This is a genomic window from Tsukamurella ocularis (assembly GCF_024807615.1).
Classification (GTDB): domain Bacteria; phylum Actinomycetota; class Actinomycetes; order Mycobacteriales; family Mycobacteriaceae; genus Tsukamurella; species Tsukamurella ocularis.
On sequence record NZ_JANUCJ010000003.1, the window covers coordinates 722,135 to 835,342 of the forward strand.

The window sequence follows — 113,208 nt, forward strand, 5'->3', positions numbered from 1 at the left end:
GTGCACGGCCCGCGCGCCGAAGGCGTTCGCGGTGCGCACGACGGTGCCGATGTTGGCGTCGTGACCCAGGTTCTCGATGGCCACTTCGAAGGGATACCTGCGGGCGTCGAGGTCGGCGACGATCGCCTCACGCGTCCAGTACCGGTAGGCGTCCACAACGTTGCGGCGGTCGCCCTCCGCGAGCAGGTGACGGTCGTACCGCGGGTCGGCGGGGACCGGCTCGCCGGGATGCTCGTCGGCCCACGGCCCCAGTCCGACGGTGTGCGGTCCGGGCAGGCCCGTCACCCACTCGGTCGGCCCGAGCTGCTCGTCCGGGCCGATCGCGTCGTCCGGCCCGGGCTTGTCGCCGGTCACCGGCCGGTCAGAGACCGAGGTCGGCGAGGCCGAGCACCGAGCGGTACTCGAGGCCCTCGGCGGCGATGACGTCGGCGGCGCCGGTCGCGCGGTCCACGACGGTCGCGACGCCGATGACCTCGGCGCCGATGTCGCGCAGCGCGCGGACGGCGGTGAGCGGCGAGTTGCCGGTGGTCGTGGTGTCCTCGACGACGAGCACGCGCTTGCCGACCACGTCGGGGCCCTCGACCTGGCGCTGCATGCCGTGCGCCTTCGCGGCCTTGCGGACGACGAAGGCGTCGATCGGCCGGCCGGGGGCATGCATGACGGCCGTGGCGACCGGGTCGGCGCCGAGGGTGAGGCCGCCGACGGCGGTGTAGTCCCAGTCGGCGGTGAGCTCGCGCAGCAGCGCGCCGATCAGCGGGGAGGCCTCGTGGTGCAGCGTCGCGCGGCGCAGGTCGACGTAGTAGTCCGCCTCGCGGCCACTGGAGAGCGTGACCTTGCCGTGCACGACGGCGAGCGCACGGACGAGCTCGGCGAGCCGGGCCTTGGCGGCCGGGTCGAGAGGAGCGGTCACCGGCCGGACTCCTTACCCGAGCGGACGGGCACGGGCTGGCCGGGATCGCGGGGCCCGCCCGCGGTGACGACGCGGGCGTGGCCCTCCGGCGGGAGGACGCGCAGCAGGTCGCCGAAGCGGCGGACGGCCTCGAGCGCCTCGTCGAGGTCCTCCGGGTCGTCGGTCGCGGCCATGGAGGCCACGGTCCACTCGCCCTCGTTCCACAGGGACTCGATGTAGTCGGGCACCTGCTCGGCGAACGTGATCATGCGGCGATCGGCGACGCGGCGCGCGACCTCGGCGTTGTTCGTGTACAGCACGCGCGGGCCCAGGGCGCCGAGCGGCTCCATGCCGGGCTCCCCGGGGGCGGGTCGGCCCTCGGCCCGCAGGTCCAGCAGCGCGCCCGACGCGGCGCCGCGGCTGACGGCCACGATCGTCGCGGCCTCCTGCAGGTCGAAGACGTAGGCGGCGGCCCCGAAGTAGGCGCCGTGGGCCACGTCGACGATCGCGGAGTCGCCGGGGACGGCCATGCCGCCGCGGTGGAACTCGTCGTGCAGCGACGGGTCGGCCGCGCTGTAGACGAACTCGCGCTGTGCGGCCCAGTCGGCGCGCTCGGAGTTCACGGCGGGTGAGTGGTTGCGCTCATACCAGATGAGCGCGGCGGCCAGCGCCGCGCAGACCACCGCGAGGATCAGGAACACTACGTACGACATCGCCACCTACAGTAGCGCGTCGACCGGGGAGTTCACCCGACAGACGGGCTTCCGGCGACCGAGATCTGACCGGCGTAGATCGCCAGCGCCGACTTACCGTCCGCGCTCACCTGGATCATGACCACGTCACCCACCTCGAGATCGGACAGCGTGCTGCCGTGTGTCGTGGTCACCTGGGTGGTGGGGCCGGTGCGCAAGACGACGGTGCCGCCGTCCGGCGCCGAGCGCACGGTGATCGCGGCGTCGCCGACGGAGGTGATCGCACCGATGACCTCCCGGCCGGGCGTGATGGCGACGGACCGTTGGTCGCTCACGGAGACGCCAGCGGACTGCGCGGCGGGTAGGACGCGACGGGCGCTACCCAGGTCGGCGGACATGTGCAGCGCGTAGGCGATGCCCGCGCCGACGACGCCGATGCCCAGCAGGCACAGCACCACGGCGGGCCAGGGGCCGCGGGAGCGTGCGTCACCACCCATCGGCGACCACCTCCTCGCATTCGTTCGTCATCTCATCGTGCGCCTCACCGAGCGCGCCCTGCGCGAAACTATTCGTCGTGTCTGAGATGGGCCTGTGAATGTGGCGGGCCAATGTCTATGCACCCCGCTAACGTTGTCGGCGTGGGACGACTGTGGCCGCCGCGCGCCCTCACCGAGGGTCAGGCGCCGGACGCGCGGTTCACCCTCGCGAACGAGCGCACCTTCCTCGCGTGGATCCGCACGTCGCTGGGGCTCGTCGCCGCCGCCGTCGGCCTGGAGGCCTTCGCGCCGCACGTCGTGCCGGAGCCGGTCCGGACGCCGCTGGTCGTGGTGCTGCTCCTCGTCGCGGCCACGCTGGCCGGCTACGCGTTCCGACGGTGGCTGTCCGTCGAGGGCGCGATGCGCACCCGCCGCGAGCTGCGCGGCACACCCGCGACGCTGGTCCTCGCCGCGCTGATCGTCCTGGCCGGCGTCGTCCTCGCCGCCTCACTCCTCGTGACGTGAGGGCCCTGACGTGAGCGCACCGCCGACCCAGGCGGCCGAGCGAACCCTGCTGGCGCGCGTGCGCACCGCCGTCGCGCTTGTGCTGACCTGCGCGATCGTCGCGCGGGCGGTGTCCAGCGCGCCTGCGGCCATCACGTGCCTCGTCGTGGCCGTCGCCGCCGTGGTCACCCTGCGGACGCGGACGCCCGTTTCGCATCTGGTGCTCGCGGGATGTGTCATCGCGCTCGCGGTGGTCGGGCTCCTGGGCACCTGACATCTCTTGCAGGTTCCGGCGACGACACGCCGGACCCGCGCCGCCGCAACCTGCAAATCCTTCGACATGGCGCGGCGAATCGGACATCATTGCCCGCGTGAACGTCATGACCGACACCGAACGAGCTGCCCGCACGGCCGCCGCCGTCGACGCCGCGATCGGCGCCGCCTGCGAACTGGGCCTCGACGTCAGCGGCACGACGGTGCTGCACGACCTGTTCTCCGTGGTGGTGCGGCTGGAGCCGGCGCCCGTGGTGGTCCGCATCCCGACGGTGCTGCCGGCGACCGAGACGCCGGCGACCCTCGCCCGCCGTCAGGCCGACGAACTGGCGGTCACCGCGTGGCTCGCCGCGCACGGCGTCCCGGTGCTGGTTCCGTCGCCGCTGGTCCCCGCGCGGCCGGTGCAGCGCGACGGCTTCTCGATGACCTTCTGGGAGTACGTCGAGGAGGACGTGGCCGCCGAGCCCGACTACGTGGCCAACGCCGAGAGCACCGCGCGCCTGCACGCCGCGCTGCTCGACTACCCCGGCGAGCTGGGCTTCCTCGCCACTGCCGACCCGGGCGGCGTCGCCGCCGGCCTGGATCTCCTCGCGGGCCGCCCCGACCTGCTGCCCGCCGAGGACGTGGCGCGCGCCCGCGCCGAGTGGGCCGCGCTCGAGCCGGCGGTCCGCTCCCGCGCCGCCTTCGAGGCGCGGTTCCCCGGCGTGGAGCTGCAGCCGGTGCACGGCGACTGCCCACCGGCCAACATGTTCGCCGGCGTCGACGGCCTGAGGTACGCGGACTTCGAGCTGGTCACGCTAGGCCCCGTGGAGTGGGATCTCGCGACGCTGGGCCCCGAACTGGGGGCCGCGTACGACCGCGGCGCGGCGGCCGCCGGCATCCGCGGCCTGCGCGCCGACGTGCTGGAGTTCGTCACGGCCGTCGGTGTGCTGCGCGCGATCACCGCGCTGGCGCTGGTCCCGCAGCTGCCGGAGCTCGCGCAGTACCTGCAGCCCGTCGTCGAGCAGTGGCGCGCCCCGTCACGCTGACAGAAACCGCGCTCGAACTCGGCCACGATGGAAATACTTCGCCCTGACCGCGCTCGAGCCCGGTTTCAGAATCACCCGGCGTCGTGGACGCGGATCCCGACGGTGCCGCCCGCACCCCGGCGGAGCTTGGACCCGGCGACGGTGAGCCAGCCCAGCACGCCGTACTTCTTCGCGATCTTCGACCCGGCCTCGCCGCCGTCGATGACCTCGCCGGTCCCGGCGACCTCGGGGCCGGTGGTCTTCTTGCCGCGGGCGTCGCAGGCCTGGACCAGCACCGACGGGTTGCGCCGGAGCCGCTTGACCTTCCAGGAGTCGGCGACGGTCCACACCACGAGGTCGGCGCCGTCGCGCACCGCCCAGATGGGGGTCGCGACGGGGGTGCCGTCCTTGCGGAAGGTGGTCAGCAGGACGTACTTGGCATCGGCGACGTCAGCGACGGTGGTCATGCGCCCAGCGTAACCGGGCAGGACGCGGGCACGCTGCGGGCGATCCAGCCCGCGATCGCGGCGCTGACCTCGGCGGGCTTCTCCTCCCCCATCCAGTGCCCGGAGTCGACGACGACCTCGGTGAGGTCGGTGCACGCCGCGCGCATCGGATCGGCGAGCCGCGTCCCGACGGTGTCGAGGATCGCGTCGTACCGGCCGTGCAGGAACAACGCGGGCTTGTCGATCCGGCCGCCGTCCAGTTCGGTCGCGGCGTACGCCATGTCCGCCGGGGTGTTGACGTACCAGGAGTTGGGGCCGGCCATGCCGTTCCGCTCGAAGGCCGCGACGTAGACGGCGTGGTCCTCGGGGGTGAGCACCGCGGGGTCGAGCGGCAGCTGCGGCACGGATCCACCGCCGAACCAGCCGCCGTTGCGGGTGATCACGGCGGTGGGGGCGGGACCGTCGAGGTGGCGCGGGTCGCCGCTGCGGAACAGCGCCGCGACGAGACCCGGCAGGTCGCTCTCGAACTGGGCCGTCGCCTCGTCGAAGGACTTGAGGTAGTGCACCTGGTAGTCCCACTGGCCGTACGGGTACTCGTCGGCGGGGTACTTCGCGCGGTCGATGAGGTCGAAGGGCGAGGGCCCGCTCGACGGGAAGTGCGGCACGTTGAGCGAGGCCACCGCGTCGACGACCTCGGGATGGTGGGTGGCGATGTTCCACACCACGGGCCCGCCCCAGTCGTGCCCGATCCAGATCGCGGAGTCGCGGCCGAGCGCCGCGAGCAGCTCCAGCATGTCGGTGACCGCCTCCTCGCGGCGGTACGCCGTCTTCTCGGCGTACACCGTCGACGAGCCGTAGCCGCGCATGTCGGGCGCAACGCACCGGAAGCCGAGCGCGCCAAGGGCGCGCAGCTGGTGCCGCCAGGTGTAGCCGAGCTCGGGCCAGCCGTGCACGAAGACGAGCAGCGGACCGTCGACGGGGCCCGAGGCGAGGTAGGCGGTGGTGTGGCGCTCGGTCGCGGCGATGTGCGGCGTCAGGGTCATGCCTCCACCCTGACACGCGGCGCGATCCCTTGCCCGCGCGCCGCCCACGGCCCACTATCGAAGACATGCCCCACGTGATCGTCCAGAACTGCTGCAACGACGCGTCGTGCGTCCCCGAGTGCCCCGTCGACTGCATCCACCCCACGCCCGACGAGCCCGAGTACGCCACGGCGGAGATGCTCTACATCGACCCGGACGTGTGCATCGACTGCGGCGCCTGCATCGATGCCTGCCCCGTCTCGGCGATCACCACCGATTACGAGCTGACCACGGAGATGGCCCCGTTCGAGGCGATGAACGCGGACTACTACGAGGCCGTGGGCTCGTCCGCGGACCGCGACCATCCGTTCACCGACCCGCGGATCGGCCGCAAGCGCCCCGCCTCGGACGCCGAGACGCTGAGCGTCGCCGTCGTGGGTGCGGGCGCGGCGGGGCACTACGTGGTGAGCGAGCTGCAGCACCGCATCGACGTCCGCGCGACGATCGACGTCTACGAGCGGCTCCCCGAGACCGGCGGGCTGGTGCGCTTCGGGGTCGCCCCCGACCATGGCGACACCAAGAAGGTGCAGGAGCAGTTCGCGAAATCGCGCAAGGCCGCAGGCGTCACGACGCACCTGGGCGTGCGGATCGGCGAGGACGTCACGCACGAGGACCTGGCGCGTGCGCATCACGCGGTGGTGTACGCGGTGGGCTCGCTGCACGGCCGTGACCTGGGCCTGCCGGGCGCGGACCTGCCCGGCGTCACGGCCGCCGCCGACTTCGTGGCCTGGTACAACGGCCACCCCGACTTCGCCGGGCTCGCCCCCGATCTCACGCACGAACGGGTCGTCGTGCTGGGCAACGGCAACGTCGCGCTGGACGTCGCGCGGATCCTCACCGCCGACCCCGAGACCTTCGTCGGCACCGACCTGACCGACGGGGCTCTCGCCGCACTCCGGGATTCGCAGGTCAGAGAGGTAGTGATCCTCGCCCGACGGGGCCCGGGGCACGCCGCCTTCACCGCGCCGGAGCTCGTCGGGCTGGCCCGCACGGTGACGGTCGTCGTCGAACCACGCGACCTGGACGACGACGGTGACGAGCCCGCCGACGAGCAGGCCCGCTTCTACCGCGCACAGAAACTCGCCCTGCTGCAGGCGCTTCCGGCGGCGGACTCCGCCCCGGAGGGTCGACGGGTGGTCCTGCGCTTCGGCACGCCGCCCACCGCCATCACCGCCGCCGACGGCGGGCTCACCGTCGCCTTCGACGACCACGGCACACCGTCGGAGCTGGCGTGCGGCCTGGTCCTGCCGTCGATCGGACTGCGGGGCACGTCCGTACCGGGCGTGCCCTACGACGAGGCCACCGGCACCATCCCGAACGCCGACGGGCGCGTCCTCGGGTCGGACGGTGCCGCCCTCCCCGGCGTGTACGTGGCCGGGTGGTGCAAACGTGGCCCCACGGGTGTGATCGGCACGAACCGGTTCGACGCCCGTGGCACCGTCGACGCCCTGGTCGCCGACTTCCACGCCGGAGCGCTCCGCGTCGAGTAGGGAGCTACAGGCCGGGGCGGCGGTCCGCGAGGCCGGCGATGATGAAGTCGACCTTCGCGTCGAGCACGGTCCGGTCGATCCAGGCGGGCTCGGGCCGGAAGACGGCGTCGTCCGCCGCAGACCGACGTGCCCGGTCGTATCCGGACGCGCCGGAATCGTCCACCTCGCGCATGGCCTGGATACCGAGGTGCGAGGCGAAGACGGTGTCGCCGAGGAAGTCCAGGGCGAAGGCGGCCTGGTCGACGGTCCACCCGTCCGCGCCGAGCGCGCGGGCGTAAGCGGCGGCGACGTGCTCGATGTGGTTGAACGCGATCGGGTTCGCGAACACCGCGCGGTTCAAACCGAGGTGGTCCTCACAGACCTTCCAGCACTCGTCGGCCCACATCCGCAGTACCGCGCGCCAATCGGATCCGGGAGCGGGGAGCGCGATGCTCGCGGCGGCCCGGTGCAGTGCAGCGGCCTCGATCTCGTCTCGCGATTTGAAGACGCGGTAGATCGCCGGGGTGACCACGCCGAGCCGGTCCGCGACCGCGGCCATCGTGAACCGGTCGACGCCCTCGGCGAACGCCGCGTCGATCACGTCGTCGGCGTCGAAGGCCGGCTTCCGCCCGACCTTCCGTGTGATCCCATCGCCCCGTGCCACACCGGCACTCTAATTCGTCAGTTGCCATCCCTGTGCGGTCCGCAGGTGCTCCCAGTAGATGGCGTAGGTGCCGCCGGCAGCGAGGAGCTCGTCGTGCGTGCCGATCGCCTCGACCGATCCGTCTGCGTCGAGCGCCACGATGAGGTCGGCGTGGGCGATCGTGTCCAGCCGGTGCGCGATGATCAGAACGGTGGCCTCGCGCCGCAACTGCTCCACCGCCGCGACGATGTTCGCCTCGTTCTCCACGTCGAGCGCGGAGGTGGCTTCATCGAGCAGCACGATCGGGGCGCGCTTGAGCAGCGCGCGGGCGATGGCCACCCGCTGCCGCTCCCCGCCCGACAGTGCGCGGCCGCCCTCCCCGACCGGCGCGTCCCACCCCAGCGGCAGCCGACGGGCGATATCCGCAACGCCCGCGATCTCCCCCGCGCGCCGGATCTCCTCGTCGGTCGCATCCTCGCGCCCCACCGCGATGTTCGCGCTAAGCGTGTCGTCGAAGAGGTAGACGTCCTGGAAGACCATCGACAGCTGCCCCATGAGCTGCTCGGTCGTCTGCACGCCGACGGGTGCCCCGCCCACGAGCACGCGGCCCTCGGTCGTGTCGTAGAACCGGCTGACGAGTTTCGCCACCGTCGTCTTGCCGCTGCCGGAGGGCCCGACCAGAGCGACCATACTCCCCGGCGGCACGCGCAGGGACACGTCGCGCAGCGCCGGTGGACCGTCGGGCGTGTACCCGAAGGTGACTCCCTCCAGAGCGATCGCGCCCGGCTCAGGCAGGTCCGACGGTGCGCCGGGCTCCGGGAGCGGCACGGCCGTCAGCACCTCGTCGAGCTGATCGAGGAGGGGCCGCCGCGACTCGAGAGCCATGGCACTGCTGGTGATCTCGGACAGGGTGGAGGTGAACCGGAGCGAGAGCCCGATGAAGGCGAGCGCGGGGATCGGTGCGAGTTCCCCTGAGACCGCGAGGGTCCCGGTGACCGTGATGAGTACGACGATCACGCCCTGCGAGACCATGCCGCTGGTGAGCAGACCGGCGGTCTCGAACCACAGCGCCCGCTTCTTCGCCGCCGTCGCGCCGTCCATCGCGTCGGTCAGCGGTCCGAAATCGTCACTGCGGCCGCAGGATCGCAGCGCGCCCTGGCACTGCGAGTACTCGACGATCCGGTGCGCGAGCACGGCTTCCTCGGGCTCGTGGATGGATCGCCCCTTGCGCAGGAGGGCCGTCGACACCAGGGTGATCGCGACGAACGCCGGCACCGCGATCGTGAGGACGAGCCCGAGCGCGGGGTTCCACAGCCACGCCGCCACGACCACGGCCGCCGCCGCGACCGAGCGCGCCACGATCGGGGAGAGCATGTGCGCCAGGATCTCTCCGGCCATCATCAACTCGGTCGAGACCACCCGGGAGAGCGCGCCCGCCCGCGGGCGGGCGAACCACCCCAGGGGCTGCTTGGCCACCTGGTCGCCGACGAGGCGGTGGATGCTGGCGAGGAAGTCGAGGGCCGCGGCGTAGGAGCGGCGGCTGGAGAGGTAGTTGACGCCGAAGCTCGCCGCTGCGAGCGCGGCGAGCACCCACAGCCACCCGGCCAGCTCCATCCCCCACACGGGTCCTCCGCTCGCGAGCGCGGAGATGGCGGGGAGCAGCGCGGCCAGCGCCAGGCCTTCGATGAGGCCCGCGAGCACCGCGAGCGCGACGACGAGGCCCAGCGCCTCGGGGCGCGAGAGCATGCGCCGCACCCGCGGAACGATATCGAGCAGAGGGAGATTCATCATCGCCGGGTTCCTTCGTTCGAGGTGGACGGGGTCGCGCCGCGGTGCCAGAGCCCGGCGTAGCGGGGCTCGGCGAGCAGGTCGTCGTGGGTGCCGGTGGCGACGACCCGGCCCTCGTCCACGAGGACGATCTGGTCGACGCCACTGATGGTCTCGCGGCGGTGCCCGATCACGAGCACGGTACGGCCTCGCGCGAGCGCCGAGAGCGCCTGCTGGATCTCGGCCTGCGCCTCGGGGTCCGCCAGCGCCGTCGCTTCGTCGAGGACGAGTACCGGCGCGTCGACGAGCAGCGCGCGGGCGATGGCGATGCGCTGCGCCTGTCCGCCGGAGAGTCCCGTGCCGGCGCCGTAGACCGTGGCGAAACCGTCGGGAAGCCGCTCGATCTCGTCAAGGACGCGGGCTGCGCGGGCCGCCGCACGCACTTGCTCGTCGTCGGCGTCGGGCCGACCGAGGGCGATGTTGTCGCGGATGCTGATCGACAGCAACTGCGGGTCCTGCAGCACGAAACCCACGTGCGCGTACAGGTCCGCGATCCGGTCGACCGGGACGCCGCCGATGCGGATCGCGCCAGAACGGGGATCGTCGAACCGGGCGAGCAGTGTCGCGATGGTCGACTTACCGGAGCCTGACGGGCCCACCAGCGCCGTGACGGTGCCCTGCCGCAGGGTGAAGCTCACGTCGTCGACGGCGAGCGCACCGTCGTCGCCCCCATACGAGTAGGCGACGTTCTCGAAGACGACGTCGTGCCCCTGCGGCTGCGCGGTGTCGGCGACGCCCGGGAGGACCGGCGTCTCGAGCACGTCCTGCAGTCGCAGCGCGGCGGCCCCGGCGAGCTGCCGCGACCACGTCGAGTGCATGAGCACCTCCAGCGCGTAGGGGATCAGGAGCGCGATGAGAGACGTGGCGAGCACGTCGGCGGCGGTCACCGCTCCCCCGTGCACCAGGACAGCGCCGCCGCCGACGTTCACGAGGAGGATCAGCGGTACCGCGAGGAACGACGAGCCCACGGCGGAGATCCGGACCAGCGGTCGCACCCAGTCCGCGTAGAAGGTGTGGAACTCGTCGGCCGCCTCCTGGTAGTTGCGGTGCGCCCGACCGACCCGGCCGAAGGCCTTGACCACGGCGATCCCGGTCACGAACTCGACGGTGCGCGCCGACACCGTCGACAGGCGACGGTCCATCTGTACGGTCATCTCGCCCATGCCGCGGGCCGAGAACGCCATCGCGAGGGCGTACAGCGGCAGGGTTCCGATCGACAGCAGGCCCAGGCGCCAGTCGATGACGAAGGCGTAGACCATCAGCGCGAGCGGCATGACGACGGCGTTGGTGACGTCCACCGGCTGATGCGCGATCAGCTGGTGCACCGTCCCGATGTCGTCCTGCAGCGACTTGCGGACGCGGCCCGAATTGGTGGCCGTGAACCAGGCGAGGGGCACGCGGGCGATCCGGTCCACCATCCGCTGCCGGACGTGGTGCCCGAACCGCAGGTCGGCGACGTGGGTGACGGCGAGCGCCGCCAGGTAGATCCCGAGGCGGGCCGCGAAGGTCGCGATGAGGATCTGCAGCCAGCGGTCGACCTCGGCCCGATCGACCGCGGCGCCGGTCGCCGCGGCGTCGAGGAGCAGCGCGCCGATGCGGACGAGCGCGATGTAGGGCACGACGGCAAGCACGGCGGAGACCACCGCCATCGCGCGCCCCAGCGCCAGCCCGCCGGCCACCGGTCGCGTCAGGCCCTTCAGCGCGGCGGCGCCCGCGCGTTGTTGCGCTTTCGCCGAGGACACCTCCCCGTGTGGCGGCGTCGTGGGTGACGCCGACGGCGGGGCGTCGAGAGCGGTCGTGGGCAGGTCGGTCGCCATAAGCACTCCTACTTAGGTGAGCCATAACTATTTATGAATGCCATTCACATTAGGTGCCGCCCCCTCCCTTGGCAAGACCGAATCCGCCCCGAGACAGCGAAAGGTCCCGCCCTCCGGAAGGAGGACGGGACCTGTCGGACCGATCGCGATCGCGCGGATCGCGCAGCGTCAGCCGACGATGAGCCGGTCGCCGTCGTCGCTGACGGTGACCTTCACCGTGTCGCCGTCGCGGACATCGCCCGCGAGCAACGCCTTGGCGAGCTGGTCGCCGATCGCGTGCTGCACCAGGCGGCGCAGCGGACGGGCGCCGTAGAGCGGGTCGAAACCGCGCTCCGCGAGCCAGCCCTTGGCCTCGTCGGAGACCTCGAGCCCCAGCCTGCGCTGCGACAGGCGCGTGCGCAGCTGGTCCAGCTGGATGTCGACGATGCCGGTCAACTGGTCCGAGCTCAGAGCGTCGAAGATGAGCACGTCGTCGAGCCGGTTGATGAACTCCGGCTTGAACTTCGCTCGCACCGCGGCCATCACCTGCTCGGGCGTGCCGCCCGCGCCGAGGTTCGACGTGAGGATCAGGATCGTGTTGCGGAAGTCCACCGTGCGGCCCTGGCCGTCGGTGAGCCGGCCCTCGTCGAGCACCTGCAGGAGCACGTCGAAGACGTCCGGGTGCGCCTTCTCGACCTCGTCGAACAGCACCACCGTGTAGGGACGGCGCCGCACGGCCTCGGTCAGCTGGCCGCCGGCCTCGTAGCCGACGTACCCGGGAGGCGCGCCGACGAGCCGTGCGACGGAGTGCTTCTCGCCGTACTCGGACATGTCGATGCGGACCATGGCGCGCTCGTCGTCGAAGAGGAACTCCGCGAGGCCCTTCGCCAGCTCGGTCTTGCCCACGCCCGTCGGGCCGAGGAACAGGAACGAGCCGGTGGGCCGGTTCGGGTCCGCGACGCCGGCGCGGGTGCGGCGCACCGCGTCCGAGACCGCGGTGACCGCGGCCTCCTGACCGATCACGCGCTTGCCGATCTCCGACTCCATGCGCAGCAGCTTCGCCGTCTCACCCTCGAGCATGCGGCCGGCGGGGACGCCGGTCCAGGCGGAGACCACATCGGCCACGTCGTCGGGGCCGACCTCCTCCTTGAGCATGACCTCGCCGTCGGAGGCGGCACCCGACAAGGCGACCGCCTCGTCGAGCTGCTTCTCCAGCGCGGGGATCTGGCCGTAGCGCAGCTCCGCCGCGCGACCGAGGTCGCCGTCGCGCTCAGCGCGCTCCGACTCGCCCTTCAGCGTCTCGAGCTGCTCCTTGAGCGAGCGCACCGAATCGATGGCACCCTTCTCGTTCTGCCAGCGGGAGGTGAGCTGGGCCAGCTTCTCCTTGTGATCGGCGAGCTCGCCGCGCAGCTTCTCCAGGCGGTCCTTCGACGCGTCGTCGGACTCCTTCGACAGCGCCATCTCCTCGATCTCGAGGCGGCGGACCAGCCGCTCCTCGGCGTCGATCTCCTCGGGGCGCGAGTCGATCTCCATCCGCAGGCGCGATGCGGCCTCGTCGACGAGGTCGATCGCCTTGTCGGGCAGGAACCTGCTCGTGATGTAGCGGTCGGAGAGGGACGCGGCGGCGACCAGCGCGGAGTCGGTGATGCGCACGCCGTGGTGCACCTCGTACCGCTCCTTGAGGCCACGCAGGATGCCGACGGTGTCCTCCACCGACGGCTCGCCGACCAGCACCTGCTGGAACCGGCGCTCGAGCGCGGCGTCCTTCTCGATGTACTGGCGGTACTCATCGAGCGTGGTCGCGCCGACGAGCCGCAACTCGCCGCGGGCCAGCATCGGCTTGATCATGTTGCCCGCGTCCATGGCGGAGTCGCCGGTGGCGCCGGCGCCCACGATGGTGTGCAGCTCGTCGATGAAGGTGATGATCTGGCCGGAGCTGGCCTTGATCTCGTCGAGGACGGCCTTGAGCCGCTCCTCGAACTCGCCGCGGTACTTGGCGCCCGCGACCATCGAGCCGAGGTCCAGCGAGACCACGGTCTTGTCGCGCAGCGACTCCGGCACGTCGCCCGTCACCACGCGCTGGGCCAGGCCCTCGACGATGGCCGTCTTGCCGACGCCGGGCTCGCCGATGAGCACCGGATTGTTCTTGGTGCGCCGGCTCAGGACCTGGACCACACGACGGATCTCGTTGTCGCGCCCGATGACCGGGTCGAGCTTGCCCTCGCGGGCCCGCGCGGTGAGGTCGGTCGAGTACTTCTCCAGAGCCTGGTACTGGCCCTCCGGATCCTGCGACGTGACCTTCGCGCTGCCGCGGACGGCCGTGAAGGCCTCGCGGATCTCCTGCGGGGTCGCGCCGGCGGAGGTGAGGACCTGCGCGGCCTCACCGCCCGCCTCCGCGAGCCCGTAGAGCACGTGCTCGGTGGAGACGAACTGATCGCCCATCTCGGTCGCGAGTTTCTGCGCCGCACTGATCGACGCGATCGACTCGCGGCTGAGCTGCGGCGTGGCGGTGGAGCCGCTGGCCTTCGGCTTGCGGTCCACGAGGTCCTGCGCGCGGTTGCGCACGGTGACGGGATCCACACCCACCGCCTTGAGCAGCGGCGCGGCGATCCCGTCGGTCTGGTCGAGCAGCGCCACCAGCAGGTGCGCCGGAGAGATCTCCGGGTTCCCCGCGGCGGACGCCGCCTGCAGAGCCGAGGTCAGCGCGGCCTGCGTCTTGGTGGTGGGCTGGAACGAATCCACTTCTGGTGACCTCCTGGGTCGTCTCGAACACGGTCATGCACCCTGAGCCTTCTCCACTCAAGTATGCCTTCTGTGTTCCTCAACGCGCAGAACCTTGAGTCTGTTCCGCTCAAGCTGGGGATTCGGAGTGACCCATCCCACAGACCCGACAGGCGCGTTGAAACATCACCGCGAGAATCCGGAGATCGGCAGGGTTTCGCACGCGAAACGGCGCGATGCGCGGAGATCTTTCGACTACGCCAGCGCCGCGACGCGCTCCGCGAGCTTCTGGTGCGCGGCGGCGTCGGGGTGACCGTCACTACTGGTCCCGTACACCCAGCCCTCGCTGAGCGGGGAGATGACGGACACCGACGGCTCGACCGCTCGGGCGGCGCCGACGATCGCCGCCTCGGTGGCGCGGGCGTTCGGGCCGCTGCCGCGGACGGACGGGAAGACCGTGATCAGCGCGACCCTGGCCCTCGGAGCCTGCGAGCGCACCATGGCGATCACCTGCCGCACCTGACTGTCGATCGCGGCGGTCGAGGCGCCCACGTCGTTGGAACCGGCCTGCACCACGACGAGCGCCGGGTCGCGCTCCGGAAGGTTCGCGGCCCGGGTCAGCCCGGCGATCGCGCCGTCGTTGTAGCCGGCGCCACTGCGGGCGCTGAGGTACACGGACCGACCGGCGATGGCGCTGATCATCCGCGGATAGGCCACGACGCCCTCGACCTCGTAGCCGGTCGAGATCGACGCGCCGATCACGACGATGGGCCGGGAATCCGCGGTGCGCGAGACGGCACCCGGGTCAGCGGCGACGGTGCCGGCGGACGCCCCGCCCACCGACGCGATCACCGCGGCTCCGATTCCGACCATTACCCCGAAACGCGACACGCTCATGCCGACATCGTGACACAACAGGAGTCACATACGTAACTCTCCCGACTTTCTTCACACTTGTCTCGCGAGCACCACTCCGTGGCGCCCCGACCGGCCAGCTGCCCGCCGCCACCGCGGGCGTTTCGGGTGTGGACGGCATATCGCACCCGAAACGCGCCGTCGCACCTGTCATGCCGGGTGCCACGGGGCGAAAGCGGTGCGGGAGCCCATCCGCACCCGATCCGCCCGCGACCGTGCGTGCAGCGGGTGCGGCTGACCGTCGTGCGCTGCCGTGCAGCCGGGGGGGCCGCCGCTCGGGTCAGACCAGCCCGGCGACGCGCTCGGCGATCCGCAGATGCGCAGCGGAACCGGGGTGGCCGTCCTCCGAGGAGGTGTAGTTCCAGCCCTCGCTCAGCGGGGAGATCACGACGACGCTCGGGTCGACGGATCGGGCCGCGCCGATGATCGCAGCGTCGGTGGTGCGCGCCGCGTCGCCGCTGTGGATCGACGGGAACACCGTGACCACGGCGATCTTCGCGCCGGGCGCCTGCTGGCGCACCGTCGAGACGACCTGCCGTACCTGGCCCGCGACAAGGGCCGGCGGCGCGCCGACGTCGTTGGTGCCCGCCTGGAGCACGACCAGCGACGGATTCTGCGCGGGCAGGTTCGCGGCGCGGGTGAGCCGCGCGATGGAGCCGTCGGCGTAGCCGGCGCCCACGCGGGAGCTGACCTGGACCGGGCGGCCGGAGATCGCGGCGACGCGGTGCGGGTAGGCCTGGGCGGAGGAAACCTCCTTGCCCGACGACACGGAGGCGCCGATCACAACGACGGGGCGCCGATCCGCGGAGACGCCCCGGACCGCGGCGGGCTTCGCCGCAGCCTGCTTCCCGGAGAGGGGCTTGGCCACCGCCTTCGCGGCCGCAGGCTTCGCGGCAACCCTCGGCACGACGACCGGCTGCACACGCTGGACCGACGCCGTCGCGGGGGGAGCATCGGCGGCCGTCCCGGTGTCGGCGGAAGCGGCCCCTGCGGCGATCGGCGCGAGGGCGATGCCCGCTCCGAAAGCGATGCCGTATCCGATGCGGCGCACGCGGCGGCTGACTCGCACAGCGATCATGGCGGTGGAACCCTCTCTTCGAGCTCGTCGATCCCTCGGCACGATGTGCGCGCCCGGGAGAAAGATACTCGACGGCCCGGTTCGGCGCAGCACCGGGCGCGCCGTCCGCGCGGCGACGTGACGAACGCAAAGCCGCAGGTAGGATGGGGCCGTCAACGCAAAGATCGGCAGGCAGGAGCGGAGCGGCAGTGGGTGCGCATGCACGGCACGGTCTGGCGCAGATCGCAGCCGATCTCCAGCCGGTGGCGGACGACTTCACCAAGGGCCTCTTCGCCCGCCTCTTCGCCATGGATCCGTCCCTGCGCGACCTCTTCCCCGCCAACATGTCGGGGCATCGCGCGACCTTCCAGCGCGTGCTCGACCACGTCTTCACCTCGATCCCGAAGACCGACGGGCACGACGAGCTGATCGAGTTCCTCGCGCAGCTCGGGCGCGACCACCGCAAGTACGGGCTGACCGAGGCCCACTACGAGACGATGTCGGCGGCGCTCATCGCGGAGGTGCATGCCGTCTACACGCCGCACGGCGGGCTCGACGAGGAGGACGCCGTGGTGCTCGAGCAGGGCGTGCAGCTGCTCACCGGCGTGATGCGTGGCGGCGCGCACTCCGATCCGACGCCCGCACGCCGCACGGCGCGCGTGGTGGAGGTGCTGCGCCCCCACCCCGGCCTGTCGGTGGTACGGCTCGTGGCCGACGAGCCGCTGCTCTTCCGGCCCGGCCAGTACGTCGAGACGCAGGTCCCTCAGGTGCCTCGGGTCTGGCGGCCCCTGTCGCTGGCGATGCCACCGAACACGCAGGGACAGTTGGAGTTCCATATCCGATCGGTGCCGGGCGGCTACCTCTCCAGCACCGTCTTCGGCGAGACCCGCCCGGGCGACGTGTGGCAGTTCGGGCAGGTCCACGGGCTTCTGCGGCCCGACGGTGACCGCCCCGTCACGATGATCGCCGGCGGCACCGGCCTCGCGCCGATGAAGTCCATACTGCTCGCGATGGCCATGAATGCCGACAACCCCGACGCGCACCTCCTCGTGGGGGCGCGATCGCCGGGGTTGCTGTACGACTCGGATTCCCTGGCGCCGCTGGCGGCGACGAATCCGTGGCTCAGGGTGACGCAGGTGACGGACGCGCGACAAGATCCGTGGTGGCTCAGGCACCCCGCCACCGCACACCGCGCGCTGCCGCTGCGGCACGGCTCGCTGGTCGATGCGATGGACGGCCTGGATCTCACCGGGCACCGCGTGCTGATCGCCGGCCCGCGGGGCCTGCTGCGCGCCGCGAGCGAGAAGGCCGTGGCGCGGGGCGCGGCAGCCGAGGACGTGGTGCACGATCCGCTGTGAGCGGACCGAGCGGCACGGCCGCGTTGGACGTGCGACGGCCCCGGGGTCGTCGGACTCCCGGGGCCGTGGCTGGACATCTGATCAGGGCTTACGGCGACTCCGCGGCTGCCGGACTCCCGGGGCAGAGGAGAGGACCGCCCTCAGCTGCCGCGGCGACTTCGCGGTTGCCACACCACCAACGCCGATGATTTCGGCACGTGCACGAGTTCGCCTCCGCGGCGGACGTTGTCGACCTGCGCGGCGAGCTCCTCGACTCTCCGCTGCAGGGCGTCGACCTGATTGGTCAGGTCGATGATCCGCTTGATCCCGGCGAGGTTCACGCCCTCGTCCTGCGAGAGCCGCTGAACCTCGCGGAGCAGGTCGACGTCGCGCGAGGAGTAGCGCCGACCTCCGCCCGCCGACCGCTCGGGCGTCACGAGCCCGAGCCGGTCGTACGTGCGGAGGGTCTGCGCGTGCATCCCCGCGAGTTGCGCAGCCACCGAGATCATGAACACGTGCGCGTCCGGGTCCTCGGGGAACCGCTGGTCGACATTCATCGCTACGCCCCCGCGGTGCTTCCGGCGCCGGCCCAGCCGCCGCGCGGGTCGAAGCCCGCGGCGCGCTCGGCCTCCGCGTAGTCGCGGAGCGCCTGCTGTGCCCGCTCATCGAGCGACGGGGGCACCGCGACCTGCACCTTGACGAGCAGATCGCCGTGGCCGCCCGCCCGCTTCGGCACGCCGCGGCCACGCACCCGGAGGGTGCGGCCATCGGTGGTGCCCGCCGGGATCTTCACGCCCACCGGCTGTCCCAGCGTGGGGACGGTGACGGTGGCGCCCAGCGCCAGCTCCGCGAAGCTCACGGGCAGGGTGACGAGCAGGTCGTCGCCGTTGCGGGTGAAGACCTCGTCGGCGCTGACGTGAACGGTGACGAACAGGTCGCCCGAGGGCGCCCCGCGCATCCCGGCCTGCCCCTGGCCGGCCAGGCGAATACGCTGGCCGTCCTTGACACCGGGCGGGATCTTCACGTTCACCGTGCGGGTGCGCACGGTGACGCCGGTGCCGCTGCAGTCCGAGCACGGGTCGTCGATCACCGAGCCGGTTCCGCGGCAGTCCGGGCACGGCTCGGAGAAGCTGAACGCCCCCTGGTTCCGGCTCACGAGTCCGGAACCGTTGCAGGACTGGCATACCCGCGGGCTGGTGCCCGGCTTGGCGCCGGACCCGTGGCAGGTGGTGCACGGCGAGGGCGAGGTCAGCGTGATGGGCGTGGTCACGCCCAGCGTCGCGTCGCGGAAGCCCAGTGTCAGCTCGGATTCCAGGTCGCTGCCGCGGCGCGGCCGCGTGGGCTGTGGGCCCGGGCCGGAGCCCTGTCCCGCGCCGCCTCGGTTGAACAGTCCCTCGAAGATGTCCCCGAAGCCGCCACTCCCGCCGCTGCCGGAGGCGGCACCGTCGAAGATGTCGGAGAAGGAGAACCCGCCGGAGCCGCCGCTGGTGTTGCCGAAACCGCCGGTGCCGAAACCGCCGCCACCGCCGTAGCCGCCCGCGCCGCCGGAGCCGAAGCGACCGCCGCCGAACAGGCGCCGCGTCTCGTCGTACTCCTTGCGCTTAGCCGGATCGGAGAGCACGGCGTGCGCCTCGGAGACCCGCTTGAACCGCTCCTCGGCCTGCGTGTTGCCCGGATTCGCGTCCGGGTGCAGCTCACGGGCCAGCTTGCGATAGGCCTTCTTGATCTCGTCGGCACTCGCACTGGAGCTGACGCCCAGCTCCTTGTAGAAGTCCTGCTCAACCCATTCCCTCTGTGCCACTGGGCATCACCTCCTTTATTGCTCGTCCTGGCTCGGGGCCTCCGCCGGACGGTCGACCACTGCCACCATCGCGTTACGGATCACCTTGCCATCGATCTGATATCCCTGGCGCAGCACCGCTCCCAGAACGGGATCGGCACCGTCACCCTCGTGCTGCACGGCCTCGTGGATCGCGGGGTCGAACTCGTCGCCCTCCGCGCCGAAGGACTCGAGACCGAGGGTCTTGAGCACGCCGTCGAGCTTGTCGGACACGGACTTCAGTGGCCCGGCCTCGAGATCGCCGTGGTTGCGCGCGCGCTCCAGGTCGTCGAGAACGACGAGCAGCTCGCCGACCACGAAGGCCTTGCCCGCAGCGCGGGCGTCCACCACGTCGCGCGCGGTGCGCTTGCGATAGTTGGCGTACTCGGCGGTCACGCGCTGCAGATCGGCGGTGAGTTCCGCCTCCTTATCGGGCGCGGCCTCCTCCACGATCTCGGCGCCGGCCGGGGCCGCGGCGGAATCCTCCGCCGCGACCTCCGCCTCCGCGGTCACCTCATCCGGTTCCACCGGATTGCTGGGACTCGTCATTACTTGGCGTCCTTCGGGTCCTCGTCGACGACCTCGGCGTCCACGACGCCATCGTCCTGCTGGGCGCCGGCGTCGGCACCGTCGGCCTGCGCCTCAGCGGCACCGGCCTGCGCGTACAGCGCCTGGCCCAGCTCCTGCGACTCGGTCGAGAGCTTCTCGACGGCGGCCTTCACGGCGGCGATGTCGGTGCCCTGGAGCGCCTCGTTCGCCTCCTTGATGGCGGCCTCGACCTTCTCCTTGTTCTCGGCCGGGACCTTGTCCTCGTTCTCCTTGAGGAACTTCTCGGTCTGGTTGACCAGCGACTCGGCCTGGTTGCGGGTCTCCGCCTCCTCGCGACGAGCCTTGTCCTCCTGGGCGTGCGCCTCGGCGTCCTTGATCATCCGGTCGATCTCCTCCTGCGACAGGCCACTGCCGTCGGAGATCTTGATGGTGTTCTCCTTGCCGGTGCCCTTGTCCTTCGCGGTCACGTGCACGATGCCGTTGGCGTCGATGTCGAAGGTGACCTCGATCTGGGGCACGCCGCGCGGCGCCGGCGCGATGCCGGTGAGCTCGAAGCTGCCGAGCAGCTTGTTGTGCGCCGCGATCTCACGCTCGCCCTGGAAGACCTGGATCTGCACCGACGGCTGGTTGTCGTCGGCCGTGGTGAAGGTCTCGGACCGCTTGGTGGGGATGGTGGTGTTGCGCTCGATGAGCTTGGTCATCACGCCGCCCTTGGTCTCGATGCCGAGGGACAGCGGGGTGACGTCGAGCAGCAGCACGTCCTTGACCTCGCCGCGCAGCACGCCGGCCTGCAGGGCGGCGCCGACGGCGACGACCTCGTCCGGGTTGACGCCCTTGTTGGGCTCCTGGCCGCCGGTCAGCTCCTTGACGAGCTCGGTCACGGCGGGCATACGGGTCGACCCACCGACGAGCACGACGTGGTCGATGTCGCCCACGGCGATGCCGGCGTCCTTGATGACCGCCTGGAAGGGCTTGCGGGTGCGCTCCAGCAGATCGTTGGTGATCTTCTGGAACTCGCTGCGCGAGAGGTTCTCGTCGAGGAACAGCGGGTTCTTGTCCGCGTCCACCGTGATGTACGGCAGGTTGATCGACGTGCTCTGGCCCGAGCTCAGCTCGATCTTCGCCTTCTCGGCGGCCTCACGCAGACGCTGCATGGCCATCTTGTCCTTGGTCAGGTCGATGCCGTGCTGCGCCTTGAACTTCTCGACGAGCCAGTCGACGATGCGCTGATCCCAGTCGTCGCCGCCGAGGTTGTTGTCGCCCGAGGTCGCGCGGACCTCGACGACGCCGTCGCCGATCTCCAGCAGCGAGACGTCGAACGTGCCGCCACCGAGGTCGAAGACCAGGATGGTCTGCTCCTTCTCGCCCTTGTCCAGGCCGTACGCCAGCGCGGCGGCGGTGGGCTCGTTGACGATGCGGAGCACGTTCAGGCCGGCGATCTGACCGGCCTCCTTGGTGGCCTGGCGCTGCGCGTCGTTGAAGTACGCGGGCACCGTGACGACGGCGTCGGTGACGTCCTCGCCCAGGTACGCCTCGGCGTCGCGCTTGAGCTTCATCAGCGTGCGGGCGCTGATCTCCTGGCTGGTGTAGTCCTTGTCGTCGATCTTCTGCGTCCAGTCGGTGCCGATGTGGCGCTTGACGGAGCGGATGGTGCGGTCGACGTTCGTGACGGCCTGGTTCTTGGCGGGCTGACCCACCAGGACCTCACCGTTGCGCGCGAAGGCCACCACCGAGGGGGTGGTCCGCGAGCCCTCGGCGTTCGCGATCACGACCGGGTCGCCGCCCTCGAGGACAGCGACGCACGAGTTGGTGGTGCCGAGGTCGATGCCTACTGCACGTCCCATATTGATTTGCCTCCTGAGTAGTTCTGCTACAGATCCAGACTTCAGCGCCCCCGGCTCAAGGGGCGAACACTTCAGTTCTACCCCATTGAGCGGATCACGCTCAAGTAGTACGTTCTGTTCAACGGACCATCGGACGGGAATGTTCCCGATTTCTCGAGAAAGTTGAGCGCGGGTCACTCAAGGCGCGTTCTCCCAGGTCGCGCGGTCCGACGGTGCCGGGCTCTCACGGGGAATCCCCGGGTTCGACTGGGTAGTTCCACGGATCCGCGGGGCGCCGGCATCGAGTGGACTGGATGCATGACGAACACGGTCTGCACCGAACACCGCGATGCACTGCGCACCCGTATCGGCCGCGCTGCGCTCGTCGCCTGCGGCGGGACGTACGCGTGTTTCCTTCTGCTCGTCGCCGCGATGCTCAGCGACAGCCTTGAGAACTTCGACGAGTTGTTGGGCGCTGCCGCCATCGCTGCGCTCACGACTCCGTTCCTCGCCGCGATCGGCAGCGCGTGGGGCCGCGGCCCGTGCCGGATCGCCTGCACCACCGTCCTCGCCATGACCGGCCCCGTCGTCGCGATCCTCCTCCTCACCGTGCTCGCAGCCGCGTCGAACTGACCGCGGCCGAGCACGCGCGGGCACGCCGGGCATGAGGCTCGTCCCCCGCGCCGCGCCGAATCCCCTCGGATCCGTTCACTCCCCCACGAGAAGCCGCTCCCCTGATGAGGGAGCGGCCGTCCCCCACGCGGCGCCGATTCCCCCACGCAACGCCAAGCTCTCCCCCGCCCGACGCCGGCTCCCCCACGAAACGCCGAGCGGGCGGGCCGCCGAAGCGACCCGCCCGCACCGTCGAACCCGTTACGCGGCGACCTGAGCGCCCTCCGACACCGGCTCCAAGGCCAGCGCGACGATCTCGGCGACGTCGACCATCGGCTTGACCTCCAGCGCGTCGAGGACCTCGGCCGGGACGTCGTCCAGGTCGGGCTCGTTGCGCTGCGGCACGAAGACCGTCTTCAGGCCGTTGCGCTGCGCCGCCAGCAGCTTCTGCTTGACGCCACCGATGGGCAGCACCCGGCCGTTCAACGTGACCTCGCCGGTCATGCCGACATCGCTGCGCACGCGCCGCCCCGTCAGCATCGAGGCCAGCGCGGTGACCATCGTGACGCCCGCCGACGGTCCGTCCTTGGGGACGGCGCCGGCCGGGAAGTGGATGTGCACCGTGCCGTTCAACGCAGCCGGATCGATGCCGAACTCGGCGGCATGCGCCTGCACGTACGACAGCGCGATCTGCGCCGACTCCTTCATCACGTCGCCCAGCTGGCCCGTCAGCTTCAGCTCCGGGCCGGACTCGCCGGGCGTGTGCAGCGCCTCGATGAACAGGACGTCGCCGCCCATGCCGGTCACGGCGAGCCCGGTCGCGACGCCCGGCACCTCCGTGCGCTCGGCGGTCTCCGGGGTGAATCGCGGCCGGCCGAGGTAGCCCTGCAGGTCCCCGACATCGACGACGGTGCGCCCGCCCTCCGTGGCGGAGGACTGCTCCACCGCGACCTTGCGCAGGGCCTTGGCGAGCAGCCGCTCGAACTGCCGGACGCCCGGCTCCCGGGTGTAATTCGCGGCGATCTCGCGCAGCGCGCCGTCGGTGACGGCCACCTCGTCGGCGGTCAGTGCCGCCCGCTCGAGCTGCCGCGGCACCAGGTAGTCGCGGGCGATCGCGACCTTGTCGTCCTCGGTGTAGCCGTCGAGGGTGACGAGCTCCATGCGGTCGAGCAGCGCCGACGGGATGTTCTCCACGACGTTGGCCGTCGCCAGGAAGACCACGTCGGACAGGTCCAGGTCGAGGTCGAGGTAGTGGTCGCGGAAGGTGTGGTTCTGCGCGGGATCGAGGACCTCGAGCAGGGCCGCCGCGGGGTCGCCGCGGTAGTCGGAGCCCACCTTGTCGATCTCGTCGAGCAACACCACCGGGTTCATCGACCCGGCCTCGCCGATCGCGCGCACGATCCGGCCGGGCAGCGCGCCGACGTAGGTGCGACGGTGCCCGCGGATCTCGGCCTCGTCGCGCACGCCGCCGAGAGCCACGCGCACGAACTTCCGCCCGAGCGCCCGCGCGACGGACTCGCCGAGCGAGGTCTTGCCGACGCCGGGAGGGCCGGCGAGCACCATGACGGCGCCCGAACCTCGTCCGCCGACCAGCGACATGCCGCGCTGTGACCGGCGCGACCGCACGGCGAGGTACTCGACGATGCGGTCCTTCACGTCGTCGAGGCCGTGGTGGTCGGCGTCGAGGATCGTCCGCGCGCCGGCCAGGTCGTCCGAGTCCTCGGTCGTGACGTTCCACGGTAGGTCGAGGACGGTGTCGAGCCACGTGCGGATCCAGCCCGCCTCGGGGCTCTGGTCGGTGCCGCGCTCGAGCTTGCCGACCTCGCGCAGCGCCGCCTCGCGGACCGACTCGGGCAGGTCGGCGGCCTCGACGCGGGACCGGTAGTCGTCGGCACCGTCGGGCTCGTCCTCCCCGAGTTCCTTGCGGATGGCGTTCAGCTGCTGCCGGAGCAGGAACTCCTTCTGCTGCTTCTCCATCCCGTCGCGGACGTCGGAGGCGATCTTGTCGCTCACCTCGGTCTCGGCGAGGTGCTCGCCGGTCCAGTCGATGAGCTGCTGGAGCCGCGCGTCGACGTCGCCGGTCTCCAGCAGCTCGCGCTTCTGCTCGTCGGTCAGCCACGACGAGTAGCCCGACGTGTCCGCCAGCGCGGCGGGATCGGTGAGCCGGTTGACGGCGTCGATGACCTGCCACGCCTCGCGGCGCTGCAGCATCGCGAGCACGACCTTCTTGTACTCGGCGGCCAGCTCGCGGGTGCGCTCGGTGACGGGCGCGTCGTCGACGAGCTCGACCTCGACCCACAGGGCCGCGCCTGGGCCTGTGGTGCCGGAGCCGATGTGGGCGCGCTGCTCGCCGCGGAGCACCGCGACGTATTCGGACTGCCCGGGAACCCGACCGACCTGCACGATCGACGCGACGACGCCGTGCGTCGGGTAGCGGTCGTCCAGCCGCGGGGCGATGAGGAGCTTGCCGCGCTCGCTCGCGCGGCCGGCGTCGACGGCGGCCTGCGCAGCGTCGTCGAGGGTGATCGGCACGACCATGCCGGGGAGCACGACGAGGTCGGGGACGAAGAGAACGGGCAGCGAGATCTGCTCAGACATGGGACCTCCAAAGTTCAGTCTGACCCGCTCAACGCCGATGCCCGGCCGGGTTGTTCCGGCCGGGCATCGGCGTTCGCCCTCAGCGGATTTCAGGCCGCCACAGGCTCGCGTTCGGGGCGCGCCTCGTGCTCGACCCCTTCGTGCTCCCGCCCCACCTCGAAGCGCAGCAGCCGCAGCGCGTTGGCCACGACGATGAGCGTCGAGCCCTCATGGATGAAGACCACCGGCCCCATCGGCATGCCGAGGAAGGTCACGATCACGAGGAAGACGACGATGCCGAGCGAGGCGATGAGGTTCTGGCGGATGATCCGGCTCGTCTGCCGGCTCAGCCGCACCGCGAAGGGCAGGCGACCCAGGTCATCGCTCATCAACGCGACGTCGGCGGTCTCCAGCGCCACCGCCGAGCCGGCGGCGCCCATCGCGATACCCACGTCGGCCTGCGCCATCGCGGGGGCGTCGTTGACGCCGTCGCCGACCATGGCGCACCGTCGGGCGTCCGTCCCGGCGCCGGAGAGGCCCCGGACCTGGGTGACCTTGTCCTCGGGCAGCAGTCCGCCGAGCGCCCGGTCGACGCCCACCTCGCGGCCCACGGCCTCCGCCACCTGCTGGTGGTCGCCGGAGATCATCACGATGTCGGTCATCCCGGACTCGCGCAGCCGGTCGAGCACCTGTCCGGCCTCCCGGCGCGGAGTGTCCATCACGCCGATCACGCCGAGGAAGCGGCCGCCGCGGCGCACGATCATCAGGGTGCGGCCGGCGGCCTGCAGACGCGCGACCTCCGCGGCGACGGGTTCGAGCGAGACGTCCATGTCGGTGAACAGGCGCTCGTTGCCGATCTCCACGTTCTCGCCGCCGATGCTCGCGCGGACGCCGCGGCCGGTGACGGACTGCAGGTCGGAGGCAGTGAGCACCGTCGACGTGCGGGCCGCGACGGCCTCTGCGACCGCAGCGGCGAGGGGGTGGTCGGAGAGCTTCTCGACGGCGAGGGTGGTCGCGAGCAGCTCGTCGAGCTCGACGCCGGGCGCGGCGACGGTGTCGGTGACCCGCGGCTCGCCCCAGGTGAGCGTGCCTGTCTTGTCGAAGGCGATCGACGTAACGCGTCCCAGCGTCTCGAGCGGGGCGCCGCCCTTGACGAGCACGCCGGCGCGGGCCGCGCGGGCGACACCGGCGAGCACGGCTGAAGGGGTGGCCAGCGCCAGCGCGCAGGGGCTCGCGGCGACGAGCACGGCCATCGCGAGGTAGAAGGCGTCGTCGAAGGGATTGCCGAGAGCGAAGTAGCCGACCAGGAAGACTCCGATGACGAACGCGATCACGGCGGGCACGTAGATCCGCTGGAACCTGTCGAGGAAGCGCTGCGTGGGCGACTTGGCCTGGTCGGTGGACGCGACGAGCTCGACGACCTTGCTCAGCGTGGAGTCCTTCGCCAGCGCCGTGACCTGCACGACGAGCGCGCCGGAGCCGTTGACGGTGCCCGCGAAGACCTTGTTCTCGTCGGCGAGGCGGCCGGTGCGGGCCGGATCGAGGGGCTCCTTCTCGACGGGCATCGACTCGCCCGTGACGGCGCTCTGGTCGATCGCGGACCGGCCGTCGACGACCACGCCGTCGGAGCTGACGCGGGCGTTGGGGCGGATCAGCACGAGGTCGCCGACGGCGACGTCCTCCACCTGCCGGTCGACGAACTCGCCCGCCGTGGTCGACGGTCCGCCGACGTGCACCAGAGCGGTGCGGGGCGCGAGGCCGGCGAGTGCCTCGATCGACTTCGAGGCCCTGGCCAGCGCGAACTCCTCGAGTGCATGGCCGAGGCTGAACAGGAACAGCAGCACCGCGCCCTCGGCGAACCGCCCGATGGAGGCGGCGCCGATCGCCGCGACCAGCATGAGGAAGTCGACCTCGAACTTGCCGTTCAGCGTGGACTTGATGGCGGAGCGGATGGTGAAGAAGCCGCCGAAGAAGTACGTGGCGAGGAAGAGGGCGGTGCCGACGTCGGGCAGCTTCAGTGCGTACTCGGCGATCATGCCCGCGGTGTAGGTGACGCCCGAGGCGATGGCGAAGCCGATCTCCCACCGCGCCGAGTGGCCGGATTCGTGGTCGTGTTCTGCGCTCATGGCCTGAGCGTATGTCACATATGCATACATTGCAATATATTGCTGTCTGGCCTTTCTAGAATCGTCCCGTGCACATCGGAATCATCGGGGCGGGACTGTCCGGGCTGTCGGCGGCGCTGCACCTACTCGGGGCGGGTCACGAGGTCACCGTGATCGAGCGGTCGGCGCAGGTCGGCGGACGCGCGGGGACGGAGCGCATCCGCGGGCACCTCGTCGATCCGGGCGCGAGCGTGCTCACCATGCCGGAGCTCGTCTTCGACGCCCTCGCCGCAGGCGGACTGGACCGATTCGATGCCGAGAACGAGCTGGACCTGCTCCCCGTCACGCCCGCCTACGCGGGCCGCTTCCCCGCGCTCGACGGACTACCGCCGAGTGTCCTGCACGTCCCGGACGACCTCGCGGTGGACGAACACATGCGCTGGCAGGAGGCGATGTTCGACGCCGCCTACGAACGGTTCATCGGCGGCGACGCCGCGTGGAGCTCGTACGCGAATCCGCGCGACCTCGCCGCCCTGGGGCGACTGGTAAAGCTGGGTGCGCTGCGCTCGATGCAGCATCAGGTGGACCGCCGCGTTCACGACCCCCGCGCCCGCCGCATGCTCACCTTCCAGGCGCTGTACGCGGGCGTCGCGCCGTCGGCAGCACGGGCGGTGTACGCCGTGATCTCGCACATGGACGTGGGTCGCGGCGTCTGGTACCCGCGGGCCGGCATGGGGCACGTCGCCTCCGTCATGGCCGAGCAGGTCGAGCGCGCCGGCGGCACCGTCCTCCTCGGACACGAGGTGATCGGCCTCGATGGCCGACGCGGGCTCGCGACCGGGCTCCGGGCACGCTCGGACGCCGGTGTGCGGCAGCTCGGGTTCGACGGGGTGGTGCTCACCGCCGACGCTCCGATCACCGACCGGCTCATCGCGCCGCTGGGCGGGCGGGCGCCGCGCAAGGTGCGGCTGTCGCCGTCGGCGGTGGTCGCGCACCTCGACGTGGATCTGGACCTGCAGGACCACTGGCCGACGCAGGCGCACCACACGCTGGACTTCGGCGCCGCGTGGGAGCAGACATTCGCGGAGATCACCGCGACGCGGGGCCGCGGGCGGCTCATGAGCGACCCGTCGTTCCTCATCACGCGGCCGTCGGTCACGACGGGCGAGCCCGGACCGGTGAGCGTGCTGGCGCCCTGCCCGAACGTGGAATCGGCGCCGCTGGACTGGGACACGATCGGCGCCGACTACGTGCGCGACGCGCTGCGAACCCTGGAGGGCCGCGGCTACCGCGGGATCACCGGCGCGGAGGTGCTCCACGTGGACACCCCGGCGGACTGGGCACGACAGGGCATGTCGGCGGGCACCCCGTTCGCCGCGGCGCACACCCTGACCCAGACGGGGCCGCTCCGCAGGCCGCAGCGGGTCCCCGGGATCGCGAACGCGGTGCTCGCGGGGTCGATGACGCACCCCGGCGTCGGCGTGCCCCCCGCGCTGATCTCCGGCCGACTGGCCGCGCAGGCGCTCGGCTCCTCGTGAAACCGGCCGAATTCGCCATCACGAGGGAAGATTCGGCCTCGTGACGCAGAATTCGCCCGATTTCACGACGTATTCCTAGAGCAGGGCGTCGATCTGGTTCATCGCCTGGGTCATGCCCTCTTCCATGCCCATCTCGAGAACCTGCTCGAGCTGCTCGAGTGACCGGTGCGTGGCGGTGAGGGTCATGTGCGTGACATCGCCGTCGCGCGCGATGACGACGGTGGTCGTGGAGTGGTCCTCGGGGTCGACGGGCTCGCCGTCCTCACCGGCGAAGCCGTCGCGGAAGGTGAAGGTCGACGGGGCGTCGGTGGACACCGTCGAGAACCAGCCGCTGGCCTTCGTGCCGTCCGGACCGGTCATGTAGTAACGGGACTCGCCGCCGGGCCGCAGCTCGTGACGGACGAAGGTAGCGGGCCATCCGGGCGGGCCCCACCACTTCTCCAGCAGCCGGGGATCCTCCCAGAGCTGCCAGACCCGCTCCGGGGAGGCGGCGAACTCGGCCTCCAGAGTGAAGGTGAGCGCCTCGCGATCGGCTCCGGTGGTGAGCACGGGCATGATGGAACTCCTCAATCGTTCGGGGGGTCGAGCAGCGCGTCCATGCGCGCCACTCGTCCCCGCCACAGGTCCTCGTATCCGCGCAGCATGCGGGTGCCGCGCGCGATGGTCTCGACGTCCGGGCCGACCAGGACCTCGCGGCCCCGCCGGGTCTTGACGACCAGGCCGGCCTTCTCCAGCACCGCCACGTGCTTCTGCACCGCCGCGAAGCTCATCTCGTAGCCGCGGGCGAGCTCCGAGACGGAGCACTCCCGCCCAATCACCCGGACGACGATGTCGCGCCGGGTGCGATCCGCGAGGGCGTGGAAGAGGCGGTCCGCTTCGTCCGATGCGAGTTCATCTACAACCATCGAGTTGTACGTTACCGCCGTCACATACGGCCCGCAAGAGCTTCGGCCCAGCCGCCCGAAAGTGATAGATTCCGTGCCGAGTGCTCTCACAGCCGGTAGCGCTCACTGGACATCAGGGTGTTGAATGTCAAGACACCCACGTGGAAGGAGTCGGACGATGAGTTCGCGCACATCGGCCCAGCAGCACGAGCCCGCAGAGGTCGAGATCCACGCCCGGAACGTGGAGTTCGACTGGGAGAACGTGCCACTCGAGTGGATCCCCGGCGAGCCCGTGGCCAGCGACATCATCAGCAGCATCCTGCACTCCGTGCTCCCCGAGGGCGAGCGCTGGTTCTGCGAGGTCTACACCGAGGCGCTGCCCTTCGTGAAGGACGAGAACCTCGCCCGTACGATGCGCGGCTTCATCGGCCAGGAGGCCATGCACGCCGAGTCGCACGATCGCGCGCTGTCCGAGTACCTGCAGCGCTGCGGCATCGACACCCAGCCCGTGGCCCGGCAGTTCGAGTACATCTTCCGCAGGATCCTCGCGCCGCGGACCTACCACTCGGACCGCGCCCAGTACAACGACATGGTGCAGCGGCTCTGGCTGATCGCCGCGGTCGAGCACTACACCGCGATCCTCGGCGTCTTCGCGCTCAACAATGCGTGGGACGACTACAACGTCGACCCGACGATGGCCGACATCTGTCGCTGGCACGGCGCCGAGGAGGTCGAGCACCGCTCCGTCGCGCATGACGTGGCGAACTACTTCGACCCGAGCTACTTCCACCGCTGCCGCGCGATGATCGTGGGCATCGTCTTCCTCATCCTCGCGCTGCACCGCACGTCGGGCTACATGCTGCGCAAGGATCCGAACTTCAGCTACTCCTACCCGCGCCTGTGGTGGGAGTACCTCAAGGGCTCCCGCAAGAACATCCTGCCGAAGCTGCGGGACGTCGTGAAGTTCACGCTCATCTATTTCAAGCCGAGCTTCGACCCCGCGTCGATCGGGTCGACCGCGCAGGCCGTCGCGTACCTCGCGAAGTCGCCGGCCGCCCGGGCGGCGAACGGATGACGGGCGAGCGCAAGGCACCGTCGGTCTTCCGTCCCTGGGGCGAGCCCGTCACGGAGATCCCCCCGCACCTGTACGGTCGGTGGAAGCGGGATCCGCTGCTGCGCTTCGCCAACGCCTTCTTCGGCGTGACGATCCCGGCGTTCGCGCACCTGATGAAGCCGCGGCACCTGGCCGAACCCAGCACCAGCCGGGACCTGCGGGTGGTCTCGCGCGAGATCGTCGCGCACGACAAGGACGTCGTCGCCCTGACCTTCGTCTCTGCGGACGACTCCCCGCTCCCCCGCTGGACGCCCGGCGCGCATCTCGATCTGCTGCTGCCCTCAGGCCGCATGCGCGAATACTCGCTGTGCGGCGACCCTGCGGACTCCGACACCTACCGCATCGCCGTGCGCCGGATCCCCGGCGGCGGAGGCGGTTCCGTCGAGGTGCACGAGACCCTGCAGGTCGGTTCGACGGTGACCGTCAAAGGCCCCCGCAACGGCATGCCGATGGCCGTACCCGGCCACGGCTCCTCCGCCGAGCATCTGCGCTTCGTCGCCGGCGGTATCGGCATCACGCCGATCCTGCCGATGATGATCGCCGCAGAGCGCCTGGGCCTGAGCTGGTCGATGCTCTACTCCGGCCGCTCCACCGACACCATCCCGTTCATCGCCGAGGTGGAGCGGTTCGGCGACAAGGTCGAGATCCGCACCGACGACGAGCACGGCATCCCCACCGCCGAGACGCTCATCGGCGAGACCCCGGGCCCGACGGCGCTGTACGCCTGCGGCCCGATCCCGATGCTCGAATCGTTGCGCGTGGGCCTGATCGGCCGCACCGACGTCGAACTGCATTACGAGCGCTTCTCCGCGCCGCCCGTGGTGAACGGCAAGCCCTTCACCGCCACCCTGGCCCAATCCGGACAGACCCTGGACGTGGCCGCCGACGAGACGCTGCTGGCCGCGATCCTCAAGGCCAAGCCAGACGCCCCATACTCCTGTAAGCAGGGTTTCTGCGGCACCTGCCGGATGACGGTGACCGAGGGCGCCGTCGACCACCGGGACAAGACCCTGACGCCCTACGAGCGGGAGCAGGGTCAGATGCTGACCTGCGTGTCTCGCGCGGCCGGCGACCACCTGACCATCGATCTGTAAGGCGCACACCATGACCGATCAGCACCGCTTCGACGTGACCACGTCCGACGGCCTCACCCTGGCGGGCTTCCGCTACGGCACCCACGACGCGGCGCGCCCGACGGTGCTCGCGATCCACGGCTACCCCGACAACCACCACGTGTGGGACGGCGTCGCCGCGGCCCTCGACGGCCGCGCGAACGTCTACACCTTCGACGTGCGCGGCGCGGGCGACTCGGAGGCTCCGGCCGGCAAGGCCGGGTACCGGTTCGACCGCCTGATCTCGGACATCTCGCGGGTCATCGACGCGGTGCGCGAGGTCAGCGGCGACCGCTCGAAGCTGCACCTCATCGGCCACGACTGGGGCTCGATCCAGGGCTGGCACGCCGTGGTCGATCCCGCGGTCGCGGACAAGACCGCCTCGTACACGTCGGTGTCCGGACCGAACCTGAACCACGCCGGCGAGTACCTGCAGGGCGTCCGCAGCGCGAAAGACCTGCCGGCCCGACTGCGCCAGGCAGCGGGCTCGACGTACATCCCGTTCTTCCTCATCCCCGGGCTGGCCGACGCCACCTACAAGCGCGGTTGGGGCCAAAAGCTCATCGAGACGCTGGAGAAGCGCGGGACCGGCGGCAAAGTCGCCGATGGGTACACGCGCAGCGACCGCGATTTCACCAACGGCCTGAACCTGTACCGCGCCAACATGCCCGGCCCGTTCCTCAAGCCGGCGGACGCCACCACGTCGGTGCCCGTGCAGGTGATCACGCCCGAGGGAGACCTGTTCGTGACGCCGCCGCTGCAGCTGGCCGGCCTGGAGAAGTCGCCGAAGTCGCGACACGTCTCGGTGCCCGGCGGGCACTGGGTGGTGGCACAGAACCCCGGCCCGCTGGCCGACGCGACCTTCGAGTGGGTCGAGGCGAACCGGTGATCCGCAGCATCCCGGTGCGCGGCCGCTGGGTGCGGGTCCGCGAGTCGGGCGACGCCTCTCTGCCCACTCTGGTTCTGCTGCATGGCATCACGCGGAGCCTGGAGGACTGGGACCCGACTTTCGAAGCCTTGGACGGGGAGTTCCGGCTCATCGCGCCCGACCTCGCCGGGTACGGCTGGTCCGCTCCCCACCCCGACGGTGCCGGCCTCGCCGCGCTCGCCGACGGGGTCGCGGAGACGCTGGCCGCGCTGAACGTCTCGGGCCCCGTGCACGTCGCGGGCAACTCGCTGGGCGGCGCGGTGACGATGACGCTGCTCGCCCGGCACCCAGAGCTGGTCGCGTCGATGACACTGGTGGATCCCGCCGGCTTCGGCAAGGAGGTCACGCCTCTGCTGCGCCTGCTCGGGGTTCCCGTGCTGGGCAAGCTGATCGCAACCACCCCCAGTCGCCCGGGTGCGATCGTCCAGGAGCGACTGATCTTCGCCGACAAGTCCTACGCCACCCGCGCGCGGATCGACCACGCGATGGCCATCGCCCGCGAGACGGACGCCGGCCTCACCGCGTGGAAGACCGCGGACGAACTCGGCTCCGTGCTCGGCGGCGTGCGCCGGGACTGGCGCGACGAGCTGCACCGCACCATCGCTCGAACCCCGCGGCCCACGATGGTGCTGTGGGGTGCGCGCGACAAGGTGCTCCCGCCCACGCATCTCGAGGCCGCGCGGTCGCTGATCCCGCACGCGGAGACACACCTCATTCCGGGCGTGGGCCACATGCCGCAGCTCGAGTGCACGCGCGAGTTCGCGGCGCTGATCACGTCGTTCCTGCAGCGGAATCCCGTGGCGGAGCTGCCGAAGGCCGCATCGCAGTAGATCACCGACGCCGCCGCGGGGTGCCCCTCGAGAATGGTCATGCGGGGCACACATTGCTCCGGTGATCGACTACCGGCTCATCGCGGACCCGAGAGCGCGCGGGCGATCACAGCAGCTTTAGCGGCGGCGGGGACGCGGACGCGACCGGACCGCGCACCGTCGAGCCCGGCGGCGCGGAGGCGGCGCAGGAGCTCCCCGTAGAGGTCGGCGGCGACGCGGACACCGCGTTGGACATCGCGCGGGAGCTGCGCGATGCCGGCGCGCCCGGCCACGAGGTCGGCGGCTGCGGCGTCGAGCGCCTCGTCGTAGGCGCGCTGCGTGAGTTCGGGCAGGTAGGCGCGGCCGAGGCGGAGCTCGTCGTCGGTGAGGTCGCGGAGGAAGTTGACCTTCTGGAACGCGGCGCCGAGCCGCAGGGCGTCGGGCGCGAGGTGCTCGTAGTCCGACGGTGCGACCCCCACCAGGTAGGCGCGCAGGCACATGAGCCCGACGACCTCGGCGGAGCCGTGGATGTACTCGGCGAGGGACTCCGCTGTGTGCGGGGCGGGCGTCAGGTCCGCGCGCATGGAGGCGAAGAAGGGCCTGGTCAGCTCCGTCCCGAAGCCCGTCGCGCGGGCGGTGCTCGCGAAGGCGTGCACCACGAGGTTCGCACTGAAGCCTTCGACGATCGCGCGCTCGACAGCTCCTTCGAGCGCGTCGAGGTGCGCCCGCGGGTCGGTCGGACAGGCACCGTCGACGATCTCGTCGGCGACCCGCACCAGCCCGTAGATCGACGTGACGTGACCCCGCACGCGGCGCGGCATGAGACGCGCCGCGAGGGAGAACGACGTGGAGTAGTCGCGGATCACCACCGCGGAGGCCGCGACGGCGGCGCGGCTGTACCGCTCACTCGGATCCATGCCTCCAGTCTCCCGACCGCCCCTCGGGACGTGTCAGGGCACCCCGATACGGTGGGTTGCATGCGCGTCGCCACCTGGAATGTGAACTCGGTCAAGCAGCGGCACGGCAGACTGCTGGAGTGGCTGGACTCGCGCCGGCCGGATGTCGTCTGCCTGCAGGAACTCAAGCTGACCGACGACGCTTTCGCCACCCTCGTCGGCCCCGATCTCGAGGAGCGCGGCTACGAGTTCTCCACCGCCGGGCAGCCGCAGTGGAACGGCTCGGCGCTCCTGTCCAAGGTCGGCCTGGAGGACGTGGTCGTCGGCATTCCCGGCGCTCCCGCGTTCGACGGGGCGGTCGAGGGCCGCGCGATCTCGGGCGTCTGCAACGGGATCCGCGTGCACTCGCTCTACACGCCGAACGGCCGCGAGATCGATTCCGACCACTACACCTACAAGCTCGAGTGGCTCGCCGCTCTCGTCGCACAGGTGAGGGCCGACACCGTCCCCCAACTGGTCTGCGGCGACATGAACATCGCGCCCACCGACGCCGATGTCTTCGATCCTGCCGCCTTCACGGGCCACACCCACGTCACCGCGCCTGAACGCGCCGCCCTGGCTGCGCTCGCGGACGCCGGACTGCACGACGTGGTCCGCGACCACTGGCCGGACGAGCAGGTGTTCTCGTACTGGGATTACCGCGCCGGCATGTTCAACAAGAACCTCGGCATGCGCATCGATCTCATCCTGGCCAGCGGCGACGTGGCCGATCGCGCCGCGGCGGCATGGATCGACCGGCAGGCCCGCAAAGGGAAGGGCCCGTCGGACCACGCGCCCGTCATCCTCGACCTGGACACCGCCCCTGACGGCGACGTGGGTCCGATGGTGCCGCCACCGTCGGCCGGGCGGGTATCGCCCAAGGGCGCGAAGCTGCCCCAGGCCAAAGACTGACAGCTTCATGTTGCAATAGCAATACTTTGCTCGCTACTCTTCGCCGGGACCACAGGCGAGAGGGAGTGGCGTGGGCAGGATCGCGATCCAGGACGGCATCACGAGGCGGGACGCGCTCCGCGTCGCGGGCATGGGAGCGGCGGGCGCCGGGGTGGCCGCACTCGCTGGGACGCTGGGCACCGGGCTCGCCTCGGCAGATCCCGGCATGCGCACAGCGGGCACCCCCGACTCCGCCACGACGTGGGACCCTCAGTGTGATGCGCTCATGAAGTCGGTACTCGAACGCGGCGACGTCGAGCGGACCAACCGCGCCCTTGCCCAGTGGGAAACGAACTCCCAGCCCGTGCCGGCCGGCGTACCGGCGGACGTGCGGGACTTCATCGAAGAGGCCCGGAAGCTCCCGGACTGGCTCGACCCGCGCCTGATGAATACACCACCCGCAGCTTCTACCTCTCCACGATCATCGGGCTCTGTGGCGGCATCATGATGTCCGTCATTCCGCGCGAGTCCCGGGCCGTGTACTGGTCCGCGGGCGGCGCCGACATGAAGGACCGCATCGCCAAGACCTACCGCCTGGTGTACGACCAGATCGCCGTCGGCGCGTACGGCCCCAGCGGTCGCGCCGCAACGACCGCGGTGAAGGTCCGCCTCACGCACGGCGCAGTCCGGCACCTCCTTCCGCAGTCGCCGCACTGGACGAAGGGCGCCGACCAGCCCAAGCCCATCTCCCAGGCCGACATGATGGTCACCTGGCACACCCTCGCCACTATGGGCATGCGCATCATGCGGAACTGGGGCGTCCACCTCCCGCAGGACGAGATCGACGGGCTGCTGCACTCATGGCAGGTCAACGGGCACATGCTGGGTATTCGCGACGAGTACATCCCGTCGAGCTGGGACCAAGCAGAGCGGCAGGCGCAGAAGGACCTCGACTCGATCATGGGGCCGACCCCGGAGGGGGTCAAGATCGCGAACATGCTCGTGGACCTGGGTCGCGACCTCGACGCGCGGATCGTCTCGCGCCCCGCGATCGAGGCGTTCACCCGCTACTCCCTCGGCGACAAGCTGACCGACTGGATGCAGCTGCCTCCGCAGCCGCTGTACCAGGGCCTGCTCACGGTGGCGTGGCCCACCTATGTCGCGATCCGGGAGGGCGGACTCACGCAAGCCGCCCTCCCGCCCGAGCTGTACCACCAGATGGACCAGATCGCGAACACGTTCGAGCTGGTCTACCTGGGCGGCTTCCGGCCGATCACCATCGCGATCCCCACGGGAAACAACCCCAACTACGGCAAGCCGAAGTACAAGTGATCAGTCCTCGGTACTGAGCACCTCGACGACGAAGCCGGTCACCCGGCGCCGCAGATCGGCGAGGTTCTGCTCGCGGATCTGCTCCACATCAGTGCCCTTGTGGAAGGCGGGAGGCAGCTTGCGCGCGTTGGCGGCGCAACGGAAGTCCTCGCACACGAGGACGCCTAGGGTATCGCCCTTGCGGCCGGCCGATCCGCCCCGTCGCACCGAGTACAGGACCGCCCGGCTCGAGATGGTGACGTCGCGGCACCAGGTGCACATGGCCTTCGCCGAGGGCTTGGCGTCGGCCTGGGTGAGCAGGAGGGTGACCAGCCCATCGGGCGTGGGCACGCTGACGTAGGCACGACGTGGAATCTTCCTGTCGCGCCAGCCGACGAATTCGAGGGCGTCGAAATCGATTTCGTCGAAGTCCGGCGGGAACGTGAGTCGCTTGACCTCGCTCTTCGTGGCGCCTCGGAAAGCGTCGAGGACCTGCTGCTGGGATACGGGATCCATGAGTGAACCGTTTCTGTTGCTCCCGGGCTCGGAGTGCCGGGGAGGGGGGAGTGTATGGGCAGAGCTGCGCAGCCGGTCCGGTGGATCGGCTGCGGGGCGGGATCATCTGCCGTGGCGCAGGGCGCCGGACACTCCTCCTCGGTTCATGGGCCCCACCCTACGCCCGGCCGCGGTGAAACTTCGACACCATTTCGCGCCCAGGGCCCGTCTTCGCACGCGAAACCGCCTCGGAGACGTCGATTTTTCACCTGAACCGGCGGGCCAGTTCGTCCCAGGTCTCGTCGGGCGCACTACCGGTGGGGAATCGGCCGTCGATCTCCAGGATCGCCATTCCGTGCGCCGCCGCCCAGAGCGCCTGCGCCGCGTGCGCCGCGCCAGTGACCTCGAAGAACGGACTCCCCGACCACTCCTCCAGCCCGTCCGGCAGCGCCTCCCGGTCGAGCGGCCCGACGGTGGCGAGCCGGTACAGGTTCGGGTTGGCGCGCGCGACGGCGCGGTAATCCCGCAGCAGCCCCGCCACATCGGAGACGGGCCGCAGCGCTGCGCCCGACTCGGCGAGGGCAACCGCGACGAGCGCGGACTTGACGGCGTCCTTATTCGCGAAGTGCTTGTAGAGCGACGGCGCCCGGATGCCGATCTCGTCGGCGAGGTCACGCATGGTCACCCGCTCCCACCCCTCGCGCTCGAGCAGCACGCGTGCCGCGGCGACGATCTCCCGTGCGCGGGGCGTCGCGGTCCGCATCGGATCCGGCTCGTCGGGGTTCACCGGGCGATCGTAGCCAGCACGCGGACCCGCAACGCGGCGTTCATGGCGTCGAAGCCTGTCCTGACGTCGATCGACGAGCCTGCAACCGGCACGAGCACGCCGCGGAAGCGCTCGCGCTGCGTGAAGCACGTCCCGCGCTCCGTGGCCTCCAGATGGAAGGAGTGCTCGCCGTCGAGCAGCCCGGGCACCAGCACGCGGCCGATCCAGCGCAGCTCGCGGTACGGGTCGACGGCCAGCACCTCGGGCGTGAAGCCCATCTCCGACCCCTCGTTGCGGATGCGCACGTCGAGCCGTCGCCCGGCCTCGAGCCCGTCGGGCGCGGCGGCACGGATGACGAAAGGGTTCCACTGCGGGTAGGCGGCGACGTCGACGAGGACGCGCCACACTGCCTCCGGCGGCGCCTCGATCTCGATCGCGCGCTCGACGGTGCGCTCGCGATACATCACCACGGCGAGCCCCAACACCAGCACGATCACGGCGACGACGGACAGGGTCCACTTCATTCTTCCTCCTTGGCTAACGCTGTTACCTTCACCGTAGGCGAACACTGTTAGCCATGCAAGGAGGCAATTGACCAGAAGGTCAATCCGTGTTTATATGACCCAGCAGTCACATCAGGAAGGAACGGGACATGGCCTCTGTCCTCGTCATCGGAGCCGGCTTCTCGGGCATCGCCGCCGCGATCGAACTGCTCCGCGGCGGCCACGACGTGACCGTCCTCGAGCGCGGCCCCGACGTGGGCGGCGTCTGGCGGGAGAACGCCTACCCGGGCGCCGCGTGCGACGTTCCGTCCGCGTACTACTCGCTCTCATACTCCCCCAACCCGCGCTGGAGCCGGCGCTACGCCCCGCAGGCGGAGATCCTGGGATACCTCCGCGACAACGCCGACAAGTACGGCCTGTACGAGCGGATCCGGTTCGGTGTCACGGTCCGCGAGGCGCGCTTCGACGACGAGTCCCACCGCTGGAAGGTTCGCCTCGACGACGGTGTGGACCAGGACGTCGTCGCCGAGCTCGACGCCGACTTTCTGGTGCCGGCCGTCGGACAGCTCTCCACCCCGATTCTCGCCGACCTGCCCGGACACGACGGATTCACCGGCGCCGCCTTCCATTCCGCGCAGTGGGACGAGTCGATCGACCTCGCCGGCAAGAAGGTCGCGGTGATCGGCACAGGCGCCAGCAGTATCCAGATCGTGCCCGAGATCGCGCGGGTCGCGCGGTCGGTCACCGTCTACCAGCGGTCCGCCCCGCACATACTGCCGCGCCCCGACTCCCGGCTCACACGCATGCACGCGATCCTCGCTCGCCGCGCACCCGTCACCCTCCGCGCCCAGCGACTGCTGTGGCAGGGCGTGACCGAGGGGTTCACAGCCGCACTGCATTACGCGCCGCCGGTGGCCCGCGCCCTCGAACTCGCCTGCCTCGCCTTCATGCGGGCGCAAGCCGGCGACGCCGAGCTGTACCGCACCATTCGGCCCGAGCACCCACTCGGATGCAAGCGGGTCCTGTTCTCCAACAGCTACATCCCGGCGCTTCGTCGGCCGAACGTGGAGCTGGTCACCGACCGCATCGCGCGGGTGGGTGCTACCTCGATCACCACGGCCGATGGGGTGCAACGTGGGACCGACGTCATCGTCCACGGCACTGGCTTCGCCGCCGGCACCTTCCTCGATCACATATCGATCCGCGGAACGGGCGGAACGGAACTCAGCGTCGCATGGGCCGACGGTCCGCGCGCCCACCTGGGCATCGCGGTCCCCGGCTTCCCCAACATGTTCCTCATGTATGGGCCCAACACCAACCTCGGATCAGGGTCGATCGTCGCGATGCTCGAGTGCCAGGCGCGCTACATCCGGAAGGCCCTAGCCTCGATTCCCGACGGTGCCGCCGCCGAGGTCCTGCCCGAGGTCGAGGCCGCATACGACGACGCCCTGCAGCGCAGGCTCTCGACCAGCGTGTGGTCCCGCTGCGACAGCTGGTACGTCGCTGGATCGGGTCGCGTCGTGTCGAATTGGCCCGGTACGGTTCGCGAATACCGACAACGGACCGACCGATTCGACCCCGCCGAGTACACCCTCCGCCCGGCCCCGTGGGACGTTCCCGACAGCGCCCGCCGCGACGGCACGAGCGTGACCGCTCGGTGAGCGATCCCGACGATGGACGGTGTGAACGGAGTGCCACGGTGACACGCGAGTCGACTCGTCCGCGCTCGGGCACCCGCGGCGTGCCGCGTGAGGTGCGGGCCGCGGAGATCCTCGAAGCCGCTGCTGCTGAGTTCGGCACCCATGGCTATGCCGGGGCGCAGGTCACGGCCGTCGCCGAGCGCGCAGGGGTCTCGAAGGCCCTGGTGCTGGCCTACTTCGGCTCCAAGGAGAAGCTGTACATCGCCTGCGTACAGAAGGCCGGGCCCCTCGTCTTCGACGCGGTGCGCGATGCCTTCGCGCAGCCAGACCCCGACGCGCTACCCGGTTCATTGTTCAACCGCGCCGCCGTCCGGGTGCTCACCGGCATCGTCACCTCCCTGGAGGGCCGCATCGGGTACTGGGCACTGCTCTACGACCGATCGGTGCCCGACGGGGACGGCCGGGTCGTGGCACGCGGACAGCGACACCGCCTGCGCGAGCAGTCCTCCTCCGCCGTCGCCGGCGTGGTGCGTGCCGCCGGCCTCACCGATCCCCGAGATCAGACTGCCGCCGTCCTCGTCTGGGAGTCGATGATCTCCGGTGTCATGCAGTGGTGGCGCTTGAACCCCGAGCTGTCCGCCGCCGAGGTCTCGGCGAGCGCCACTCGCATTCTCGCGGCCTGGTCAGTCCCCGCGCCGTCCCCCTCCCCCGAACCGGAGAAGCCATGAGCCACATGATTTCGACCCTGCTGTCCCGCGCCGTCGTCGACGGGGCACTGCCCCTGTTGGATCGACGGATCGAGGCCTCCCGTCGCCCCTTCGACCAGCCGGAGATCCTGCGGCCGCACGCCACGTCGAAGGTATGGTCCACCACGCACTACGGCGTCTTCGTGCCCGATCTGCCGGAGCCGTACCGGTACGTGAACACGATGACGCTGATCGGCGCGGCGGGCGCGGAACTCTTCGACCAGGATCATCTCTCGGCGGCGGATGCACGGAACACGACGACGGTGCTCTCCTCGACCGCCTACGCCGACCAGCACTTCTACCGCGCCTACGATGCGTCGAGCGAATGCCGTTTCGCCGCAGATGGTTCCGAGCTGCGCTGGGGCGACGAACTCGCCATCGACGTGGACCTGCCCCGCGTTACGGTGCGCGGCCGCTACCCGGGCTTCGACGTCGACCTGGAACTCTCGGTGTCCGATCAGGTCTCGTACTTCGTCAAGACCCCGATCTACGACCACCTCAGCCTCACCGCGCCGTACACCGGCACCGTCGACGGCGATCCCGTCGAGGGCGTCGGCACCTTCGAGTACGCCCGCATCCGCAGCCACCAGGCGCTCACCCGCCGCGCGATGCCCTCAGCGCTCAAGCTGCCGATCGACTTCTTCACCTACCAGATCATCGACGTCGACCCCCCCACGCAGATCCTGCTCACGGACGTCCGCGCCCGCGGCCACATCGCATGCCGCCTCGCCCACGTCCGTCGCGTCGGCGAGCCGGCCGAGGTCTACGACGACGTCCGGATGGACGTGGTCGAGACGCGCGAGCTCGTCGACGACCGGGGCCGCGCGATGACGGTGCCGGTCCTGCTGAAGTGGACCGTCCGGGACGGCGACGACGAGGTCCTGACGATCGACGGCTCCGTCGACAGCGAGCTCCGGTACGGGCACGGCCGCGGCTACGTGGGCGCATACACCTATCTCGGCACCTATCGGTCTCAGCCGGTCGCCGGCAGCGCGTACCTGGAATGGATCGACACGCAGCCCTGAGCGCGCTCAGCGTCGGCGCGCGATGTCCAACGCCGCCTTGGGGCGCGACAGGACGTACTCGCGGGCGAGGTTACGAATCCAGGCGCGACGCGTGCACCCGCAGGAAGCGCGGACGGCGTCGGCATCGAGGCCGAGATGACGGGCGAGGGCGGCGGCCCGTCGGGCATGGAAGAACTGGGAGACGAGCAGGACGCGCTCGACCCCGAACTCGTCGCGAGCTCGACGGCACGCGAGGTAGGTGTCGAGCCCGGCACCGTCGGTGAGCAGGGCCGATTCCGGCACGCCCCGGTCGCGGAGCCAGCCCGTCATGACGGCGATCTCGTCGCCGGACGTGCCGCCTGCGTTGCCGGAGACCAGGATCTTCTCGACCTTCCGCAGCCGCAGGAGCTGCAGCGACGCCTCCAGCCGCCCCTCGACGAAGGAGCCCGGGCGGCCGCCGCGTACCGACGCCCCAAAGGCGATCGCGACAGGGGCGGGCGGCGCCGTCTCCGGCGGGTACAGAGGCCCCGCGCCTGTGAGCCCGGTCACCATTGAATGTGCACGTGCGACGGGATTTCGGCGCACACGGACGGCTGAACTCATGAGCACACCTTACCGAGCAGCGAGTTAGGTGAACCTTCGCGCTGGACGACATATATCCGCGTTCTACCGTTAAACCAGACGCAGTGGTTTCGCATCTATGTTACTCACGAGTAATATCGGTGGTTACCAGCCCGCGAGGCAGAAAGGTGCACGACGTGGACCAGACGTATTTGGCCGCCGCCGAGTCCGACATCACCCCGCTGAACATCACCCTCGGCACGATCGGCGCAGTCGCCTTCGTCGTCGCCTGGGCGATCTTCTTCCGCGGCGCATTCCGCATGGTGCGGATCATCGCCCAGGGCCAGTCCGCCAAGGACCGCTGGCTGCCCTTCATCCCCCGCGCCGCGGAGGTCGTGGTCGAGTTCCTCGCCCACACCAAGATGATCAAGAACCGCACCGTGGGCATCGCCCACTGGTTCGTCATGGTCGGCTTCCTCGCCGGCATGATCCTGTGGTTCGAGGCACTGCCGCAGAGCTTCGACCCGTCGTTCCACTGGCCGGTCATCGGCTCCTGGCCGTTCTACCACCTGCTGGACGAACTGCTCGGCATCGCCACCTTCCTCGGCATCCTCGTGCTCATCGTGGTGCGCCAGGTCAAGCACCCGCGCAACCCCGCACTGTTCTCCCGCTTCTCGGGCAGCAAGTTCCTGCCCGCGTACACGATCGAGGCCATCGTCCTGTTCGAGGGCCTCGGCATGATCATGGTCAAGGCGGGCAAGATCGCCATGACCGGCGAGTCCAGCCCCGTCACCGACTTCTTCACCCGCCACGTCGCCGAGCTACTCCCCGCGAGCCCGACGATGGTCACGATCTTCGCCTTCATCAAGCTGATGTCGGGCGTCATGTTCCTCATCCTGGTGGGCAGCAACCTCACCTGGGGCGTCGCGTGGCACCGCTTCTCGGCCTTCTTCAACATCTACTTCAAGCGCGAGCTGGGCAGCCGCCGCGCGCTGGGTGCCGCCAAGCCGATGCTCTCCAACGGCAAGGTCCTCACCATGGAGAACACCGATCCCGACGTCGACAACCTCGGCGCCGGCAAGATCGAGGACTTCTCCTGGAAGGGCTGGCTGGACTTCACGACCTGCACCGAGTGCGGTCGCTGCCAGAGCCAGTGCCCCGCCTGGAACACCGGCAAGCCGCTGAGCCCCAAGCTGCTGATCATGGGCCTGCGCGATCACGGCTACGCCAAGGCGCCGTACCTCCTGGCCGGCGGCCGCACGGACCCGTCGGGCGAGCAGACCGGACTGGTCGACGCCGAGGGCAACCCCGACGAGGCCAAGCTGGAGAAGATCCCCGCCGCGGCCCGCGCGGAGGCCGAACGCGCCCTCGTCGGCCCCGCGGGTGAGGACGGCGCCCTGGGCGGCGTCATCGACCCCGAGGTCCTCTGGTCCTGCACCACCTGTGGTGCGTGCGTCGAGCAGTGCCCCGTTGACATCGAGCATGTCGACCACATCGTCGACATGCGCCGTTACCAGGTGCTCATCGAGTCGGAGTTCCCGCACGAGCTGGCCGGCCTGTTCAAGAATCTCGAGAACAAGGGCAACCCCTGGGGGCAGGCCTCGAGCCAGCGCACCGCCTGGATCGACGAGATGGACATCGACATTCCGGTCTACGGCCAGGACGTCGAAAGCTTCGACGGCTTCGAGTACCTCTTCTGGGTCGGCTGCGCCGGCGCCTTCGAGGACCGCGCCAAGAAGACCACCAAGGCCGTCGCCGAGCTCCTCGACGTGGCCGCCGTGAACTTCTTGGTCCTGGGCCAGGGCGAGACCTGTACCGGCGACTCCGCTCGCCGCGCGGGCAACGAGTTCTTGTTCCAGATGCTCGCGCAGCAGAACATCGAGCAGCTCGACGAGGTCTTCGACGGCCTGCCCGCGAAGCAGCGCAAGATCGTCGTGACCTGTGCTCACTGCTTCAACGCGCTCGGCAACGAGTACCCGCAGGTCGGCGGCGACTACGAGGTTGTCCACCACACGCAGCTGCTCAACAAGCTGGTCCGTGAGAAGCGCCTCGTGCCCGTCGCGCCTCCGTCGGAGGACGTGACCTACCACGATCCCTGCTACCTGGGCCGCCACAACCAGGTCTACGAGGCCCCGCGCGAGCTGATCGGCGCCTCGGGCGCCACGCTCAAGGAGATGCCGCGGCACCTCGAGCGGTCCATGTGCTGTGGCGCCGGCGGCGCGCGCATGTGGATGGAGGAGCAGCTCGGCAAGCGCATCAACATCGACCGCGTCGACGAGGCCCTGAACACCCTGTCGAGCTCGCCCGAGGCCACCCCGAAGAAGATCGCCACCGGCTGCCCGTTCTGCCGCGTGATGCTCTCCGACGGCGTGACCGCGCAGACCGCCGAGTCCGACGCCCCGGCCCCCGAGGTCGTCGATGTCGCGCAAATGCTCCTCGAGTCCGTCCGACGGGGCCTCCCCGAGGGCATCGTCGTCGGCAACCCCAACCGCAAGGTGTCCGACGGTGCCACCGCCCTCGCCGAGGCGCCTGCCGCGGCCCCGGCCGCTGCTCCGGCTGCCGCCGCGACCGCTGCCGCACCGCCGGCACCCGCGGAGAAGAAGGACGCGAAGCCGACGGTGGGCCTCGGCCTGGCCGGCGGCGGCAAGCGCCCCGGTGGACCGAAGAAGCCGGGCGCGCCCAAGCCCGCAGCGGCTCCCGCGGCCGACGCCGCCCCCGCGACAGAGGCACCGGCGGCACCCGCCGCACCTGCGAAGCCCGCGGTCGGCCTCGGCCTGGCCGGCGGCGCCAAGCGACCGGGCGCCAAGAAGCCAGGCGGCGCGGCTCCAGCTGCGCCCGCCGCTGAGGCCGCTCCGACGGCCGAAGCACCGGCGGCACCCGCCGCGCCCGCGAAGCCCGCGGTCGGCCTCGGCCTGGCCGGCGGCGCCAAGCGACCGGGTGCGAAGAAGCCCGGTGCGCCCAAGCCCGCGGCGGCTGCACCGGCAGCACCCGCGGCCGAGGCGCCCGCCGCGACAGCGGCGGAGGCTCCTGCCGCCGACGCCGCTCCCGCCGAGGACCGCACGATGGCCACGGCAGGCGAGTCCAAGGCCGCCGGTTTCGGCATCGCCGCGGGCGCCCGACGCCCCGGTGCGAAGAAGCCGGGCGCGCCCAAGCCCGCAGCCGCGGCTCCGGCGGCCGAAGCCCCTGCTGCATCCACCGAGGCACCCGCTGCTCCCGCAGCCGAGGCACCTGCTGCTCCGGCAGCCGAGGCGCCGGCTACTGCCGCACCGTCGGCCCCGGCGGAGGACCGCACGCTCACGACCGCGGGCGAGTCCAAGTCGGCCGGCTTCGGGATCGCCGCGGGCGCGCGGCGGCCCGGCGCCACGAAGCCGAGTGCACCGAAACCAGCGGCTGTGACGGATTCGGCACCGGCGACGACTGAGATGCCGGTCACACCGGAGCCCACAGTCGATGTTCCGGCCGAGACCCCCGCCGCCGCTCCGGAGGCGGCACAGTCGGCCCCGGAAACCGTCACTGACCAGCCGAAGGCACCGTCGGGCGACAGCGACCGCACGGTGACCACGGAGGGTGCGGCGAAGGCCAAGGGGTTTGGGATCGCGGCGGGCGCCAAGCGCCCCGGTGGACGGAAGTGATCGAAGCTCCACGAACGGCTATCGCTTCTGCGGCAGGATGTACGCGTGCCTGAGTACGTGACTTACGAGGAGTTCGGGCGGCGGTTCTTCGAGATCGCCGTGAACGAGGAGCGTGTGGGCTCGGCGTTCGCCGACATCGCCGGCGGCGATTTCACCGTGGGCCCGATCCCGTCGGGCCCCGGTGGGATGGCCAAGGTGTGGGCGCAGGTGGAGATCGATGAGCCGCAGCTCACCCGCCAGGTGGGCGAGCTCATCACCTTCACGGTGAAGATCCCGCTGCGCATCGGCCTGCTGATCGACCTCAAGGTCGACCGGATTCGCTACGACGTGGCCGGCCTCATCACACTCCCGCTCACAGTGCGCGCCGCAGCGCCGCTGGAATTGCGCATCGAGGTCGACCCGCCGAGACCCAAGGACGTCTGGGTCGACGTCGAGTCGCGCACCATCCGCGGATCCATCGTGCGCGTCGTCGCCAGCGTCGATTCGGAGATCCGGCGGTTCATCGCGCAGTACGTCGCCGAGGAGATCGACAAGCCGGAGATCAAGAAGGCGCGGATCATCAACGTCTCCGAGGAGCTGGGCCGCGCGTTCCACAACCTCGGCGACGACGAGGACCCACAGGGGCCCGCAACCCCGACTCCGGCGGCATCCGCTCCGGCTGCCGAGGTCATCGAGCCGACCGAGATCCTGCCCGCGCCAGGCGACCGGCTCTAGAAACCGGCCGATTCCCGGCTCGGGGCGACGTATTTCGATCGTCGGCCCGAATTCGGCCGGTTTCGCGCCGCATCACCCCGCGGCGCCGTCGACGATGCGCTGGATCGCGGCGCCGTAGGTCGCCACTAATTCCTCGGCCGCCGGTTCAACGAACAGTGGCGCGGCGATCAAGTACCGCATGAACGCCAGCCCGAACATCGTGCTGGCGACCACGCGCGCCGTCTCGATCCCGATCCCCGAGTGCCTGGTCAGCGTCGGAATCATCACCGACGACAGGAACTCCCCGAAGGTGTTGGACGCACCCTCGTCCGCGTTCACCGCGGCGCGCAGCAGCGCTCGGAAGGCGTCGGAGGTCTCCTGCCCCTCCCAGACTGTGAGCGCCGCTCGCACGAGCCGTTCCCCCACGCCCTCACGCGGGCCGTCGAGCGCGGCGGTGAAGATCTCCTCAGGATCGACGGGCATGCTCATCACGCCCCGGAACAGGCCCTTCTTGTTGCCGTAGTAGTACGACACCAGCGCCACGTCGACGCCCGCGCGGGCGGCGATCGCGCGAATCGTGGCGCGGTCGTAGCCCACCTCGGCGAAGAGCTCGCGCGCCGCCTCGAGGATGTCCGCCTTCGCGGTGCTGACGCCCGCCCGTCTCCCTGTCGCCATGCGCCGATCCTAACAGGATTTCAACACCTGTTGACTTCTGTGTCGCCACAGTCGTACCCTCTGATTCATCACACGTTGAATTACCTGGAGGTGCTCCACCATGAGCAAGTCCCACGCTCAGCTCGCGGCGGTCTTCGCCGGACTGGCGATCGCCATCCCGCTGATCGTCCTGCTGTTCACCGGCCCCGCCTCGCACGGCAAGCCGCACGACCTGCCGATCGGCGTCGTGGGCCCGGCGGCCGCGGCGCAGCAGGTCGAGCAGCGGCTCGATGCGCAGCAGCCCGGCGGCTTCGCCGTGCACTCCTACGAGTCCGAGGCCGCGCTGGTGCAGGCCACGAAGGACCGCGAGGTCTACGGCGGCATCGTGCCCGCGAGCCCCGCCGCCCCGGGATCGCAGACCAAGGCCGTCGTCGCGAGCGGCGCCTCGCCCGCCGTCGCGCCGATGATCACGCAGCTGGCGACGGCCCTGGCCCAGGGCCAGAAGGTGCAGACCGTCGAGGTGGCTCCGCTCTCCGCCGACGACCCACGCGGCGCCGGCTTCGGCTCGATCGTGATGCCGGTCTTCCTCTCGGGGATGGTGCTGGCGTTGGCGACCGTGATGATCGGCGGCCATCCGAAGGTCATCGCCGTGGCCCTTCCCGTGGGCGCGGCGGTCATCGGTGCCGCCGCCGTGGGCGCGGCCATGTGGATAGGCGTACTGCCCGGCGGCTTCTGGGGCCAGTGGCTCGCGATGAGCGCGGGCATGCTCGCCATCGGCGCGACGGTGGCCGGACTGGTGTCGTTGCTCGGCACGAAGGGCATCGGCCCTGCGGCACTGCTGTTCATGCTGGTCGGGATGCCACTGGCCGGCATCGCCATGCCACCGGAGTTCCTGCCGCACATCTGGGCGATCCTCGGCCAGAGCCTGCCGATCGGCGCGACGGGCACCGCGCTGCGCAGCGCGGCCTTCTTCGCCGACGGCTCACTCGTCGGCGCCGGGGCCGGCGCGGCCTTCGCGGTCCTCGGCGCGTGGATCGTCGTGGGCTACGCCCTGCTCGTGATCGGCGCGGCGAAGCACCGGGGGCAGAGTGACGCATCGTCGGACAAGGGCGAGGTGGCAGAAAAGGATTTGCTGCAGCCTGCGACGATATAGCCCATGAGCCGACCGCATGTGCCCCACATCCGCACCGAACTCAAGCCGCTCGAGCAGTCCGCCAAGCTGCAGAACGTGCTGTACGAGATCCGTGGACCCGTGGTGGCACAGGCGGCTCGGCTCGAAGCGCAGGGGCACCGCATCCTCAAGCTGAACATCGGCAACCCGGCGACGTTCGGCTTCGAGGCGCCGGACTCGATCGTCCGCGACATGATCCACGCGCTGCCCACCTCGCAGGGCTACAGCGAGTCGCAGGGCATCGCCTCCGCGCGACGGGCTGTGGTGACCCGCTACGAGGAGGTCCAGGACTTCCCGTACTTCGACATCGGCGACGTCTACCTCGGCAACGGGGTCTCCGAGCTCATCACGATGACGCTGCAGGCGCTGCTCAACAACGGCGACGAGGTACTCATCCCCGCGCCCGACTACCCGCTGTGGACCGCCATGACGTCGCTCTCCGGCGGGACGCCCGTGCACTACCTGTGCGACGAGGACAACGGCTGGAACCCGTCCGTCGAGGACATCGAGGCGAAAATCACACCGCGCACCAAGGCGCTCGTCGTGATCAACCCGAACAACCCGACGGGTGCCGTCTACTCGCGCGAGACGCTCCAGCAGATCGTCGAGGTGGCGCGCAAGCACTCGCTGCTCGTGCTGGCCGACGAGATCTACGACCGCATCCTCTACGACGACGCGCAGCACATCTCCATCGCCGAGCTCGCCCCGGACCTCCTCGTCTGCACCTTCAACGGCCTGTCGAAGGCCTACCGCGTATGCGGCTACCGTGCCGGCTGGATGGTGCTCACCGGGCCCAAGGACCACGCGTCCGGCTTCATCGAGGGCCTCACGCTCCTGGCGTCGACGCGCCTGTGCCCCAACGTCCCCGCGCAGCACGCGATCCAGGTGGCGCTCGGCGGCTACCAGTCGATCAACGACCTCATCCTGCCCGGCGGCCGGCTGCTGGAGCAGCGCGACGTGGCATACGAGAAGCTCAACGCCATCGACGGGGTGAGTTGCGTCAAGCCCCAGGGCGCCCTCTACGCCTTCCCGAAGCTCGACCCGAACGTGCACGAGATCCGCGACGACGAGCAGATGGTGCTCGACCTGCTCAACCAGGAGAAGATCCTCCTGGTGCAGGGCACCGGCTTCAACTGGTCGACGCCCGACCACCTCCGCGTCGTCACCCTTCCCTGGGCGCGCGACCTCGCCGAGGCCCTGGATCGTTTCGGCAACTTCCTGAGTTCCTACAAGCAGAAGTAGGGTGTCGGCGTGACAGCCGACCACGACCACGACGTGCACGACGACGCCGCAGCGCACGTGCACAGCCACTCGCTGACCAACATCTCCCTCGGGAGGTGGGCGTCGCGGGTCGTGGTCGGCCTGCTCGCCGTGATCGGGATCCTGGTGGTAGCAGGCGTGATCCTGCTGTGGCCGTCGCAGATCCGGGTGAGTGTGCCTTCGGGGCCGCAGACGCCGACGCTGGCCAAGGGCGAGGTCTCGGAGCAGCTCGTCGGCGACTGCAACTTCTCGCCGTCGGGGAACGGCCAGCTCAGCGACACCGAGCCGCATCCGGTCCTCAACCCCGACGGCGGCTGCCTCAACAGCTCGGTCCGCATCACCAGCGGCCCGGACGCCGGCAAGTGGACGGTCTTCTCCATCGGCACGCAGCGGATGAACGTCTCCGCCGTGCCCGGGAAGACCTCGCCGGACGCGGCACCGTCGGGCATCGACCTGTCCCGTCCCGCGACGCCCGGCACCGGCCAGCCCGACCTCGCGCCCGGCACCAAGATCATGATGAGCTGGAACGGCGGCGGCGTCGCCGGATCGCCGTCGAACTACGCCTTCTACGACTACGCCCGCGGCGTCTCACTGTGGGTGTGGGGCCTGGTCTTCGCTGCCGTCGTGATCGCCGTGGCGCAGTGGCGCGGCCTGCGGGCGCTGCTCGGGCTCGCGCTCTCGGGCGTGGTGATCGTCTTCTTCGCGCTGCCGTCGATCCTCGACGGGCACTCGGCCGTCTGGGTGGCGCTGGTCGCCTCGGCGGTGATCCTGTACCTGGTGCTGTACCTGGCGCACGGCGTCTCGCTCCGGACGTCTGCGGCGTTGTTGGGCACGCTCTGTTCGCTCGCGGTGTGCGGCGTGCTGGCCTGGCTCGCGACGGCCACCACCCAGGTCACGGGGTTGAGCAGCGAGGACACCACGAATCTGCAGGCCTACGCCGCCACCGTCTCGACGTCCGGCGTGCTGCTCGCAGGCTTCGTCATCGGAGCGCTGGGCGTGCTCAACGACGTGACGATCACGCAGTCGTCGGCGACCTTCGAGCTGGCGAAGCTCTCGCCGAAGTCGTCGCGGCGCCGCACCTTCCTCTCCGCGATGCGGGTGGGCCGCGACCACATCGCGTCGACGGTCTACACCCTCGTCTTCGCATACGTCGGCACGGCGCTGCCGCTGCTGCTGCTGTTCTCGATCGCGGGCCGGCCACTGGGCCAGGTGCTCACGTCGGACTCGGTGGCCATCGAGCTGGTCCGCGCCTTCGTCGGCGGCATTGGCCTGGCCCTGTCCGTCCCGCTGACCACGGCGATCGCGACGCTGCTCGCGAAGCCGAAGCGAGTGGCCGTGAGCGCCGAGGCGGCGAAGCGCTACACGCAGAGCCATCCCGACGCCGACCCGTCGGAGATCCGGGTCCGCGAGCGCCGCGCCGCCGCCGCGAGGGCGGCGGCCACGACCGCGGCCCGCGCGGACGAGCAGCTCCGACTAGATGAGCAGGTCCGGGCCGACGAGCGGGTCGAGCAGGAGAGGCCGGCGCCGGTCCCGCCGCCGACGGGACAGCTACCCGTGGCCCCGCCGACCGGGCAGTTCCCCGTCGCGTCCCGCCCCGCGACGCCGCACCCCGAGGGCCACACCGGCCCCCATGCGGCGACCCCGCGCCCCGAGCGTGCCGCGGCGGCACGGCGCCCCGAAACGCCCCGGCCGGCACCGTCGCAGCAGGTCACGCCGACGCCGGAGCCGCGGCCGGGCCGGCGCCGCCTGCCGGACGAGCCGATCCCCGCGCCCCCACGGCCGCAGCCGCGCCCGCCGGTGCTGCCGGGTCCCCCGGCGCAGGACCCGCCGTTGCGCCGAGGCCGGCACTCCGCCGACTGAGACGACGATGTCCGGTCGTTCGTCCCCACGATCATGAGAACGGATGACCGGACATCCGCGGCGGCGTCGCCGTGCGTTCAGTTCTGGAAGTTGAGGTACGCCTTCGAGGGCGTCGGGCCCCGCTGCCCCTGATACTTCGAGCCCACGGCGGAGCTGCCGTAGGGGGTCTCGGCGGGGCTGGTGAGCCGGAACAGGCACAGCTGGCCGATCTTCATGCCCGGCCACAGCGTGATCGGCAGGTTCGCGACGTTCGACAGCTCCAGCGTGATGTGGCCGGAGAAGCCGGGGTCGATGAAGCCCGCGGTCGAGTGTGTGAGCAGCCCGAGGCGGCCCAGCGAGGACTTGCCCTCGAGGCGTCCGGCCAGGTCGTCGGGGAGGCTGCACACTTCCAACGTCGAGCCGAGCACGAACTCGCCCGGGTGCAGCACGAAGGGCTCGCCCTCGTCCGGCTCGACCAGCGTGGTCAGCTCGTCCTGCCGCTGCTTGGGGTCGATGTGGGTGTAGCGGGTGTTGTTGAACACCCGGAACAGGCCGTCGAGCCGCACGTCCACGCTGGACGGCTGCACCATCTGCGGGTCGAAGGGATCGATCCCCAGGCGGCCGGATTCCACATGGGCGCGGATGTCGCGATCGGAGAGCAGCACGGGTTCAGCGTAGGGCAGGCCGCGCGGACCGCGAGCGTTGCCACGGGTAACGATCTTCGTCGCCGCACCGACCACAGGGCATGAAGCCCGCACGGATCGTGCTCCCCGCCCTCCTCGGCCTCGCCCTCTCGGCGTGCGGATCCGGGTCCGACGGTCCGCCGACCGGCACCGTCCCGCCGCCGGTCACGGCCTCGGAGACGACCGACCCCGCGCTGGGCACGGCCTCGGACACCGTCGACCCCTCGACCACGTCCCCGCCGTCGAAGACCGTCGCCGACCCGGCCGATCAGTATCGGCCCGCCAACGGGGACGGCGTCTACTTCTTCACTCCCAGCCGCAACATCGCCTGCGGCCTCGACGCCGCGACGGTGGGCTGCCAGGTCTTCACGACCAGAGTCATCCCGCCCGGCGCCGACTGCACGGGCGCCACGATGCCGCGGGACCGATTGTCGAAGGGCTACCTGTCCAGCAACGGAGGGCCGTTCACCCCGTCGTGCTTCAACCAGGGCGTGTTCTTCATGGTCGTCCCCGAGCAGAAGACCCTGCAGTACGGCCACAGCGTGACCGCGGGTGGCATGACCTGCGTCTCCGAGACGCGCGGCGTGACCTGCCGGCGCGGCGAGCGCGGCTTCTTCGTCTCGGCGCAGAGTTTCGAGCGCTGGTAACGGCTCGCCGGGCCCGACGGTGCCCGTGCTAGTGTTGCCGGTACGCGCGGCCCGTTCTTCGACGGTGCCGCGACTGCCGATGTAGTTCAATGGTAGAACTCCTGCTTCCCAAGCAGGTAGCGCGGGTTCGATTCCCGTCATCGGCTCCATAGCCCGAGCATCACGCCTCGACCCCGTTCCGCGCGACCTGATCGATGTAGAACTGGGCGTTGGTGACGATGAGGAAGGGCAGGACGACGATCTGCCCGATCACCCACCCGACAGTCGCGAACAGCAGGCTGGCGAGAGTCTGGGAGGCGACGTCGTCACCCGAGCTCGCCGCCCTGGCGGCCAGCGAGAACGGCAGGCTCACGACGGTCGAGACCACACCCAGCACCACGTAGGTGCAGATCACCCGACCGAGCAAACGCCAGTACCCGCGCCGCTGGACGGCGAAGGCACGCCACAGCGCATCGACGGGTCGCAGTTGTTCGATCACGAGCATCGGCCCGGCGATCACCAGCGTCGGAAGGACCGCGAGGACGACGACGACGGCGACGGCGAACAGCACGGTCGTGGTCAGGCGCGCGGACTCCGGCCCGGCGCGCACGGCGAGCGCGATCGCGCCCGCGGCGGCGGCGATGATCGGCGCCAGGACCACCATCACATCGAGGACGCCTAGCCCCGCGGCGGCCATGAGACGCGGCCTGGCCCGCTGCCACGCAAGGCGGAGCGGAGTCCGCTCGCCAGCGAGGTGCCGGACCGCGACGATGGATCCAATCGCCGTCACGGCGATGCTGACCAGCGTCCAGATGATCATCACCAGAAACGTGCCAGCGGGGTACACGCCGAGCGTCACAGCCACCTGGAGGCTGTCCCAGTCGGCGGTGGGCGTCCAGCCCGGGTCCCCGATGAGCGGCAGGCGCGCCAACACGCCGAGGGCTGCGATCGTGATGACGAGGACGGCCGAGAGCCCCAGCGTCGGGCCGGGGTTCGCGCGGAGCACCAAGAGGGAGGTGCGGTAGATGCTGACCAAGCCGCGCGGCACGGCGGTGTTCAGTCCGTGTCCTCGGGTGACTCCGAGCGGTTGCGGGCGTCCATCTCCTTGGCCCGGCGGCGCTGCTGCTCGGCGCGCTCGCGGCACTGCCGCAAGAACTCGTCGTCGTCGTCCGCGTATTGAGCGATGTGCCGGCCCGGACGCTCGTACTCCGGATAACCCGTGGTGCGCGACGGTGCGCGACCTCCCGTGGCTGCTCCGACGGGCCGGCCCAGCAGGAACCAGATGAGCGAGCCGGCGAGCGGGATGAGGATGACGACGATCAACCAGCCACCCTTGGGCAGGTGGCGCACCCGGTACTCGTCCGAGACGATCACGTCGATGAGCGCAGCGACCCACATCAGCATCACGATCGCACCGAAGTACGGCATCTTGAACCCCCACCCCTAGGAAAACGGATAGCCGATGCTACCGCGGACCCCATTCCGAATCGACCTATTGTGGCAGCGTGAGTGATCTCAGCTGGCCGGCGACCCGTGTCCTCAGCATCGGGAAGCGCTCCGGCGCCATCCCCGGGCACCTCGAACTGACCGCGACACACCTGCGGTTCCGTCCCGCGGGTATCGCGGCGAAGGTGGGCGGAACCCCGTTCTCCGTCCAACTCAAGCACGTCGCGGCCGTCGGCATCGTCGACGAGACGGTCGGCCTGTTCAAGCGCACCAGGCAGCGACTGTGCGTCACCCTCGGCGACGGCTCCGAGCAGTTCTTCGACGTCGGCCGGCCCGACGAAGTCGCCATGGCGGTCCGTGCGCGGCTCGGGGGCGGCGCGTGATCGGCGTGATCGGCGGGACGGGGCTGTACCGGTTCCTGCCCGCCGGGAGCGAGCAGCGCACCGTCGACACCCCGTACGGGCGGCCGAGCGCACCGATCACCGTCGGTGAGGTCGCGGGGCGCGACGTGGCCTTCCTGCCGCGCCACGGCCGCAGCCACGAGTTCTCGCCGCACACCGTGCCCTACCGGGCCAATCTGTGGGCACTGCGCAGCCTCGGGGTGCGCAAGGTGCTCGCTCCCTGCGCCGTCGGGAGCCTCGACGGTGCCGCCGGCCCCGGCACCATCGCGATCCCGGAGCAACTCGTGGACCGCACGTTCTCCCGACCGTCCACCTACTTCGACGGTGGCGGGGTCCACGTGAGCTTCGCCGATCCGTACTGCCCCGCCCTGCGGGCCGCGGCGGCGCCGCACGCGGACCGCACCGATTCGACCATGGTCGTCATCGAGGGGCCGCGCTTCTCGACGCGCGCCGAGAGCCGTTGGTACGCCGCGCAGGGCTGGGACCTCGTGAACATGACGGGCCTGCCCGAGGCGGCGCTGGCCCGCGAGCTCAAGCTCTGTTACGCCGCGATCGCGCTGGTCACCGACCTGGATGCGGGCATCGAGGCGGGCGAGGGCGTGCGCACCGAGGACGTGCTCGCGGAATTCCGCGCGAACCTGCCGCGGCTGACCGACGTGCTCACCAAGACCATCGCCGCGACCGATCCCGCCGCACCCTGCGACTGCGGCGCAGGCGATCACGACCTCCCGCCCGGCCTGGATCCGATCCACGTCTGAGGCTCAGAGTTCTTGCGGGTTGCGGCGGTGTGCACTCGGCCGTCGCCGCCGCAACCCGGAGAAGTTTGTGCGGCTCAGCCTTCCGCGAGGATCTTCGCGCGGGCGACGGTGCGCTCGACAGTAGCGAAAAGCAGAATCCGCACGACCCTGTTCGGTCGTGCGGATTCCGCGGTGCTGGTGACTAGGCCGAGCCGAGGTAGCGCTCGGTGTCGCGCTGCAGCCACTTCACGACGAGCCCCACCGGGAGGCCGCTGAGGCCGATCACCCGGTCGCCGCCGACCGGCTCGATGAGCAGCGTCCAGGTGAACACGGAGCCGCCGTCGGGATGCGCCTCCACGCGGTACTTCTCCGCGAGCCGCGCCAGGCCGGGGGCGGTGGCAGACTGCACGTAGAAGGCCTTCTCGCACACCGTCTCCGACTCCTCCCAGGAGTAGAAGAGCTCGTCGGCGCTGATGCCCGGGCCGAGGTGCACGCGGCGGGTGGAGCCGGCGGCGAAGGGCCGCGGGCTGGTCCACTCGATCTTGCGGATCCCCTTGCACCAGTGCAGGGGACGGTCCGAGGTCAGCTCACCCCACACCCAGTCGACGGGGCGCGCGGAGCGCACCGAGAACTCGTACACGCCGAGACGCCCGGCCTGCAGTTCGGCGGGGAGGACGGGCTTGAGTGCGGGCATGCTTTTACTCCTGGCGTAGGGAAGGTCAGACGGTGTGCGCGTCCGCAACGTTGAGCGCTTCGTCGATGATGGCCAGGCCCTCGCGGGCCTCCTCGGCGGAGACGTTGCACGGCGGCACGACGTGGATGCGGTTGTAGTTGGCGAAGGGCAGCAGGCCGCCCTTCTTCAGCGCGGCGACGGTCTCGTTCATCGCGGGGCTGCTGCCGCCGTAGGGTGCCAGCGGCTCGCGGGTCTCCTTGTCGCGGACCAGCTCGATCGCGAAGAAGACGCCCTCACCGCGGACATCGCCGACCGACGGGTGCTTGTCCTTGAAGCCCTCGAGGGTGGGCCGGATGATGTCGTTGCCGATCGTCGCGGCGTTCTCGACCATGCCCTCCTCGGCCATGGCGTTGATCGTCGCCACGGCGGAGGCGGTGGCCAGCGGGTGGCCCGAGTAGGTGAGGCCGCCCGGGTAGGGCTTGTCGGCGAAGGTCGCGGCGATCTCGGCACCGATGGCGACGCCGCCGAGCGGCACGTAGCCGCTGTTCACGCCCTTGGCGAAGGTCAGCAGGTCGGGCACGACGGGGCCCGCGGCGGTGGCGGCGTGCTCGATGGCGAACCACTTGCCGGTGCGGCCGAAGCCGGCCATGACCTCGTCGGCGATCATGACGATCCCGTACTTCGTGCACAGCTCGCGGACGCCGGCGAGATAGCCGGGCGGCGGCACCATGATGCCGGGGGTGCCGGGGATCGACTCGAGGATGATCGCGGCGATGGTGTTCGGGCCCTCGAGCACGATGGTGCGCTCGAGGTGTTCGAGCGCCCGCTGCGACTCCTGCTCCTCGGTCTCAGCGTAGAAGGAGCTCCGGTAGAGGAACGGGCCATCGAAGTGGGCGACGGACTCGCCGCCGAAGTCGTTGGCGAACCGGCGGGTGTCGCCGGTGACGTTGATCGCGAGCTCGGTGCCGCCGTGGTAGCTGCGGTAGCGGCTGAGCACCTTGCGGCGGCCGGTGTGGACGCGGGCCATGCGGATCGCGTGCTCCACGGCGTCGGCGCCGCCGTTGGTGAAGAAGACTTTGTCCAGGTCGCCCGGGGTGCGCTCGGCGATGAGTCGCGCGGCCTCGCTGCGGGATTCGTTGACGTGCTGGGGCGCGATGGTGCAGATCTTCGCGGCCTGCTCCGCGATGGCCGCGACGACCTTCGGGTGCTGGTGGCCGATGTTGGTGTTGACCATCTGCGAGCTGAAGTCGAGGAGCTTGCGCCCCTCGCCGTCCCACACGTAAGAGCCCTCGGAGGCGAGGATCGTCATGGGGGTGATCTGCGCCTGCGCCGACCACGAGTGGAAGACATGGGCGCGGTCGAGCTCGTAGGCGCGGGCTCCTGCGGCGATGGCGTCGTCCAAGGTCCGGCCGTCGGGCAGCGTGTTCGTCATAGCTGTACTCCAAGAAATGTCTTCGGCAATGCTTCTCTGGCGATATCCGCTGGTATGCGCTGCTCACCTGGTCACGTCACGGTGACTGCAACGATACTCGCCGCCCATTTCAGCGCCGGGCGCGGCGGCGGACCGTCGGATAGCTTGGCAGTATGAGCGAGACGAGCACCGGCCCCGCGACCTCCGTAGGCTTCACCGACAACCCCGTCAACGCGGCAATGGCCCGGGTGCTCGACGACGTCCGCCGCGAGGACCATCCGGGCGCCGTCGCCGACTACATCCCGCAGTTGGCGACGGCGGACCCGGAGGCCTTCGGCGTCGCGTCGGTGTCGGTGCACGGGCACAGCTACGGTGCAGGTGACTACCGCACGCCCTTCACCATCCAGTCGATGAGCAAGCCCTTCGTCTATGCGCTGGCACTGGAGGCGCTGGGGACGGAGGCCGTCCTGGAACGGATCGGCGTCGAGCCCAGCGGCGAGGCCTTCAACGGCATCAGCTTCGATCCGTCGGGACGCCCGGAGAACCCGCTCATCAACGCGGGGGCGATCGTCTCGACGTCACTGATCCCGGGGGCCGACGGTGCCGAGCGGTTCGCCGCGATCCGGGAGGGCCTGTCGCGCTTCGCCGGCCGCGAGCTGGAGCTCGACGAGGCCGTCTACCGCTCGGAGTCGGAGACCGGCTTCCGCAACCTCGCCCTCGCCGCGCTCGCCCGCTCGACGGACGCGCTGCGCGTGCCCATCGAGGACGCGCTCGACCCGTACTTCCGGCAGTGCTCACTGCTGGTGGACGCGCACGACGTCGCGGTGATGGGCGGCACCCTCGCCAACGGCGGCGTCAACCCCGTCACCGGCGAGCGGGTGGTGCGCGCGGCGGTCGCGCAGCACACGCTCTCGGTGATGACGGGGTGCGGCATGTACGACCGCTCCGGGGCTTGGATGGTGTCCGTGGGAATCCCCGCCAAGTCGGGCGTGGGTGGCGGCATCGTGGCCGCGACGCCGGGCGAGTACGGGATCTGCGTGTTCAGCCCGCCGCTCGACGAGGCCGGCAACTCCAGCCGCGGGGTCGCGGTGCTGCAGCGGATGAGCAGTGAGTTCGGGCTGCACCTGCTGAACCGGTCGATGACGCCGGTGAGCGCCGTCGCCTCGGTGACCACGGACCCGTCGACCGGACGAACGGTGCTGCGGCTGCGGGGCGAGGTGGACTTCGTCGCCGTGGAGGAGGTCGTGCACGAGGCCCTGAGCCTGGGCCGCGCGCAGAGCGGCAGCACCATCGTCCTCGACCTCACCGACGTCACCCGCATCTCGACGGTGGCGGCCTACCTGCTGACCCAGCTCGCCTCCGACGTGGGCTATGGCGTGCGCGTGCTGATGGACGACCCGTCCAGTCTCTGCGTCGCGGGACGCTGACCATGCGATTCATCGCGAGTGACGAATTCACCCCCGATCGGCCGTGGGATGCGCTGCCCCTCGCCACGATCTCGCCCGCGACCGTGCGCCTGCACTGGACCGACTCGGAGTACGTGTGGCACCGGAACGACGGAACGGAGGTGTTCATCGTCGTCGCCGGCGAGGTCGACATGCACTACCGCAGCAGCAGCGGCGACGAGCACGTGCAGCGGCTCACGCCCGGGCTCATCTGCGTGGCGGAGATCGGCGACGAGCACAAGGCTGTGCCCGTCGGCGCCGCCAGCATCGTCGTCGTCGAGCAGGAAGGCTCCATTTAGGTAGACGGCGCCGAGCGGCTCAGCGAGCGGTGACGACGACGCGGTGCCACCCGGTGGCACCGTCGGGGGCGGGCGGCGCCTTCGCGTCGGTCTGGCCCCTGCCCTCGGCGTCGGTGGCGCGCACCTCGAGGGTGTGCTCGCCGCGGTCGAGCGGGAGGGAGACGTTCCACTGCCGCCAGGTGTCCGGGCCGACGGTGTCGGCGAGACGGGCGGGCACCCAGGCGCCGGCGTCGGCGCGGACCTCGACGCCGCCGATGCCGGTGTGCTGCGCCCAGGCGACCCCGGCCACCGTCACCGCACCGGCCGAGACGGATCCGCGCGGCACGTCGATCCTCGACTGCACCTTGATCGGGCCCAGAGCCGACCAGCCCCGCGGCGTCCAGTAGCCCTGGTCCTCCGCGAAGGTCGTGACCTTGAACGAGGTCACCCACTTGGTCGCCGAGACGTAGCCGTACAGGCCCGGAACGACGAGCCTGGCGGGAAAGCCGTGGATCACGGGCAGCGGCTGCCCGTTCATGCCGATGGCGAGCAGGGAGGCGCGGACGGGGTCGCGCAGCACCTCCAGCGGCGTGCCCGCGGTGAAGCCGTCGCTGCTCCGGGAGAGCACCATGTCGGCGCCGGCCCGAGGCCGCGCCCGCTCCAGCAGGTTCCGGATCGGGTGCCCGAGCCAGAGCGCGTTGCCGATCAGGTCGCCGCCCACCTCGTTGCTGACGCACGCGAGCGTCGCGTAGTGCTCCTCCAGCGGCAGCGCAAGCAGCTCGTCCCACGTGAGGGTGAAGGGCGCGTCGACCATCCCGTGGACGCGGAGCGACCAGTCCGCGGGGTCGAGCTGCGGGATGCGCAGGGCGGTGTCGATGCGGTAGAAGTCCGCCGTGGGCGTGACGTAGGGGGTGAGCCCGGCGATGGGCGGGTCCGCCGGGACCGGTGGCGCGGCGGTCCGCGGCACGGGCAGGCGGAGCGTCTCCCGCGCCGCCTTCACCGCGGTCGCGCCCGCCGAGAGCAGGCGGGCCCCGGCGAGGGCCAGCACCGTCGTCCCGGCGGCCGCGCCGGCCACGAGGAGGAAGCCGCGCCGGTCCATCCCGGCGGCGACCTCCGGGGCGTCCGGGGCAGGGTGGAGGCGGCGGATCGCCAGGCGCAGGACGAGGATCGACGTCGCGATTCCCACGAGGCTCGGGACCGCCCACATCGCCGTGGCGTCCGGGCGCAGCGTCGCGATCAGCGCGCCGACGACCCCGACGAGGCCGAACAGCGCTGCGCCCCAGGGCGGGCGGCGCAGTTCGAGCAGGCCCGCGGCCGCGGCGCCCAGGGCGAGCACCACGCCCATCGAGCCGAGCAGGACCGCCTTGTCGGCGGTGCCGAAGGACTCGACGGCGAAGTCCTTGAGCCACGGCGGTGCGGCGTCGATGACCGCCGCCCCGCCCGCGAACAGCGTGCTCGCCCCGGGCGCGACGACGGCGGCGACGAGCTCGGCCACCGCGAGCCCGGCGGCCCCGGCGAGGACGCCCGACACAGCGGCCCAGGCAGTCGCACCACGCGCAGGCGTACTCGGTATCTCCTCGGTCATGGATCCAGCGTGGCACGCGCAAGCCCTGCCCGGGAGGGGCGCTGCAACACCTCACGGATCCGTAAGAATCCGCCCCGGCACTCACCTCATTGAAAGATCACCGCGAAAAGGGGGCTGTCGCGGACATGATGCCCGCGCCAGCCCCCTTTTGACCGTGATTTTTCAACGGCTCTCAGCCGCGCGACTCCACGACGGTGTAGGTCCCGTCGGCGTACTCGGCGCGGATGAGCTTCTTGTCGAACTTGCCGACCGAGGTCTTGGGAACTTCGGCGACGAAGGCCCAGCGCTCGGGGACCTGCCACTTGGGCAGCAGGTCGGCGAGGAAGGCGCGCTGCTTCTCGGCGTCCGCGTCTGCGGCGTCCTTGACCACGGCGAGCACGAAGGGACGCTCGTCCCACTTCTCGTCGGGCACGCCGACGACGGCGGCCTCGGCGATGGTCGGGTTGCTCATGACCGTGTTCTCCAGTTCGACTGAGCTGATCCACTCGCCGCCGGTCTTGATCATGTCCTTGGTGCGGTCGCGAATCGTCATGTAGCCGTCCGGGCTGATCGACGCCACGTCACCGGTGCGGAGCCAGCCGTCGTGGAACTTCGACTCGTCGGAGACGTTGCCCTCAGGCGAGTAGTACGCGCCGGTGATCCATGGGCCGCGCACTTCGAGCTCGCCGGCGGCCTCGCCGTCCCAAGGCTGCTCGTTGCCCTCGTCGTCGATGATGCGCGCCTGCACCGACGCGGGGAAGCGGCCCTGCGTGACGCGGTAGGCGAATTCCTCGGTCTCGTCCTCAATGCCGAAGGGCGGGCGCGAGACCGAGCCGAGCGGCGAGGTCTCCGTCATGCCCCAGGCGTGCACGATGCGGGTGCCGAGCTTGTCGAAGGCGCGGATCATCGAAGGGGGTACGGCGGCGCCGCCGACGACGACCTCACGCAGGTGCGAGATGTCCTGCGGCTTCACGGCGAGCTGCGCGGCGACGCCGGCCCAGATCGTGGGCACGGCGGCGGCGAAGGTGGCCTTCGTGGCGTCGAGGATCTGCAGCAGCGGCTCGGGCTGCAGGAAGCGGTCGGGCATGATCAGCGTGATGCCGCCCATCATCGCCGCGAAGGGCAGGCCCCACGACATGACGTGGAACATCGGCACGATCGCGAGCACAGAGTCGGCGTTGCCGAGCGCCATGCCCGAGGACGAGTTGACCTGCATCGAGTGCAGCCAGATGCTGCGGTGGCTGTAGACGACGCCCTTCGGGTCACCGGTGGTGCCGGAGGTGTAACACATGACGGCCGCGTCGCGCTCCGAGATCTCGGGCCACGCGAACGTGGTGGGCTCGCCCGCGATGAGCTCGTCGAAGGAGTGCACCGTGATGCCCGCGGGCGCCTCGAGCGCCTCCTTCGGGCCGTTCGCGACGATGACGTGCTGCACGTTCGGGGTCGCGGCCAGGTACTTGCCGAGCAGCGGCGCGACGGAGGCGTCAACAAGGATCACCTTGTCGTCGGCCTGGTTGATGATGAACACGGCCTGCTCGGGCGAGAGGCGCAGGTTCAGGGTGTGGAGCACGGCGCCCATGGCGGGGACGCCGGCGTAGGCCACCTGGTGCTCGTTGTTGTTCCACATGAACGTCGCCACGCGGTCGCCCCGCTGCACGCCCAGCTTGGTCAGGGCGTGGGCCAGCTGCGCGGCCTTGTCGCCGAGCTCGGCGAAGGAGAGATCGCGCAGGCCCTCGCCGGTCCACGTGGTGATCTTGGCCTCGGGGAAGACGCGGCGGCTGTACTCGACGAGACGGGCGATAGTCAGCTCGCCGTCCTGCATCGTGGTCTGAATCACGGTGGTGGAGACTCCTTCTCGGATGGGAAATGCAGCCGGCGGGTACTACTGGCTGGTGATCTGGTTGATCAGCCGCACGACCGACCTCGGGGCGAATTTACTCGAATTGGACAGCACCGTGGTGAGGGTTCCGACGGAATAGTGGACTCGCGGCAGGAACGGGATCTTGATCCCCGGGTGTACCGAGTTCCACACCTGCTCGGCGACCTCCTCCGGCGTGATGTTCACACCAAGGGTGCGCGTGCTCTTGGCGTCGGTCTCGGCGAGGGCCGTCTTCGCCCACAGCGGCCAGATCGCGACGACGCGGACGCCGTGCTTCTCCCACTCCAGCTCCAGCGCCTCGGTGAAGCCTGCGACGTAGAACTTGGCGGCGCTGTAGGTCGCGATGCCGGGCTGGCCGTAGATGGCCGACGCCGAGCTGATGTTCACCAGATGCGCGCCCGGCTGCCCCGTGAGGTAGGGCAGCGCGGCCTTCGCGCCGTAGGTGACGCCGAGCGCGTCGATGTCGATCTGCAGCTTGATCTGCTGCGGCGTGATCTCATCGAGGTCGCCGCTGAAGAGCACGCCGGCGTTGTTGTCGAGGACCGTCAGGCCGCCGCCGGTGTGCTGCGTGAAGTCGGCGAGGGCCGCCTCCCACTGGTCGTAGTCGGTCACGTCGAGCGTGCCGGTCACGATCGCGGGGTACTCGGTCTTCAGTTCCTCCAACGCGGCGGCGTTGACGTCGTAGACGCCCACCGTCCACCCCTCGGATAGGAAGCGCAGAGCAGTGGCCCGGCCGATGCCCTGGGCACCGCCGGAGATGAAGATCGATGGCATGGCGTCCAACCTACCCGCTGGTCAGGCCGGGGTAAAGACCCTACTGAGGGTCACTCAATTAGCCGAGCGTACCGGCTGCCGGCCCGCGCGCAGGAGGCCCGACGGGGCCGCTGGCGCGCGTGAAACCATCGTCTCACCGCGTTCTTCACGAGAGGAAAGACTGGCCTCGCTCCTCGACCACGTCACCACCGGCATCGGTCAGGCGTGGCAATCCCCACCTCCCCGGAGACCTGCAGGCGGTGTGGAACTACGTCGACGACGGGGCGCGGTGCGCACGCGCTGATCCGCCCCCGGTGGATGCTCCGGCAGTCCGCCGTCAGGGAGCCCCGTCGACCATGCGGGCGACGACGGCGAGCAGACCTGTCATCTGCGCGTCGGTCGCGCGCCGGCGCCCGCCGCTGAGGGCGGCGTCGTAGTAGAGGCCGTCGCCGAGGAGCAGGATCGCGCGAGCGGTCGCCTCGTCGGGCACCTGCTCCTGCACCGTCGCCAGGAAGCGGTCCTGCATCGAACGGATCGCGCGCTCGGCGCGGTCGTTCGCGGCCTGGCTCAGTCGCAGCACCGCGACGATCGCGCGGTCCAGCTGCGAGTCGTCGTAGTTCGACGTGCGCACGTAGTACTCCACAGCCCCCTCGGGCGCGGTAGCCATCAACTCCACATCGTCGGCGACGAGCTCATCGAGCCAGTCGCACAGCCCGTCGACCAGGGCCTTCTTCGAGCCGAAGTGGTAGAGCAGGCCGCCCTTGCTGACGCCGGCCTCTGCGGCGACGGCCTCGAGCGTCGCGGCGCGTTCGCCGTGCTCGATGAGGATCTTCACGAAGGCGTCGAGCAGCTTGGCGCGGGCGGCGGGAGGGGGCGGCACACCTCGCATCGTAAGGGTGATCGCGGTCTCTCGTTTCTATACCGTCCAGCTGGTACAGTAACGTCGTACTCAAAACCACGACACCTCAGGAAGTGCCGCTATGACCACCACGTTCCCCACCACGACCGCGTCCCCGCGCGCCACGGTGCGCGACTGGGGTGCGCTCGCGGTCCTGATGCTTCCCGTCCTCCTGGTCTCGATCGACGGGACCGTGCTCGGCTTCGCGCTGCCCTCAATCGCCGCCACGCTCGGCCCGACGGCGGCACAGCAGCTGTGGATCATCGACGTCTACCCGCTGGTGCTCGCCGGCCTGCTCGTCTCCATGGGCAGCCTGGGCGACCGGCTGGGCCGGCGCCGCCTCCTCCTGCTGGGCGCGACGGGCTTCGCCGCGATGTCCGTCGTGGCCGCGTACGCCCCCACCGCAGGCGCGCTCATCGCCGCCCGCGCGGGCCTCGGCTTCTTCGGCGCGATGCTGATGCCGTCCACGCTCTCGTTGCTGCGCAACATCTTCACCGATCCGCAGCAGCGCCGGCTCGCGATCGCCGTGTGGGCGTCGTGCTTCGCCGGCGGCGCCGCGCTCGGCCCCATCGTGGGCGGCTTCCTGCTGGAGCACTACTGGTGGGGCTCGGTCTTCCTCATGGCCGTGCCCGTCCTGATCCCGCTTCTGGTGCTGGCGCCGATCTTCGTCCCCGAGTCCCGCGACCCGAACCCGGGCCGCATCGACCCGGTGTCGATCGTGCTCTCGCTGCTCGCGCTGACCCCGATCGTCTACGCGGTGAAGACCCTCGCCAAGGGAGGCGACCTCGCGGTCGTCGCGCTGGCGCTGGTCGTCGGCATGGTGTCCACTGGCCTGTTCCTGCGCCGTCAGCTGCACCGCCCGGACCCGATGCTGGACGTGCGACTGTTCACGGACCGTCGCTTCTCCGGCGCCGTCGCGGTGAACCTGCTCAGCGTCTTCTCACTGGTCGGCTTCATGTTCTTCGTCTCGCAGCACCTCCAGCTGGTGGTGGGGATGAGCCCGATGGATGCCGGCTGGGCGCTGGTCCCCGGGCTGATCACGATGATGGTCGCGGGCCTGTACGTCGTGCGGGTCGTGCGGTGGATCGCCCCGTCGACCGTGGTGGTGGGCGGCATGCTCGTCTCCGCCGCCGCGTACGCCGTGGTGATGGCCTTCGCCTCGCCGGAGTCCACGCTCGCCGTGCTCATCGCCTTCGCGATGCTCGGCGTGGGCATCGGCGCCGCCGAGACGCTGTCGAACGACCTCATCGTCTCCTCGGTGCCCGCCGAGAAGGCGGGCGCGGCCTCGGCCGTCTCGGAGACCGCGTACGAGCTCGGCTCGGTACTCGGCACCGCTGTCCTCGGCTCGATCCTGGCGGGCGCCTACGCCGCGAAGCTCGCACTGCCCGCAGGCCTCACTGCCGAGCAGGCGACCGACGCCGGCGAGACCCTCGCCGGGGCGCACCACGTGGCCACGCAGCTGCCGGCCGAGGCCGCCGACGGCCTGGTCCGGGCCGCCGGTCAGGCCTTCGACGCGGGCGTCTCGGTGACCTCCGCGATCGGCGTGGTGCTCATGCTGGCCGCGGCCTGGATCGCGCACCGCACGCTGCGGGCGCCGTCCTCGTCCGTCGCCGCGACCGCCGTGCAGTAGTCCCGCAGCCGCCGCGCCGCGGCGCTCGCCGCCTCCGCGTGGGCGGTGAGCGTCACGGCCGCGCGGGCCGCGAAGGCCAGCACCTCCGGCGGCCCCGGCGCCGCCCACCACCGCGCGGCCTGCTCGGCGAATCCGTCGGCGGCCTCCTCCCAGCTCGCCGCGACCCGCGCCAGCTCCGCGGGATCGACCTCGTCAGCGGCCACCCGCTCCCCCTCCCGTCAGGATCGCCGCGAACGCGTCCAGCGCCCGCGAGCCCTCGTCGAAGTACCCCGAGTGCGCACCCATGCCGAAGCCAGTGGGGGCCTCGGCGTCCACCACAGTCGCCCCGAACGACGCCGCCGCCGGGTCCATCCCGAGCCCCAGCTCCACGCCGAACAGCCGGCGCAGCCCCTGCGCGGCGCCGTCGGCGGCGCCGACCCGAGGGACCGGATCGTCGGAATCGCGCGCCACGTACACCGGCATCGCCAGCTCCGACGCGGACCGCACCGGGCCGGCGCCCGGCGAACCGAGCAGCACCATCGCGTCGACGGTGCCCGCGAGCGCCCCGCCCGCGCCCGCCGTGGTCGCCGTCGTCGCGCCGTAGCTGTGCCCGAAGACCACGACCCGCGGATCGTCGGGCCGCATCCGCGCGAGGTCCTCGAGGTCGGCCCGCAGCTCGGCGGCGCCCCGTCGGGCATGGGCGCCGGTGAGGACCTGCGCGGCGGCCGCGCGGCCCGACGGGGCGTCGTACCCGATCCACGCCAGAGTCGCGGTCGACGTCGTCGGGTCCGCGCGCCGGGCGGCGGCCCGGAGGTTCGCGGCGTTGCGGGTGACCGCCCCGATCGACGCCGCCGTCGTACCCATACCCGGGACCACGACACCGATGGTGCGGGCGGTGTCGAGATCACCGAGGGCCACCGCCACAGCGCCGTCGCCGCCGAAGGCATCCGGCTCGTACTCGACCAGCTGCACCGTCTCGCCGCCGCGGCCCAGCTCGCGCAGCCGCGCGTCGATCGTCTCGAGCATCCGGCGGCGCGGCCCGGGAGGCGTCGCTCGTAGGTCCGCCGCGAGGAGGGCGCGGTTCTCCCGGTCCCGCTGCGCGGCAGACGCCGGGCGGCCCAGCGTCCGCGCCGGGATCGACGGTGCCCACGTGCCGCCGGGCGGCACGGCGGCCGGGAGGTCGATCGCCGCGAGACGGGCCGCGAGTTCGCCACCACCACTGCGGATCTCCGCCACCGCGCGATCGAGCGCCGCGTCAAGCTCCTCCGCGGCGCGTACCTCGAGCCCCGCCCAGCGCTCGTACGCGTCCGCGGGTTCGCCCCGCCACGCCGTCGCCCGCACGACCATCATGGCGTCACGCTAGGCCGCCGCGCCCCCGCGATCGGGCCGCGAACCCGGTGTGCAGGCACCGTCGTCCACAGGACCGCGGTCCTCCACAGGCATAAAGACACCAGTCAGCGGGATGGCGGGCGGAGGCGGCCCACCCAATGCCTGCGCCGCCACAACTTTCGAAGCGTTCTGCGACTCAACCGGACCGATTCGTCGCAGAACGCTTCGAAAGATGTGCGCACCGTCGGATCGCGAGGGCCGGGTGCGACGCGCCATGCTTCCGACACATGGCCGAATCCGGATACACGCCTCTGACCAGGTAGAACAGAGCCACGCGTCGGGCGCATAGCTTTCCCGAGCAACACACCCACCCACCACCCGCACGGCTGCGCAGCCACTACGCTGGACGCATGCGCATCGGAGCCCACGTCCGCAGTGACACCCACCCCGTCGAGACGGCCGAACAGCTGGGGGTGGACGTGATCCAGATGTTCGTCTCCGACCCCCAGAGCTGGAAGAAGCCGGAGCCGCACCCGCAGACGCAGACGCTCAAGGACTCGCCGCTGGAGATCGTGGTGCACTCGGCGTACGTCATCAACGTCGCGAGCCTGAACAACCGCCTGCGCATGCCGAGCCGCAAGGCCGTCGAGCAGCAGGCCGCGGCAGCGGCCGACCTCGGCGCCTTCGGCCTCGTGGTGCACGGCGGGCACCTGCGCGACGGCGAGGACCTGCAGGCCGGAATCGACAACTGGCGCAAGCTCTTCACCCGCCAGGAGGAGAAGGGCGGCTTCGGCGTGCCGATCCTCATCGAGAACACCGCGGGTGGCGACGGGGCGATCGCACGGCAGCTCGAGACCATCGACCGGCTATGGGACGCGGTCGGCGACCAGGGCGCCGGCTTCTGCCTCGACACCTGCCACGCCTGGGCGGGCGGCGAGGAACTGATGGGCATCGTCGAGCGGGTCAAGGCGATCACGGGCCGCATCGATCTGGTGCACCTGAACAACTCTCGCGACGAGTTCGACTCCGCCCGCGACCGGCACGCCAACCTGCAGGACGGCACCATCGACCCGGACCTGCTGGCCGACGTCGCCCGCGCCGCCGGGGCGCCGATCATCCTCGAGACCCCCTCCGAGGGCCTCGCCGACGACGTGGCCTACCTCAAGGAGGCCCTGCTGTGAGCACCCCCGCCGACTGGGACGCCCGCTACCGCGCCACCGAGCTGGTGTGGGGAACGCCACCCGACCCGTGGATCGTCGAGCAGGTGACCGTATTGCCGCCCGGGCGGGCCCTCGACGTGGGCGCCGGCGAGGGTCGGCACGCCCTGTGGCTCGCGACCCGCGCATGGGACGTGACTGGGGTCGACTACTCGCGCGTCGGCCTCGACAAGGCGGCGACGGTGGCCGCCCGCTCGCCGCGCACCGTCCGCGCCCGGCTGCACTGGACGCCGCTCGACATCACCACCGACGAGATCCCCGATCAGCCCTACGACCTGGCCGTCTGGGCGTACGTGCACCCCGATCCCGAGGACCGGGCAACGGCGATCGCCAAGGTCGCGCGGTCGCTGGCGCCGGGCGGACTGCTCCTGCTGCTGGCGCACGAGAAGGCGGACTCACACCCCGGCCTACCGACCTTCGGCGCCGCCGAGCTGTCGGAGGCGCTCCCCGAGGACATGGTGGTGGAGCACGTGGAATGGCGCGAGAGTGATCCGTACCACGGCACAGGTACTGACCTGGCCGTTCGCGCACGTCGGCGCCGCACGGAGGCGATCGAGCCCTAGAGGTGCTTGCACTTGTTCGCACGCGGCGAGCGCGTTATCCTATGGATATTACCGAGCGGTAACTTACCGAGAGGTAACTGTCCGACAGCCTGATCTGAGAAGGTGGAACAGCCCCATGGGCCATTACAAGAGCAACGTCCGCGACATCGAGTTCAACCTCTTCGAGGATCTCGGCGTCGGCGAGGTGCTGGCTTCCGGTGCGTACGGCGACCTCGACGAGGACACCGCCAAGGAGATGCTGCGCGAGGCGGCCCGTCAGGCCGAGGGCCCCATCGCGGAGTCCTTCGCCGAGGCCGACCGCAACCCGCCGGTCTTCAACCCGGAGACCCACGAGGTCACGATCAACGAGGCCTTCAAGAAGTCGCAGGCGATCTTCGGCGACGGCGGCTGGGCCTACCTGGGCCTCAACGACGAGCTGGGTGGCACCGACGTGCCCCGCTCGCTGTACTGGGGCATCGGCGAGCTCTTCCTCGGCGCCAACCCGCCCATCTTCATGTTCGCCGCGGGCCCCGGCTTCGCGCAGATCCTCTTCGACGAGGGCACCGACGAGCAGAAGAAGTGGGCGAAGATCGCCGCCGAGCGCAACTGGAACGCCACCATGGTGCTCACGGAGCCGGACGCCGGCTCGGACGTGGGCGCGGGCCGCACCAAGGCCATCAAGCAGGAGGATGGCTCCTGGCACATCGAGGGCGTCAAGCGCTTCATCACGTCGGCCGTGATGGACGGCATGTTCGAGTCGACCTTCCACCTCGTGCTCGCCCGCCCCGAGGGCGGCGCGCCCGGCACCAAGGGCCTGGGCCTCTACTTCGTGCCGAAGCATCACTTCGACGAGCAGGGCAACCTCGGCGAGGAGAACGGCGTCTATGTCACCGGCGTCGAGCACAAGATGGGCATCAAGACGTCCACCACCTGTGAGGTCACCTTCGGCGGCCACGGCAAGCCCGCCAAGGGTTGGCTCGTGGGCGAGGAGATCAAGGGCATCGCGCAGATGTTCAAGGTCATCGAGCACGCCCGCATGATGGTCGGCACCAAGGCCATCGGCACCCTCTCGACCGGCTACCTCAACGCGCTCGACTACGCCAAGCAGCGCGTCCAGGGCGCCGACCTGACTCAGATGACCGACAAGACCGCGCCGCGCGTGACCATCACGCACCACCCGGACGTGCGCCGCTCGCTGCTCACGCAGAAGGCCTACGCCGAGGGCCTGCGCGCCGTGTACCTGTACACCGCCGCGCACCAGGACGTCCGCACCGCGACCCCGGTCTCCGGCGCCGACGAGGAGATGGCGTTCAAGGTCAACGACCTGCTGCTCCCGATCGTCAAGGGCGTCGGCTCCGAGCGCGCGTTCACGTTGCTCGGCACCGAGTCGCTGCAGACCTTCGGCGGCTCCGGCTTCCTGCAGGACTACCCGATCGAGCAGTACGTCCGCGACTCGAAGATCGACTCGCTGTACGAGGGCACCACCGCCATCCAGGCGCAGGACTTCTTCTTCCGTAAGATCCTTCGCGACCGTGGCGCCGCGCTCGGCCACATCGCCGGCCAGATCACCGCGTTCATCGAGGCCAACGCGGGTGGAGCCTTCGCCGCGCAGGTCGCGCAGCTCAAGACCGCCGCCGAGGACGTGCAGGCCATGGCCGCCACGCTCACCGGTTTCGCGCTCGCCTCGCAGCAGGAGCCCAAGGAGCTGTACAAGGTGGGCCTCGGCTCGGTGCGCTTCCTGATGGCCTTCGGCGACCTGATGGTCGGCTGGCGCCTGCTGCACCAGGCCGTCGTCGCGCAGGCCAAGATCGACGGTGGCGCCACCGGTGCCGACAAGTCCTTCTACGAGGGCAAGGTCGGCGTCGCGACGTTCTTCGCCGCCAACATGCTGCCGCTCCTGACCTCGGTCAAGGACGTCGTCGCCGCGGTCGACAACCAGGCGATGGACCTCGACGAGGCCGCGTTCTGATCGTCGCTCCGTAACCACGAGCACCCGAGGGCGCTCCGACCACCGGTCGGGGCGCCCTCGCCCGTTCCTGGGACCGACGGTGGCGCCGAGGGGCGCCCGACGGTGCGCCCGACGTGGGCGCGGCACCGTCGGGCGACCGCCGTAGGATTGCTACCGACCTGCGCCGACGACCTCCGGAGAGCCCCGCATGGATGACGACCAGCCGAACGACGTACAGCTCACGGCGGTGAACATCGGCGTCGACGGGGAGCACGGTCCACTGTTCCAGGGCATCGACCTGCAGTTCGGCCCCGGACTGCACGCCGTGCAGATGCCCGCGGGCCGCGATCAGGATGCGCTCCTGCTCACCTTGGCCGGACGGCTCAAGCCGAGCCACGGCACCGTCGACGCCCTCGGAGCGACGACCCCGGGGGCGATCCGGAAGAAGTGTGCCATCGCCGCCTTCGAGGACATCGACAACCTCGACGAGTCGGTCACCGTCGAGACGGTGCTCGCCGAGCAGCGGCGCTGGCTGGCGCCGTGGTACTCGATGGTGCCGCTCAGCGCCGGCAGCCTGGAGATGGACCAGGTCTTCGGTGATCTGGCCCGCCCCGGGCCGAAGACCCGCATCGTCGAACTGACAGACCTGCAGCTGTTCCTCCTCCGGATCACCCTGGCCCTGCTGGGCAACCGGCCGATCCTCATCGTCGGAGACCTGGAGCAGGTCCGCGACAACCCGGGACGCGCCGACGCCGTGCAGCGGCTCGGCGCGATCTCCACCCGCTACACCGTGATCGTCGGGGTCACCAATCCCCTCGGCGGCACCGCCCCGGAGCACACCCTGCACGACCGCCGCGCCCTGACCCGGAAGGACTGATTCCCATGTCCGAGAAAAAGAGCAGCCTCGTCCCGATCGCCGCCGGCCTCGCCTTCGGCTCCGAGATCAAGCGCTTCGGGCGCAGCCGGCTCACCCGCGCCGCCATCGTCGTACTGATGCTGCTGCCCCTGGTCTACGGCGCCCTGTACCTGTGGGCCTTCTGGGATCCGTTCGGCAACGTCAACAAGATGCCGGTCGCGCTGGTCAACGCGGACAAAGGAACCGAGGTCAAGGGCCAGAAGATCAACGCCGGCGCCGAGGTGGAGAAGTCGCTCGCCGATGACAAGAGCCTCGACTGGCACATCGTCTCTCCCGCCGAGGCGCAGCAGGGCGTCAAGGACGGCACCTACTACTTCATGTTGGAGCTGCCGGAGAACTTCTCCGCCGCCATCGCCTCTCCCATGACGGGCACACCCGAGAAGGCACAGCTGCGGGCCGTCTACAACGACGCCAACAACTACATCAGCTCCACCATCGGCCAGACCGCGATGTCGCAGGTGCTCAACGCCGTCTCCACCCGAGTGTCGGGGCAAGCGGTGAACCAGGTGCTGTCGATGATGATCACCGCCGGGTCCGGGATCGAGCAGGCCGCCGACGGGGCCGGGAAGCTCCACGACGGCCTGGTGACCGCGAACGACGGTGCCGCCCAGCTCGCCACCGGCCTCGGGACAGCCAAGACCGGCTCGGCGCAGCTGCGCGCCGGCTCGCAGCAGCTCTCCGATGGCATCACCCAGGCCACGGATCCTCTTCTCGCCGTGACGAAGGCCCTCTCCGGGCTGGGCGGGAACACCGCCCAGCTGCAGCAGAGCGCGGCCGCGCTCGTCGAGGCCGCCGACAAGGCCGGCGTCTTCGTCAAGACTCAGGACACCGCGCTGGCCGGAATCGACGCCGCCATCAGGCAGCTCGCCGCCAGCCCGGATCCCGTGGCCCGGCAGTCGGCCGAGGCACTGCGCGCGGTGCGGGCCCAGCTCGCCCAGGCCTCGGTGACCCCCGCAGCCAAGCAGCAGATCATCGCCGCCGCGAACGGCGCGGCGACGCTCACCGAGCAGTTCCGCACGCCCGGCAGTCCGCTGCAGACCGTCCTCGCGCAGGTCGGCGCCACCGGTGGCGACCTCACCGCCAAGCTCACCGAACTGCGTTCGGGCGCGCAGCAGCTCGCCGCGGGGAACGCCACGCTCGACGACGGCATCACGCAGCTGTCCGACGGTGCCACCAAGCTCTCCGCCGGCACCGTGCAGCTGCGCGACGGCAGCCAGGAGCTGGCGACCAAGCTGCGCGAAGGCGCCGGCGCAGTACCCAAGTGGTCGCAGGAGCAGACGACGCAGGTCGCACAGACCATCGGCGGCCCCGTCCAGCTGGACGCGACGCACGAGAACCGCGCCCCGAACTTCGGCACCGGCATGGCGCCGTTCTTCCTCACACTGGCCCTGTTCTTCGGCGCCCTGGTGCTGTGGATGGTCTTCCGGCCCTTGCAGAACCGCGCCGTCGCCGCCGAGGTGCTGGCCATCCGTGTGGTCATGGCGAGCTACCTGCCCGCCGCCGCGATCGGCCTGTGCCAGGCCGTGATCCTGTACTGCGTGGTGCGCTTCGCGCTAGGGCTCGAGGTGGCGCACCCGGTGGCGATGATCTTCTTCATGATGGGCGTGACACTGGCTTTCATCGCCTTCACCCAGGCGGTGAACGCCTTCGTCGGGCCGGCGGTGGGCCGCGTGCTCATCATGGCGTTGCTCATGCTGCAGTTGGTGAGTTCCGGCGGCATGTACCCGGTGGAGACCACCGCCAGACCCTTCCAGATCCTGCACAAATACGACCCGATGACCTACGGCGTCAACGGCTTGCGGCAGCTGGTCTCCGGCGGCATCGACCACCGTCTGTGGCAGGCGATCGCAGTGCTGGTGTTCCTGTGGGTCGCGTCGGTCACGGTGTCGTGCCTGTCCGCCCGGCGGAACCGGCTGTGGAACCTCGACCGGCTCATCCCCGCGATAAAGATCTGAGGCACCATCGCTCCCCCGCGCTCCCAGCACGTCCCGGCCCTCACCGGCCTGCGGGCGCTGGCGGCGCTCGCGGTGTGCGTCACGCACGCCGCGTTCTGGGGCGGTGACTTCACCCCGGATGCGCTCGGCGCCGCCTACGCACGGCTCGAGACCGCGGTGCCCGTGTTCTTCGCGCTGTCGGGTTTCCTACTGGTGCGGCCGTGGATTCGCGCGCGGGCCGGGGGCGCGCCGCCCGACGTGCGACGGTACCTCGTCGCGCGGGCCTGGCGGGTCGTGCCCGGCTACTGGGTCGTGGTCACCGTCGTGTACCTCATCTACCTGTGGCGGCCCGACGGTTCGCCGCACGGGCACGGGTGGGTCGCGTACCTGCGGCACCTGACCTTCACTCAGATCTACAGCGTGGGGTACGTGCACACGGGGCTGACGCAGATGTGGAGCATGTGCGTGGAAGTCGCTTTCTACCTTGCGCTTCCACTGCTGGGGCTGTGGCTGATGCGCACCCGCCGGGCGTGGACCGTGCCGGCGGTGATGGTCGCGGTCTCGGCGGCTTGGCTCGTGCTGGCCACCGCGACGGAGATCTTCGGGAAGACGGCACGCTCGTGGCCGCCGGCGTTCGCCGCCGCCTTCGCCGCAGGGATCGTGGTGGCACTGCTCGTCGACCGGGTGCGGCTCCCTCGGCTGCCACTGCTCCTCGCCGCGGCGGTGGCCTACGCCGTGCTGCTGACGCCACTCGCCGGCCCGATCGACCTCCGGCTGCCCACCCCGGCACAGGGGGTGACCAAGTTCCTGCTCGAGGCGCTGATAGGCGGACTGCTCGTGGCGGCGTTCGCGACCGGGCCGTCGCGCGCACTGGGTTCGCGGCCGATGGTGTGGCTCGGCTCCATCAGCTATGAGTTCTTCCTGATCCATGTGATCGTCATGGAGTTCGTGGTTCTCGATCTCTTCGGCTGGTCGCTGTTCGAGGGCTCCACCTGGACGATCGTCGCCGTGACCACCGCAATCACCATTGTGCTGGCGTGGGGCCTGCACGTCGGTGTGGAGCGGTTCCGCGCGGCGGTGACGCAGCGACCTGCGGCGGTCGGGGCGCGCGGGCACTAAGGCGGGCGATCGCCTCGCCCTGCTGAGGAGGGGCGACGGGCTCAGCGGAGGAGTGCGGCGGTGGCGGCGTCGAGGATCGGGCGGCGCTGGGCGGACGGGGCGTCCCACAGCTTGCCGGTCAGTCCCTCCAGGGCCACGACCTTGGGCTCCAGCTCGCCCAGGGCCTTCGTGCGCTCCTCGCCCGACAGCTGCGCGGCGGCGATGATGCGATCGTCGAGGGCGAAGACGGCGTCATCGAGGGCGGCGAGGTCGGACTCGGGGCCGTCGATCGCGGAGTCGGCCGGCGGCGGGACGGCGGGAGCGAAGGCGCCGCGGTGCACGTCGGCAATGGCGTAGCGAGTGCGCTGATGCAGCAGCGCCTCGGTGGAGGTGGCGTTCGCCCACTCGGCGGCCGCGCGGCCCGCCCGCCCGGGGATGAGATCGCCGGACTTGGCGAAGTCCTGGATGCGCTTGTTGGAGTCGCGGAGGAACCAGATCACGCCGACCAGCAGGAGAACCGCCACTACCGCGACCCCGATGACGATCACGATGCCGACACTCATGCGGTCCTCCTCGAGATGCGGGTGCGGCGCTGTTCGATGATGAGGCAGCGGTCCTCGACGTAGAGCAGTCCGGCGGACTCGGCGATGTCCCGCGCCTCCGCGGAACGGATACCCAGCTGCAGCCAGAGCGCCGTCGCGCCCGCGGCGACGGCCTGGCGGGCGATGTCGGGGGTGAACTCCGCGGGGCGGAAGACGTCGACCAGCCCGACCTGCTCGGGCACGTCGGCCAGCGTGCGGTACACCGGCTCGCCGAGGATCTCATCGGCGTGCGGGTTCACCGGGATGATGCGCCAGCCCCGGTGCTGCATGTAGGCGGGCACATCGTGCGCCGCCTTCGCCGGATCGACGCTGGCCCCGACCACCGTGATGGTGTCGTAGTCGCGCAGGATCCCGTCGATCAGATCATCCGTCGCGGTCATGTTTCCCAGTGTAAGACGGCCGCGCAACGACGTCGGGCCGTCCAAGCGCCTTCGCAGCACCCGGACGGCCCGATCCGCCGTGAGGGGTCAGCCCTCGATGATGGCGGTGATGCCCTGACCGCCGGCGGCACAGATCGAGATCAGCGCGCGACCGCCGCCGTTCTCCTTGATCTGCTTCGCGGCGGAGGCCACGATGCGGCCGCCGGTCGCGGCGAACGGGTGGCCCGCCGCCAGCGACGAGCCGTTGACATTGAGCTTGCTGCGGTCGATCGAGCCGAGCGGCTTGTCCAGGCCGAGGCGGTCCTTGCAGTACTCGGGCGACTCCCAGGCCTGCAGCGTCGCCAGCACCACGGAGGCGAAGGCCTCGTGGATCTCGTAGAAGTCGAAATCCTGCAGCGTGAGACCGTTGCGCGCCAGCAGCTTCGGCACCGCGTAGGTCGGCGCCATGAGCAGGCCGTCCTTGCCGCCGACGTAGTCGACGGCCGAGTACTCGACGTCCTTGAGGTACGCGAGCACGGGCAGGCCGCGCTCGGCCGCCCAATCGTCGGAGGACAGCAGCACCGTCGACGCGCCGTCCGTGAGCGGCGTGGAGTTGCCGGCCGTCATCGTCGCGTCGCCCAGGGAGACGCCGAAGACGGGCTTGAGGGTCGAGAGCTTCTCGACGGTGCTGCCCGGGCGCAGGTTGTCGTCGCGGGTGAGGCCGAGGTACGGGGTGATCAGGTCCTCGAAGAAGCCGCGGTCGTAGGCGGCTGCCATGTTGGTGTGGCTGAGGAATGCCAGCTCGTCCTGCTCGGCGCGCGAGACACCCATCTCCTTGGCGGTGATGGCGGCGTGCTCGCCCATCGACATGCCGGTGCGGGGCTCGCCGTTGCGCGGGATGTCGATGCCGAGGTTCGCGGGGAGCTTGCCGAGCAGCTTGAGGCGGTCGACGGTGCTGCCCGTGCGGTTGAGCTCGAGCATCACCTTGCGCATGCCCTCGGAGACGCCGATCGGAGCATCGGAGGTGGTGTCGACGCCGCCGCCGATGGCCGCCTCGTACCGGCCGAGCTGGATGCCCTGGGCCGCGGCGTTGATCGCCTGCAGGCCGGTGGCGCAGGCCTGCTGCACGTCGAAGGCGGGGGTGTACGGGCTCAGGGGGCTGCCGAGCACCGACTCGCGGATCAGGTTGAAGTCACGGCTGTGCTTGAGCACCGCGCCGCCGACCACGGCGCCCAGCTGCTCGCCCTGCAGGTTGAAGCGGCTCACGAGACCATTGAGGGCAGCGGTGAACATGTCCTGGTTGCTGGCCTTCGCGTACGCGCGGTCCGAACGTGCGAAGGGGATCCGGTTTCCACCGAGGATGGCGACCGGACGGGTTTCGATGTTTGCCACGGGTTTCTCCCAGTGATCGAGGGTTGCTACTACCGAGTATTCTTACTCTGGAGTAAGTTGCTTGTCGATAGCCTATCGGAACCCCACACGGATGAGGTACCCCACATGCCTGATGCACCCAGCACGGACTTCTACGCGGCCTTCGTGAAGTCGGGCCCCGGCTCCTTCCTGGCCAGCCGACTCGGCCTGCCGCAGCCGCCCGTCCTGCGCCGCTACCAGGCCGGCAAGCCCGCGCTCGCCGGCCCTGTCCTCCTCGGCGGCAAGGGCCGCCTCGTCGAGCCCGTCCGCGAGCTGCTCGCCGACTACGACCTCGTCGTCAACAACGGCGGCGCCCGCGGCGCCGAGAAGCTCGGCGGCGCGGTCTTCGACGCCACCGGCATCACCACCATCGACGACCTCAAGGGCCTGTACGAGTTCTTCGGCCCGCAGATCCGCTCCCTGGGCAACAGCGCCCGCATCGTGGTGCTCGGCACCACTCCGGAGCTGATCGAAGACCTCGACGAGCACATCGTCCAGCGCTCCCTCGAGGGCTTCACCCGCTCCGTCGCCAAGGAGCTGCGCGACGGCGCCACCGCCCAGCTCGTCTACGTGCACCCGGACGCCGCCACCGGCGCCTCGGGCCTCGCGTCGACGCTGCGCTTCCTCCTGTCGGGCAAGTCGGCGTACGTCGACGCGCAGGTCATCCGCATCACCGACAAGGACGCCGCTGCGCCCGCCGACTGGGACAAGCCGCTCGCCGGCAAGGTCGCGCTGGTCACGGGCGCCGCCCGCGGCATCGGCGCCACCATCGCCGAGGTCCTCGCGCGCGACGGCGCCCACGTCATCGCCGCCGACATCCCCGCCGCCGGCGAGGCCCTGTCCGGCGTCGCGAACAAGGTGGGCGGCACCGCCCTGCCGCTGGACGTGACCGCACCCGACGCCGGCGCGAAGATCGCCGAGCTCGTGAAGGCGCGCCACAGCGGCCTCGATATCGTCGTCAACAACGCCGGCATCACCCGCGACAAGCTGCTCGCCAACATGGACGAGGGCAAGTGGAACTCGGTCGTGGCCGTCAACCTCAAGGCCCCGAAGCAGTTGGTCGACGACCTGCTGGCCGCCGGCGCGCTCAACGAGGGCGGCTCCGTCGTCGACGTCTCGTCGATCGCCGGTATCGCGGGCAACCGCGGCCAGACCAACTACGGCGCGACCAAGGCCGGCGTCATCGGCATCGTCGACGCCTACACCCCGGTCCTGGCGAAGAAGAACATCACCATCAACGCCGTGGCACCCGGCTTCATCGAGACCGCCATGACCGCCGCGATCCCGCTGGCCACCCGCCAGGCCGGTCGGCTCATGAACTCGCTGCAGCAGGGCGGCCAGACCGTCGACGTCGCGGAGACCATCGCCTACTTCGCCGCGCCCGCCTCGGCCGCCGTGACCGGCAACGTCGTGCGGGTCTGCGGTCAGAGCCTGCTGGGGGCCTGATCATGGCCAAGAACGTCACCGTGCTGCAGGCGCCGCCGTCGAGCCTGTCCGTGCTCACGCGCGGGCTGCGCGGCATCCTGCCGGTCGTCGGCAAGCAGGGGAAGCTCACGCCCGAGACCGCGCTGCCGGACCGGACCGTGGAGCTCACCGTCGACGTGGACCCCGCGCGGGTCGGCGAGTACTGCGCGGTCGTCGGGCTGAAGAACACCGGCGAGGTACCCGTGATGTACCTCTACGTGCTCTCCTTCCCGCTGATCATGGATCTGTTCCTCTCGGACGACTTCCCTGCCGCGGCGGTGGGGTCGGTGCACGTGGAGAACACGATCACGCGCCGCCGCCGAGTGGAGCCGGGCGAGAAGCTGACGCTGCGCACCTCCGTCGGCAACCTGCGCGAGCACCGCAAGGGCATGCTGATCGACTTCACGACGGAGTTCACGGACGCGTCCGGCGCGTCGGTCGCCTCCGAGGTGTCGACGATGCTGATCCAGCAGCGGACCTCGCTGTCGGGCGAGCCGTCCGGCCCCGCGCCGAAGGAGGGTCGCCCCGGCGCCCCCGACGCGCTGCTCTCGGCCGACGGTGCGCTGATCCGGCACTACGCGTCCGTCGGCGGCGACCGGAATCCGATCCACATGTCACCGTTGGGCGGCAAGGCGTTCGGCTTCCCGTCCTCGATCGCACACGGCGGCTGGACGGCCGCGGCGATGCTCCGCGTCGTGGAGGGCCACGTGCCCGACGCGGTCGTCTACCACGTGCGGTTCGGGCGACCGGTGATCCTGCCCGCGAAGGTCGGCCTGTACGTCTCGCGCGACGAGGCCACCGGCGGCACCGAGATCGTCGCGAAGGACCTGAAGAAGGGCTTCCCGCACGTGACGGCCACCGTCACGCCGCTGTAGTAGTCCGTAGTTCGACGGTGCCCGCCCGGCTTCGGCCGCGGCGGGCACCGTCGTTTCCGGGTGCGGTCGTACGCGCCGGGGGACGGGGCAGTAATCGTTCAGAAGAGCGATGCGTGCCACGCATGCCCCTCATCGCACCAGGTCAGTGCCACTTTCAGCACCCGAGGCGATGCGCCGGACGCATTACCAGCGCCCAGAAACAGCTTCTGACCTGGCACTACCGGGGTATGCGTCGCACGCATCGCTTCGCGGAGCAACTACACACCCGCCGTACCCGGGCACCCGCCCACCGGCCAGGCCGGGCACCGTCGGGCGACTACTCCGGGCGTTCGCCGCGGATGCCGCCCCAGAGGAACGAGGTCATGATCTCAACGGCGCGGTCGAGCTCGACCTTCCCAGTGGCCAGACGGTCCGCGATGGCCTCGCCGGAGCCGACGAGGGCGACGGCGTAGAGCTCGAAGTCGGTGTCGTCCGGCGCGTACTTGGCGGCCTCGCGGAGCAGCACCGCGGTCATCTCGACCACCCGCTCGCGGTTTACCTCCGTGAGCGCGGCGAATGCCGCCTGGCCGGTGGCCTCACGGTAGATCACGCGCCAGGCGTCGCGGTTCTCGTCGACGTATTTGAGGAAGCCGGCGATCACCGAGCGCAGGCGCTGCAGCGGCGGCAGCGTGGGGCTGGCGTCGAACTCGATGCTGCGCATGAACCGGCCGGCCTCGCGCGTGACGCACGCCGCGAACAGCTCGTCCTTGGAGCCGTAGTACAGGTACAGCATCGGCTTGCTGATCTGCGCCTCGCGGGCCACCGCGTCCATCGACGTCTCGTAGAAGCCGTTGCGCGAGAACACCTTGATGGCGGCGTCCAGCATCTGCTGCTCGCGCACCGCGCGCGGCAAACGCTTCGTCCCACCGGCCATCGGCGTCCTCCTTACTCTCGAGTCAGATCCTAGCCCACCAGGTTACTCGCAAGTAAGTTCCAGTGAAATCCGTTCGGAATCAGCAGCGTACGGCGTGCTTCGCGCGCGCCACGCGCAGCACCGAATCGTCGAGCTGCTTCGCGGTGATCCGCCTCGCGGTCACCGACGCCTCCACCGCATCGATCGCCGCGCTCAGCTGATCGGTGGAGATCCACAGCGCCACGTCGGCACCGGCCTCGAGCGACTTCGCAACGGCCTGCGGCACGCTGAACCGGTCGGTGATCGCCTTCATCCCCGACAGATCGTCGGTGAAGATCGGACCGTCGAAGCGCTTCGCCCCGTACCCGACACCGTCGCGCAACAGCCGCATCGTCGCGGGACTCAGACTTGTGGGCAGGCCCGGCTCGGTGAGCCCCGGCACCGTCAGGTGGCCGACCATGACGCCCGCATCCCCCGTGTTCGCCGCGGCACGGAACGGCACGAGGTCCTTCTGCTTGAGCTGGCTCAGCGGCGGCACGCTCACCCCGCCCTGGTGCGAGTCGCCCGACGAGCTGCCGTGCCCCGGGAAGTGCTTGAACACCGGGTAGACGCCGCCGTCGCGCAGGCCGGCGGCGAAGGCCTGCGAGTACTGGACCACCACCGCGGGATCCGCCGAGTAGGAGCGGTCGCCGATCACCGAGTCGTCGGGCTGCGCGGAGACGTCGGCGTCGGGCGCGAAGTCCACGGTGATCCCCTTGGACCTGAGCAGCTTCCCGATCCGCGCGCCCTCGGCGCGCGCCTGCGGCACCGTCATCGTCTTCGCCAGCTCGCGCGCCGAGACGAGGTTCGCACCGGGAACCCGCGAGACGCGGCCGCCCTCCTCGTCCACGGAGACCATCACGGGCACCTTGCCCGCCTTGGCGACGGCCTGCAGCGTGCCGCCGGAGAACACCGCTTTGTCCGTCCAGCTGCCGATGAAGACGCCGCCCACGCCCTGCTGCACCGCACGCCGGGCGTCCGCGGCGTCACGCACGCCGACCATGAGCAGCTGCCCCACCTTCTCGCGCACCGAGAGCGCCGAGAGGAAGTCGGAGCCGCAGGTCACCGGTCGCCCCGGGCCCGACGAGGGTGCCGCCGATGCCACCGTGGACGGGGCCTGCGCCGCCGTCGTCGCGGACGGCGCCGCGTCCGGCGTCGACGGGCCGCAGGCCGCGACGCCGGCAGCGGCGACCACCATGATCGTGAGGTTCCGTAACTTCAGCATCGGCGCCAGTCTGTCAGACGGCACCGTCGACGCGCCCGAGCTTGCACTGTGCAACACCCCCGTTCCGGCGTAACCTGGAGGTATCAGGTAACCGCGAAGATCGAGGTGATCCGCATGAGTGTCCCCGTCAAGGTTCTGATCGCGTACGACGGCTCCGAGTCCTCCCAGCGCGCCGTCAAGTACGCCAGCAAGGTGCTCGCGCAGGGCCGCGACGCCGAGGCGATCGTGGTCACCGCGTGGGAGTCCACCATCCATCAGGCCGCCCGGTTGTCCGCCATGTCGGGCGTCGCGGGGGCTGGTGCCGCGGAGACCGCGCTCACCCGCGAGACCGACGTCGTGCACGCCGAGGCGAAGAAGACCAACGAGCAGGGCGTCGAACTGGCGGCCGCCGCCGGCTTCACCGCGCACGGCGAGCTCATCGAGGTGTCCACCACCGTGTGGACGGCGCTCATCGCCGCGTCGGACACCTTCGACGTCGACGTCATCGTCTCCGGCAGCCGCGGTGTGTCGGGCATCCGGTCGTTGTGGCATTCGTCCGTTTCCGAGCACGTGCTGCGCGGATGCAAGCGGCCGGTCATGATCGTGCCGTCGGGCTGCGCCGAGCTGGACCTGTAGACTTTCCGGCATGGACCGCACCTCGATCATCGCCAGCGCCACCGCCGCGCTCGCCGGCATCGTCGTCGCCGTGGCCCTCGCGCTGGTGAGCGGCGCGGCCGTCGCGCAGACGTCGCCGTCCACCGAAGTCGGCACCGTGAACCCCGACAAGGGCTTCCTGCAGGGCTCGTCGAACTACGGCGAGCGCGACGACTCGGGTGCCAACAAGTAGCGCTCAGCACAACGACGAACCCCTGACCCGCCGCGCAGGCGCGTGGGCGTTCGTCGCCCTGCTCGCGCTGAGCTTCCTCAGCGCGCCCGGGAAGGTCGTCGCCGACACCAAGCTCGATCTCACGGCCAACCCCCTCGGCTTCCTCGCGCGCGCGGCCAACGTCTGGTCCAGCCAGTCCCCGCTCGGCCAGGTGCAGAACCAGGCCTACGGCTACTTCTTCCCGCACGGCGCATTCTTCGCGCTGGGTCAGTTCCTGCACGTCCCGCCGTGGATCACGCAGCGCCTGTGGTGGGCGCTGCTGCTGTTCGCGGGCTTCTGGGGCATCGTCCGGCTCGCCGAGGCGCTGGGCACCGGCTCGCGCGGTAGCCGCGTCGTGGCCGCGGCCGCGTTCGTGCTGGCTCCGCAGGTGCTCACGACGCTGGGCGCCATCAGCTCCGAGACCGCGCCGGTGATGCTCGCGCCGTGGGTGCTGCTCCCCCTGGTCCAGCTGGTGCAGGGCGCCGACGTGCCGCTGCGGAACCTGGCCGCCCGCTCGGCGGTCGCGGTCGCGTTGATGGGCGCGGTCAACGCCGTCGCCACGGGCTTCGCGTGCGCGGTCGCCGCACTGTGGTGGCTGTTGCACATGCGCTTCGGCGCCGGGACCGGCCGCTTCTGGCGGTTCAGCGCCTGGTGGGCGGTGTGCGTGGCGCTGGCGACCACCTGGTGGATCGTGCCGCTGCTCATCATGGGCCGCGTCAGCCCGCCGTTCCTCGAGTTCATCGAGTCCTCCCGCGCGACCACGCAGTGGGCGTCGGTGCCGGAGGTGCTGCGCGGCACCACGTCGTGGAGCCCGTTCATCTCCGACGAGCGCGGCGCCGGCGCCATGCTCACCACCTCCCCCGCCGCGGTCGTCGTCACCGGCCTGGTCGCGTGTGCCGGCATCGCCGGGCTCACCATGCGGCGCATGCCCAAGCGCGGCGTCTGGGCGACGGTGCTGCTCGTGGGACTGGCGGGGATCGGCGCGGGCTACGCCAGCGGCCTGGGCTCCCCGTTCGCCGAGCCGGTGCGGGTCTTCCTCGACAGCGTCGGCGCGCCCCTGCGCAACGTCTACAAGCTCGAGCCCTTCCTGCGGTTGCCGCTGGTCCTGGGCATGGCGCACCTGCTGGCCCGGGCGCCGCTGCCCGGCACCGTCGGCCTGGCGAAGGTCCGGCGGGCCCTCGCGCACCCCGAGCAGGACCGCCTCGCCGCGGGCGCCCTGGCCGTGGTCGTGGTGCTCGCGCTCGCGGGCGGCATGGCGTGGACGGGCAAGCTCGCACCCCGGGGCCCCTACGAGAAAATCCCCGACTACTGGTCGCAGGCCGCGGACTGGCTGTCCGCACACGCCGCCGGGACTGCCCCCGGGCAGGCCCGCGCCGAGCGCGCGCTGGTCGTGCCGGGCGCGCCCTTCGGCGCGCAACTGTGGGGCCTCACGCGCGACGAGCCGATCCAGCCCCTGGCCGAGACGCCGTGGGCGGTACGCGACGCGATTCCGCTCAACCCGCCCGGCGCGATCCGCGCCCTCGACTCGGTGCAGCGCCTGTTCAGCGCGGGCACCCCGTCGGCGGGACTGGCCGCGACGCTGCGCCGTCAGGGCATCTCCTACCTCGTGCTGCGGGCCGACCTCGACCCGGGCACGTCGCGCTCCGCCCGGCCCGCGCTGGCCCGCTCCGCGATCGAGGGATCGCCCGGGATCAGCGAGGTCGCGCGGTTCGGTCCCGATGTCGCGCCGCCGACGGTCGAGAAGGTGGTCGTCGACTCGGGGCTGCGGCCCCCGCTGCCGGCAATCACGATCTACCGGGTCGACGGTGCCGCCCCCACCGGCCCGTACGTGGCCGACCTGACGACGATGCCGCGCGTCGCGGGCGGGCCGGAGGCGCTCCTGGGGCTGCAGGCCGACGCCGCTGCGTCGGGCCGGCGGGAGCTGGGCGCGGCGCTGCTCGCCTCGGACGCGAAGGACGCTGGCCTGCCCGACGGTCCGCTGACGGTCACCGACACGCCCAAGCGGCGCGAGACCGACTACGGCCGCGTTGACGACCACAGCTCCGCGATTCGCACCGCCGACGATCCGCGGCGCACCCTGAACCGCCTGCCGGACTACCCGGCGGCGGGCCTGGTCGACGGGAAGTGGGACGGCGCGACGGTCTCCGCGTCGAGTTCCGCCGCCGATGCCACCCAGCTCGGCACGGTGCTGCCCGGCACGGGCCCGGCCGCCGCGGTGGACGGCGACAAGAACACCGCGTGGGTCTCCTCCGGCCTCGACCACGCGATCAACCAGTGGCTGCAGTTCACGTTGCCCGAGCCGCGCGCGGACCTGGCGGTGACGGTGACCGTCGGGCGCGCGCTGGGGCCCGCGGTCACGCGCCTGCTCATCACCACCGAGGCGGGGACCGTCTACTCCGATCCCGTCACGGCGGGCACCCCGATCACGCTGGTCGCGCCGTCGGAATCGACGCGCTGGGTGCGGATCACGGCCGCCGAGACCGCGGATCGCTCGTGGGGCAACCAGTTCGCGATCACCGAGGCCGAGCTCACGGACACCCGGTCGAAGCAGGCGATCCCCGCGCGGCACGACGTCGCGCTGCCCGCATCGGGGCCGGCGCAGCGCTGGGTCTTCGGGCAGGACACGATGGGCCGCTCCGGCTGCGTCGTGACGCCCGGCGAGAACGGCGCGCCCGGCCCGGTCCAGTGCGCCGATATCGCCATCGGCCCGGAGGAGCCGGGGCCGCTGCGGCGCACCGTCGACGGGCCCGGGGCAGCCGCGGTGACGCCGTCGCTGACAGTGCGTGCGCGGCCGGGCCAGGCGCTGTCGGCGCTGCTCGCCGCGCCGGGTGCGCCGTCGGCGTTCGCGGAGTCGGCGGTCGGCGACGGCCGGGCGAGCTCCGCCGCGGCCGTCGACGGAGACCCGAACACGGTCTGGTCGGCGCCGCAGTCGGTCACCGAGCCCACGTCGCCGAAGCCGGTGCTGCGGTTGCGGCTGCCGTCACCGCAGGTCGTCGGAGGCCTGACGCTGCGGCTGCCGCGCGGCGAGGCACCCGCGCGGCCGACCCGGATCGGCGTCGACCTGGGGACGGGTCGGCAGGTGCGGGAACTCCCGGACGACCCCGACCCCGACTCCGGCTCCGGCTCCGGCTCCGGCGAGGTGACGGTGAAGGTCGAACCCGCAGTGACGGATTCGATCTCGATCTCGCTGCTCGACTGGGACGAGCGGATCAACATCAACGACTTCGGCTTCCCGGAGAAGATGGCGCCCGGGCTCGCCGAGGTGCGAGCCGTCGGCCCCGACGGGGCGCCCGTCCCCGGATCCGAGCCCGCGCCCGCGGACCGTCCGGTCGTGGTGCCGTGCGAGACCGGGCCGACGATACGGATCGGCGACCAGCTGCTGCGCTTCCGGATCGAGGCCGGGGCGCGGGAACTGCGCGACGGTGCGCCCGTCCGCGCCGTGGCCTGCGATCCCGCGCCGGTGCCACTGCCGCCCGGGCGCGCTCAGATCGTGGCGTCGCCGGGGCTCGCGTTCAGCGTGGACTCGCTGTCGCTGGACACGCCGGCGGCCGTCGAGGCATCGCCCCGTGACGAGAGCGTGAAGGTGCAGAGCTGGACGCCGGACCGCCGCGTAGTGACGGTCAGCCGCGCCGACGCCGACCAGGTGCTCGTCGTCCCCGAGAGCCGGAACTCCGGCTGGGCGGCGACGGGGCCCGACGGTGCGCCCCTGCGCGCCGTGACGGTCAACGGCTGGCAGCAGGGCTGGGTCGTGCCCGCCGGGACGGACGGGGCCGTGACACTCCGGTTCGCGCTCAACGCGCCCTACCGGATCGGGCTCTTCGGCGGCCTCGTCCTGCTGGTCATCCTCGCCGCCCTGGCGCTGGTCCCGGGCTCGCGGCCGCGGTCCGCCGGAGGACCGATGCGCGCCTGGCAGCCGGGCGTCGCGGCGGGGCTGGGGATCGGCGCGGTCGCCTTCGTGCTCAGCGGTTGGCCGGGGCTCGCGCTGTGGACGGCCGCCGGGCTCGCGACCTGGGTGCTCTCCGGGCTGCACGTGTCGGCGGACCGTCGGGCGGCGATCCGGGTGTTCGGCGCCTCGGGCTTCGTGATGGCGGGGATGCTGCTGCTGGCGACCGGTCCGTGGCACGCCGAGGCCGGCTACGTCGGCCACAGCCCCTGGCCGCAGGGCCTGGCTCTGCTCGGCGTGCTACTGATGGCCTGGTCGACGGTGCCGCCCACCCGATTCCTCCGCCGGCGCGGCGCCGCGTCCGGCGAGGACGACCGCGGGGTCAGTAGCGCGGAGTAGGCCTGCGGGCTGGGTGTTGTCTCGCAGAGAAGCGATGCGCGCCACGCATACCCCATGAAACCGCAGGTCAGTGGCCGATTTCGCTGATCGAGCGATGCGTCCGGCGCATCCCCCCGCAGCTCCCCACGATTCCGTAGTGCTCGTTCGACGTCCCCACGCGGCATTCCGTCCCCCGCGCGGCACCGATCCGCGGGCGATCCGTTCGGTCCCCCATCAGAAGCCGCTCGTTCCGTTGGGGACCGGCCATCCCCCACGCCGCACCGAATCCCCCATCAGACGCCGGCTCTCCCCCACGAGACGCCGATTCCCCCGCGGCGCGTCAGCCGCCCTCGGTCGCCCCCCGCGCTACGCCGATTCCCCCACCGAACTCCGGGTACCCTTGGGCACCCGCTCCCCCGCGCAACGTCGCGGCTTCGGCGGCCCAGCTCGATGCGCTGTTCGCAGCTCCCGGCGCGGCCTCTGGACCGACTCGCCAGGCCGTCACGTGGTGTCGCGCCCCGCGCAGCCGGAGGCGATGCGCCCCACGCATCACCCGACTGCTGAAACACGCCGATGACCTGCGACGACGAGGGGTATGCGTGGCACGCATCGCTTCCGTCCAGAACTACCCCACCGGCGCGACGGGCTCCGCGGCCGGCGGCTCGATCCGCGCCTGCGCGGCCTCGGCGGGCGAGGAGGCGGCGGACCGTCGGGCCTCGCGACGGGCCAGCCACTGCCGGGCCGGCTCCTCCACCCAGGCGTAGCTCAGGGCCGCGACGGCGACGGAGAAGACCAGCGTCAGCAGAGTCACCTTCAGGAAGGCGCCGTTGAAGGGCACGATCGCGAACAGCGGGAAGATCGCGGTGAGCACCACGAGGTGCCAGATGAAGATGCCGTACGACCAGCGGCCGAGCGCCAGCATGAACCCCGCGCCGAGCCACCGCGAGGGCTCCGAGGCGGGCGCCAACACGAGCGGCGCCAGCAGCAGGAAGGCGAGCACCCCGCCAAGCCCCATGCGCAGGGCGAACTGCCACGCGGCGGGGGTGTCGAGGGTGACGGGACCGCCCAGCGGCGTGCAGATCAGCGCGAACACGGTCAGGGCCGCGGGCCAGCACACGCGACGGCGCGCCAGGCGCCGCACCGGAGCGAACCGGGCGACCGGCGCGCTCACGATCTCGGCGAGGACGATGCCCGCGACGAACCAGGGCACGTACGACGGCAACCAGTTGTGGTGGTTCACCCCCGGCGGCAGGGGCAGCGCCGCGCCCACCCAGGCCCAGCTCAGCGACACCGCCGCCACCGCGAGCAGCACCGGCACCCGCCACCGCGCGGCCGGACCGCGCAGCCGCACCAGGGCCAACGCGGCCACCGGCAGTAGCAGGTAGAAGAGCATCTCGACCGAGAGCGACCACATCTGGGTCAGCCCGTCGGTGAGCGAGTAGGGCACAAAGACCTGGGTCAGCGAGAGGTTGGCGAGCCAGGTCGAGCCCGACGGGGCCGTCGACCGCGGGAGCAGAGCCAGCGCGACGACGACGACCAGGAGGTAGGCCGGCATGATGCGCACGAATCGCGACCGGTAGTACCGCCCCGACGGCGGTCCGTCCGAGGACGTCCAGGCGGCCCGGGCGTGCGCGCGCCAGAGCAGGAACCCCGAGAGCCCGAAGAACAGGGCCACCGCCATGTCGAAGCGGCCCCACACGCGACCCATCACCGAATGACCCACCTGACCGGTCTGGAAGGCGGCGTGGGTGAGCATCACGGCAACCGCGGCGCATGCCCGCATGCCCTCGAGTGCGGGCACGAATCCGGCCGCACCCGCAGGCTTTGCAGATGCGAATTGGCTGGTCCCGACGGTGCTCATCGTCCACCGAATCTACCCGCGATCCGGGCGCCGCCCGCGCGCGTGCCCCATGCCACCGCGACACCACCTGTAGGCTCGGGTACTTGTGAGGGAGCGCGACCGCGTGCCCTGACGGCGTGTGCGAACCACGTACGCGCTCCACGAGAGCTGTGAGGAGACACTTCGATGGCGGTAGGCCGTAGCCGGCTGGCGCGCGTTATCGGTCCGATCCTGATCTTCTTGGGCGCACTGCTGATCACAGCCGCGATCGCCGGGCCGGCGTACGTCGCGGGCAAGCTGACGACGATCCCGCTCGACATCGACGCCACGACGGTGGCGAAGTCCGAGAAGGCCGCGGATTCCCAGGCCGACGCCGACTTCCCCGCGAAGTCGCTGGACATGTGCTCGATCAACCGGGACAAGGCCGTCGTCAATGAGGTCTCGGTGACGACGCAGACCCGCACCCTGGTGACCACCCCGTCGGACAAGTCGACGATGACGGTCCAGTCCGGTAGTTCGATGGTCGTCCCGTCGATCAAGACCAAGGGCGAGCCGCGGCACCCACAGCTGACCGGCGCCGTGCAGGACAAGCGTCCCTGCGACGACGGCCTGGTGCAGGCCTGGCTCGACCGCGTCTCCCTGGACCGCGAGACGGGCAAGCCCACCGGCAAGACGTCGGAGGCGACCTACCAGCCCGGCGAGAGCACCCCGGCCGTGAAGATCGCCGACCGCACGGGCCTGCAGTACCGCTTCCCCGCCGGCACCACGCAGGACGGGAAGTACGAGTTCTTCGACCTCATCACCCGCAGCAACGTGGGCCTGAAGTTCGTCGAGGAGAAGGAGGTCAGCGGCACCAAGACGCTGCACTTCCAGGGCCAGCAGAGCTGGGTGGACCTCTCCACGATCCGCGACAGCAACGATCCGACGCTGGGCACCGTGCTCACCATGCCCGCGAGCTGGTGGGGCATCGGCGGCGTCGACCCCAAGGACGACATCACGCTGAACCGCTGGGCGAAGACCGACGTTGACCTGTGGGTCGACCCGACCTCGGGCGTCATCGTCGACCAGTCGCTGCACTACACGCAGCAGTTCCGCCTGCCCGGCCAGGTCGCCCCGAACACGCCGAAGCAGGTGCGTGACTTCAAGCTCGACGTCTTCGATGCCAAGCAGCGCTGGGTCGATGCGACGGTCCGCTCGCAGGCGGAGGTCGCGAAATCGGCACAGAACAAGATCGCGGTCGCCAAGTACGTGGCACCGATCGCGGGCGGCGTCCTCGGCCTGATCGCCCTGGGCCTCGGCGTCTTCGCACTGTTCCTGGGCCGCAACCCCGCCACCGCGGGCGGACCGGGCACGGGTGGTCGCGGCCGGGCGTACGCCGCCGGTTCCGGCGATGCCGCCCCGACAGCACCGCTCGACGAGGACCCGATCACCGCGCCCGATGCGGGCGGCGATCCGGCGACGGAGGCGTTCAGCGCCCAGCCGCGGCCGGACGAGTCGCAGACCGAGGCGATCGACTTCCGGAAGCGCGACGAGCGCTGACGGTCACGACCGCACCGATCACCATCACCGCCGCGAGCGCGCACAGCGCCGCGGCGGTGATCATTTCGGCGGGGGTGTGCGGCAGGGTGAGCAGGATCGCCGCCTCGGCCGCGACCACGGCCCACGCGAACAGCGCCATGCGGGTGCGCTCGATCGCGATGGCGTAGAGCAGCAGGCCCTGCAGCAGCGCCAGGAGCGCGCCCTGCGCCGCGAACAGCCACAGCAGCCCCTGGACGGGCCGGTAGTCCTCGCCGGCCAGGAGCGTCGCGAGCGGGGCACACACCGCCGCCCCGGCGACGCAGGCCAGCCCCAGGGCCGTCAGCAGCCCCACAACGGTGCGCAGCGCGCCGTGTGCCCGGCCCGGGGTCGCGAGCTGCGGGTAGAAGACGACGCCCACGGCCTGCGGCAACCAGAACGCCACCTTCGACGCCACCGCGCCGAGGGCGTAGGTCCCGGCGGCGGCCGCGCCGAGCACCGGCCGCGACAGCAGCAGGTCGAGCGAGGCGAAGACGACGAGCACCAGCTGCACGGAGCTGGCGCCGAGCACCGCACGCACCCCCACGTCCGGACCGGCTTCGTGCCCCGCCGCGGCACCGGCCAGCGCCCGGCCGACGACGGCCGCAACCAGGGCGCCCACCGTCGTACCGAGGAGCGCGGGCCCCGGGCCCAGCAGCAGCCCCGGCACGGTGAAGACGAGCTTTCCCAGCCCGGCGAGCCCGAGCAGCGCCGCGAGCCGCCCGAAGCGCCGCTCCCCCTGCAGCAGGCCCTGCTCGACGGCGAGTAGCACCAGCGCGGGCGCGGCGGCCAGCGCGGCGGCGGCGGTGATCGCCCGGGTGTGCAGGCCGGCGGCGGCCAGAGGCACCGCGACGGCCGCGAGGACGCCAGCGCCCAGCGCGATCCGGTAGCCCAGCGTCCGCATCTGGGCCGCCCCCGCGCCGCGGACCACCTGACGCGCGACCACGGTCTGCAGCGCGAGCGCGGGCACAGCGAGGATCAGCGTCAGCTGCAGGAGGGCGGCGAACTCGCCGTACCCGGCGGGCCCGAGCCAGCGGCTCGCGGGCAGGTGCACCAGGTACGAACAGAGGTTGGCTAGCATCGATCCGATCGTGACCCACGCCAAACCTCGCACCCGGCCATTGTGTCAGTAGGCTCGGGTCGATGAGATCGCGCGACCTGGCCCTCGCCGCCTGGTCCGCCGTGCTCGCCGCCGTGATCCTCGGCCCGCTGGCCGTCGGCGGCCGCTACCTCCTGCTGCGCGACGCGGTCTCCACGCCCCGCTCGTACCTCACCGACACCGCGCTCGGGCTCGGCGACAACGCCGCCCGCGCGACGCCGCAGGACTGGCTCTTGGCCGCCGGCTCGCAGGTGGTCGACGGTGGCCTCCTGGTCACGGTCCTACTGTTCGTCGCTCTGGTCGCGGCGGGCTGGGGCTTCGGCCGAAGCGCGCTCGCGATCCTCGCGGCCGCGGGACGCGAGGCGGGCGTCGGGGCGGGCCTGGCTGCGGCGACGGTGGGCCTGTGGAATCCGTTCGTCGCCGAGCGGCTGCTGCAGGGGCATTGGAGCCTGTTGGCCGGGTACGCGGCGATCGGCTGGGCCGTCGTGGTGGGGCTGCGGCTGGAGGGCCGTCGGCAGCTCGGCGGCTTCGCGGCGTGCCTGGCCGCGGGCGGACTCACTCCGACGGGCGCAGTCCTCGCGCTGATCGCGGGCCTGGTGGCGGCGCCGCGGCGATGGACGTGGCAGCTCGGACTGTTCGTGTGCGCGGCTGCGCCGTGGCTGTATCCATCGCTGGTCTCGGGCAGCGGGGTGCGCGCCGACCCGGCGAGCGTCGCGGTGTTCGCCGCCCGTGCCGAGCCGGGGCTCGGCACCTTCGGATCTCTGCTGGGGCTCGGGGGCATCTGGAACCGGCAGGCCGTGCCCGACGGTGCCCCCTGGCTCTGGACCGCTCTCGCCCTCGCGCTGGTGGTCGGCGGGCTGCTCGTGCTCCGCGCGCGGCTGCTCTCCCCGCCACTGGGGCGGTTCGCGCTGCTCGCGCTGTGCGCGGTCGTGCTTCCCGCGCTCGCGGCGACGGGCCCGGGCACGGCGCTGCTCGAGGCCGTGGTGCAGGCGATCCCCGGTAGCGGCCTACTGCGCGACGGACAGAAGTGGGTGGCGCTGGCCGTCCCGCTGTACGCCACCTGCGCCGCCGCGCTGGTGGCCGCGGTGCCCGCCGCCGCGCGGGCCGCAGGCGCCGTGGTGGCGGTGGCGGTGCCGATCGCGGTGCTGCCGGGCCTCGCATGGGGCGTGGGCGGCGCACTGACACCGGTGACCTACCCGGAGTCGTGGCGCACCGTCGCCCAGGCGGTGCCCGAGGACCGTGGATCGGTCGCGGTGCTGCCGCCGGGCATGTTCCGGACGTACGCGTACGGGCCCGACGCGCCGGTCCTCGACCCCGCACCGCGGATGCTGCGGGCGCCCGTCCTGCAGACGGGTGAACTCCGCGTCGGCGGGCGCTCCGTCGACCGCGTGCCCGGCGCCGCATCGGACGCGGAGGCGGCGCTCGCCGCCGGTGGCGACGCCCTGGCGGGCCGGCTGGCGGAACTGGGCGTCGGCTGGGTGCTCGTGGAGGCCGTGATCGCGGACGGCGGGACCGTCTTCCCGACAGTGCCACTCCCCGGCCTCACCCTCACCGTCGATACCCCCGAGCTGCGGCTCTACCGGGTGCCCGGCGGGATCGCGACGGTCTCCGCTTCGCCCGCGGAGCGGGGCGGGGCGTGGGCTGCGCACCTGCTGTGGGCAGCGGTGCTGCTGGGCGGAGCGGTCGTGGCCGCGACGGGCCGCTCGCGGCGGATCCCGGGCTCAGACCCAGCCGGCCCGCCGTGCCCGGCACCATGACGCGATTTCCCTTACTCAGTGCGGGAAATATGTTGTTCATTTGCAGATCGAATGTCTCATCAACCCATATTACCTGTCACTGTCATTAGCACTGTACATGATGCGTCATGCGCGACGAAATGTGAAGCCCCGGGAATTGTCAGGTTTCTCACTGTTCGTGCGTCTTTTGTTGCGCTATGGACTTAGTCATCATGTTCTACATGATCTCGGGTTTCTCAGAGCAGTGGCAGTGCCCGGCGGGAGAGTGGACCGTCTGGGCTCCGGACGCGACCACCAAGGAGGCGATGCGCACCGCCCCTGACCAGGATGTCTGCACGTCGTACGTGCAGGCCGACCACCTACGCAGCGGCATCGATGGCGAGGCCTGCACGCGTCGCCTCGTTTTCACCACATTCACGATCCACGATGTTTTCGATGAAAGAACCGTCGAATCGGTCTTCACCGAATTCGTGCGCGGGCACGGCGTCTTCCACACCGCATTTCCGGTGTCGGCGGACCCGAATCCGCGTGGACGCACGCTTTCTCCGGAGCAGATCGATCTCACCATCGAGGCCACGTCGGAGACGCATCCCGGCGCGACCGTCAAGGACTACCTCATGGCGTCGGTGCCGGAGCTGCACGAGTGGGCCGCCTTCGCCTTCAGCGTGACCGGCATCGAGCACGCGCGCCCCGACTCGACCACCCCGCATTTCCAGGTGGTGGTCTGCTCGGACCACCTGTACACCGACGGCGTCTCCCAGGCCGTGAGCTTCTTCGAGTTGCTCTCCCGGTACACGGCGGCCCGCAACGGCACCGCGTACGCGCAGGTGCCCGTCCGGCCGCACCGCGAGTTCACCCGCGAGCAGCGCACGCTGGCCGCCACCCTCACACCCACCCACCCGGACGTGGTGCAGTGGCGCGAGACGCTGCGCCGCGCGGGCGGCATGCCGCGCTTCCCCCTGCCGCTGGGGCTGGCCGACGGCGAGGCCGCCCCAGGCCGCATCGCGGTGCACGCTTCGTTCATCGACGCCGACCGCACCGCCCGGTTCGGTGCAGCGGCGAAGCGGGCCGGCGCGAACATGAGCAGCGCGCTCCTCGCGGTGCTCGGTCAGGTCCACAACAACCTCACGGGCGACGAGCTGTTCACCATGCTCATCCCGCGCGCCGACCGGTCCGCGACGGGCGACGCGATGGCCGTCGGCTGGTACGTCACGCTGGTGCCGGTGCAGTTCTCGGCCTCGGGGACGTTCGACGAGGTCGCGCGGAACGCGCACGAGGCGGTCACGACGGCGAAGCAGCTGGACCGCACCCCGGTCTACCCGGTCATCGACCTGCTGGCCGACGATCCGGAGTTTCCGGTGCAGCACGGCTTCGCCGCGCCGATGCTCTCCTACATCGACGTGACGCGGGTGCCGGGCGCTGAACTGGCTCGGCAGCATGACCTCTCGGTGTTCGCCAACGCCACGCCCTCGCGCGAGGTGTTCACCTGGATCAACCGCGACGAGTCGGGCCTGGACTTCAACGCCATGCACCCGGACACGACGCAGGCGACCCGCTCGGTGGACACGGTGTTCCGATTGCTGCGCGACCGCATCGTCGAGGTGGCCGACCACTCCCCCGCCCTCATCTCGGCGTAGCGGCCGCCGCCCGCGCCGGCGCGACCGTGCGGACCTGGCGGAGATCGGCGGGAAAGCCGCCGACGCGGGCGTGCAGCGCGGCCTGCAGGGTGTCCCTGACGCGGCGGTCGAGGACGGGCACGAAGGCGGCGGGCGCGACGCCGAAGGCGATCCACGGGCCGGCGGGATCGACGGCCACCGACGTCACCACGAGGCGGGCGCGGCGGTCGGCACCGTCCGGCAGCGGACCGAACGGGACCGGGACGAGGACCGGCGCACCGAGACCGCCGGGCTGGCGGTCGCGCGGATAGCCGAGCAACCGCTCGGCCTGCGGAACCGTGCGACCGACGAGCTCCTCGGTGCGGACCCTTCCGCCGGAGCCCTCGCGGAGCGCGAACGGCACCAGTGCGGCCATCACGAGCGCCGCCACCAGGCCGAAGACGCCCCAGAAGACGTCGCCCGCGGCGAAGGCTATCTCCGCGGACAGCGCCGCGAAGGCGCAGGCCACGATGTGCACGGCGAGCTGCAGCAGCAGAGAGCCGGCCGTTGTGACGAGACCCGCGATGAGGATCGCCGTGACCAGCGCGGCGGTGCCCCAACGCCGGTCCAGGAGCGCCCCGAGGAGTGCGGCGCCGAAGACGAGCAGGTAGACGATCCACCACCTGCTCGCCCGGGGCCCCATCTGCACTCTGGTCATGCAAAGAAGATGCAACCAGGGTTCGGATTCAGGCGGGGATCAGTGCCCCCGACGGATCCACTCCTCGAGGTGTGGCGACTCGGAGCCCAGAATGGTCCCGTCGCCGTGACCGGTGTTCACGACCGTCTCCGGCGGCAACGCGAACAGGCGATCGCGGATCGACTCGATGATCACCGAGAAATCACTGTACGAACGGCCTGTGGCGCCGGGCCCGCCGGCGAACAGGGTGTCGCCACTGAACAACTGCCCCGCCTCCGGGAGGTACAGGCATACCGACCCCGGCGAGTGCCCGGGCGCATGAATCACGCGGATCTCGGTGCCGCCGATGGCTATCCGGCAGTCGTTCGCCAGATCCTCGTGACCGACGCCCGGGTGCGTCATGTCCCACAGCACGTCGTCCCCCGGGTGCAGCAGGATCGGCGCGTCGAGCCGCTCGGACAGCTCCGGAGCGACGGTCACGTGGTCGTTGTGCCCATGGGTGCAGACGATTCCGCGGACCGTGCGCCCGCCGACGGCGTCGACGATCGGGGCGGCGGAGTGCGCCGCGTCGATCACCACGACCTCGCTGTCGTCGCCGACCAGCCAGACGTTGTTGTCGACGTCCCAGGTGCCGCCGTCGAGGCTGAACGTGCCCGACGTGACAACGCGTTCCACGCGCAGCGTCACAGGACCACCACCGAGCGCAGCACCTCTCCGCGGTGCATGGTCGCGAAGGCCTGCTCCACCTCGTCGAGGCCGATCCGCTCGGTGACGAACTTCTCCAGCGGCAGGCGGCCCTGCCGGTACAGGTCGACGAGCTGCGGGAAGTCCCGCTCGGGCAGGCAGTCGCCGTACCACGAGGACTTGAGAGCCCCACCGCGCGAGAAGAAGTCGATGAGCGGCATGTCGAGGGTCAGGTCCGGAGTGGGCACGCCCACCAGGACGACGGTGCCGGCCAGGTCGCGGGCGTAGAAGGCCTGCTTCCAGGTCTCGGGGCGGCCGACCGCGTCGATCACGACGTCGGCGCCGAAGCCGTCGGTGAGCTCCTGGATCGCCTCCACCGCATCGGTTTCCGCGGCGTTGACGGTGTGCGTGGCGCCCAGCTCGCGGGCCCACTCCAGCTTCTTCGGGTCCCGGTCGACGGCGACGATGGTGCGCGCACCCACGAGGCGGGCACCCGCGATGGCCGCGTCTCCCACACCTCCGCAACCGATCACGGCCACGGTGTCGCCGCGGGAGACGCCGCCGGTGTTCACGGCGGCACCCAGACCGGCCATCACGCCGCAGCCGAGGAGGCCCACGACGGCGGGGTCGGCCTCGGGATCGACCTTGGTGCACTGGCCCTGGTGCACGAGGGTCTTCTCCGCAAAGGCGCCGATGCCGAGGGCGGGCGAGAGCTCGGTACCGTCCTCGAGCGTCATCTTCTGCGTGGCGTTGAACGTGTCGAAGCAGTACTGCGGCTTCCCGCGCTTGCAGGCGCGGCACTGCCCGCACACGGCCCGCCAGTTGAGCACGACGAAGTCGCCGGGCGCGACGTGATCGACGCCCTCGCCCACGGTTTCGACGACGCCCGCGGCCTCGTGGCCCAACAGGAACGGGAACTCGTCGTTGATGCCGCCCTCGCGGTAATGCAGGTCGGTGTGGCAGACGCCGCACGCCTGCACCGCGACCACCACCTCACCGGGACCCGGATCCGGGATCACGATCGGGAGGACCTCGACGGGCTCCCCCTTCGCGCGGGCGACGATTCCTCTGACGGTCTGCGGCACGGTTCTCCTCCTGGTCCGGATACGGCTATTGCCATCCTCGCATCTATCGCGGCGACGAGAACTCGGGCTCAGTGCACGTGGTTCCTCCAGTCGGCGGGCACGCGGCCCGCGGGGCCGGGCACGGCCTGGTCGACGGGGCGGTTCTGCGGGTCGGCGAGGCGTGGACCGTCGTAGTAGTCCTCCGCGACGTAGTCCCAGAACCAGGCCTCGCCGGGCTCGAAGCTCTGCACGATGGGGTGGCCGCTCTCGCGGGCGTGGGCGCTCGCGTGCTGCGACGGCGACGAGTCGCAGCAGCCGATGTGGCCGCACTTCGCGCAGCGGCGCAGGTGCACCCACCAGCCGCCGGCGGCGTCGCACTCCACGCAGCCTGCGCCGCTGGGCGGCACGGCGGGATCGATCGGATCGCTCACGGTTGAATCCCTTCTCCCGGGTCGCCGGGATCGGCGACCTCGTCCCGCTGTGGTCCGTCGATAGGCAGCTCCACGATGAACACCGTGTTCCCCGGAACGGACCGCACCGACAGGTCTCCCTGGTGCTTGTTCACGACGATGCGCCACGAGATGTCCAGCCCCAGACCGGTTCCCTGGCCGACGTCCTTGGTCGTGAAGAAGGGCTCGAAGATGCGGGGCACCACGTCGGCGGGGATCCCGCTGCCGGTATCGGCCACCTCGACGACCACCGACTCGTCCTTGCGATGCGCCCGCAGCGTCAGGGTCCCGTTCCCGTCCATGGCCTGGACGGCGTTGTCGATGAGGTTGGTCCACACCTGGTTCAGCTCGGCGCCGTAACCCTGGATGTCGGGCAGGTCAGGGTCGTACTCCCGGACCACCGTGACGTCCCCCTCGCCCAGCTTGCGGCTGAGCATGACGACAGTGCTGTCGAGCAGCTCGCGGACGTCGAGCACCTGGAACGGCGCGCGGTCCATCTGTGAGTACTGCTTGGCCGCCTGCAGCAGCGTGGAGATCCGGTTGGTGGAGTCGGTGATCTCGTTCATGAGCAGCTCGGTCTCGACCGTGTAATACAGCCAGCGCAGCGCGCCCGACAGGGTCTGGACGTCGTCGAGCGAGCCCGCCACCCGGTCGAGGAAGTCCGTCTGCAGGCCCGCCGCCACGAAGACCGGCGCCAGCACATGGCCGTCGCTGATGTCGTGGTCGTCGAGCCAGTCCATGAGCTCGTCCTCCCGGTCGGAGGCCTCCAGCGGGCCGAGGTCGGGGGCGCCCGCCACCGCCTCGACCGCCTCCTCCTGGAACTTCACGAGGTCGACGAGGCGCGCCCGGTCGAGCTTGCCACTGGCGATGCCCGCGAGCTTGTGCCGCATACCGCCGACGCGGGTCCGCAGCTCCGCTGCCGCGCGGGTGGCGGCTCCGGCGGGATTATTCAGCTCGTGGGTGAGGCCGGCGGACAGCGACCCCAGCGCCAGCAGCCGCTCCCGCTGCTCGATCATCTGGCGGCTCCGCTGGCCACCGTAGAAGACGCCCTCCAGCAGGTGCACTGCCATCGGGAACCACTCGTGCATCGCCTCGTTGAAATCGGCGGCGGGCAACATGAAGAACTGCGCCTCGGTGACCGCGCGCATCGACGAGTTGTACAGCGTCTGGGCAGGTCCGCCCTTGCCGAGGAACGCCGACCACGCGCCGGAGTACGCCCCGCGGTGATCCGAGCGACCGGTCTCGACCTCCGCGTCGCCCACCTTCTGCGACAGCGCGATCGTGCCCCCCAGCAGGATGTACAGCCAGTCCGCCGGATCGCCGGTGGAGTACACGGGGCCGGCGGGGACGGTCTCCACGTGGCCCCGTTCGCACAGCCACTCCAGCTGCTCGTCGCTGAGCTTCTCGAACAGGAACAGGGTGCGCAGTTCGTCGACGAAGCACGGGTCATGAGTGCTCACGAGTCGACTCCTTCCAAATAGCGGTGGACGAACATGACGGCCATCGCGCCCTCGCCCACCGCGGAGGCGACGCGCTTCGCCGATTCGGATCGGACGTCGCCGGCGACGAAGATGCCGGGCACGTTCGACTCCAAATGGAACGGCGGACGGTCCAGTTCCCATCCCGGCGGCGCGGCACCGTCGGGCGTGAGGTCCGGGCCGGTCAGCAAGAAGCCCCGCCCGTCGCGCTCGACGACACCGTCGAGCCAGTCCGTGCGCGGCTCCGCGCCGATGAAGACGAACAGGAAGTCGGCCGGGACCTGCTCCGTCTCGCCGGACTGGGTGTCGCGCAGCGTGAGCTGCGTGAGGTGGTCGTCGCCGTGCGCCTCGATCACCTGGGTGTGGGGCCTGACGTGCACGTTCTCGATCGCGTTCAGCTGCTGGATGAGGTAGTACGACATCGACGCCTCCAGCGACGGGCCGCGCACCAGCAGCGTCACCGAGCGAGCGCCCTTCGACAGGTACGCCGCCGCCTGACCGGCGGAGTTCGCGCCGCCCACGATGTAGACGTTCTGCCCCGCGCAGGCCGGCGCCTCGGTCATCGCCGAGCCGTAGAAGATGCCCGCACCGGTCAGCCGCCCCATGCCCGGGGCGTCCAGCTGCCGGTAGGCGACGCCCGTCGCGAGGATGACGGTGTGCGCGCCCACGACGGTGCCGTCGGAGAATCGCACGCGCCGCCCGGCGCCGGTCACCTCGAGGGCGACGACGTCCGCGGCCGTGATCATCTCGGCGCCGAACTTGGTGGCCTGCCGCCGCGCCCGGTCGGTCAGCTGCGTGCCGGAGACCCCGTCGGGAAAGCCGAGGTAGTTCTCGATGCGCGAGCTCTGCCCCGCCTGGCCACCGGTCGCGGACCGCTCGACGAGCACCGTCCTCAACCCCTCGGAGGCGCCGTACACCGCGGCGCCGAGGCCGGCCGGTCCGGCGCCGACGACCACCAGGTCGTAGAACTCCTCCGCCGGCGTGGTGTTCAGGCCCACGTGCGCCGCGAGCTCGGTGTCCGACGGTGCGCTCAGCGCGGTCCCGTCCACCGCGGCGACGAGCGGGAGCTGCTGCCCGTCATTGCCCGCGGCGGCGAGCAGCCGCTGCCCCTCGGGCGACTCGGCGGTGTACCACCGGTACGGGATCTGATTGCGGGCCAAGAACTCCCGCACCTCGGAGGATCGCGCCGACCAGCGGTGACCGACGACCTTCGTCTCCGGCACGGGCCGGTGGTCACTGCACAGCCAAGCCTCCAGCTGGGCGTCGATGACGGGATAGAGCTTCTCCTCCGGCGGGTCCCAGGGCTTGAGGAGGTAGTGGTCGAGGTCGACCACATTGATCGCCTCGATCGCAGCGCCCGTGTCGGCGTACGCGGTGAGCAGGAGCCGGCGCGCACCCGGATAGACGTCCATCGCCGCCTCGAGGAACTCGAGCCCCGTCATGCCCGGCATGCGGTAGTCGGCCAGGATCGCTGCCACCAGGTCGCCGCGGAGCTTGAGCTCCTTGAGCGCCTCGAGGGCCTGCTGGCCGCTCTCCGCGCGCACGATCCGGTACTCGTCGCCGTACTTGCGCCGCAGGTCCCGCGCTACCGCGCGGGACACACTCGGATCGTCATCGACGGTCAGGATCGCGGGGCGCCGCTTCTCGGATTCAGCCACTCTTTCAGATTACGGCGGTCGCGGCCTCCGCGTCAGCGAGTGCAGCTGTGAGCGAACGCATCGGGTCGGGGCCGTAGGAGACGCGGTGGACGACGCCCTGCGGCGTTCCGATCGACCAGTGGGTCATCCACCGGTTGTGCAGGCCCTCCGGTTGCGCGATGCGGACCTCTCTGTCGCCTCGGGCGGTGCGCACCGTCATCGCCGCGATCGGTGCCATGACCTCGCCCTTGCGCCTACGGCGATCACGGAAGTTGAGGACGGCCAGAACGATCATCGCCGCGAAGAGCACCACGACCGCCGCAATACGCCAAGGCGCCCAGTCGCCGTAGTCCATCCACATGAGGGCCATCACGGGAATCACCAGCGCGATGCCGCCCAGCATGTAGTGGGCGTCGCTCGCACTCGTCTGCGGCTCCATCCCGATCGCGGTCCGCCAGAGCTGAGCCGCCGTCGTAACGAGCACGAGGTTCGCCACGAACATGAGCCCGTACGCGACACGCTGGCTCGCGGGGCCGCCGACCGGCCAGTCGACGAGCATGAAGACTGCGCCGAGGGTGAGCCACAAGATCAGGAGAGCACCGGCGAACGCCTTGAGCACCGCGACCGGGACGGTCCGAGTCTCCGTCTCAGCTCGCTTGGACATCGCCACTCCTCCGCGCCCGGCGGAGAGCGTAAACGCCCACAGCGATCTCGCCCGCTCCGAAGACCGCCATCACCGCACCGAGGATCGTGCGGAGGTCGGGCCACGTCGACCAGTCGCGCGACACAGCGACGCCACCAGAACGAACGCGCCGAGGCCGATGACGAGCCATGCCATCCGCGGTGTCACCTCACGCTGTCTCATCATGTGTTCACGGTAACGGATACTGGTCGGCGCCTCGTCGAGCTTCGGTCCGAGTCGACGACGACACGCCGACGCTCCGCCGCAGAGTCCCATCGAAGATCGTCCCGCGAGCCTCGATACAAGGGCATGCCCGCCGCGGTCGACGACGTGTGCGGGATCGTGGTCGCTCAGCGGGCACGATCTCACACAGGTCGCCCTGCCGACTCGATCCCCTCGCCGTGCCACACCTCCGCCGGGGACCGTGCGGTCAATAGTGCCCGCTCAGCGACAAGAATCCACCGCACCGCGTCCCGCCGGGCCCGGCGGCGCCGACGCCGACCGCGCCCGGCACCGCGTCGTGATCAGACCAACCCGCCCACGCGCTCCCCCGCGACGGACGCGGTCAGCACGCGGGAGACGCCGTCGGCGGTGGCGGGCCAGGAGAACTCGCTCGCGCGCTCCTGCGCCTTCGCACCGAGCTCGTCCCGCAGCAGCGTGTCGTCGAGCAGCGTGTAGACAGCCTCGGTGAGACCGGCGAGGTCGCGGACCAGCAGGCCGGTCGCGCCGTCGACCACGGAATCCGTGAGCCCGCGCGACGAGACGTACCCGACGGTGGGGACGGCGTGCTGGGCCGCCTCGATCACCGTGATGCCCCAGCCCTCCTTGCGCGACGGCATGACGTGCACCCACGCCCGCGAGAGCAGTCGGTGCTTGCGCGGTTCGGTGACGTGGCCGTGGAAGGTCACCCGATCGAGGACGCCGAGCTTCGCGGCGTGCGCGTACAACTCGGCATCCCACCAGCCGCTGCCGATGACGTCGAGGTGCAGGTCGGGGACGCGGCGCCGCAGCCGAGCGAGCACGTCGAGGGCGTCCTCGATCTGCTTGTGCGGCACGAGCCGCGAGAGCACGACCATCCGCGGCGACGCGGACCGCACGTCCGCGATCCCGGGTGCCACGGGGTCGATCCCGTTGCGCACCACAGCCACCCGCTCCGGGCCGACGCCGAGCAACGCCAGCTCCTCGGCCGACGGCAGGGAGACGGTGAGGTACTGCGAGCGCCGGTGCAGCCACGGCGAGAGCCGCGACTCGATGAACCAGCCGATCCGCGCCACGAGCCGCCCCGCGACGGGCCACTGCTCGCGGTGGCAGTGGTGCACGAGAACGGTCACGGGCACGCCCGCGACGAGCCGCGCGAAGAAGGGGATGCCGTTCTGCGTGTCGATCACCGCGTCGGGACGGATGCCGCGCAGCGGGCCGCGCCCGAACCGCGCAGCCACGATCGCCAGCAACGCCAGCGGATACACGGTGAAGCGGCCGCCGCCGCGCGAGATGCGCACGCCGCACACCGTCTCGGATCGCGCCGCTCCGGGGTACATCGCGGTCCGCAGCGTGACCCGGATCCCGCGGGCGGCCAGCTCCTCGCCCACGCGCTCCAGGTACAGCTCGCTGCCGCCGCCCTGCGGGTGGCGGGTGTCACGCCAACACAGCAGGAGGACTTCACGCACGGTTCCTAGGGTACCGTCCGTCTGCGTGTACCCCGCGACCTGGAAGAAGGCCACCGAACGCCTCCGCCGCCGCGCCACGCTACGACGGTCGGTGGGGCTGCTGTCGGACTTCCGGTTCGAGCAGTCCGAGCCGGCCCGGTTCTACGGCTCGCTCGCGCGCGACACCGTCGAGCTGACCGGCGACCTGTCCGGAGACCTCGACGGCGCCCTCGTCCTCGACGTGGGCGGCGGGCCCGGCTACTTCGAGGACGCCTTCGCCGAGCACGGCGCCGTCTACATCCCCGTCGAGCCCGATCCTTCGGAGGCGCACGCCGCCGGCATCACCTCCTCGCGGGGACTACGCGGCTCGGGCCTCGCGCTCCCCATCGCAGACGGTGCCATTGACGTCTGCCTCTCGTCCAACGTCGCCGAGCACGTACGCGACTGGCGCACCATGGGCGAGGAGATGCTGCGCGTCACCCGGCCCGGCGGCACGGTGATCCTGAGCTACACGCTCTGGTACGGCCCGTTCGGCGGCCACGAAATGGGGCAGACGCACTACCTCGGCGGCGAACGCGCCGCCCGGATGTACACCCGCAAGCACGGGCATCCGCCGAAGAACCTCTACGGGACGTCGCTGTTCAAGGTGGGCGCGGCGGACGGGCTGCGCTGGGCCGCCACCGTCGACAACGCCGACCTCGTCGCCGCGTTTCCCCGCTACCACCCGTCGTGGGCGTGGTGGCTGATCCGCGTTCCGGGCGTGCGGGAGTTCCTCGTCTCCAACCTGGTCCTGGTCTTCCGCAAGCACTGACGGCGGACTGTGCCGAACACTGCTCCGGCCCCCGCCGCGGGATCGCGGAGGGGGCCGGAGAGCGGGGCGGATCAGGCGGCGTCGGCAGTGACCGTCGGAGCGTCGTCAGCGGCGCCCGCCGCGGCGGGCTGCTCGGCCGACGCCTCGGTGGACTCCTGGGTGGCGGTCCCGGTCGCTTCCGTGCCGGTGGGCTCCGTCGCCGTGGTCGGCTCCGCGCTCGCGGGCGCCTCGACCTGCTCCGTCGGCTCCACGGCAGTGGCCGGCTCGGCCACCTTCGTCGGGTCGGCAACCTTCGTCGGGTCGGCCGTCTTCGACTCGGCGGGCGTCGAGTCGACGACCTTCGTCTCGTCGGCGCGGTGCTTGCCGACGTAGCCGGTCTCGGCGTCCTTCGCCTTCTCGGCGGCCGCGGCAGCCGCTGCCCCATCCGCGGGGTTCTCGGTCGTCGCTCCGGCCGAGGTCGAGAGTAGGGACGCGGCCTGCGGCTTCGCGTCGTCAGTGAGCGCCTTCGCGGCCGCGTCGAGCGACTTCGCGCCATCGGTCCCGGCCAGCGCGGAGAGCCCCTTCGTCACCTCGCCGAAGAGGTTCGTCAGGCCGCCGCCCCCGATGATCGAGGTGGCGAGCGAGACCGGCAGCGAGATGACGGTGGAGATCAACGAGAACACCGGCTGCAGCAGGCTGAGGCCGAGGTTGATCGCGGGAGCCACGATGTTGTTCGTCACGAAGGAGATCGGGCCGGCGATGATCGGGCCCACCAGGGGGATGTTCGCGATCAGATTGGGGACGAGTTGCGCGGCGCCTGAGACCACGCCGCCGACGATGCCGGTAAGCAGGTCCGGGAGCTTGGCGATCCCGCCCGGGGTGCCGAGGCTCGCGACGACCAGCGAGACGACCCGGCCGATGAGCTGGCCGTCCATGATGCCGAGCAGCTTGTCGTCGGGCAGACCGCCCACGATCGCCTTGAGCTTGTCAGTGGGGATGGAGCCGACCAGCGCAATGAGCTTCTCAGTGGGCAGACCTGCGACGATGGGGCCGAGCTTCTCGACGGGGATGCCGTTCACCAGATCGGCGAGGGTCTTGTCGTCGAGACCGGAGACCACGGTGATGAGCTTCTCGGTCGGGATCTGCTTGACCAGCGCCGTGAGCTTGTCGGCGGGCAGGCCCGCGACCACCGGACCGAGCTTGTCCACCGGGATCAGCCCGACGAGATCGCCAAGCTTCTTCTGGTCGAAGGTCGAGACCACTTCGGCGAGCTTGTCCGTGGGGATGTAGCCGACCAGCGCGGCGAGCTTGTCGGCGGGCAGCGCGGCGACCGCGGGACCGATCTTCGCAGGGTCGACGGTGCCGATCACCTCGGTGAGCACGGAGCCCGGCAGGCTCTCGACCAGCTTGGCGATGGTCGCGGGCGGCAGCGTCGCGACGACAGCACCCAGCTTGTCCACCGGGATCTGCCCGACGAGGGCGGCGAGCTTGTCGTTCGGCAGGCTCCCCACCACGGGGCCAAGGACGTCGGTGGGGATTCCGCCGACCAGGTCTTTGAGCTTCTGCTGGTCGAGGCCGGAGACGATGGTCACGAGGCGATCCGTCGGCAGTGCGCCCACGATCTTGCCGAGAGTCTTGTCATCGAGGCTCTTGACGACCTCGATGAGCTTGGCCTCCGGGATGGCCTTGACCACTGCATTGAGCTTGTCCTGCGACAGGCCGGCGACGATGGTGTTGAGCTTGTTCTGCGGCAGCCCGTTGACGATGGCGGTCAGCTTCGCCTCGTCCATCGCGTTCATGATCGCGACGACCTTCTCGGGCGGCATCGCCTCGAGGATCTTGGCGGTCTTGTCGGCCGGCATGTTGCCCATGATCGCGGCGACCTTGCTCGGCTCGATCTGCGCCATGATCCGGGCGATGCGCGCGGGGTCCGCGTTCGACAGCTCGCTCACCAGAACGGAGTCGGGGAGCAGATCGATCAGACCCACGGTGTTGACCTCGATGCGGAGGGGAGCTGCGGCGGCGGGCACCGCCAGCACCTGCGCGGGCGACGGAAGCGAGAAGCTCGATGACGGCAGCGCCGTGAGTGTCAGCGAGCCGGCAAGGACGGTCGCGGCCATTGCCTGAGTGATCACCCCCGTCCGGCTCCAGCTGAACGTGGTACGTCCGCCCAGGTCGGCGTTCGTGGGCAGGGTGGCAGCGCGCATGGGTCTCTCCTGTGTCTTCACGTGAGGATCAGCACGCCCTGCGGGTGGCGGCGATCGGATGAATGAGCGTGTGTGTTGTCACAAATAGATCTGTGAGTGTGCTCAGTCACCGCGAAGATTAATCACATGAATCCCTACTCAGCAGTAGCATTTCCTTTTCGAAATGCAATCGTATCCCTTTTGTGACCACGCTCACACTCATGATGGAACCTGCAGGTCGCGCCGCATTACAGGGATTGGGGCGTCAGTCGAGAATGTGCACTCGCGAAGCAGGCGGCCCGGCCTTCTGGTGCCCGGCGCACGCGTAGAATACTGCCTGACCGCGAAGTTAATGAACCGTTCCATACCTGACGCATGAAGATGCACCGGTCAGCGCCACGAAAGCCAGTCATCCGATGACTCGATGCAACTTGTCCGGATTCCGCACGGTATACACGCCCGTGACCTCACCGCCGCCGACCTCGATGCAGGTGACCTGATCGACCACCCCGTCGAACGTCACGACCATCGCCGGCATGCCGTTGTAGACCGCGAACCGCAGCCCGAGCTCACCCATCGTCGCGCTCTTGCGGAACAGCCCCGCAACGAACCGGGCCACGCGGTCCGCGCCCTGCACGGGCCGCCGCGCGGCGGACACCACCCCGCCGCCGTCACCGAGGTACACGACGTCGGGCGCGAGCACGTCCATGAGCGCCTGCACGTCCCCGGTCGCCGCCGCGAGAACGAACCGTTCGGCGACGCCCTGCGCCAGGGCGGGGTCGACGACCTCCCGCGGCCGCCGCGCCCGCACATGCCCGCGGGCGCGGTGCGCGGTCTGCCGCACCGTCGGCTCGCTCTTGCCGACGGCCTCGGCGATCTCGGGGTAGCCGAAGTCGAAGACCTCGCGTAGTACGAAGACCGCGCGCTCGGTGGGGGTCAGCGATTCGAGGACCAGCAGCATCGCGGTGGTCACGGCCTCGCCGGTGAGGACGTGCTCGGCGGGAGCGTCGCCCGAGGGCGCCTCGAGGGGCTCGGGCAACCACGGCCCCACGTACTCCTCGCGCCGCCGCGACGCGGCGCGCAGCGCATTGAGCGCCTGCCGGGTCACGATCCGCGCCAGGTACGCCCGCGGGTTCTCGACGACGCCGAGATCCACGTCGCGCCACCGCAGGTAGCTCTCCTGCAGAACATCCTCCGCGTCCGCGACGCTGCCCAGGATCTCGTACGCCACGGAGAACAGCAGCGGGCGGTGCTCGGCGAACAGCTCCCCGGCCGCTGTCTCCTGGCTCATCGGGGGGCCGGCAGCCAGGCGTACCGCGCGGTCTTCGCCGCGCCCTTGGCCATCCGACAGACCTGCTCCTTGACCAGCGCCGCCGAGCGACCGCCGAACTGGATCCGGGTGGGGGTGTCGTCCCGCCGGGCCGCCTGGATGACCGCGCTGCGGCGGCCGATCGAGACGTTCTGGCCGGTGTACCCCATGGAGTAGGCCTTCATGTGCTGTCCCGCCAGCTCCCGGGCGAGGTTGTCCGCGCCGTGCGCGCCCTGGGGCAGCGCGGTCTGGCAGCTCAGCCGCGCGCCGGGGACGGCGGCGCCGTCGCCTACCGCGACGATCCGCGGATCGGAGGCGCTCCGCAGATACTCGTCCACGACCACGCGGCCGGCGTCGTCGACCGCGAGGCCACTGCGGGCGGCCAAGTCGCTGACCTGCGTCGCGACGGCCCACAGCACCAGGTCGGCGGCACCGGCACCGTCGTAGCGCCCGCGCTCGACGGTCACGCCGAGCCGGTCCAGCTCGCGGCGCACCCGGGCCCTGGCGCCGGTCCCGAGCGACGCCCCGACCTCGCCCGCGCTGAGCAGCCGCACCCGCAGGGCCGGACGGGTCTCGGCCACCTCGGCCGCGGTCTCGATGCCGGTCAGGCCTCCGCCGACGACGGTGACGGCGGCACCGTCGGGCAAGGCGGCGAGCGCGCGGCGCGCCTCCTCCGCCGTCTCCAGCGTGCCCACCACGTGGGTGCCCGACGGTGCTGTCGGCGCCCCGCCCGCGGCGTAGATCGCGCGGTCGAAGGGCAGCGACGTCCCGTCCGCGAGCAGCACCGTGCCGTCACCGATCTTGTCGACGGTGCCCACCACCAGCCGGATCCGCGGGTCCAGCATCTCGGTGAGCGGCGTGACAGCGGAGCCGCTGCCCGCGATGTGCTCGTGCAACCGCACCCGCTCGACGAACCCGGGCCGCGGGTTGACGACGGTCACGTCCACGTCCGCCTTCTTCACCAGCCGGTTCGCAGCGATGGTGCCTGCATAGCCCGCGCCGATCACGACGACCTTCATGATTGCCTCCTCATGCGTATTCGAGTCTTCCGCACATGGGACACCAGCCGCGCGCGATCTGTGACACGCGTTTCGAAAGTCGAGTTCTCCGGAGCACGGCGCCCGGAATCCGTCATGGAGCCCCGGAAAACCCGACTTTCGGAAGCCGCGCGGACTCAGCCCTCCGCGATGGCGGCCAGCGGAGGCGTACGCGCGGCACGGATGGCGGGCAGGATGGCCGCGCCGACGCCGACGAACGCGGACGCCACCAGCATCACGATCACGGTGGACCACGGCACCACCACGGAGCCGAGCCCCTCGTCGCGCAGCGCGTGCACGAGCGAGACCCCCAGCAGCACACCGAGCACCAGGCCGAGCGCGGCGCCGAAGACGGCGATGAGCATGGACTCCAGGTAGATCGAGCGGCGCACCTGCGACCGGATGAGGCCGATCGCGCGGAGCATGCCGATCTCGCGGCGCCGCTCCACCACCGACAGCGCGAGGGTGTTGACGATGCCGAGGATCGCGATCACCACCGCAAGTCCGAGCAGCCCGTACAGCACGCCCATGAGCGCCGTGATCGCCTGCCCCGCCTGCTCCTTGAGATCGTCCTGGTCGTCGACATTGACCACCAGCAACGGCTTCACGGCCTCCCGCAGGCGCTCCTTGAGGTCGCTCACCGAGGTGCCCTCCGCTGCGTCGACGAACACCGACTGCGGCGTGACGAGCGGCGTCGACGCGCCGCTCGCAGGCGGGTAGAGGGTATTCATGTCGGCCGCCGTGATCACGGGGCCGGAGAGGGAACCGCCGGTGCCGGAGTAGATCCCGGTCACCGTGAGCTTCGCCTTCGCCGCGCCGACGGCCGACATCGGCTCGACGATCGAGCCCACGTCCCAGCCGCGCTCGCGCGCGGTGCGGTCGTCCACGAGCAGTCCACCCGGCTTGAGCGCCAGTTCGCCGGAGGTCCGGGTGAGATTGAAGGCGGTGGTGATGTCACCCTCGACCCCGAGCGCGCTGAGCCGGTCGCCCCCGAGTCGCACGGGGACGCCGTAGAGGATGGTCTTCGCGCCCACGCCGGGCACGTCCTTGATGGCGGTGAGCGCGGCGGGCGGCATACCGAGCGAGGGGGCCTGCAGCATCAGGTCGGAGCGGATGCCCTTGTCCACCTGGGCGTCGATCGACTTCTGCATCGACGCGCCGAGCGTACCGATCACGCCGACCAGCGCCACGCCGATCACCAGCGCGAAGGCGGTGGCGGTGGTGCGCTGCGGGTTCCGCATCACATTGGTGCGGCCGAGCCGGCCCGCCGGGCCGAAGGGGGCGGCGATCACCTTGCCGACGCCGCCCAGCAGCGGCCCGACGAGGGCGGGACCGCCGATCACGATGGCGAGGATCAGGCCGAAGCCGGCGACGCCGACCTCGATCGCTGCCGTCGAGCCGACCTCGGTCGTGGCCACGAACAGCAGCGCCAGCGAGCACAGCAGCAGCGCGGCGCCGACGGCGCCGCGCACGAGCAGCGACTGCGGCGAGCCGCCGTCCTGCGCGCGCATCGCGGCGACGGGCGGCACCCGGGACGCGCGCACCGCCGGGATCAGCGCGGAGATCACCGTGACGACGGTGCCGACCACCATCACCGTGATCACCACCGACGGGCTCACGGCGAGCCCGCCGTCGGGGAAGCCCGCGCCCGCGGCGGTGACCCCGGCGCGCAGCAGCACCGCGAGGCCGATGCCGACGGCGAGCCCCAGAGCGCTGCCGACCACGCCCACGACGAGCGCCTCCAGCACCACCGAGTTACGGACCTGGTCACGACCGGCGCCGATGGCGCGGAGCAGCGCGAGCTCGGACAGCCGCTGCGCCACGAGCATCGAGAAGGTGTTGTAGATGATGAAGACGCCGACGAGGAGCCCGATGAGGCCGAACGCGACGAGGAAGTAGTTCAGGAAGCTCAGGCCCTGGTTGATCGTGTCCTCGAACTCCTGCCGCACCTGCGCGCCGGTCTGCACGTTCAGGTCGGGCAGGCGCTCGGCGAGCGCGTCGCGCAGCTGCTCGGGCGATGTGCCCTGGGCGGCGCCCACCTCGATGTACGGGGCGGTCGCGCCGTCGCCGAAGAGCTTCTGCGCCTCGTCCTTCGCGAACAGCGCGCCGAGGTAGCCGCCGGAATCGGTGGAGATGGTGTACAGCCCGACGATCGTGACGTCGGTCGGGCCGGGCGAGTGCGGCGCGACGATGGTGGTCTTCGACCCCACCGGTAGCTTCAGCCGTTCGGAGGCGGACTCGTTGAGCACCATCTCGTTCGGGGCCGCCGGTGCCCGGCCGGAGGTGATCTTGAGGCCGTCGGGGTCGAGGTTCTCGCCGGGCGGAAGGTAGGCGCCGCCGACCTGGGGGGCGCCGGTGGGCGAGACCACATCGCCGTTGCCGTCGCGCAGGGCGATGGTGCCGGTGACCGCGGGGACCACGACGCGCACACCCGGCACCGTCTTCACCTGGTCCACGACGGACAGCGGCACGCCCGGGCCCGACGGGCCGAATCCGCCCTGTCCCTGAGCGTTCTCGGGCGATATCCGGGCGTCGACACCGACGGCGATCTTGTCGGAGATCCCATCGAAGGCCTTCGACAGCGTGCCGGTGAACACCATCGAGCCGGCGATGAACGACGTGCCGAGCAGCACCGAGAGCACCGTCAGGACAAGGCGCCCCTTGTGTGCCAAGAGGTTCCGCAGCGCCACCCGGCGCATCGGGTTGGCCATCAGCGGGCGACGAGCTCGTCGAGGTGGATCATCTTCTCCAGCACCCGTTCCGCGGTGGGCCTACGCATCTCATCGACGATGCGGCCGTCGGCGAGGAAGACCACGCGGTCGGCGTAGGACGCGGCGCGCGGGTCGTGGGTGACGATCACGACGGTCTGCCGGTAGTCGTCCACCGCAGCGCGCAGGATGGACAGCACCTCGGCTCCGGAGCGCGAATCCAGGTTGCCCGTGGGCTCGTCGCCGAAGATGATCTCGGGCCGCCCCACGAGCGCGCGGGCACAGGCGACGCGCTGCTGCTGGCCGCCGGACAGCTCAGTGGGGCGGTGGCCCAGCCGGTCCCGCAGCCCGAGGCGGTCGATCACCGCGTCCAGCCACTGCTGGTCGGGCTTGCGCCCCGCGATGTCCAGCGGCAGCGTGATGTTCTCGATGGCCGTGAGGGTGGGCACCAGGTTGAAGCTCTGGAAAACGAAGCCGATCCGGTCGCGCCGCAGCTGCGTGATCTGCTTGTCGTTCAGCGAGGTCAGCTCCGTGCCTCCCACCTGCACCGAGCCTCCGGACGCCGCGTCGAGGCCCGCGAGGCAGTGCATGAGCGTCGACTTGCCCGAGCCGGACGGCCCCATGATGGCGGTGAACTCGCCGGCCCGGAAGTCGACCGAGACGCCCGCGAGGGCGTGCACGACGTTGTCGCCCTCGCCGTAGACCTTGGTGACGCCGACGGCCCGCGCGGCCACCGTCTCGGGCGTGGGCAGCGTCGCCGGCGCGAACGGAGTCTGTGACATGTCACCGAGAATGCCAGAATCTCGTCACCTGCGACATCGGGGCGATCCCCCACACTGAACCGGACACCGCGGAGTGCGGCCCGCAGGCATCCGTCATGATGGACCGATGCGCCTCGAACCTCGGATCCTCACGCAGCTCTCGGGCGTGCTCGACCTGCGCGACGGGAAGTTCTTCGGCAGCTGCTTCGGGCACCGAGTGCCCGACGACCTGCTCGCCGCCGTGACCGTGCACGGCGCCGCGACCAACCGCGCCACCGCCGGCTTCGCATCCCCGTCGCGGGCGCAGGCCGCGATGCCCGTCGAGCTCGAGCACTGGGACGCCGTGCCCCCGTCGGACGGCGAGTGGGACACCGTGCTGCACACCCAGCTGTGCGTGGATACGTCCGGCACGGTCGAATGGTTCTCCCCCACCGCGGACGGCCCGGGTCGAGTGCTGGAATTCCCCATGGCCCGCGGCTTCTACGAGGTCGAGGCGGCAGCGCGGCACGCCGGTGAGGGCGACGATCACTGGCGGCTGCGGTTCTGGTCGTCTCCGGAGTACGGCCCGGACCTCGCCGAGATCCGCGAGATCGCCCTCCTCGCCCGCTGAGGGCGACGCTGTCCTCCGCCCCCCGCGCGTTCGCCGAATGCGCCCGCCGCGCGCCGCGCGCCGCTACTGTGATCGCAACATCGGGGTCTGGGGGGACCACATGGGCACATCTGCGCTCCGCGCGTTCCAGGCGGGTATCGCGTCGCTGGGGATCGGTATCGGCGAGTTCGAGGCGGTGCCGCGCGACGCCGCGCTCGCGCGACGCGCGTTCGAGGCCGCCACCGTCGCCGATCCCGGCATGGCCGACGCCTGGCTGGGCCGCGCCGCCGCCGGCGAGAACACCGCCGAGGTGCTCGCCGCGTTGCACCGGAACGCCGACGCGATCGGCGCTGACACCCGTCGCGTGGGGCTCGCCCCTGGCGTGCTGACCGGCACCTTCGCCACCGGCCTCTATGTCGACTACCCGCTGCGCGACGCCGCCACCGCGCGCGTCGCCTACGCCGCGCGTCTGCTCGCCGACGGTGCGCCCGAGGAGGCCGAGCGCGTCCTGGACGCAGCACCGTCGTGCCCGATCGCGCGCTACCAGCGCGCCGTCGTCGCCGCCCGGTCCCGACGGTGGCCGGATGCGCTGACTGCGCTCGACGGGCATGCGGAGTGGGACGACGCCGTGCTCTCCGCGGCAGCGGCCACCGTCGCCGGCTCCGCTGCGGCGCAGCTCGGCCGGTTCGCGGAGGCCGCCCGCCTGCTGACCGTCGCGGCCGAGGGGCCGGTGCCCGGTGCGGCCGCCGCGGCCCGCTACTGCCACGCCCTCGTCCTTCGCGAGCAGGGCGAGGAGGAGCGCGCCCGTGAGCTGCTGGAGCGGGCGGCACCGTCGTACCCACCGGCGGAGGCGGCGCTGCGCGACCCGAGCCATCGCCTGGTGCTCGACGCACCCGATTCGCCCGGCCCGGCCCCGGAGACGCCCGGGGCGGGCGACGATCTGCTGGCCGCAGCCGCCGACGAGCTCGAGCGGCAGGTGGGACTGCGGGAGGTGAAGGAGCAGGTCACGCGCCTGCGAACGACGATGCAGTTGGCGCGGGTGCGCGCCGACCGCGGGCTGTCGAGCGGGAGCCGTTCCCTGCACCTCGCCTTCACCGGCCCGCCCGGAACGGGCAAGACGACGGTGGCGCGGATCGTCGCACGGATGTACCGCGGGCTCGGGCTGCTGGCGACCGACACTGTGGTGGAGTGCTCGCGCCGCGAC

At 71.0% G+C, this 113,208-nt stretch carries 101 protein-coding genes and 1 tRNA gene (2 of these 102 only partly in view); 46 read left to right on the forward strand and 56 right to left on the reverse strand.

Annotated features, from left to right (window positions below; all coding sequences use genetic code 11):
* The 4 genes in view from HNP44_RS15060 to HNP44_RS15075 are tightly spaced (at most 32 nt apart) and all read right to left on the reverse strand, a layout consistent with a single transcriptional unit that may run on beyond the window.
* Positions 1–354 carry the beginning of a TrmH family RNA methyltransferase gene (locus tag HNP44_RS15060; RefSeq protein WP_259141821.1) on the reverse strand. The gene continues 363 nt to the left of window position 1, outside the view, so only the first 354 of its 717 coding nucleotides appear in the window; the start codon lies at positions 352–354; its stop codon lies off the left edge, out of view.
* A gap of 7 nt (positions 355–361) precedes the next feature.
* The gene (gene pyrE / locus HNP44_RS15065) at positions 362–910 is read right to left on the reverse strand and encodes an orotate phosphoribosyltransferase (protein ID WP_259141822.1); all 549 of its coding nucleotides are present in this window, start codon (positions 908–910) and stop codon (positions 362–364) included.
* Positions 907–1,602 carry a hypothetical protein gene (locus HNP44_RS15070; protein ID WP_259141823.1) on the reverse strand — a complete coding sequence of 232 codons (696 nt, stop codon included), beginning with the start codon at positions 1,600–1,602 and terminating at the stop codon, positions 907–909. Before HNP44_RS15070 ends, pyrE begins: the two co-directional genes overlap by 4 nt.
* 32 nt (positions 1,603–1,634) lie before the next feature.
* Positions 1,635–2,078: a hypothetical protein gene (locus HNP44_RS15075; RefSeq protein ID WP_259141824.1), complete on the reverse strand. Its 444-nt coding sequence runs from the start codon at positions 2,076–2,078 to the stop codon at positions 1,635–1,637.
* Positions 2,079–2,195: 117 nt separating this feature from the next.
* On the opposite strand from HNP44_RS15075, the gene HNP44_RS15080 reads away from it, so the two are divergent.
* The 3 genes from HNP44_RS15080 (at position 2,196) to HNP44_RS15090 (ending at position 3,862) form a co-directional block, all read left to right on the forward strand.
* The gene (locus HNP44_RS15080; RefSeq protein WP_259142242.1) at positions 2,196–2,582 is read left to right on the forward strand and encodes a YidH family protein; all 387 of its coding nucleotides are present in this window, start codon (positions 2,196–2,198) and stop codon (positions 2,580–2,582) included.
* Positions 2,583–2,592: 10 nt separating this feature from the next.
* Complete coding sequence (locus tag HNP44_RS15085; protein ID WP_259141825.1) at positions 2,593–2,835, forward strand: hypothetical protein; 243 nt, start codon at positions 2,593–2,595, stop codon at positions 2,833–2,835.
* Between the two features lie 106 nt (positions 2,836–2,941).
* Positions 2,942–3,862, forward strand: coding sequence for an aminoglycoside phosphotransferase family protein (locus HNP44_RS15090; RefSeq protein ID WP_259142243.1), 921 nt, complete (start codon positions 2,942–2,944; stop codon positions 3,860–3,862).
* A 71-nt stretch (positions 3,863–3,933) separates the two neighbouring features.
* On the opposite strand, the gene HNP44_RS15095 is transcribed toward HNP44_RS15090, so the two are convergent.
* A complete protein-coding gene (locus tag HNP44_RS15095; protein WP_259141826.1) occupies positions 3,934–4,308 on the reverse strand; it encodes a PPOX class F420-dependent oxidoreductase in 375 nt (124 codons plus the stop codon).
* A complete protein-coding gene (locus HNP44_RS15100) occupies positions 4,305–5,330 on the reverse strand; it encodes an alpha/beta hydrolase (RefSeq protein ID WP_259141827.1) in 1,026 nt (341 codons plus the stop codon). Before HNP44_RS15100 ends, HNP44_RS15095 begins: the two co-directional genes overlap by 4 nt.
* A gap of 65 nt (positions 5,331–5,395) precedes the next feature.
* Here HNP44_RS15100 and HNP44_RS15105 point away from each other — a divergent pair, with 65 nt between their 5' ends.
* Positions 5,396–6,859 (forward strand): FAD-dependent oxidoreductase, encoded by a 1,464-nt coding sequence (locus HNP44_RS15105; protein WP_259141828.1) that lies wholly within the window; start codon positions 5,396–5,398, stop codon positions 6,857–6,859.
* Between the two features lie 4 nt (positions 6,860–6,863).
* Here the strand turns inward: HNP44_RS15105 and HNP44_RS15110 are convergent, their stop codons facing one another.
* The 6 genes from HNP44_RS15110 to HNP44_RS15135 form a co-directional block, all read right to left on the reverse strand.
* Positions 6,864–7,502, reverse strand: a complete 639-nt coding sequence (locus HNP44_RS15110) for a TetR/AcrR family transcriptional regulator (RefSeq protein WP_259141829.1) — start codon at positions 7,500–7,502, stop codon at positions 6,864–6,866.
* A 9-nt stretch (positions 7,503–7,511) separates the two neighbouring features.
* Entirely contained in the window at positions 7,512–9,272 is a 1,761-nt protein-coding gene (locus HNP44_RS15115; protein ID WP_310437687.1) for an ABC transporter ATP-binding protein, read from the reverse strand.
* On the reverse strand, positions 9,269–11,125 hold the full coding sequence (locus tag HNP44_RS15120) for an ABC transporter ATP-binding protein (protein WP_259141830.1): 1,857 nt from the start codon (positions 11,123–11,125) through the stop codon (positions 9,269–9,271). The genes HNP44_RS15115 and HNP44_RS15120 overlap by 4 nt, the downstream gene beginning before the upstream one ends.
* A 168-nt stretch (positions 11,126–11,293) precedes the next feature.
* Complete coding sequence (clpB, locus tag HNP44_RS15125) at positions 11,294–13,846, reverse strand: ATP-dependent chaperone ClpB (protein ID WP_259141831.1); 2,553 nt, start codon at positions 13,844–13,846, stop codon at positions 11,294–11,296.
* A gap of 234 nt (positions 13,847–14,080) precedes the next feature.
* The gene (locus HNP44_RS15130; RefSeq protein ID WP_259141832.1) at positions 14,081–14,722 is read right to left on the reverse strand and encodes an SGNH/GDSL hydrolase family protein; all 642 of its coding nucleotides are present in this window, start codon (positions 14,720–14,722) and stop codon (positions 14,081–14,083) included.
* 298 nt (positions 14,723–15,020) lie between these two features.
* On the reverse strand, positions 15,021–15,818 hold the full coding sequence (locus HNP44_RS15135; RefSeq protein WP_259141833.1) for an SGNH/GDSL hydrolase family protein: 798 nt from the start codon (positions 15,816–15,818) through the stop codon (positions 15,021–15,023).
* A 188-nt stretch (positions 15,819–16,006) separates the two neighbouring features.
* Here HNP44_RS15135 and HNP44_RS15140 point away from each other — a divergent pair, with 188 nt between their 5' ends.
* On the forward strand, positions 16,007–17,155 hold the full coding sequence (locus HNP44_RS15140) for an FAD-binding oxidoreductase (protein WP_259141834.1): 1,149 nt from the start codon (positions 16,007–16,009) through the stop codon (positions 17,153–17,155).
* Between the two features lie 140 nt (positions 17,156–17,295).
* Here HNP44_RS15140 and HNP44_RS15145 read toward each other — a convergent pair whose 3' ends face one another.
* From HNP44_RS15145 to dnaK, 4 genes are read right to left on the reverse strand one after another with little or no spacing between them, the layout of a single operon-like run.
* A complete protein-coding gene (locus tag HNP44_RS15145; protein WP_259141835.1) occupies positions 17,296–17,691 on the reverse strand; it encodes a heat shock protein transcriptional repressor HspR in 396 nt (131 codons plus the stop codon).
* Between the two features lie 2 nt (positions 17,692–17,693).
* Positions 17,694–18,935, reverse strand: a complete 1,242-nt coding sequence (dnaJ, locus tag HNP44_RS15150; RefSeq protein ID WP_259141836.1) for a molecular chaperone DnaJ — start codon at positions 18,933–18,935, stop codon at positions 17,694–17,696.
* 15 nt (positions 18,936–18,950) lie between these two features.
* Entirely contained in the window at positions 18,951–19,502 is a 552-nt protein-coding gene (gene grpE, locus HNP44_RS15155) for a nucleotide exchange factor GrpE (protein WP_259141837.1), read from the reverse strand.
* Positions 19,502–21,346, reverse strand: a complete 1,845-nt coding sequence (gene dnaK, locus HNP44_RS15160; RefSeq protein WP_259141838.1) for a molecular chaperone DnaK — start codon at positions 21,344–21,346, stop codon at positions 19,502–19,504. The genes grpE and dnaK overlap by 1 nt, the downstream gene beginning before the upstream one ends.
* Positions 21,347–21,643: 297 nt before the next feature.
* On the opposite strand from dnaK, the gene HNP44_RS15165 reads away from it, so the two are divergent.
* Entirely contained in the window at positions 21,644–21,958 is a 315-nt protein-coding gene (locus HNP44_RS15165) for a hypothetical protein (protein ID WP_259141839.1), read from the forward strand.
* A gap of 240 nt (positions 21,959–22,198) precedes the next feature.
* On the opposite strand, the gene lon is transcribed toward HNP44_RS15165, so the two are convergent.
* Together lon and HNP44_RS15175 are read right to left on the reverse strand one after the other, a co-directional pair.
* Positions 22,199–24,535, reverse strand: coding sequence for an endopeptidase La (gene lon, locus HNP44_RS15170; RefSeq protein ID WP_259141840.1), 2,337 nt, complete (start codon positions 24,533–24,535; stop codon positions 22,199–22,201).
* Between the two features lie 89 nt (positions 24,536–24,624).
* Positions 24,625–26,640, reverse strand: a complete 2,016-nt coding sequence (locus HNP44_RS15175; RefSeq protein WP_259141841.1) for a heavy metal translocating P-type ATPase — start codon at positions 26,638–26,640, stop codon at positions 24,625–24,627.
* 68 nt (positions 26,641–26,708) lie between these two features.
* On the opposite strand from HNP44_RS15175, the gene crtI reads away from it, so the two are divergent.
* Positions 26,709–28,157, forward strand: a complete 1,449-nt coding sequence (crtI, locus tag HNP44_RS15180; RefSeq protein ID WP_259141842.1) for a phytoene desaturase family protein — start codon at positions 26,709–26,711, stop codon at positions 28,155–28,157.
* A gap of 75 nt (positions 28,158–28,232) precedes the next feature.
* Here crtI and HNP44_RS15185 read toward each other — a convergent pair whose 3' ends face one another.
* Positions 28,233–28,712, reverse strand: a complete 480-nt coding sequence (locus HNP44_RS15185) for an SRPBCC family protein (RefSeq protein WP_259141844.1) — start codon at positions 28,710–28,712, stop codon at positions 28,233–28,235.
* Positions 28,713–28,723: 11 nt separating this feature from the next.
* The gene (locus tag HNP44_RS15190; RefSeq protein WP_259141845.1) at positions 28,724–29,062 is read right to left on the reverse strand and encodes an ArsR/SmtB family transcription factor; all 339 of its coding nucleotides are present in this window, start codon (positions 29,060–29,062) and stop codon (positions 28,724–28,726) included.
* Positions 29,063–29,219: 157 nt separating this feature from the next.
* Here HNP44_RS15190 and HNP44_RS15195 point away from each other — a divergent pair, with 157 nt between their 5' ends.
* Genes HNP44_RS15195 through HNP44_RS15210 form a run of 4 tightly spaced genes read left to right on the forward strand, consistent with a single transcriptional unit; the run spans position 29,220 to position 33,025 of the window.
* Positions 29,220–30,116 (forward strand): metal-dependent hydrolase, encoded by an 897-nt coding sequence (locus HNP44_RS15195; protein ID WP_259141846.1) that lies wholly within the window; start codon positions 29,220–29,222, stop codon positions 30,114–30,116.
* Positions 30,113–31,249 (forward strand): PDR/VanB family oxidoreductase, encoded by a 1,137-nt coding sequence (locus HNP44_RS15200; protein ID WP_259141847.1) that lies wholly within the window; start codon positions 30,113–30,115, stop codon positions 31,247–31,249. Before HNP44_RS15195 ends, HNP44_RS15200 begins: the two co-directional genes overlap by 4 nt.
* Before the next feature lie 10 nt (positions 31,250–31,259).
* Positions 31,260–32,156 carry an alpha/beta fold hydrolase gene (locus tag HNP44_RS15205; RefSeq protein ID WP_259141848.1) on the forward strand — a complete coding sequence of 299 codons (897 nt, stop codon included), beginning with the start codon at positions 31,260–31,262 and terminating at the stop codon, positions 32,154–32,156.
* Complete coding sequence (locus tag HNP44_RS15210; protein WP_259141849.1) at positions 32,153–33,025, forward strand: alpha/beta fold hydrolase; 873 nt, start codon at positions 32,153–32,155, stop codon at positions 33,023–33,025. Before HNP44_RS15205 ends, HNP44_RS15210 begins: the two co-directional genes overlap by 4 nt.
* A gap of 77 nt (positions 33,026–33,102) precedes the next feature.
* Here the strand turns inward: HNP44_RS15210 and HNP44_RS15215 are convergent, their stop codons facing one another.
* On the reverse strand, positions 33,103–33,921 hold the full coding sequence (locus HNP44_RS15215; protein WP_259141850.1) for a phytoene/squalene synthase family protein: 819 nt from the start codon (positions 33,919–33,921) through the stop codon (positions 33,103–33,105).
* 60 nt (positions 33,922–33,981) lie between these two features.
* On the opposite strand from HNP44_RS15215, the gene HNP44_RS15220 reads away from it, so the two are divergent.
* The 3 genes from HNP44_RS15220 (at position 33,982) to HNP44_RS15230 (ending at position 36,162) form a co-directional block, all read left to right on the forward strand.
* Positions 33,982–34,851, forward strand: a complete 870-nt coding sequence (locus tag HNP44_RS15220) for an exodeoxyribonuclease III (protein WP_259141851.1) — start codon at positions 33,982–33,984, stop codon at positions 34,849–34,851.
* 70 nt (positions 34,852–34,921) lie between these two features.
* The gene (locus HNP44_RS15225) at positions 34,922–35,338 is read left to right on the forward strand and encodes a hypothetical protein (RefSeq protein ID WP_259141852.1); all 417 of its coding nucleotides are present in this window, start codon (positions 34,922–34,924) and stop codon (positions 35,336–35,338) included.
* Positions 35,335–36,162, forward strand: coding sequence for an oxygenase MpaB family protein (locus tag HNP44_RS15230; RefSeq protein ID WP_259141853.1), 828 nt, complete (start codon positions 35,335–35,337; stop codon positions 36,160–36,162). The genes HNP44_RS15225 and HNP44_RS15230 overlap by 4 nt, the downstream gene beginning before the upstream one ends.
* Here HNP44_RS15230 and HNP44_RS15235 read toward each other — a convergent pair whose 3' ends face one another.
* The 3 genes from HNP44_RS15235 to HNP44_RS15245 all read right to left on the reverse strand — a co-directional run bounded on the left by HNP44_RS15235 (position 36,163) and on the right by HNP44_RS15245 (position 37,926).
* Positions 36,163–36,657: an FBP domain-containing protein gene (locus tag HNP44_RS15235; RefSeq protein ID WP_259141854.1), complete on the reverse strand. Its 495-nt coding sequence runs from the start codon at positions 36,655–36,657 to the stop codon at positions 36,163–36,165.
* A 244-nt stretch (positions 36,658–36,901) separates the two neighbouring features.
* Positions 36,902–37,423 carry a TetR/AcrR family transcriptional regulator gene (locus HNP44_RS15240; protein ID WP_259141855.1) on the reverse strand — a complete coding sequence of 174 codons (522 nt, stop codon included), beginning with the start codon at positions 37,421–37,423 and terminating at the stop codon, positions 36,902–36,904.
* The gene (locus HNP44_RS15245; protein WP_259141856.1) at positions 37,420–37,926 is read right to left on the reverse strand and encodes an SRPBCC domain-containing protein; all 507 of its coding nucleotides are present in this window, start codon (positions 37,924–37,926) and stop codon (positions 37,420–37,422) included. Before HNP44_RS15245 ends, HNP44_RS15240 begins: the two co-directional genes overlap by 4 nt.
* Before the next feature lie 128 nt (positions 37,927–38,054).
* On the opposite strand from HNP44_RS15245, the gene HNP44_RS15250 reads away from it, so the two are divergent.
* The 3 genes from HNP44_RS15250 to HNP44_RS15260 all read left to right on the forward strand — a co-directional run bounded on the left by HNP44_RS15250 (position 38,055) and on the right by HNP44_RS15260 (position 41,316).
* The gene (locus HNP44_RS15250; RefSeq protein WP_259141857.1) at positions 38,055–39,566 is read left to right on the forward strand and encodes a flavin-containing monooxygenase; all 1,512 of its coding nucleotides are present in this window, start codon (positions 38,055–38,057) and stop codon (positions 39,564–39,566) included.
* Between the two features lie 80 nt (positions 39,567–39,646).
* Positions 39,647–40,273: a TetR/AcrR family transcriptional regulator gene (locus HNP44_RS15255; protein WP_310437693.1), complete on the forward strand. Its 627-nt coding sequence runs from the start codon at positions 39,647–39,649 to the stop codon at positions 40,271–40,273.
* A complete protein-coding gene (locus tag HNP44_RS15260) occupies positions 40,270–41,316 on the forward strand; it encodes a DUF6670 family protein (protein WP_259141859.1) in 1,047 nt (348 codons plus the stop codon). Before HNP44_RS15255 ends, HNP44_RS15260 begins: the two co-directional genes overlap by 4 nt.
* A gap of 6 nt (positions 41,317–41,322) precedes the next feature.
* On the opposite strand, the gene HNP44_RS15265 is transcribed toward HNP44_RS15260, so the two are convergent.
* On the reverse strand, positions 41,323–41,844 hold the full coding sequence (locus HNP44_RS15265) for a SanA/YdcF family protein (protein WP_259141860.1): 522 nt from the start codon (positions 41,842–41,844) through the stop codon (positions 41,323–41,325).
* A gap of 245 nt (positions 41,845–42,089) precedes the next feature.
* Between HNP44_RS15265 and HNP44_RS15270 the strand changes: the two genes are divergently transcribed.
* Positions 42,090–45,488 (forward strand): (Fe-S)-binding protein, encoded by a 3,399-nt coding sequence (locus tag HNP44_RS15270; protein WP_374758794.1) that lies wholly within the window; start codon positions 42,090–42,092, stop codon positions 45,486–45,488.
* A gap of 45 nt (positions 45,489–45,533) precedes the next feature.
* A complete protein-coding gene (locus HNP44_RS15275; protein WP_259141863.1) occupies positions 45,534–46,202 on the forward strand; it encodes a hypothetical protein in 669 nt (222 codons plus the stop codon).
* Positions 46,203–46,274: 72 nt separating this feature from the next.
* On the opposite strand, the gene HNP44_RS15280 is transcribed toward HNP44_RS15275, so the two are convergent.
* On the reverse strand, positions 46,275–46,856 hold the full coding sequence (locus HNP44_RS15280) for a TetR/AcrR family transcriptional regulator (protein WP_259141864.1): 582 nt from the start codon (positions 46,854–46,856) through the stop codon (positions 46,275–46,277).
* A gap of 100 nt (positions 46,857–46,956) precedes the next feature.
* Here HNP44_RS15280 and HNP44_RS15285 point away from each other — a divergent pair, with 100 nt between their 5' ends.
* The 3 genes from HNP44_RS15285 to HNP44_RS15295 are packed head-to-tail and all read left to right on the forward strand — an operon-like array spanning position 46,957 to position 51,126.
* Positions 46,957–47,988: an ABC transporter permease gene (locus tag HNP44_RS15285; RefSeq protein WP_259141865.1), complete on the forward strand. Its 1,032-nt coding sequence runs from the start codon at positions 46,957–46,959 to the stop codon at positions 47,986–47,988.
* 3 nt (positions 47,989–47,991) lie between these two features.
* Positions 47,992–49,248, forward strand: coding sequence for a pyridoxal phosphate-dependent aminotransferase (locus HNP44_RS15290; protein ID WP_259141866.1), 1,257 nt, complete (start codon positions 47,992–47,994; stop codon positions 49,246–49,248).
* Between the two features lie 9 nt (positions 49,249–49,257).
* Entirely contained in the window at positions 49,258–51,126 is a 1,869-nt protein-coding gene (locus HNP44_RS15295) for a YibE/F family protein (RefSeq protein WP_259256896.1), read from the forward strand.
* A gap of 77 nt (positions 51,127–51,203) precedes the next feature.
* Here the strand turns inward: HNP44_RS15295 and dcd are convergent, their stop codons facing one another.
* Positions 51,204–51,770 (reverse strand): dCTP deaminase, encoded by a 567-nt coding sequence (dcd, locus tag HNP44_RS15300; protein ID WP_259141869.1) that lies wholly within the window; start codon positions 51,768–51,770, stop codon positions 51,204–51,206.
* Positions 51,771–51,850: 80 nt separating this feature from the next.
* On the opposite strand from dcd, the gene HNP44_RS15305 reads away from it, so the two are divergent.
* Both HNP44_RS15305 and HNP44_RS15310 read left to right on the forward strand, forming a co-directional pair.
* Positions 51,851–52,435 (forward strand): hypothetical protein, encoded by a 585-nt coding sequence (locus tag HNP44_RS15305; RefSeq protein ID WP_259141870.1) that lies wholly within the window; start codon positions 51,851–51,853, stop codon positions 52,433–52,435.
* Positions 52,436–52,510: 75 nt separating this feature from the next.
* A tRNA-Gly gene (locus HNP44_RS15310) sits at positions 52,511–52,584 on the forward strand.
* Between the two features lie 11 nt (positions 52,585–52,595).
* On the opposite strand, the gene HNP44_RS15315 is transcribed toward HNP44_RS15310, so the two are convergent.
* The gene (locus HNP44_RS15315) at positions 52,596–53,462 is read right to left on the reverse strand and encodes a hypothetical protein (protein ID WP_259141871.1); all 867 of its coding nucleotides are present in this window, start codon (positions 53,460–53,462) and stop codon (positions 52,596–52,598) included.
* Between the two features lie 8 nt (positions 53,463–53,470).
* Positions 53,471–53,842: a PLD nuclease N-terminal domain-containing protein gene (locus HNP44_RS15320; RefSeq protein WP_259141872.1), complete on the reverse strand. Its 372-nt coding sequence runs from the start codon at positions 53,840–53,842 to the stop codon at positions 53,471–53,473.
* Positions 53,843–53,919: 77 nt separating this feature from the next.
* Here HNP44_RS15320 and HNP44_RS15325 point away from each other — a divergent pair, with 77 nt between their 5' ends.
* Positions 53,920–54,243 (forward strand): hypothetical protein, encoded by a 324-nt coding sequence (locus HNP44_RS15325; protein ID WP_259141873.1) that lies wholly within the window; start codon positions 53,920–53,922, stop codon positions 54,241–54,243.
* On the forward strand, positions 54,240–55,019 hold the full coding sequence (locus HNP44_RS15330; RefSeq protein ID WP_259141874.1) for an S-methyl-5'-thioadenosine phosphorylase: 780 nt from the start codon (positions 54,240–54,242) through the stop codon (positions 55,017–55,019). The genes HNP44_RS15325 and HNP44_RS15330 overlap by 4 nt, the downstream gene beginning before the upstream one ends.
* Positions 55,020–55,200: 181 nt before the next feature.
* On the opposite strand, the gene HNP44_RS15335 is transcribed toward HNP44_RS15330, so the two are convergent.
* Together HNP44_RS15335 and HNP44_RS15340 are read right to left on the reverse strand one after the other, a co-directional pair.
* Positions 55,201–55,692 carry an SRPBCC family protein gene (locus HNP44_RS15335; RefSeq protein ID WP_259141875.1) on the reverse strand — a complete coding sequence of 164 codons (492 nt, stop codon included), beginning with the start codon at positions 55,690–55,692 and terminating at the stop codon, positions 55,201–55,203.
* 25 nt (positions 55,693–55,717) lie between these two features.
* Positions 55,718–57,103 (reverse strand): aspartate aminotransferase family protein, encoded by a 1,386-nt coding sequence (locus HNP44_RS15340; RefSeq protein WP_259141876.1) that lies wholly within the window; start codon positions 57,101–57,103, stop codon positions 55,718–55,720.
* A gap of 152 nt (positions 57,104–57,255) precedes the next feature.
* Here HNP44_RS15340 and glsA point away from each other — a divergent pair, with 152 nt between their 5' ends.
* On the forward strand, positions 57,256–58,509 hold the full coding sequence (glsA, locus tag HNP44_RS15345) for a glutaminase A (protein WP_259141877.1): 1,254 nt from the start codon (positions 57,256–57,258) through the stop codon (positions 58,507–58,509).
* Positions 58,510–58,511: 2 nt separating this feature from the next.
* On the forward strand, positions 58,512–58,826 hold the full coding sequence (locus tag HNP44_RS15350) for a cupin (RefSeq protein ID WP_259141878.1): 315 nt from the start codon (positions 58,512–58,514) through the stop codon (positions 58,824–58,826).
* A gap of 19 nt (positions 58,827–58,845) precedes the next feature.
* Here the strand turns inward: HNP44_RS15350 and HNP44_RS15355 are convergent, their stop codons facing one another.
* The 4 genes from HNP44_RS15355 to HNP44_RS15370 all read right to left on the reverse strand — a co-directional run bounded on the left by HNP44_RS15355 (position 58,846) and on the right by HNP44_RS15370 (position 63,890).
* Positions 58,846–60,390 carry a molybdopterin-dependent oxidoreductase gene (locus HNP44_RS15355; protein ID WP_259141879.1) on the reverse strand — a complete coding sequence of 515 codons (1,545 nt, stop codon included), beginning with the start codon at positions 60,388–60,390 and terminating at the stop codon, positions 58,846–58,848.
* A gap of 172 nt (positions 60,391–60,562) precedes the next feature.
* Positions 60,563–62,206 (reverse strand): long-chain fatty acid--CoA ligase, encoded by a 1,644-nt coding sequence (locus HNP44_RS15360; RefSeq protein WP_259141880.1) that lies wholly within the window; start codon positions 62,204–62,206, stop codon positions 60,563–60,565.
* A 45-nt stretch (positions 62,207–62,251) separates the two neighbouring features.
* Entirely contained in the window at positions 62,252–63,022 is a 771-nt protein-coding gene (locus HNP44_RS15365; RefSeq protein ID WP_259141881.1) for an SDR family oxidoreductase, read from the reverse strand.
* A 316-nt stretch (positions 63,023–63,338) separates the two neighbouring features.
* Positions 63,339–63,890 carry a TetR/AcrR family transcriptional regulator gene (locus tag HNP44_RS15370; RefSeq protein ID WP_374758783.1) on the reverse strand — a complete coding sequence of 184 codons (552 nt, stop codon included), beginning with the start codon at positions 63,888–63,890 and terminating at the stop codon, positions 63,339–63,341.
* Between the two features lie 91 nt (positions 63,891–63,981).
* Here HNP44_RS15370 and HNP44_RS15375 point away from each other — a divergent pair, with 91 nt between their 5' ends.
* Complete coding sequence (locus tag HNP44_RS15375) at positions 63,982–65,529, forward strand: MFS transporter (protein WP_259141883.1); 1,548 nt, start codon at positions 63,982–63,984, stop codon at positions 65,527–65,529.
* Between the two features lie 192 nt (positions 65,530–65,721).
* Here HNP44_RS15375 and HNP44_RS15380 read toward each other — a convergent pair whose 3' ends face one another.
* Positions 65,722–66,858, reverse strand: coding sequence for an alpha/beta hydrolase family protein (locus HNP44_RS15380; protein ID WP_259141884.1), 1,137 nt, complete (start codon positions 66,856–66,858; stop codon positions 65,722–65,724).
* A gap of 389 nt (positions 66,859–67,247) precedes the next feature.
* On the opposite strand from HNP44_RS15380, the gene HNP44_RS15385 reads away from it, so the two are divergent.
* The 6 genes from HNP44_RS15385 (at position 67,248) to HNP44_RS15410 (ending at position 74,513) form a co-directional block, all read left to right on the forward strand.
* Entirely contained in the window at positions 67,248–68,018 is a 771-nt protein-coding gene (locus HNP44_RS15385; protein WP_259141885.1) for a deoxyribonuclease IV, read from the forward strand.
* Complete coding sequence (locus tag HNP44_RS15390; protein WP_259141886.1) at positions 68,015–68,617, forward strand: class I SAM-dependent methyltransferase; 603 nt, start codon at positions 68,015–68,017, stop codon at positions 68,615–68,617. The genes HNP44_RS15385 and HNP44_RS15390 overlap by 4 nt, the downstream gene beginning before the upstream one ends.
* Positions 68,618–68,732: 115 nt before the next feature.
* A complete protein-coding gene (locus tag HNP44_RS15395) occupies positions 68,733–70,565 on the forward strand; it encodes an acyl-CoA dehydrogenase (protein WP_259141887.1) in 1,833 nt (610 codons plus the stop codon).
* A gap of 187 nt (positions 70,566–70,752) precedes the next feature.
* Positions 70,753–71,421 (forward strand): hypothetical protein, encoded by a 669-nt coding sequence (locus HNP44_RS15400; protein WP_259141888.1) that lies wholly within the window; start codon positions 70,753–70,755, stop codon positions 71,419–71,421.
* 35 nt (positions 71,422–71,456) lie between these two features.
* A complete protein-coding gene (locus HNP44_RS15405) occupies positions 71,457–73,415 on the forward strand; it encodes a YhgE/Pip domain-containing protein (protein ID WP_259142245.1) in 1,959 nt (652 codons plus the stop codon).
* A gap of 48 nt (positions 73,416–73,463) precedes the next feature.
* Positions 73,464–74,513 carry an acyltransferase family protein gene (locus tag HNP44_RS15410; protein ID WP_259142246.1) on the forward strand — a complete coding sequence of 350 codons (1,050 nt, stop codon included), beginning with the start codon at positions 73,464–73,466 and terminating at the stop codon, positions 74,511–74,513.
* 41 nt (positions 74,514–74,554) lie between these two features.
* On the opposite strand, the gene HNP44_RS15415 is transcribed toward HNP44_RS15410, so the two are convergent.
* The 3 genes from HNP44_RS15415 to HNP44_RS15425 form a co-directional block, all read right to left on the reverse strand.
* The gene (locus HNP44_RS15415; RefSeq protein WP_259141889.1) at positions 74,555–75,055 is read right to left on the reverse strand and encodes a hypothetical protein; all 501 of its coding nucleotides are present in this window, start codon (positions 75,053–75,055) and stop codon (positions 74,555–74,557) included.
* Positions 75,052–75,474, reverse strand: coding sequence for a CoA-binding protein (locus tag HNP44_RS15420; protein ID WP_259141890.1), 423 nt, complete (start codon positions 75,472–75,474; stop codon positions 75,052–75,054). The genes HNP44_RS15415 and HNP44_RS15420 overlap by 4 nt, the downstream gene beginning before the upstream one ends.
* Positions 75,475–75,561: 87 nt before the next feature.
* Positions 75,562–76,845: an acetyl-CoA C-acetyltransferase gene (locus tag HNP44_RS15425; protein ID WP_259141891.1), complete on the reverse strand. Its 1,284-nt coding sequence runs from the start codon at positions 76,843–76,845 to the stop codon at positions 75,562–75,564.
* A gap of 105 nt (positions 76,846–76,950) precedes the next feature.
* Between HNP44_RS15425 and HNP44_RS15430 the strand changes: the two genes are divergently transcribed.
* Entirely contained in the window at positions 76,951–78,309 is a 1,359-nt protein-coding gene (locus tag HNP44_RS15430; protein ID WP_259141892.1) for a 3-oxoacyl-ACP reductase, read from the forward strand.
* A 2-nt stretch (positions 78,310–78,311) separates the two neighbouring features.
* Positions 78,312–79,202 carry a MaoC family dehydratase gene (locus HNP44_RS15435; protein ID WP_259141893.1) on the forward strand — a complete coding sequence of 297 codons (891 nt, stop codon included), beginning with the start codon at positions 78,312–78,314 and terminating at the stop codon, positions 79,200–79,202.
* Between the two features lie 316 nt (positions 79,203–79,518).
* Here HNP44_RS15435 and HNP44_RS15440 read toward each other — a convergent pair whose 3' ends face one another.
* A complete protein-coding gene (locus HNP44_RS15440; protein WP_259141894.1) occupies positions 79,519–80,115 on the reverse strand; it encodes a TetR/AcrR family transcriptional regulator in 597 nt (198 codons plus the stop codon).
* Between the two features lie 79 nt (positions 80,116–80,194).
* The gene (locus tag HNP44_RS15445) at positions 80,195–81,358 is read right to left on the reverse strand and encodes a glycoside hydrolase family 3 N-terminal domain-containing protein (protein ID WP_259141895.1); all 1,164 of its coding nucleotides are present in this window, start codon (positions 81,356–81,358) and stop codon (positions 80,195–80,197) included.
* Positions 81,359–81,472: 114 nt separating this feature from the next.
* Here HNP44_RS15445 and HNP44_RS15450 point away from each other — a divergent pair, with 114 nt between their 5' ends.
* The 3 genes from HNP44_RS15450 to HNP44_RS15460 are packed head-to-tail and all read left to right on the forward strand — an operon-like array spanning position 81,473 to position 86,484.
* The gene (locus HNP44_RS15450; protein ID WP_259141896.1) at positions 81,473–81,973 is read left to right on the forward strand and encodes a universal stress protein; all 501 of its coding nucleotides are present in this window, start codon (positions 81,473–81,475) and stop codon (positions 81,971–81,973) included.
* A 10-nt stretch (positions 81,974–81,983) separates the two neighbouring features.
* The gene (locus tag HNP44_RS15455; protein WP_259141898.1) at positions 81,984–82,184 is read left to right on the forward strand and encodes a DUF2613 family protein; all 201 of its coding nucleotides are present in this window, start codon (positions 81,984–81,986) and stop codon (positions 82,182–82,184) included.
* Positions 82,171–86,484, forward strand: a complete 4,314-nt coding sequence (locus HNP44_RS15460) for an alpha-(1->3)-arabinofuranosyltransferase (protein WP_259141899.1) — start codon at positions 82,171–82,173, stop codon at positions 86,482–86,484. The genes HNP44_RS15455 and HNP44_RS15460 overlap by 14 nt, the downstream gene beginning before the upstream one ends.
* Before the next feature lie 604 nt (positions 86,485–87,088).
* Here the strand turns inward: HNP44_RS15460 and HNP44_RS15465 are convergent.
* Entirely contained in the window at positions 87,089–88,324 is a 1,236-nt protein-coding gene (locus HNP44_RS15465; protein WP_259141900.1) for an acyltransferase family protein, read from the reverse strand.
* 165 nt (positions 88,325–88,489) lie between these two features.
* Between HNP44_RS15465 and HNP44_RS15470 the strand changes: the two genes are divergently transcribed.
* A complete protein-coding gene (locus tag HNP44_RS15470) occupies positions 88,490–89,842 on the forward strand; it encodes a DUF3068 domain-containing protein (RefSeq protein ID WP_259141901.1) in 1,353 nt (450 codons plus the stop codon).
* On the opposite strand, the gene HNP44_RS15475 is transcribed toward HNP44_RS15470, so the two are convergent.
* Entirely contained in the window at positions 89,772–90,938 is a 1,167-nt protein-coding gene (locus HNP44_RS15475; RefSeq protein WP_259141902.1) for a polysaccharide biosynthesis protein, read from the reverse strand. The two genes, HNP44_RS15470 and HNP44_RS15475, sit on opposite strands and share 71 nt — an antisense overlap.
* Positions 90,939–91,000: 62 nt before the next feature.
* Here HNP44_RS15475 and HNP44_RS15480 point away from each other — a divergent pair, with 62 nt between their 5' ends.
* Positions 91,001–92,713, forward strand: coding sequence for a hypothetical protein (locus tag HNP44_RS15480; protein WP_259141904.1), 1,713 nt, complete (start codon positions 91,001–91,003; stop codon positions 92,711–92,713).
* A 176-nt stretch (positions 92,714–92,889) separates the two neighbouring features.
* Positions 92,890–94,329 carry a condensation domain-containing protein gene (locus HNP44_RS15485; protein ID WP_259141905.1) on the forward strand — a complete coding sequence of 480 codons (1,440 nt, stop codon included), beginning with the start codon at positions 92,890–92,892 and terminating at the stop codon, positions 94,327–94,329.
* On the opposite strand, the gene HNP44_RS15490 is transcribed toward HNP44_RS15485, so the two are convergent.
* The 8 genes from HNP44_RS15490 to HNP44_RS15525 all read right to left on the reverse strand — a co-directional run bounded on the left by HNP44_RS15490 (position 94,316) and on the right by HNP44_RS15525 (position 102,645).
* The gene (locus HNP44_RS15490; RefSeq protein WP_259141906.1) at positions 94,316–95,005 is read right to left on the reverse strand and encodes a hypothetical protein; all 690 of its coding nucleotides are present in this window, start codon (positions 95,003–95,005) and stop codon (positions 94,316–94,318) included. The two genes, HNP44_RS15485 and HNP44_RS15490, sit on opposite strands and share 14 nt — an antisense overlap.
* 39 nt (positions 95,006–95,044) lie before the next feature.
* Positions 95,045–95,671, reverse strand: a complete 627-nt coding sequence (locus HNP44_RS15495) for an MBL fold metallo-hydrolase (RefSeq protein ID WP_259141908.1) — start codon at positions 95,669–95,671, stop codon at positions 95,045–95,047.
* The gene (locus HNP44_RS15500; protein WP_259141909.1) at positions 95,668–96,753 is read right to left on the reverse strand and encodes an S-(hydroxymethyl)mycothiol dehydrogenase; all 1,086 of its coding nucleotides are present in this window, start codon (positions 96,751–96,753) and stop codon (positions 95,668–95,670) included. Before HNP44_RS15500 ends, HNP44_RS15495 begins: the two co-directional genes overlap by 4 nt.
* A 68-nt stretch (positions 96,754–96,821) precedes the next feature.
* Complete coding sequence (locus tag HNP44_RS15505; protein WP_259141910.1) at positions 96,822–97,163, reverse strand: UBP-type zinc finger domain-containing protein; 342 nt, start codon at positions 97,161–97,163, stop codon at positions 96,822–96,824.
* Positions 97,160–98,641 carry an ATP-binding protein gene (locus HNP44_RS15510; RefSeq protein ID WP_259141911.1) on the reverse strand — a complete coding sequence of 494 codons (1,482 nt, stop codon included), beginning with the start codon at positions 98,639–98,641 and terminating at the stop codon, positions 97,160–97,162. Before HNP44_RS15510 ends, HNP44_RS15505 begins: the two co-directional genes overlap by 4 nt.
* Complete coding sequence (locus HNP44_RS15515) at positions 98,638–100,317, reverse strand: FAD-dependent oxidoreductase (RefSeq protein ID WP_259141912.1); 1,680 nt, start codon at positions 100,315–100,317, stop codon at positions 98,638–98,640. The genes HNP44_RS15510 and HNP44_RS15515 overlap by 4 nt, the downstream gene beginning before the upstream one ends.
* Before the next feature lie 4 nt (positions 100,318–100,321).
* Complete coding sequence (locus HNP44_RS15520) at positions 100,322–100,960, reverse strand: hypothetical protein (RefSeq protein WP_259141914.1); 639 nt, start codon at positions 100,958–100,960, stop codon at positions 100,322–100,324.
* Between the two features lie 542 nt (positions 100,961–101,502).
* Complete coding sequence (locus HNP44_RS15525; protein WP_259141916.1) at positions 101,503–102,645, reverse strand: glycosyltransferase family 4 protein; 1,143 nt, start codon at positions 102,643–102,645, stop codon at positions 101,503–101,505.
* Between the two features lie 25 nt (positions 102,646–102,670).
* Here HNP44_RS15525 and HNP44_RS15530 point away from each other — a divergent pair, with 25 nt between their 5' ends.
* A complete protein-coding gene (locus HNP44_RS15530; protein ID WP_259141917.1) occupies positions 102,671–103,435 on the forward strand; it encodes a class I SAM-dependent methyltransferase in 765 nt (254 codons plus the stop codon).
* Between the two features lie 71 nt (positions 103,436–103,506).
* Here HNP44_RS15530 and HNP44_RS15535 read toward each other — a convergent pair whose 3' ends face one another.
* From HNP44_RS15535 to HNP44_RS15555, 5 genes are all read right to left on the reverse strand, one after another.
* Positions 103,507–105,621 (reverse strand): magnesium transporter MgtE N-terminal domain-containing protein, encoded by a 2,115-nt coding sequence (locus HNP44_RS15535; RefSeq protein WP_259141918.1) that lies wholly within the window; start codon positions 105,619–105,621, stop codon positions 103,507–103,509.
* 388 nt (positions 105,622–106,009) lie between these two features.
* Entirely contained in the window at positions 106,010–106,891 is an 882-nt protein-coding gene (locus HNP44_RS15540) for an RNA polymerase sigma-70 factor (protein WP_259141919.1), read from the reverse strand.
* The gene (locus HNP44_RS15545; RefSeq protein WP_259141920.1) at positions 106,888–107,928 is read right to left on the reverse strand and encodes an NAD(P)/FAD-dependent oxidoreductase; all 1,041 of its coding nucleotides are present in this window, start codon (positions 107,926–107,928) and stop codon (positions 106,888–106,890) included. The genes HNP44_RS15540 and HNP44_RS15545 overlap by 4 nt, the downstream gene beginning before the upstream one ends.
* Before the next feature lie 155 nt (positions 107,929–108,083).
* A complete protein-coding gene (locus HNP44_RS15550; protein WP_259141921.1) occupies positions 108,084–110,657 on the reverse strand; it encodes an ABC transporter permease in 2,574 nt (857 codons plus the stop codon).
* Positions 110,657–111,436, reverse strand: coding sequence for an ABC transporter ATP-binding protein (locus HNP44_RS15555; RefSeq protein WP_259141922.1), 780 nt, complete (start codon positions 111,434–111,436; stop codon positions 110,657–110,659). The genes HNP44_RS15550 and HNP44_RS15555 overlap by 1 nt, the downstream gene beginning before the upstream one ends.
* A 106-nt stretch (positions 111,437–111,542) precedes the next feature.
* On the opposite strand from HNP44_RS15555, the gene HNP44_RS15560 reads away from it, so the two are divergent.
* Entirely contained in the window at positions 111,543–112,025 is a 483-nt protein-coding gene (locus HNP44_RS15560) for a hypothetical protein (protein WP_259141923.1), read from the forward strand.
* A gap of 100 nt (positions 112,026–112,125) precedes the next feature.
* Positions 112,126–113,208, forward strand: the 5' portion of a protein-coding gene (gene eccA / locus HNP44_RS15565; protein WP_259141924.1) for a type VII secretion AAA-ATPase EccA. 588 nt of this gene lie beyond the right edge of the window; the window shows 1,083 of its 1,671 coding nt (coding positions 1–1,083); the start codon lies at positions 112,126–112,128; its stop codon lies beyond the right edge, outside the window.

What these genes read in the sequence shown, in the direction of transcription:
- HNP44_RS15070 (WP_259141823.1), bottom strand. Translation starts at nt 1,602, where the DNA reads ATGTCGTACGTAGTGTTCCTGATCCTCGCGGTGGTCTGCGCGGCGCTG.
- HNP44_RS15075 (WP_259141824.1), bottom strand. Translation starts at nt 2,078, where the DNA reads ATGGGTGGTGACGCACGCTCCCGCGGCCCCTGGCCCGCCGTGGTGCTG.
- HNP44_RS15080 (WP_259142242.1), top strand. Translation starts at nt 2,196, where the DNA reads ATGCACCCCGCTAACGTTGTCGGCGTGGGACGACTGTGGCCGCCGCGC.
- HNP44_RS15090 (WP_259142243.1), top strand. Translation starts at nt 2,942, where the DNA reads ATGACCGACACCGAACGAGCTGCCCGCACGGCCGCCGCCGTCGACGCC.
- HNP44_RS15095 (WP_259141826.1), bottom strand. Translation starts at nt 4,308, where the DNA reads ATGACCACCGTCGCTGACGTCGCCGATGCCAAGTACGTCCTGCTGACC.
- HNP44_RS15100 (WP_259141827.1), bottom strand. Translation starts at nt 5,330, where the DNA reads ATGACCCTGACGCCGCACATCGCCGCGACCGAGCGCCACACCACCGCC.
- HNP44_RS15105 (WP_259141828.1), top strand. Translation starts at nt 5,396, where the DNA reads ATGCCCCACGTGATCGTCCAGAACTGCTGCAACGACGCGTCGTGCGTC.
- HNP44_RS15115 (WP_310437687.1), bottom strand. Translation starts at nt 9,272, where the DNA reads ATGATGAATCTCCCTCTGCTCGATATCGTTCCGCGGGTGCGGCGCATG.
- HNP44_RS15120 (WP_259141830.1), bottom strand. Translation starts at nt 11,125, where the DNA reads ATGGCGACCGACCTGCCCACGACCGCTCTCGACGCCCCGCCGTCGGCG.
- HNP44_RS15130 (WP_259141832.1), bottom strand. Translation starts at nt 14,722, where the DNA reads ATGAGCGTGTCGCGTTTCGGGGTAATGGTCGGAATCGGAGCCGCGGTG.
- HNP44_RS15135 (WP_259141833.1), bottom strand. Translation starts at nt 15,818, where the DNA reads ATGATCGCTGTGCGAGTCAGCCGCCGCGTGCGCCGCATCGGATACGGC.
- HNP44_RS15145 (WP_259141835.1), bottom strand. Translation starts at nt 17,691, where the DNA reads ATGAATGTCGACCAGCGGTTCCCCGAGGACCCGGACGCGCACGTGTTC.
- grpE (WP_259141837.1), bottom strand. Translation starts at nt 19,502, where the DNA reads ATGACGAGTCCCAGCAATCCGGTGGAACCGGATGAGGTGACCGCGGAG.
- dnaK (WP_259141838.1), bottom strand. Translation starts at nt 21,346, where the DNA reads ATGGGACGTGCAGTAGGCATCGACCTCGGCACCACCAACTCGTGCGTC.
- HNP44_RS15165 (WP_259141839.1), top strand. Translation starts at nt 21,644, where the DNA reads ATGACGAACACGGTCTGCACCGAACACCGCGATGCACTGCGCACCCGT.
- lon (WP_259141840.1), bottom strand. Translation starts at nt 24,535, where the DNA reads ATGTCTGAGCAGATCTCGCTGCCCGTTCTCTTCGTCCCCGACCTCGTC.
- HNP44_RS15175 (WP_259141841.1), bottom strand. Translation starts at nt 26,640, where the DNA reads ATGAGCGCAGAACACGACCACGAATCCGGCCACTCGGCGCGGTGGGAG.
- HNP44_RS15185 (WP_259141844.1), bottom strand. Translation starts at nt 28,712, where the DNA reads ATGCCCGTGCTCACCACCGGAGCCGATCGCGAGGCGCTCACCTTCACT.
- HNP44_RS15190 (WP_259141845.1), bottom strand. Translation starts at nt 29,062, where the DNA reads ATGGTTGTAGATGAACTCGCATCGGACGAAGCGGACCGCCTCTTCCAC.
- HNP44_RS15195 (WP_259141846.1), top strand. Translation starts at nt 29,220, where the DNA reads ATGAGTTCGCGCACATCGGCCCAGCAGCACGAGCCCGCAGAGGTCGAG.
- HNP44_RS15200 (WP_259141847.1), top strand. Translation starts at nt 30,113, where the DNA reads ATGACGGGCGAGCGCAAGGCACCGTCGGTCTTCCGTCCCTGGGGCGAG.
- HNP44_RS15205 (WP_259141848.1), top strand. Translation starts at nt 31,260, where the DNA reads ATGACCGATCAGCACCGCTTCGACGTGACCACGTCCGACGGCCTCACC.
- HNP44_RS15215 (WP_259141850.1), bottom strand. Translation starts at nt 33,921, where the DNA reads ATGGATCCGAGTGAGCGGTACAGCCGCGCCGCCGTCGCGGCCTCCGCG.
- HNP44_RS15220 (WP_259141851.1), top strand. Translation starts at nt 33,982, where the DNA reads ATGCGCGTCGCCACCTGGAATGTGAACTCGGTCAAGCAGCGGCACGGC.
- HNP44_RS15230 (WP_259141853.1), top strand. Translation starts at nt 35,335, where the DNA reads ATGATGTCCGTCATTCCGCGCGAGTCCCGGGCCGTGTACTGGTCCGCG.
- HNP44_RS15235 (WP_259141854.1), bottom strand. Translation starts at nt 36,657, where the DNA reads ATGGATCCCGTATCCCAGCAGCAGGTCCTCGACGCTTTCCGAGGCGCC.
- HNP44_RS15245 (WP_259141856.1), bottom strand. Translation starts at nt 37,926, where the DNA reads ATGAAGTGGACCCTGTCCGTCGTCGCCGTGATCGTGCTGGTGTTGGGG.
- HNP44_RS15250 (WP_259141857.1), top strand. Translation starts at nt 38,055, where the DNA reads ATGGCCTCTGTCCTCGTCATCGGAGCCGGCTTCTCGGGCATCGCCGCC.
- HNP44_RS15260 (WP_259141859.1), top strand. Translation starts at nt 40,270, where the DNA reads ATGAGCCACATGATTTCGACCCTGCTGTCCCGCGCCGTCGTCGACGGG.
- HNP44_RS15280 (WP_259141864.1), bottom strand. Translation starts at nt 46,856, where the DNA reads ATGGCGACAGGGAGACGGGCGGGCGTCAGCACCGCGAAGGCGGACATC.
- HNP44_RS15285 (WP_259141865.1), top strand. Translation starts at nt 46,957, where the DNA reads ATGAGCAAGTCCCACGCTCAGCTCGCGGCGGTCTTCGCCGGACTGGCG.
- HNP44_RS15290 (WP_259141866.1), top strand. Translation starts at nt 47,992, where the DNA reads ATGAGCCGACCGCATGTGCCCCACATCCGCACCGAACTCAAGCCGCTC.
- HNP44_RS15305 (WP_259141870.1), top strand. Translation starts at nt 51,851, where the DNA reads ATGAAGCCCGCACGGATCGTGCTCCCCGCCCTCCTCGGCCTCGCCCTC.
- HNP44_RS15320 (WP_259141872.1), bottom strand. Translation starts at nt 53,842, where the DNA reads ATGCCGTACTTCGGTGCGATCGTGATGCTGATGTGGGTCGCTGCGCTC.
- HNP44_RS15335 (WP_259141875.1), bottom strand. Translation starts at nt 55,692, where the DNA reads ATGCCCGCACTCAAGCCCGTCCTCCCCGCCGAACTGCAGGCCGGGCGT.
- HNP44_RS15340 (WP_259141876.1), bottom strand. Translation starts at nt 57,103, where the DNA reads ATGACGAACACGCTGCCCGACGGCCGGACCTTGGACGACGCCATCGCC.
- glsA (WP_259141877.1), top strand. Translation starts at nt 57,256, where the DNA reads ATGAGCGAGACGAGCACCGGCCCCGCGACCTCCGTAGGCTTCACCGAC.
- HNP44_RS15350 (WP_259141878.1), top strand. Translation starts at nt 58,512, where the DNA reads ATGCGATTCATCGCGAGTGACGAATTCACCCCCGATCGGCCGTGGGAT.
- HNP44_RS15355 (WP_259141879.1), bottom strand. Translation starts at nt 60,390, where the DNA reads ATGACCGAGGAGATACCGAGTACGCCTGCGCGTGGTGCGACTGCCTGG.
- HNP44_RS15365 (WP_259141881.1), bottom strand. Translation starts at nt 63,022, where the DNA reads ATGCCATCGATCTTCATCTCCGGCGGTGCCCAGGGCATCGGCCGGGCC.
- HNP44_RS15370 (WP_374758783.1), bottom strand. Translation starts at nt 63,890, where the DNA reads ATGCGAGGTGTGCCGCCCCCTCCCGCCGCCCGCGCCAAGCTGCTCGAC.
- HNP44_RS15375 (WP_259141883.1), top strand. Translation starts at nt 63,982, where the DNA reads ATGACCACCACGTTCCCCACCACGACCGCGTCCCCGCGCGCCACGGTG.
- HNP44_RS15380 (WP_259141884.1), bottom strand. Translation starts at nt 66,858, where the DNA reads ATGATGGTCGTGCGGGCGACGGCGTGGCGGGGCGAACCCGCGGACGCG.
- HNP44_RS15385 (WP_259141885.1), top strand. Translation starts at nt 67,248, where the DNA reads ATGCGCATCGGAGCCCACGTCCGCAGTGACACCCACCCCGTCGAGACG.
- HNP44_RS15395 (WP_259141887.1), top strand. Translation starts at nt 68,733, where the DNA reads ATGGGCCATTACAAGAGCAACGTCCGCGACATCGAGTTCAACCTCTTC.
- HNP44_RS15400 (WP_259141888.1), top strand. Translation starts at nt 70,753, where the DNA reads ATGGATGACGACCAGCCGAACGACGTACAGCTCACGGCGGTGAACATC.
- HNP44_RS15415 (WP_259141889.1), bottom strand. Translation starts at nt 75,055, where the DNA reads ATGAGTGTCGGCATCGTGATCGTCATCGGGGTCGCGGTAGTGGCGGTT.
- HNP44_RS15420 (WP_259141890.1), bottom strand. Translation starts at nt 75,474, where the DNA reads ATGACCGCGACGGATGATCTGATCGACGGGATCCTGCGCGACTACGAC.
- HNP44_RS15430 (WP_259141892.1), top strand. Translation starts at nt 76,951, where the DNA reads ATGCCTGATGCACCCAGCACGGACTTCTACGCGGCCTTCGTGAAGTCG.
- HNP44_RS15435 (WP_259141893.1), top strand. Translation starts at nt 78,312, where the DNA reads ATGGCCAAGAACGTCACCGTGCTGCAGGCGCCGCCGTCGAGCCTGTCC.
- HNP44_RS15440 (WP_259141894.1), bottom strand. Translation starts at nt 80,115, where the DNA reads ATGGCCGGTGGGACGAAGCGTTTGCCGCGCGCGGTGCGCGAGCAGCAG.
- HNP44_RS15445 (WP_259141895.1), bottom strand. Translation starts at nt 81,358, where the DNA reads ATGCTGAAGTTACGGAACCTCACGATCATGGTGGTCGCCGCTGCCGGC.
- HNP44_RS15450 (WP_259141896.1), top strand. Translation starts at nt 81,473, where the DNA reads ATGAGTGTCCCCGTCAAGGTTCTGATCGCGTACGACGGCTCCGAGTCC.
- HNP44_RS15455 (WP_259141898.1), top strand. Translation starts at nt 81,984, where the DNA reads ATGGACCGCACCTCGATCATCGCCAGCGCCACCGCCGCGCTCGCCGGC.
- HNP44_RS15465 (WP_259141900.1), bottom strand. Translation starts at nt 88,324, where the DNA reads ATGAGCACCGTCGGGACCAGCCAATTCGCATCTGCAAAGCCTGCGGGT.
- HNP44_RS15470 (WP_259141901.1), top strand. Translation starts at nt 88,490, where the DNA reads ATGGCGGTAGGCCGTAGCCGGCTGGCGCGCGTTATCGGTCCGATCCTG.
- HNP44_RS15475 (WP_259141902.1), bottom strand. Translation starts at nt 90,938, where the DNA reads ATGCTAGCCAACCTCTGTTCGTACCTGGTGCACCTGCCCGCGAGCCGC.
- HNP44_RS15480 (WP_259141904.1), top strand. Translation starts at nt 91,001, where the DNA reads ATGAGATCGCGCGACCTGGCCCTCGCCGCCTGGTCCGCCGTGCTCGCC.
- HNP44_RS15485 (WP_259141905.1), top strand. Translation starts at nt 92,890, where the DNA reads ATGGACTTAGTCATCATGTTCTACATGATCTCGGGTTTCTCAGAGCAG.
- HNP44_RS15490 (WP_259141906.1), bottom strand. Translation starts at nt 95,005, where the DNA reads ATGACCAGAGTGCAGATGGGGCCCCGGGCGAGCAGGTGGTGGATCGTC.
- HNP44_RS15520 (WP_259141914.1), bottom strand. Translation starts at nt 100,960, where the DNA reads ATGTCCAAGCGAGCTGAGACGGAGACTCGGACCGTCCCGGTCGCGGTG.
- HNP44_RS15535 (WP_259141918.1), bottom strand. Translation starts at nt 105,621, where the DNA reads ATGCGCGCTGCCACCCTGCCCACGAACGCCGACCTGGGCGGACGTACC.
- HNP44_RS15540 (WP_259141919.1), bottom strand. Translation starts at nt 106,891, where the DNA reads ATGAGCCAGGAGACAGCGGCCGGGGAGCTGTTCGCCGAGCACCGCCCG.
- HNP44_RS15545 (WP_259141920.1), bottom strand. Translation starts at nt 107,928, where the DNA reads ATGAAGGTCGTCGTGATCGGCGCGGGCTATGCAGGCACCATCGCTGCG.
- HNP44_RS15550 (WP_259141921.1), bottom strand. Translation starts at nt 110,657, where the DNA reads ATGGCCAACCCGATGCGCCGGGTGGCGCTGCGGAACCTCTTGGCACAC.
- HNP44_RS15555 (WP_259141922.1), bottom strand. Translation starts at nt 111,436, where the DNA reads ATGTCACAGACTCCGTTCGCGCCGGCGACGCTGCCCACGCCCGAGACG.
- HNP44_RS15560 (WP_259141923.1), top strand. Translation starts at nt 111,543, where the DNA reads ATGCGCCTCGAACCTCGGATCCTCACGCAGCTCTCGGGCGTGCTCGAC.